The 114,019-nt window shown below is 72.3% G+C and carries 102 protein-coding genes, 4 tRNA genes and 1 riboswitch (1 of these 107 cut by a window edge); of the genes, 42 read left to right on the top strand and 64 right to left on the bottom strand.

Annotated elements, in window-relative coordinates; all coding sequences use genetic code 11:
* The 5 genes from clpX to EMA17_RS42710 form a co-directional block, all read right to left on the bottom strand.
* Positions 1-794 carry the 5' portion of an ATP-dependent Clp protease ATP-binding subunit ClpX gene (clpX, locus tag EMA17_RS42730; protein ID WP_126642641.1) on the bottom strand. It extends 487 nt beyond the left edge of the window, so only the first 794 of its 1,281 coding nucleotides appear in the window; its start codon is at positions 792-794; its stop codon lies off the left edge, out of view.
* Between the two features lie 165 nt (positions 795-959).
* Complete coding sequence (locus EMA17_RS42725) at positions 960-1,622, bottom strand: ATP-dependent Clp protease proteolytic subunit (protein WP_078977234.1); 663 nt, start codon at positions 1,620-1,622, stop codon at positions 960-962.
* Positions 1,623-1,728: 106 nt separating this feature from the next.
* On the bottom strand, positions 1,729-2,370 hold the full coding sequence (locus tag EMA17_RS54820) for an ATP-dependent Clp protease proteolytic subunit (RefSeq protein WP_371863129.1): 642 nt from the start codon (positions 2,368-2,370) through the stop codon (positions 1,729-1,731).
* A gap of 361 nt (positions 2,371-2,731) precedes the next feature.
* Complete coding sequence (tig, locus tag EMA17_RS42715; protein ID WP_126642640.1) at positions 2,732-4,159, bottom strand: trigger factor; 1,428 nt, start codon at positions 4,157-4,159, stop codon at positions 2,732-2,734.
* Between the two features lie 116 nt (positions 4,160-4,275).
* Positions 4,276-4,351, bottom strand: a tRNA-Pro gene (locus EMA17_RS42710).
* Positions 4,352-4,447: 96 nt separating this feature from the next.
* On the opposite strand from EMA17_RS42710, the gene EMA17_RS42705 reads away from it, so the two are divergent.
* Positions 4,448-4,521 (top strand) — tRNA-Gly (locus EMA17_RS42705).
* A gap of 268 nt (positions 4,522-4,789) precedes the next feature.
* Here the strand turns inward: EMA17_RS42705 and EMA17_RS42700 are convergent.
* Positions 4,790-5,632, bottom strand: a complete 843-nt coding sequence (locus EMA17_RS42700; protein WP_126642639.1) for an EamA family transporter — start codon at positions 5,630-5,632, stop codon at positions 4,790-4,792.
* Positions 5,633-5,763: 131 nt separating this feature from the next.
* Here EMA17_RS42700 and EMA17_RS42695 point away from each other — a divergent pair, with 131 nt between their 5' ends.
* From EMA17_RS42695 to EMA17_RS52255, 3 genes are all read left to right on the top strand, one after another.
* Complete coding sequence (locus tag EMA17_RS42695; protein WP_126642638.1) at positions 5,764-6,657, top strand: ADP-ribosylglycohydrolase family protein; 894 nt, start codon at positions 5,764-5,766, stop codon at positions 6,655-6,657.
* A 284-nt stretch (positions 6,658-6,941) separates the two neighbouring features.
* Positions 6,942-7,736: a hypothetical protein gene (locus tag EMA17_RS42690; protein ID WP_126642637.1), complete on the top strand. Its 795-nt coding sequence runs from the start codon at positions 6,942-6,944 to the stop codon at positions 7,734-7,736.
* A gap of 336 nt (positions 7,737-8,072) precedes the next feature.
* The gene (locus EMA17_RS52255) at positions 8,073-8,936 is read left to right on the top strand and encodes a sensor domain-containing protein (RefSeq protein WP_160161768.1); all 864 of its coding nucleotides are present in this window, start codon (positions 8,073-8,075) and stop codon (positions 8,934-8,936) included.
* Positions 8,937-9,004: 68 nt separating this feature from the next.
* Here EMA17_RS52255 and EMA17_RS42675 read toward each other — a convergent pair whose 3' ends face one another.
* Both EMA17_RS42675 and EMA17_RS42670 read right to left on the bottom strand, forming a co-directional pair.
* Positions 9,005-10,003: a LacI family DNA-binding transcriptional regulator gene (locus EMA17_RS42675; protein ID WP_126642635.1), complete on the bottom strand. Its 999-nt coding sequence runs from the start codon at positions 10,001-10,003 to the stop codon at positions 9,005-9,007.
* Positions 10,004-10,164: 161 nt separating this feature from the next.
* Entirely contained in the window at positions 10,165-11,949 is a 1,785-nt protein-coding gene (locus EMA17_RS42670) for a bifunctional metallophosphatase/5'-nucleotidase (RefSeq protein ID WP_126642634.1), read from the bottom strand.
* Between the two features lie 242 nt (positions 11,950-12,191).
* Between EMA17_RS42670 and EMA17_RS42665 the strand changes: the two genes are divergently transcribed.
* Positions 12,192-13,004: a protein phosphatase 2C domain-containing protein gene (locus EMA17_RS42665; protein ID WP_126642633.1), complete on the top strand. Its 813-nt coding sequence runs from the start codon at positions 12,192-12,194 to the stop codon at positions 13,002-13,004.
* Between the two features lie 115 nt (positions 13,005-13,119).
* Here the strand turns inward: EMA17_RS42665 and EMA17_RS42660 are convergent, their stop codons facing one another.
* The 3 genes from EMA17_RS42660 to EMA17_RS42650 all read right to left on the bottom strand — a co-directional run bounded on the left by EMA17_RS42660 (position 13,120) and on the right by EMA17_RS42650 (position 15,281).
* Entirely contained in the window at positions 13,120-13,611 is a 492-nt protein-coding gene (locus tag EMA17_RS42660) for a glutathione peroxidase (RefSeq protein ID WP_126642632.1), read from the bottom strand.
* 95 nt (positions 13,612-13,706) lie between these two features.
* Positions 13,707-14,654 (bottom strand): NAD-dependent epimerase/dehydratase family protein, encoded by a 948-nt coding sequence (locus EMA17_RS42655; RefSeq protein WP_126642631.1) that lies wholly within the window; start codon positions 14,652-14,654, stop codon positions 13,707-13,709.
* 255 nt (positions 14,655-14,909) lie between these two features.
* On the bottom strand, positions 14,910-15,281 hold the full coding sequence (locus EMA17_RS42650; protein ID WP_126642630.1) for a roadblock/LC7 domain-containing protein: 372 nt from the start codon (positions 15,279-15,281) through the stop codon (positions 14,910-14,912).
* Between the two features lie 863 nt (positions 15,282-16,144).
* Between EMA17_RS42650 and EMA17_RS42645 the strand changes: the two genes are divergently transcribed.
* From EMA17_RS42645 to EMA17_RS42620, 6 genes are all read left to right on the top strand, one after another.
* Positions 16,145-17,002: a class II aldolase/adducin family protein gene (locus tag EMA17_RS42645; RefSeq protein WP_126642629.1), complete on the top strand. Its 858-nt coding sequence runs from the start codon at positions 16,145-16,147 to the stop codon at positions 17,000-17,002.
* A gap of 138 nt (positions 17,003-17,140) precedes the next feature.
* Positions 17,141-17,686, top strand: coding sequence for an RDD family protein (locus EMA17_RS42640; protein ID WP_126642628.1), 546 nt, complete (start codon positions 17,141-17,143; stop codon positions 17,684-17,686).
* Between the two features lie 180 nt (positions 17,687-17,866).
* A riboswitch (cobalamin riboswitch) is annotated at positions 17,867-18,075 on the top strand.
* Between the two features lie 28 nt (positions 18,076-18,103).
* A complete protein-coding gene (locus tag EMA17_RS42635; protein WP_126642627.1) occupies positions 18,104-18,817 on the top strand; it encodes an energy-coupling factor ABC transporter permease in 714 nt (237 codons plus the stop codon).
* Positions 18,814-19,194, top strand: a complete 381-nt coding sequence (locus EMA17_RS42630; RefSeq protein WP_126642626.1) for an energy-coupling factor ABC transporter substrate-binding protein — start codon at positions 18,814-18,816, stop codon at positions 19,192-19,194. The genes EMA17_RS42635 and EMA17_RS42630 overlap by 4 nt, the downstream gene beginning before the upstream one ends.
* Before the next feature lie 3 nt (positions 19,195-19,197).
* A complete protein-coding gene (gene cbiQ, locus EMA17_RS42625; RefSeq protein WP_126642625.1) occupies positions 19,198-19,941 on the top strand; it encodes a cobalt ECF transporter T component CbiQ in 744 nt (247 codons plus the stop codon).
* Positions 19,938-20,777, top strand: coding sequence for an energy-coupling factor ABC transporter ATP-binding protein (locus tag EMA17_RS42620; RefSeq protein ID WP_126642624.1), 840 nt, complete (start codon positions 19,938-19,940; stop codon positions 20,775-20,777). The genes cbiQ and EMA17_RS42620 overlap by 4 nt, the downstream gene beginning before the upstream one ends.
* Positions 20,778-20,789: 12 nt before the next feature.
* Here EMA17_RS42620 and EMA17_RS42615 read toward each other — a convergent pair whose 3' ends face one another.
* From EMA17_RS42615 to EMA17_RS42580, 8 genes are all read right to left on the bottom strand, one after another.
* A complete protein-coding gene (locus EMA17_RS42615; RefSeq protein ID WP_126642623.1) occupies positions 20,790-21,839 on the bottom strand; it encodes a PP2C family protein-serine/threonine phosphatase in 1,050 nt (349 codons plus the stop codon).
* Between the two features lie 115 nt (positions 21,840-21,954).
* Positions 21,955-22,782, bottom strand: a complete 828-nt coding sequence (locus EMA17_RS42610) for an Fpg/Nei family DNA glycosylase (RefSeq protein ID WP_126642622.1) — start codon at positions 22,780-22,782, stop codon at positions 21,955-21,957.
* 131 nt (positions 22,783-22,913) lie between these two features.
* Complete coding sequence (locus EMA17_RS42605) at positions 22,914-23,381, bottom strand: ribose-5-phosphate isomerase (RefSeq protein WP_126642621.1); 468 nt, start codon at positions 23,379-23,381, stop codon at positions 22,914-22,916.
* Between the two features lie 37 nt (positions 23,382-23,418).
* On the bottom strand, positions 23,419-24,183 hold the full coding sequence (locus tag EMA17_RS42600; protein WP_126642620.1) for a hypothetical protein: 765 nt from the start codon (positions 24,181-24,183) through the stop codon (positions 23,419-23,421).
* Between the two features lie 121 nt (positions 24,184-24,304).
* Complete coding sequence (locus tag EMA17_RS42595) at positions 24,305-24,901, bottom strand: biotin transporter BioY (protein WP_126642619.1); 597 nt, start codon at positions 24,899-24,901, stop codon at positions 24,305-24,307.
* Positions 24,902-25,070: 169 nt separating this feature from the next.
* Positions 25,071-26,468: an aldehyde dehydrogenase family protein gene (locus EMA17_RS42590; protein WP_126642618.1), complete on the bottom strand. Its 1,398-nt coding sequence runs from the start codon at positions 26,466-26,468 to the stop codon at positions 25,071-25,073.
* A gap of 130 nt (positions 26,469-26,598) precedes the next feature.
* On the bottom strand, positions 26,599-27,288 hold the full coding sequence (locus EMA17_RS42585; RefSeq protein ID WP_126642617.1) for a hypothetical protein: 690 nt from the start codon (positions 27,286-27,288) through the stop codon (positions 26,599-26,601).
* Between the two features lie 126 nt (positions 27,289-27,414).
* Positions 27,415-28,044, bottom strand: a complete 630-nt coding sequence (locus EMA17_RS42580) for a mycothiol-dependent nitroreductase Rv2466c family protein (RefSeq protein WP_174861521.1) — start codon at positions 28,042-28,044, stop codon at positions 27,415-27,417.
* Between the two features lie 239 nt (positions 28,045-28,283).
* On the opposite strand from EMA17_RS42580, the gene pepN (EMA17_RS42575) reads away from it, so the two are divergent.
* The 3 genes from pepN (EMA17_RS42575) (at position 28,284) to EMA17_RS42565 (ending at position 34,075) form a co-directional block, all read left to right on the top strand.
* Positions 28,284-30,827 (top strand): aminopeptidase N, encoded by a 2,544-nt coding sequence (gene pepN, locus EMA17_RS42575; RefSeq protein WP_126642616.1) that lies wholly within the window; start codon positions 28,284-28,286, stop codon positions 30,825-30,827.
* Between the two features lie 89 nt (positions 30,828-30,916).
* Positions 30,917-33,463 (top strand): aminopeptidase N, encoded by a 2,547-nt coding sequence (gene pepN, locus EMA17_RS42570; protein ID WP_126642615.1) that lies wholly within the window; start codon positions 30,917-30,919, stop codon positions 33,461-33,463.
* A 345-nt stretch (positions 33,464-33,808) separates the two neighbouring features.
* Positions 33,809-34,075: a hypothetical protein gene (locus tag EMA17_RS42565; protein ID WP_246127257.1), complete on the top strand. Its 267-nt coding sequence runs from the start codon at positions 33,809-33,811 to the stop codon at positions 34,073-34,075.
* A gap of 79 nt (positions 34,076-34,154) precedes the next feature.
* Here the strand turns inward: EMA17_RS42565 and malQ are convergent, their stop codons facing one another.
* Together malQ and EMA17_RS42555 are read right to left on the bottom strand one after the other, a co-directional pair.
* A complete protein-coding gene (gene malQ, locus EMA17_RS42560; protein WP_246127256.1) occupies positions 34,155-36,329 on the bottom strand; it encodes a 4-alpha-glucanotransferase in 2,175 nt (724 codons plus the stop codon).
* Positions 36,330-36,529: 200 nt separating this feature from the next.
* A complete protein-coding gene (locus EMA17_RS42555; protein WP_126642612.1) occupies positions 36,530-37,072 on the bottom strand; it encodes an HNH endonuclease in 543 nt (180 codons plus the stop codon).
* Between the two features lie 202 nt (positions 37,073-37,274).
* Here EMA17_RS42555 and EMA17_RS42550 point away from each other — a divergent pair, with 202 nt between their 5' ends.
* The 5 genes from EMA17_RS42550 to EMA17_RS42530 all read left to right on the top strand — a co-directional run bounded on the left by EMA17_RS42550 (position 37,275) and on the right by EMA17_RS42530 (position 44,410).
* Positions 37,275-39,476 (top strand): prolyl oligopeptidase family serine peptidase, encoded by a 2,202-nt coding sequence (locus EMA17_RS42550; protein ID WP_126642611.1) that lies wholly within the window; start codon positions 37,275-37,277, stop codon positions 39,474-39,476.
* Between the two features lie 135 nt (positions 39,477-39,611).
* Positions 39,612-40,640 carry a mechanosensitive ion channel family protein gene (locus EMA17_RS42545; RefSeq protein ID WP_126642610.1) on the top strand — a complete coding sequence of 343 codons (1,029 nt, stop codon included), beginning with the start codon at positions 39,612-39,614 and terminating at the stop codon, positions 40,638-40,640.
* A 127-nt stretch (positions 40,641-40,767) separates the two neighbouring features.
* A complete protein-coding gene (locus EMA17_RS42540; RefSeq protein WP_126642609.1) occupies positions 40,768-42,240 on the top strand; it encodes an SDR family oxidoreductase in 1,473 nt (490 codons plus the stop codon).
* Positions 42,241-42,312: 72 nt separating this feature from the next.
* Positions 42,313-42,699: a globin gene (locus EMA17_RS42535; protein WP_078979477.1), complete on the top strand. Its 387-nt coding sequence runs from the start codon at positions 42,313-42,315 to the stop codon at positions 42,697-42,699.
* 67 nt (positions 42,700-42,766) lie between these two features.
* The gene (locus tag EMA17_RS42530) at positions 42,767-44,410 is read left to right on the top strand and encodes a glycoside hydrolase family 13 protein (protein WP_126642608.1); all 1,644 of its coding nucleotides are present in this window, start codon (positions 42,767-42,769) and stop codon (positions 44,408-44,410) included.
* A 62-nt stretch (positions 44,411-44,472) separates the two neighbouring features.
* On the opposite strand, the gene EMA17_RS42525 is transcribed toward EMA17_RS42530, so the two are convergent.
* The 8 genes from EMA17_RS42525 to EMA17_RS42490 all read right to left on the bottom strand — a co-directional run bounded on the left by EMA17_RS42525 (position 44,473) and on the right by EMA17_RS42490 (position 55,511).
* Complete coding sequence (locus EMA17_RS42525) at positions 44,473-45,120, bottom strand: DUF8185 domain-containing protein (RefSeq protein WP_126642607.1); 648 nt, start codon at positions 45,118-45,120, stop codon at positions 44,473-44,475.
* Positions 45,117-45,557: an acyl-CoA thioesterase gene (locus EMA17_RS42520; RefSeq protein WP_126642606.1), complete on the bottom strand. Its 441-nt coding sequence runs from the start codon at positions 45,555-45,557 to the stop codon at positions 45,117-45,119. The genes EMA17_RS42525 and EMA17_RS42520 overlap by 4 nt, the downstream gene beginning before the upstream one ends.
* A 115-nt stretch (positions 45,558-45,672) precedes the next feature.
* Positions 45,673-47,337, bottom strand: coding sequence for an energy-dependent translational throttle protein EttA (ettA, locus tag EMA17_RS42515; protein ID WP_126642605.1), 1,665 nt, complete (start codon positions 47,335-47,337; stop codon positions 45,673-45,675).
* A 1,390-nt stretch (positions 47,338-48,727) separates the two neighbouring features.
* Positions 48,728-50,140: a Cys-Gln thioester bond-forming surface protein gene (locus tag EMA17_RS42510; RefSeq protein WP_160161767.1), complete on the bottom strand. Its 1,413-nt coding sequence runs from the start codon at positions 50,138-50,140 to the stop codon at positions 48,728-48,730.
* 545 nt (positions 50,141-50,685) lie between these two features.
* Positions 50,686-51,156 carry a single-stranded DNA-binding protein gene (locus EMA17_RS42505; RefSeq protein ID WP_126642603.1) on the bottom strand — a complete coding sequence of 157 codons (471 nt, stop codon included), beginning with the start codon at positions 51,154-51,156 and terminating at the stop codon, positions 50,686-50,688.
* 131 nt (positions 51,157-51,287) lie between these two features.
* Entirely contained in the window at positions 51,288-52,943 is a 1,656-nt protein-coding gene (locus tag EMA17_RS42500; protein WP_126642602.1) for a GTPase, read from the bottom strand.
* A 76-nt stretch (positions 52,944-53,019) separates the two neighbouring features.
* Positions 53,020-54,399 carry a GTPase domain-containing protein gene (locus tag EMA17_RS42495; protein WP_126642601.1) on the bottom strand — a complete coding sequence of 460 codons (1,380 nt, stop codon included), beginning with the start codon at positions 54,397-54,399 and terminating at the stop codon, positions 53,020-53,022.
* A gap of 56 nt (positions 54,400-54,455) precedes the next feature.
* Complete coding sequence (locus EMA17_RS42490; RefSeq protein ID WP_126642600.1) at positions 54,456-55,511, bottom strand: Gfo/Idh/MocA family oxidoreductase; 1,056 nt, start codon at positions 55,509-55,511, stop codon at positions 54,456-54,458.
* A 160-nt stretch (positions 55,512-55,671) separates the two neighbouring features.
* Here EMA17_RS42490 and EMA17_RS42485 point away from each other — a divergent pair.
* A tRNA-Arg gene (locus EMA17_RS42485) sits at positions 55,672-55,747 on the top strand.
* A gap of 589 nt (positions 55,748-56,336) precedes the next feature.
* On the opposite strand, the gene EMA17_RS42480 is transcribed toward EMA17_RS42485, so the two are convergent.
* Positions 56,337-56,726, bottom strand: a complete 390-nt coding sequence (locus EMA17_RS42480) for a hypothetical protein (RefSeq protein ID WP_126642599.1) — start codon at positions 56,724-56,726, stop codon at positions 56,337-56,339.
* 336 nt (positions 56,727-57,062) lie between these two features.
* On the opposite strand from EMA17_RS42480, the gene EMA17_RS42475 reads away from it, so the two are divergent.
* The gene (locus EMA17_RS42475) at positions 57,063-57,605 is read left to right on the top strand and encodes a GntR family transcriptional regulator (RefSeq protein ID WP_126642598.1); all 543 of its coding nucleotides are present in this window, start codon (positions 57,063-57,065) and stop codon (positions 57,603-57,605) included.
* Position 57,606: 1 nt separating this feature from the next.
* The gene (locus EMA17_RS42470; protein WP_126642597.1) at positions 57,607-58,374 is read left to right on the top strand and encodes a GntR family transcriptional regulator; all 768 of its coding nucleotides are present in this window, start codon (positions 57,607-57,609) and stop codon (positions 58,372-58,374) included.
* A 117-nt stretch (positions 58,375-58,491) separates the two neighbouring features.
* Here the strand turns inward: EMA17_RS42470 and EMA17_RS42465 are convergent, their stop codons facing one another.
* The 4 genes from EMA17_RS42465 to EMA17_RS42450 all read right to left on the bottom strand — a co-directional run bounded on the left by EMA17_RS42465 (position 58,492) and on the right by EMA17_RS42450 (position 60,617).
* Positions 58,492-58,746, bottom strand: coding sequence for a hypothetical protein (locus EMA17_RS42465; protein WP_126642596.1), 255 nt, complete (start codon positions 58,744-58,746; stop codon positions 58,492-58,494).
* Positions 58,743-59,036, bottom strand: a complete 294-nt coding sequence (locus tag EMA17_RS42460) for a hypothetical protein (RefSeq protein ID WP_246127254.1) — start codon at positions 59,034-59,036, stop codon at positions 58,743-58,745. Before EMA17_RS42460 ends, EMA17_RS42465 begins: the two co-directional genes overlap by 4 nt.
* Before the next feature lie 175 nt (positions 59,037-59,211).
* Positions 59,212-59,565: a hypothetical protein gene (locus tag EMA17_RS42455; protein ID WP_126642595.1), complete on the bottom strand. Its 354-nt coding sequence runs from the start codon at positions 59,563-59,565 to the stop codon at positions 59,212-59,214.
* A 248-nt stretch (positions 59,566-59,813) separates the two neighbouring features.
* Positions 59,814-60,617 (bottom strand): DeoR/GlpR family DNA-binding transcription regulator, encoded by an 804-nt coding sequence (locus EMA17_RS42450; protein WP_246127253.1) that lies wholly within the window; start codon positions 60,615-60,617, stop codon positions 59,814-59,816.
* Positions 60,618-60,753: 136 nt separating this feature from the next.
* Between EMA17_RS42450 and galT the strand changes: the two genes are divergently transcribed.
* The 3 genes from galT to galK are packed head-to-tail and all read left to right on the top strand — an operon-like array spanning position 60,754 to position 63,925.
* Entirely contained in the window at positions 60,754-61,848 is a 1,095-nt protein-coding gene (gene galT, locus EMA17_RS42445) for a galactose-1-phosphate uridylyltransferase (RefSeq protein WP_126642593.1), read from the top strand.
* Positions 61,849-61,853: 5 nt separating this feature from the next.
* A complete protein-coding gene (gene galE / locus EMA17_RS42440) occupies positions 61,854-62,819 on the top strand; it encodes a UDP-glucose 4-epimerase GalE (protein WP_126642663.1) in 966 nt (321 codons plus the stop codon).
* Positions 62,816-63,925: a galactokinase gene (gene galK, locus EMA17_RS42435; protein WP_126642592.1), complete on the top strand. Its 1,110-nt coding sequence runs from the start codon at positions 62,816-62,818 to the stop codon at positions 63,923-63,925. Before galE ends, galK begins: the two co-directional genes overlap by 4 nt.
* Here the strand turns inward: galK and EMA17_RS56205 are convergent.
* Complete coding sequence (locus tag EMA17_RS56205; RefSeq protein WP_371863128.1) at positions 63,867-64,568, bottom strand: LLM class flavin-dependent oxidoreductase; 702 nt, start codon at positions 64,566-64,568, stop codon at positions 63,867-63,869. The two genes, galK and EMA17_RS56205, sit on opposite strands and share 59 nt — an antisense overlap.
* Before the next feature lie 293 nt (positions 64,569-64,861).
* Here EMA17_RS56205 and EMA17_RS42425 point away from each other — a divergent pair, with 293 nt between their 5' ends.
* On the top strand, positions 64,862-65,827 hold the full coding sequence (locus tag EMA17_RS42425; RefSeq protein WP_126642590.1) for a pirin family protein: 966 nt from the start codon (positions 64,862-64,864) through the stop codon (positions 65,825-65,827).
* A gap of 122 nt (positions 65,828-65,949) precedes the next feature.
* Here the strand turns inward: EMA17_RS42425 and EMA17_RS42420 are convergent, their stop codons facing one another.
* Positions 65,950-66,687 (bottom strand): Mut7-C RNAse domain-containing protein, encoded by a 738-nt coding sequence (locus EMA17_RS42420; RefSeq protein WP_170222345.1) that lies wholly within the window; start codon positions 66,685-66,687, stop codon positions 65,950-65,952.
* Between the two features lie 303 nt (positions 66,688-66,990).
* On the opposite strand from EMA17_RS42420, the gene rpmG reads away from it, so the two are divergent.
* Entirely contained in the window at positions 66,991-67,155 is a 165-nt protein-coding gene (gene rpmG / locus EMA17_RS42415) for a 50S ribosomal protein L33 (RefSeq protein WP_078977190.1), read from the top strand.
* Between the two features lie 92 nt (positions 67,156-67,247).
* Here the strand turns inward: rpmG and EMA17_RS42410 are convergent, their stop codons facing one another.
* The 3 genes from EMA17_RS42410 to EMA17_RS52250 are packed head-to-tail and all read right to left on the bottom strand — an operon-like array spanning position 67,248 to position 70,523.
* Positions 67,248-68,270, bottom strand: coding sequence for a hypothetical protein (locus EMA17_RS42410; protein WP_126642589.1), 1,023 nt, complete (start codon positions 68,268-68,270; stop codon positions 67,248-67,250).
* Complete coding sequence (locus tag EMA17_RS42405) at positions 68,267-70,360, bottom strand: hypothetical protein (RefSeq protein ID WP_126642588.1); 2,094 nt, start codon at positions 70,358-70,360, stop codon at positions 68,267-68,269. Before EMA17_RS42405 ends, EMA17_RS42410 begins: the two co-directional genes overlap by 4 nt.
* Before the next feature lies 1 nt (position 70,361).
* Entirely contained in the window at positions 70,362-70,523 is a 162-nt protein-coding gene (locus tag EMA17_RS52250; protein ID WP_160161766.1) for a hypothetical protein, read from the bottom strand.
* Between the two features lie 244 nt (positions 70,524-70,767).
* Here EMA17_RS52250 and EMA17_RS42400 point away from each other — a divergent pair, with 244 nt between their 5' ends.
* Together EMA17_RS42400 and EMA17_RS42395 are read left to right on the top strand one after the other, a co-directional pair.
* Positions 70,768-71,190: a GntR family transcriptional regulator gene (locus tag EMA17_RS42400; RefSeq protein ID WP_126642587.1), complete on the top strand. Its 423-nt coding sequence runs from the start codon at positions 70,768-70,770 to the stop codon at positions 71,188-71,190.
* A gap of 80 nt (positions 71,191-71,270) precedes the next feature.
* Positions 71,271-72,428, top strand: coding sequence for a DUF5925 domain-containing protein (locus tag EMA17_RS42395; RefSeq protein ID WP_371863131.1), 1,158 nt, complete (start codon positions 71,271-71,273; stop codon positions 72,426-72,428).
* An 81-nt stretch (positions 72,429-72,509) separates the two neighbouring features.
* Here the strand turns inward: EMA17_RS42395 and EMA17_RS42390 are convergent, their stop codons facing one another.
* Entirely contained in the window at positions 72,510-73,301 is a 792-nt protein-coding gene (locus EMA17_RS42390; protein WP_126642586.1) for an exodeoxyribonuclease III, read from the bottom strand.
* A gap of 133 nt (positions 73,302-73,434) precedes the next feature.
* Between EMA17_RS42390 and EMA17_RS42385 the strand changes: the two genes are divergently transcribed.
* On the top strand, positions 73,435-73,785 hold the full coding sequence (locus EMA17_RS42385; protein ID WP_126642585.1) for a nucleotide pyrophosphohydrolase: 351 nt from the start codon (positions 73,435-73,437) through the stop codon (positions 73,783-73,785).
* Positions 73,786-74,008: 223 nt separating this feature from the next.
* On the opposite strand, the gene EMA17_RS52245 is transcribed toward EMA17_RS42385, so the two are convergent.
* A complete protein-coding gene (locus EMA17_RS52245) occupies positions 74,009-74,794 on the bottom strand; it encodes an ATP-binding cassette domain-containing protein (protein WP_160161765.1) in 786 nt (261 codons plus the stop codon).
* A 1,153-nt stretch (positions 74,795-75,947) separates the two neighbouring features.
* On the opposite strand from EMA17_RS52245, the gene EMA17_RS42375 reads away from it, so the two are divergent.
* Together EMA17_RS42375 and EMA17_RS42370 are read left to right on the top strand one after the other, a co-directional pair.
* Positions 75,948-76,550, top strand: coding sequence for a TetR/AcrR family transcriptional regulator (locus EMA17_RS42375; protein WP_126642583.1), 603 nt, complete (start codon positions 75,948-75,950; stop codon positions 76,548-76,550).
* 70 nt (positions 76,551-76,620) lie between these two features.
* A complete protein-coding gene (locus EMA17_RS42370; protein ID WP_126642582.1) occupies positions 76,621-77,757 on the top strand; it encodes a serine hydrolase domain-containing protein in 1,137 nt (378 codons plus the stop codon).
* A 4-nt stretch (positions 77,758-77,761) separates the two neighbouring features.
* On the opposite strand, the gene EMA17_RS42365 is transcribed toward EMA17_RS42370, so the two are convergent.
* The 3 genes from EMA17_RS42365 to EMA17_RS42355 form a co-directional block, all read right to left on the bottom strand.
* Positions 77,762-78,592 (bottom strand): hypothetical protein, encoded by an 831-nt coding sequence (locus tag EMA17_RS42365; RefSeq protein WP_126642581.1) that lies wholly within the window; start codon positions 78,590-78,592, stop codon positions 77,762-77,764.
* Positions 78,593-78,712: 120 nt separating this feature from the next.
* Positions 78,713-79,885: a type ISP restriction/modification enzyme gene (locus tag EMA17_RS42360; protein WP_246127251.1), complete on the bottom strand. Its 1,173-nt coding sequence runs from the start codon at positions 79,883-79,885 to the stop codon at positions 78,713-78,715.
* Positions 79,867-81,330, bottom strand: coding sequence for a carboxylesterase/lipase family protein (locus EMA17_RS42355; RefSeq protein WP_160161764.1), 1,464 nt, complete (start codon positions 81,328-81,330; stop codon positions 79,867-79,869). Before EMA17_RS42355 ends, EMA17_RS42360 begins: the two co-directional genes overlap by 19 nt.
* Positions 81,331-81,563: 233 nt before the next feature.
* Here EMA17_RS42355 and EMA17_RS42350 point away from each other — a divergent pair, with 233 nt between their 5' ends.
* Entirely contained in the window at positions 81,564-82,823 is a 1,260-nt protein-coding gene (locus tag EMA17_RS42350) for a metallophosphoesterase (protein WP_126642579.1), read from the top strand.
* A gap of 12 nt (positions 82,824-82,835) precedes the next feature.
* Here the strand turns inward: EMA17_RS42350 and EMA17_RS42345 are convergent, their stop codons facing one another.
* Together EMA17_RS42345 and EMA17_RS42340 are read right to left on the bottom strand one after the other, a co-directional pair.
* Entirely contained in the window at positions 82,836-83,408 is a 573-nt protein-coding gene (locus tag EMA17_RS42345; RefSeq protein WP_126642578.1) for a Uma2 family endonuclease, read from the bottom strand.
* Positions 83,409-83,539: 131 nt separating this feature from the next.
* The gene (locus EMA17_RS42340; protein ID WP_126642577.1) at positions 83,540-84,307 is read right to left on the bottom strand and encodes an SDR family NAD(P)-dependent oxidoreductase; all 768 of its coding nucleotides are present in this window, start codon (positions 84,305-84,307) and stop codon (positions 83,540-83,542) included.
* 96 nt (positions 84,308-84,403) lie between these two features.
* Between EMA17_RS42340 and EMA17_RS42335 the strand changes: the two genes are divergently transcribed.
* Positions 84,404-84,979, top strand: coding sequence for a 3'-5' exonuclease (locus EMA17_RS42335; RefSeq protein WP_126642576.1), 576 nt, complete (start codon positions 84,404-84,406; stop codon positions 84,977-84,979).
* Between the two features lie 64 nt (positions 84,980-85,043).
* On the opposite strand, the gene ppgK is transcribed toward EMA17_RS42335, so the two are convergent.
* From ppgK to EMA17_RS42275, 12 genes are all read right to left on the bottom strand, one after another.
* Positions 85,044-85,772, bottom strand: a complete 729-nt coding sequence (ppgK, locus tag EMA17_RS42330; RefSeq protein WP_218043244.1) for a polyphosphate--glucose phosphotransferase — start codon at positions 85,770-85,772, stop codon at positions 85,044-85,046.
* 121 nt (positions 85,773-85,893) lie between these two features.
* Positions 85,894-88,542 (bottom strand): right-handed parallel beta-helix repeat-containing protein, encoded by a 2,649-nt coding sequence (locus tag EMA17_RS42325; RefSeq protein WP_160161763.1) that lies wholly within the window; start codon positions 88,540-88,542, stop codon positions 85,894-85,896.
* A gap of 170 nt (positions 88,543-88,712) precedes the next feature.
* Positions 88,713-89,993: an LCP family protein gene (locus tag EMA17_RS42320; RefSeq protein WP_246127250.1), complete on the bottom strand. Its 1,281-nt coding sequence runs from the start codon at positions 89,991-89,993 to the stop codon at positions 88,713-88,715.
* A 192-nt stretch (positions 89,994-90,185) separates the two neighbouring features.
* A complete protein-coding gene (locus EMA17_RS42315) occupies positions 90,186-90,854 on the bottom strand; it encodes an ACT domain-containing protein (protein WP_126642573.1) in 669 nt (222 codons plus the stop codon).
* Between the two features lie 159 nt (positions 90,855-91,013).
* Positions 91,014-92,591 (bottom strand): tetratricopeptide repeat-containing protein, encoded by a 1,578-nt coding sequence (locus tag EMA17_RS42310; protein WP_126642572.1) that lies wholly within the window; start codon positions 92,589-92,591, stop codon positions 91,014-91,016.
* 145 nt (positions 92,592-92,736) lie between these two features.
* Positions 92,737-94,098 carry a YhgE/Pip domain-containing protein gene (locus EMA17_RS42305; protein ID WP_126642571.1) on the bottom strand — a complete coding sequence of 454 codons (1,362 nt, stop codon included), beginning with the start codon at positions 94,096-94,098 and terminating at the stop codon, positions 92,737-92,739.
* Positions 94,098-94,757 carry an ATP-binding cassette domain-containing protein gene (locus EMA17_RS42300; protein ID WP_126642570.1) on the bottom strand — a complete coding sequence of 220 codons (660 nt, stop codon included), beginning with the start codon at positions 94,755-94,757 and terminating at the stop codon, positions 94,098-94,100. Before EMA17_RS42300 ends, EMA17_RS42305 begins: the two co-directional genes overlap by 1 nt.
* A 117-nt stretch (positions 94,758-94,874) precedes the next feature.
* Positions 94,875-95,177: a DUF397 domain-containing protein gene (locus tag EMA17_RS42295; protein ID WP_126642569.1), complete on the bottom strand. Its 303-nt coding sequence runs from the start codon at positions 95,175-95,177 to the stop codon at positions 94,875-94,877.
* Between the two features lie 166 nt (positions 95,178-95,343).
* Positions 95,344-95,416, bottom strand: a tRNA-His gene (locus tag EMA17_RS42290).
* Positions 95,417-95,566: 150 nt separating this feature from the next.
* Positions 95,567-96,178, bottom strand: coding sequence for an oligoribonuclease (orn, locus tag EMA17_RS42285; protein WP_126642568.1), 612 nt, complete (start codon positions 96,176-96,178; stop codon positions 95,567-95,569).
* A gap of 4 nt (positions 96,179-96,182) precedes the next feature.
* Positions 96,183-97,496: a GlxA family transcriptional regulator gene (locus tag EMA17_RS42280; RefSeq protein WP_246127249.1), complete on the bottom strand. Its 1,314-nt coding sequence runs from the start codon at positions 97,494-97,496 to the stop codon at positions 96,183-96,185.
* Positions 97,497-97,733: 237 nt separating this feature from the next.
* Positions 97,734-98,660: a LysR substrate-binding domain-containing protein gene (locus EMA17_RS42275; RefSeq protein WP_126642567.1), complete on the bottom strand. Its 927-nt coding sequence runs from the start codon at positions 98,658-98,660 to the stop codon at positions 97,734-97,736.
* 11 nt (positions 98,661-98,671) lie between these two features.
* On the opposite strand from EMA17_RS42275, the gene EMA17_RS42270 reads away from it, so the two are divergent.
* From EMA17_RS42270 to EMA17_RS53165, 3 genes are all read left to right on the top strand, one after another.
* Positions 98,672-99,784, top strand: a complete 1,113-nt coding sequence (locus tag EMA17_RS42270) for a YeiH family protein (RefSeq protein WP_126642566.1) — start codon at positions 98,672-98,674, stop codon at positions 99,782-99,784.
* 593 nt (positions 99,785-100,377) lie between these two features.
* Positions 100,378-100,875 (top strand): universal stress protein, encoded by a 498-nt coding sequence (locus EMA17_RS42265; protein WP_126642565.1) that lies wholly within the window; start codon positions 100,378-100,380, stop codon positions 100,873-100,875.
* A 155-nt stretch (positions 100,876-101,030) separates the two neighbouring features.
* Positions 101,031-102,233, top strand: a complete 1,203-nt coding sequence (locus tag EMA17_RS53165; RefSeq protein WP_176605557.1) for a MerR family transcriptional regulator — start codon at positions 101,031-101,033, stop codon at positions 102,231-102,233.
* A gap of 20 nt (positions 102,234-102,253) precedes the next feature.
* On the opposite strand, the gene EMA17_RS42255 is transcribed toward EMA17_RS53165, so the two are convergent.
* The gene (locus EMA17_RS42255; RefSeq protein ID WP_126642564.1) at positions 102,254-102,913 is read right to left on the bottom strand and encodes a TetR/AcrR family transcriptional regulator; all 660 of its coding nucleotides are present in this window, start codon (positions 102,911-102,913) and stop codon (positions 102,254-102,256) included.
* A gap of 167 nt (positions 102,914-103,080) precedes the next feature.
* On the opposite strand from EMA17_RS42255, the gene EMA17_RS42250 reads away from it, so the two are divergent.
* The gene (locus EMA17_RS42250) at positions 103,081-105,537 is read left to right on the top strand and encodes a beta-glucosidase family protein (RefSeq protein ID WP_126642563.1); all 2,457 of its coding nucleotides are present in this window, start codon (positions 103,081-103,083) and stop codon (positions 105,535-105,537) included.
* An 83-nt stretch (positions 105,538-105,620) separates the two neighbouring features.
* Here the strand turns inward: EMA17_RS42250 and EMA17_RS42245 are convergent, their stop codons facing one another.
* Positions 105,621-105,824, bottom strand: a complete 204-nt coding sequence (locus EMA17_RS42245) for a hypothetical protein (RefSeq protein ID WP_126642562.1) — start codon at positions 105,822-105,824, stop codon at positions 105,621-105,623.
* Positions 105,825-106,025: 201 nt separating this feature from the next.
* Between EMA17_RS42245 and hemC the strand changes: the two genes are divergently transcribed.
* The gene (gene hemC, locus EMA17_RS42240; RefSeq protein ID WP_126642561.1) at positions 106,026-106,925 is read left to right on the top strand and encodes a hydroxymethylbilane synthase; all 900 of its coding nucleotides are present in this window, start codon (positions 106,026-106,028) and stop codon (positions 106,923-106,925) included.
* 54 nt (positions 106,926-106,979) lie between these two features.
* Here the strand turns inward: hemC and EMA17_RS42235 are convergent, their stop codons facing one another.
* Entirely contained in the window at positions 106,980-107,462 is a 483-nt protein-coding gene (locus EMA17_RS42235; protein WP_126642560.1) for a hypothetical protein, read from the bottom strand.
* Between the two features lie 283 nt (positions 107,463-107,745).
* On the opposite strand from EMA17_RS42235, the gene EMA17_RS42230 reads away from it, so the two are divergent.
* Complete coding sequence (locus tag EMA17_RS42230; protein ID WP_126642559.1) at positions 107,746-108,294, top strand: hypothetical protein; 549 nt, start codon at positions 107,746-107,748, stop codon at positions 108,292-108,294.
* Positions 108,295-108,438: 144 nt separating this feature from the next.
* On the opposite strand, the gene EMA17_RS42225 is transcribed toward EMA17_RS42230, so the two are convergent.
* Entirely contained in the window at positions 108,439-108,663 is a 225-nt protein-coding gene (locus tag EMA17_RS42225; RefSeq protein ID WP_126642558.1) for a hypothetical protein, read from the bottom strand.
* A gap of 132 nt (positions 108,664-108,795) precedes the next feature.
* Here EMA17_RS42225 and EMA17_RS42220 point away from each other — a divergent pair, with 132 nt between their 5' ends.
* Complete coding sequence (locus tag EMA17_RS42220; RefSeq protein ID WP_126642557.1) at positions 108,796-109,002, top strand: hypothetical protein; 207 nt, start codon at positions 108,796-108,798, stop codon at positions 109,000-109,002.
* Here EMA17_RS42220 and EMA17_RS42215 read toward each other — a convergent pair.
* Positions 108,993-110,153, bottom strand: coding sequence for a nucleoside 2-deoxyribosyltransferase domain-containing protein (locus EMA17_RS42215; protein WP_160161762.1), 1,161 nt, complete (start codon positions 110,151-110,153; stop codon positions 108,993-108,995). The genes EMA17_RS42220 and EMA17_RS42215 overlap by 10 nt on opposite strands.
* Positions 110,154-110,342: 189 nt before the next feature.
* Between EMA17_RS42215 and EMA17_RS42210 the strand changes: the two genes are divergently transcribed.
* Positions 110,343-112,049, top strand: a complete 1,707-nt coding sequence (locus EMA17_RS42210) for a serine/threonine-protein kinase (RefSeq protein WP_160161761.1) — start codon at positions 110,343-110,345, stop codon at positions 112,047-112,049.
* 99 nt (positions 112,050-112,148) lie between these two features.
* Here the strand turns inward: EMA17_RS42210 and EMA17_RS42205 are convergent, their stop codons facing one another.
* Positions 112,149-113,864, bottom strand: a complete 1,716-nt coding sequence (locus EMA17_RS42205; protein WP_126642554.1) for a class I adenylate-forming enzyme family protein — start codon at positions 113,862-113,864, stop codon at positions 112,149-112,151.
* Between the last annotated feature and the right edge of the window lie 155 nt (positions 113,865-114,019).

The raw sequence follows: 114,019 nt of genomic DNA, 5'->3' as shown, positions 1-114,019 counted from the left end.
CCGACCCGGCCCTCGATGATCTTCTCCAGGCCGGCGAACGCGCCGCCCACGATGAACAGCACGTTCGTCGTGTCGATCTGGATGAATTCCTGGTGCGGGTGCTTGCGCCCGCCCTGCGGCGGCACACTCGCGGTGGTGCCCTCGATGATCTTCAGCAGCGCCTGCTGGACACCCTCGCCGGACACGTCGCGGGTGATCGAGGGGTTCTCGCTCTTGCGAGCGATCTTGTCCACCTCGTCGATGTAGATGATCCCGGTCTCGGCCTTCTTGACGTCGTAGTCGGCCGCCTGGATCAGCTTGAGGAGGATGTTCTCCACGTCCTCGCCGACGTAGCCCGCCTCGGTGAGCGCGGTCGCGTCGGCGATGGCGAACGGCACGTTGAGCATCCGGGCCAGGGTCTGGGCCAGGAGCGTCTTGCCACAGCCGGTCGGCCCGAGCAGCAGGATGTTCGACTTGGCCAGTTCCACGCCGTCGTCGCGCGAGGCCTTGCCCGACTCGCCGGCCTGGACCCGCTTGTAGTGGTTGTACACCGCCACCGAGAGCGCCTTCTTGGCGACTTCCTGCCCGACCACGTAGCCGTCGAGGAACTCGTAGATCTCCCGCGGCTTGGGAAGCTCCTCGAACTTCAACTCGGAGGACTCGGAGAGCTCCTCCTCGATGATCTCGTTGCACAGGTCGATGCACTCGTCGCAGATGTAGACACCCGGACCGGCAATGAGCTTCTTCACCTGCTTCTGGCTCTTTCCACAGAACGAGCACTTGAGCAGGTCGCCACCGTCACCGATGCGTGCCACGAGGTGCATCTCCTTCGCCTGGGCCCCGGATGTGTACCGGACCTGGTGCCTGGTCTTTCGACGGTACCCCGCCGGAATCTCCGCTCCCCCGGTTTCCCCCGGTTTTGACCATCAACCGGTCACCGTTGTCCGGTCGGCGGCAAGCCGCCGACCGGGCGGGGACAACTAGCCGACGACCTTCCGAGGCGCCGTGATCTCGTCGATGAGGCCGTACGCGAGCGCCTCTTCGGCCGTCAGAATCTTGTCGCGCTCGATGTCGTCGCGAATCTGCTCGATCGGCTTTGTCGTGTGCTTGGCGAGCATCGTCTCCAGCATGGTGCGCATGCGCTGGATCTCACGAGCCTGGATCTCCAGGTCGCTGACTTGCGCGCGCCCGGTTTCACTGTACGGCTGGTGGATGAGGATGCGGGAGTTCGGCAGCGCCATTCGCTTGCCCGGAGTTCCCGCGGCGAGCAGGACGGCCGCGGCGGAGGCCGCCTGGCCCATGCACACCGTCTGGATGTCGGGGCGCACGAACTGCATGGTGTCGTAGATCGCGGTGAGCGCCGTGAAGGACCCGCCGGGCGAGTTGATGTACATCGAGATGTCCCGATCGGGGTCCATCGACTCGAGCGTCAGCAGCTGCGCCATCACGTCGTTGGCCGACGCGTCGTCGACCTGGACGCCGAGGAAGATGATCCGCTCTTCGAACAGCTTGGTGTACGGGTCCTGCTCGCGGTAGCCCTGCGACGTGCGCTCGATGAAGCGCGGCAGGACGTAGCGGCTCTCGGCGCTGCGCGAGGCCAGGGGTGCCAGGCCCTCGGGCCGGTGGAACAGATTGTCGTTCATGAAATCTCAGCCCTCCGGGACTGCGGACTCGACTCGGTTGCCGGGCGACCGGTGACCCACCTTCAGCACGTCTCGGCTGTGCGGTCGGTCGGTACGGACGCCGGGATCAGCTGGTGCTGCCGGTGTTGGGAACCTCGGCCGCACTGCGAACCACGTGGTCCACCAGGCCGTATTCCTTGGCCTCTTCGGCGGAGAACCAACGGTCGCGGTCCGAGTCGTGCTCGATCTTCTCGGGGGTCTGCCCGGAATGGTGTGCGATCAGGCGAGTCATCTTGCGCTTGGTGCGCAGCAGCTGCTCGGCCTGGATCTTGATGTCGGACGCCGAGCCGCCGAGGCCGGCGGACGGCTGGTGCATCAGGATCTCGGAGTTGGCCAGCGCGATGCGCTTGCCGGGGGCCCCTGCGGTCAACAGGAACTGGCCCATGGAGGCGGCCAGGCCCATCGCGACGGTCGCGACATCGTTGCTGATCCACTGCATCGTGTCGTAGATCGCCATACCGGCGGTGATGGAGCCACCGGGCGAGTTGACGTAGAGCCAGATGTCCTTCTCCGGGTCCTCCGCGTTCAGCAGCAGCAGCTGGGCGGAGATCGCGTTGGCGATCTGGTCCTCGACGACCGAGCCGAGGAAGATGATCCGCTCGCGCAGCAACCGGTTGTAGACCTGGTCGTCGAGCCCCATCCCACCCGGCTGAGATGCACGCGAAGTGGGCACCGCGAGCCCCGGAGTCACGATCTGCGGATTCGTCACGTATCCACCTGCTCGTTTCCGACGGCAATCCCGAGCCGTCACGAAGTCGACCTTGGGAGGCACCTGCTTTTGTGGCGGGTGACCCCCTTCGTACAGCGACCCTAACGCGCGGATCGTCGCAGGCCATCCCAGACTCAGGACTGTTCGCCCAGAGCGCAGCAAGGCGATATCCGGCCGGTGACGGGGTAGTCGCGCGCGGATCGGGCCCGGATCGACCACCGGGCCCCGGATGCCGCCACGGAGGCGTGTGCGCCCCTCTCCGGGCCTTCGGAGCATGCCGACGGGCCCGGCCCCCGCCGAAGCGGGGACCGGGCCCGGGTGTCGCGTGCCGCGCCGGTCGTGGCCGGTGCGGGAGGGTGGATCAGGCCTCGGTCTTGTCCGCCGCGGCCTCGTCCGTGCCGGCCTCGTCCGTCGCCGCGGCCTCTTCGGTCTCGGCGTGGTCGTGGCCCTCGTGGTCGTCCGCGTGCAGGTCGACGCCGAGGCCGACCTCGTTGCCCGAGGCGTCCTTGGCCTTGGCACCCTTGGCGATGACCTCCAGGGCCTTGCCGCGGGCGACCTCGCCGACCAGGACCGGCACGTAGCCGGACTGCATGACCTGCTGGGCGAACTGGTCGGGGCTCATGCCGGACTGCTGCGCCCGCTGGATGAGGTGCTGGGTCAGCTCTTCCTGGTTGACGGAGAGCTGCTCCTTCTTCACCACCTCGTCGAGCACGAACTGGGCGCGCATGCCCTTGCGCACGCTGTCCTGGAGCTCTTCCTCGTACTCCTCGGCGGTCTGGCCCTGGATCTCCAGCCACTTGGCCAGGTCCATGCCCATCATGCCGAGCTGCTGCTCCAGCTGACCGCGGCGCTGCTCGATCTCCTCGGTGACGATGCTCTCCGGCAGCGGCACCTCGATCTGCTCCAGCAGGGCTTCGAGGACCTTGTCCCGGCCCTCGTTCTGCTGGTCGTGCAGCTTCTGGTGGTCCAGCTTCTCGCGCAGGTCCGCCTTCAGCTCGTCCAGCGTGTCGAACTCGCTGGCCAGCTGCGCGAAGTCGTCGTCGAGCTCGGGGAGCTCCTTGGCCTTGACGGTGGTCACCACGACCGAGACCTCGGCCGTCTGCCCGGCGGCGCTGCCGCCCTGGAGCTCGGTCTCGAAGGTCTTGGTCTCGCCGGCCGACGCGCCGATGACGGCGGCGTCGAGGCCGTCCAGCATCGTGTCGCCGCCGATCTGGTACGACATCGCCTTCGCGACGCCGTCCTCCAGGACCTCGCCGTCGACCTTGGCCTCGATGTCGATGACGACGGTGTCGCCCTCGGCCGCGGCCCGCTCGACGGTGTTCAGCGCACCGAAGCGGTCGCGCAGCTCCTCGATCTTCTCGGCGACATCCTCGTCGGTGACGGTGATGTCATCGACCTCGACCTCGATGCCGGAGTAGTCCGGCAGCTCGATCTCGGGACGGGTGTCGACCTCTGCGGTGAACTTCAGATCGGCGCCGCCGGCCAGCTCGGTCACGTCGGTGACCTCGGTGACCTCGGGCTGGCCCAGCACGCGCAGCTCGTTCTCCTCGACGGCCTTGCCGTACGACGAGGACAGGATGTCGTCGAACGCCTCGACGAAGACGGCCTCGCGACCGAAGCGCTGGTCGATGATGCGCGCCGGGATCTTGCCCTTGCGGAAGCCCGGGACCGTCACCTGCTTGCCGATCTTCTTGTACGCCGCGTCGAGGCTGGGCTTCAGCTCCTCGGAGGGAACCTCGACGGTGAGCCGAACCCGGGTCGGGTTCAACGTCTCGACGGCGCTCTTCACGGTAAGGGTCTCCTTGCTGCGGGCTGTTCTTCCGGGCCTGTGCATCTTGCCTGACGGCACACTGAAGGTTCAGAACCGGTGGTACCGATCCATCCTGCAGCGAATTCTCGATGTGGTGGTCGGGGCGGGGAGACTCGAACTCCCGATCTCCTGCTCCCAAAGCAGGCGCGCTAGCCACTACGCTACGCCCCGTGGCGCCCGATGAAGTCTAGAGGACGACACGCTAGAGTCTGCACTGGCCGCGCACCAATCCGCTAACCTAGGCGCCACGTGCACGCCACACCAGCTGCGGGTGTAGCTCAATGGTAGAGCCCTAGCCTTCCAAGCTAGTGGTGCGAGTTCGATCCTCGTCACCCGCTCCAGAGGTAAAGGCCCAGGTCGGAGGTTGTTTCTCCGGACTGGGCCTTTGTCGTGCCCGGACGCGGTGCGCGGATTCGGGGCGGATTCGGTCGGAGGGTCGGGGGCCTCGGTCCCGGCCCGGTGGACCTTGGTCCCGACTTTTTCGGACGGCCGCCGGGTTCCTCGGAGTGGATTCTCGGTTCCGTCGTGGGGGTCGGCCGGCCGGTGGGGCCGATGAGAAAAGTCGGCAATCTCACTTTTTGTCCCGGTCGGCGGGGTCGCTCCGACGGGCTACGCGATGTTGATCGCGGTGATGCCGAGCAGGACCAGGATCGTGGCGACGAGGCGGTGGCGGCCGTAGGTCTCGTGGAAGACGACCGTGCCGATCACGGCGCCGATCACCACCGAGGTTTCCCGCAGGGCGGCGATCGTGGCCAGGGTGCCTCGGGTCTGGGCCCAGATGACCAGGGTGTACGCGGCGATCGACATGGCGCCGCCGAGCAGGCCCCAGGCGCGTTGCGGGTTGCGCTCGCGGGTGGGGTCGCGGCGTGTGCGCAGGTGCAGGACCACGATGGTCGGGGCCGATTCGAGGACGAAGAGCCAGGCCGCGTACGACATCGCCGAGCCGGAGGAACGGGCGCCGACGCCGTCCAGGACGGTGTACAGCGCGATCGCGCAGCCGGTGGCGAAGGCGGCCGCGACCGCGGCGGCCTCGGCCCGGCGCGGTATCCCGCCGGCCAGGGCGAGCACGAGCATCCCGGCCGAGATCACCACCACGCCGACGGTCTGCGTCACGCTGAGGTATTCGTGCAGCAGGGTCACCCCGATCAGTGCGGTGACCCACGGGGAGGTGCCCCGGGCGATCGGGTACACCTGACCGAAGTCGCCCAGCCGATAGGTCTCGAGCAGCAGCAGGTGGTACACCACGTGCAGGGCGGCCGAGCCGAGCAGCCAGGGCCGGGCGCCGGACTCGGGTATGCCGACGAAGGGCAGGCAGACCAGCCCGATGCCCAGGCTCGCCATCTGGATCATGACCATGGTCCCGAGCCGGTCCTTGAGGCCGTGCGCGAGCGCGTTCCAGGCGGCGTGCAGCCCGGCCGAGCCGAGTACGGCGGCGGTGACCGTCGGGGTCACGCGCGAACCGCGAGGTGGTGGTCGCCCCCGGATATACCGCCGGGGAGGGGGAACTCGCAGCCGGACGCGGGTGGCTGATGGCACGTCATTCGGATCATCCAAGCACGGTGGACGCGATAATGGCCGTCCATATGACCCATGACTCCTCCGCCCTCGCCTCCCTGCGCGGTCTCGCGCTCGGCGACGCCCTGGGCGCCCAGTTCTTCGTCCCCGACAACCTCCCCCACCTGGCCGACCGTCGCCTTCCGGACGGCGAGTGGCCGTGGACCGACGACACCGAGATGGCCTGCGTCCTGCACGCCGAGCTGAGCCTGCGCGGGCGCGTCGATCAGGACGCGCTGGCCCGGGAGTTCGCGGTGCGGCACGACTTCGATCGGGGCTACGGGCCCTCGACGAACCGGATGTTGCGCCTGGTGCGTCAGGGCGGCGACTGGCGGACGTTGGCCGCCGAACCGTTCGACGGGCAGGGCTCGTGGGGCAACGGGGCCGCGATGCGGGTGGCGCCGCTGGGCGCGTGGTTCGCGGCCGACCTCGACGCGGTCGTGGAGCAGGCGGCACGCTCGGCCGAGGTGACGCACACCCACCCCGAGGGCGTCGCGGGCGCGGTGGCGGTGGCCGTGGCGGCGGCGGGCGCGGCCATCCTGGAGCAGCCGGAGCCGGCCGACCTCATCGCCTTCGCACGGGACCGCACACCCGCCGGGCTGGTCCGCCAACGCCTGGGCGCCGCACTGGAGTTGGCGGATCGCACGGACTCCCGCGCGGTGGCTCGCACGCTCGGCAACGGCCGTCTGGTGAGCGCCCCCGACACCGTCCCGTTCGCGATCTGGTCGGCGGCCCGGCACCTCGACGACTACGCGGCGGCGTTCTGGTCGACCGCCAGCGCGGGCGGCGACGTGGACACGACGTGCGCGATCGTCGGGGGAATCGTCGGCGTTCGCGCCGAGCCGCCGGCCGGGTGGATCCGGCGGGTGGAGGCGCTGCCGACGTGGTGGCGCGAGGTGATCGAGGCCGCTCGGCTTAAATAGTTGGCAAAGGCGAGGGCGCTGCATCATGATGAGCGCGCTCTCGTCATCCGCTCCCGAACTCCCCTGCCTTGCCGGGTGGTTCGCGCCGCGTCGCACGGGAGCCCTCGGCCCGTTCGCCGTCGGACGCACGTCTCGTGGGGGGACGTCGATCGGCGCACAGTCGCTGCCACCGCTTTCCTGACGACCGATCACGTCCCGTCGATCCGTACCGCCTCGTCCGCTCCCTCGTGACGACGCGGTGCGGTCCTGGACACGGCCGAGATTCCCCGGAGGATTCCGTCTTCATGCGCAAGTCCCTGTTTCGGTCGAGCTCGCTGGTGGTCATCGGTTCGGTGGTGTTCGCGGCGACCGCGTGCGGCTCCGACGACGACAAGAAGACCGAGGGGAAGCCCGCCGCGAGCAGCACGACCACCACGACCCCGGTCACCGCGCCCTCGCCGGCCGCAGGGGCACCGGGCGCGGGGGCGCCGAGCGCGCCGGTCGCCTCGGGTGCCCCGGTCGGAACCCCGCTGACCGCCGCACAGTTGGAGAAGGCGGTCCTCACGGCGGCGGAGCTGCCGCAGGGCACCTACCTCACCCGGGAACCGAAGGCGGCCGGCGAGCGGGTGACGGCGGCGGTGCCCGACTGCCAACCGGTCACCGATCTGCTGCTGCCGCGACAGGGCGCCGTCAAGCCGGTCGCCGCGGCCCAGGCCGCGGTGACGATCGGCGGCGCCCCGACGCCGTCGACGGTGATCACGACCGAGTTGTTCTCGTTCGCGGGCACCGACGCGGAAACGATCGTGGGCAAGGCGCGTACCGCGCTCGCGAAGTGCGGTTCGCTCACCACCAAGGACTCCGAGGGCGAGACGTCGACGGTCGGCCACGCCGAGGCCGCCCACCCCAAACTCGGCGACGAGACGCTGGCGATCCACAGCACTCCGGAGGACGGCGGCAGCGGCGGGCAGGTCGTGGTCCGCGTCGGCGGCACGTTGGTCGTGGTCAGGATCGTCGAGTTCACCGGCACCACTCCCAAGCTGCCGGACACCGCGACGGTGACCAGGCAGGTCGAGAAGGTCGTGGCGGCGGCCAAGGGCTGATCCGTGCCGGTGGGTCGGTCTCGGATCGGCCCACCGTCCCCCGCTTTCGTCCCGGAGCGAATTCGATGAGTATGCGGGCTTTTTGACGGTCGGTCAGGCACCGATGCGGGTGGCGCCGGACGGTTGGCAAAGGCGAGGGGCGTCGGCCATGATGAGGCCCCTCGCGTCGCCCGATCGACGACGTGCCGGTTCGCGTCGGGGTGGGGCACGCCGGGCCGCCTCGTGGCACGCGGTCGGCGATGGCGGTTCGGGTTCCGCCCGTTCGTGTGATCCCGGGCGTCCGGGTCGTCCCGACCCCGTGGTGGGTCGGGCCCGTTGCTTCGGAGGAAGGCGCGTATGCGCAGGATCGTGATCCGGGTGGGCGCGGCGGCGGTCGCCGGGGCCCTGCTCCTGACCGCCACCGCGTGTGGTCGGGACGAGGAGGCGCTGGCGCGCGAGTACGAGGCCGGTCGGGCGTCCGCGCCCGCCGCGGGCAAGGCCGCCGCACCGTCGACGCCGGCCGCCACGACACCGGCCGCCAAGGCCGCGCCGAGCCTGGCCCCGCCGGCCGCGACCACCGCGCCGGAGGAGCCGCCGCCGGCGCTGCCGCCCATCGAGGAGTCGTCCGGGCCGACCGGGGCGGGGAACGGATCCGATCCGGCCGCGCAATCCCGGCTCGACGCCGCGCTGTTGACCGCCGCCGAGATGCCCGCGGGCGCCTACGACGGCTCGCGCGGCGACCCCGAGAGCCGGGAGCGGGCCCAGCAGCCCTCCTGCCAGGCCGTGATCGACCTGCTGCGCCCCGGGCAGGCGGCGACCGCCCCGATCGCGTCCGCCCAGGCGTCGGTGACCAGGGGCGATCCGAACCCGACCGGGTTCACCGTCGTCGAATTGTTCGCCTTCACCGACGCCGGTGCCCGGGACCTGTTCGCGCAGGGCCGCCGGGCGCTGCGCGGTTGCCCGTCGATCACCTCGATCGACGCCGACGGCGCGACCGAGACCGACACGTACGCCGAGATCCCGCACGCCGCGCTCGGCGACGAGTCGCTCGCGGTCGGGATGAGCCCCGGTGCGGGCGGCGCGCTCGGCATGATCGTGGTGCGCGTCGGCCCGACGATCGTCGTGGTGAGCAACGCCGACTTGGCCGCGGCCACACCCGGCCTACCGGCCGACGACCTGGTGGCCCGCCAGATCGCCAAGCTGAGGACCGCCGGCGGCTGACGGGCCGTCGGCCGCCCGTCGCGACCTCTCGGCGCACACGCGGCGAACGGCCCCGACGGGCGGCCGGTTCAGCTCGATTCCCGGACCCGCATCGCCATCCGCCACAACGTCAACTCGCCCGCCACCGCGCCCTCGCCCGCCGCGACGATGGCCGCCGCCACCGCGCGCATCGGGATGACCTCCTCGAAGGCGACCGAGGTCAGCCGCGGCCGGACCATCTCGCACAGCGCCAGATCGTCGGTGCCGACCACCGCGAGCCGCCCCGGCACGTCGAGGCCGGCGTCGGCCAGCGCGCCCAGGAGCAGCGCCGCGTACTCGTCGTTGTAGCCGTACACCCCGTCGGGGCGGTCTCCGGCGCGCCACTCCCCCACGATCCGCGTCGCCTCGGCCGCGTTCTCCGCCATCTCCACCACGCGGACCGTCCCGCCGGCCGCCTCGGCGAAGGCCCGAAAGCCCGCCAGCCGTTCCCGGCCGATCTCGATCAGTCCCGGCTCGCGCGGCACCACCACGGCGAAGTCGCGTCGCCCGCCCGCGATCAGGTGTTCCGCGGCGCACGCGCCGGCCGCCGCGTGATCGATCCTCAGGCTGAGCGCGACCGGCACCGCGCTGTGCCCCAGGGCCACCACCGCGGTTCCGCGCGCGGTGAGGTACTCCACCCCTTCGGCGGACATGCGCTCGGGCAGCACCAGGACCACGGTCGGGTTCAGCGCGCCCCACGCCTTGGCCGCCTCGATCCCGTGCGCGGCGGGGTTGCCGTGGATCACCAGGGTGTGGCCGAGCCCGTGCAACTCGCGGGCCAGGCCGTCGAGGAACCGCTGGATGAGTTGGCCGAACGGCACCACGTAGGTGGGCACGATCACCAGGTCGGTGCGCCCGCGCCGGAGCGAACGCGCGTCCGAACGCGGCTCGTAGCCCAGGTCGGCGGCCACCTCGCGTACCCGCCGTCGGGTCTCCTCGGGGATGCGCGCGTCCTGCACGTCGTTCATCGCGTACGACACGGTGGCGCGCGAAACGCCTGCGGCACGGGCCACATCGGCCCCGGTCGGGGGGCGTCTCGGTGTGCTCATGGGGCGATTGTGGCCCAGTCGCGGGGTGAACCCGGCACTCGGCCGCCCGATCGCCCCCGTGTCGGCACGCCCGCCGGGGGCCGGCCGCACCGGCGCGCCGATACGTCGGAAAGGCCCGGCCCCCACCCGGGACCGGGCCTTTCCGGGCGATCGGCCGAGGGTCACCCGATGAAGGTGATCCGGTCCGCCGCCGGCGGCGCGAGCGGCGCGCTCGCCGACGAGTGGGCGGCGAAGTAGGCCAGCAGCGCGTCCAGGTCGGAAACACCGACCAGCTTGTTCGTACCGGTCTTGAAGGCGGCGAAGCCGTCGCCGCCACCGGCCAGGAACTCGTTCGCGCTGACCTTGTAGGTCGCGGCCGGGTCGATCGGCACGCCGTTCAGCTTGACGCTGCCCGGCACGATCTTCTCGGCGCCCGTCCTGGACCGATCGGTCGTGTAGGTCAGGCCCTTCGAGATCTGCAACACCTTCGGGTTGGCCGCGTTGGCGCCGGAGTACTGCTGGGCCAGCACGTCGAGTACGGCCTGACCCTTGAGGTCGAGGGTCTGCATCATGTTGGTGAACGGCTGCACCGTGAACGCCTCGGCGTAGGTGACCACACCGTTGCCCTCGGCCCCGGCGGCCGCGTATTGCAGGTCGGATCGAATGCCGCCCGGGTTCATGAAGGCGATCTGCGCGCCGCCCTTGTCGGCCGGTGCGGTCGCCTCCAGTTGCGCGTCGGCGATCACGTCGCCCAGCGGGGATTCGGGCGTGGTGGCGCCGCGGCCGCGGATGTCGCCGGCGATGTAGCCGATCGAGCGGTTCGCCACCGGGGCGGCGAGCTTTTGCCAGTCGGCGAGCAGTTGCGTCAGGTCCGGGGCCTTCGGGGTGTCCCGGCGTACGACCGTGTTCTGTGCCTTGACCGAGGTGCGCACGATGTCGCGGGTGCGCTTGTCGTAGGTCAGGTCGATCCTGGTGTACATCTTCCCGTAGGACGACGCGCTGGTGACCAGGCGCGGCTTGCCCGCCGGGTCCGGGATGTCGCACGCATACGCCTGGTGGGTGTGGCCGGTGACGACGAGGTCGATCGCCGGGTCCAGGTTCTTGGCGATGTCCACGATCGGGCCGGACAGGCCCAGGTTGCCACCCGCGTTGCAGTCGTAGTTGTACGCGTTGCTCGTCGGCAGGCCGCCCTCGTGCAGCAACACCACGATCGACTCGACGCCGAACAGCCGCAGCCACGGCACCACGGCGTTGGCGGTCTTGACCTCGTCCTTGAAGGTCAGGCCCTTGACACCCTCGGCGGTGACGATGTCCGGCGTGCCCTCCAGGGTCATGCCGATGAAGCCGACGCGCGCGCCGCCCACGTTCTTGATGCTCACCGGCGCCAGGATCGGCAGCCCGGTGCGCTCGTCGAGCACGTTCGCGGCCAGGTACTGGAAGTCGGCGCCCTCGAAGGTGCGGCCCGGCGTGTAGCAGCCGTCCTTGGGGTGGCAGCCGCCGTACTGCATGCGCTGCAGTTCCTTCTTGCCCTCGTCGAACTCGTGGTTGCCCACGGAGGTGACGTCGAGGCCGACCTTGTTCAGCGCCTCGATCGTCGGCTCGTCGTGGAACAGCCCGGAGAGCAGCGGGCTCGCGCCGATCATGTCGCCGGCCGCGATGGTCAGCGAGTTGGGGTTCTTCGCCCGCTCCGCGCGCAGTTGGGTGGCCAGGTGCTCGATGCCGCCGGCCGGGATCGAGACGGGCTTGCCGTCGGGACCGATCTCGGTGACGTTTCCGGCGGAACCCTGCGGTTCCTCCAGGTTGCCGTGCAGGTCGTTGAGCGCCAGGAATTCGAGGTCCGTCGTGCCGGAGGGGCGGCCGCGGTCGGCGCCCGGGCCGGCCGTCGCGGTGCCGCCCATGGTGAGCAGGCTCGCGGCGACCAGGCCGGTGAGGGCGAGGCGACCGCGGCGTCGTCCAATCCCGAACATGGGATCCCTTCGGAGGGCGCGCCGGTTGGTGACGCGCGTAGAAGTGGGGCCTGAAGGTGTCTCGAAGCCAGAGAGTAGGGGCAGTTCCCCGGCCCACACGAGACCTCACGCGAAACCGTTTCGTGAAACCGCTGTGAACTTTCCGAGCGTCCCAGGCAGGGGGGCATGATCAACGGCCGTTTCCCGGCCTCGGGCGCGGGGCAGCCGTACGGCGTGGCACCTAAAAGGGAGGGATGTCCGCGATGCGCGTGGAATTCGCGACCGAACCGGGTCATCCGGGCGGGCCGAACGAGGATTTCGTCGTCGCGGGACCGACGACGCTGGTGCTGCTCGACGGTGTGACGTCGAGTTCGGACAACGGCTGCAAACACGGCGTGCCCTGGTTCGTCGAGCGGTTGGGCACCGCGTTGTTCACCCACAGCGGCGGGCGGCCGGACCGCTCCCTCGCCGAGTGCCTGCACGACGCGATCGAGGACACCTCGGCGCTGCACGTGGACGGGTGCGACCTGGCCCGGCCCGACGCGCCGGCCGCGACCGCCGTGGTGGTGCGGGTGGTCGGGGACCGGCTGGAATACCTGGTGCTGTCCGATTCGACGCTGCTGATCGAGCGGGACGACGACCTCACCGTGGTCACCGACGATCGACTGGGCGTGGTCGGCGCGGCGGCGCGACGCCGGCGCAACGCCCATCCGGCGGGCAGCTCCGGCTACCTGACGGCACATCAGGAGTACGCCGATACGGTCCGGGCGACGCGCAACGTGCCCGGCGGCCACTGGGTCGCGGCGGCCGATCCGGCGGCCGCCGGCGAGGCGCTGACGGGCGGTCTGGCACTCGGCGAGGTGCGCGCGTTCGCCGCGCTCACCGACGGGGCCAGTCGACTGGTGGACCGGTTCGGGATCGGCGACTGGGACCGGCTGATGACCACGCTGCGCCACTTCGGACCGGCGGAACTGCTGGCGCGGGTACGGGCGGCGGAGGCCTCCGACGCGGACGGCGCGCGCTGGCCGCGCGGGAAGGTCTGCGACGACGCGACCGCGGTCTGGGCGCTGGTCTGACCCGGCCGATCCGGGCCCGTGCCGCCGAGCGCGTCGTACCGCACCCGTGTCCCGCCTCGTCCGCGAACCCCGGTCGGCGTCGACCCGGGGTTCGCGAACGAGGCGGACGTGCGGGCTATTTGGGTAGGACGCTCTCGATCGCGGCGATCAGGTTCGGGTCGTGCGGGTCGGTCTTGGGACGGAACCGACCGACGATGGCGCCGTCGGCGGAGAGCAGGAACTTCTCGAAGTTCCACTGCACGTCGCCCGCGCCGCCCTCGGCGTCGGAGGCCGCGGTGAGCACGTCGTAGAGCGGGTGCCGGTCGGCGCCGTTGACGTCGACCTTCTCGGTGAGCGGGAAGGTCACCCCATAGGTGGTCGAGCAGAACTCCCGGATCTCCTCCGCGCTGCCCGGCTCCTGGCCCATGAACTGGTTGCACGGCACGCCGACCACGGTGAAGCCGCGCGAGCCGAGTTCCTTCTGCAACTCCTCCAGGCCCGTGTACTGCGGGGTCAGGCCGCACTTGGACGCGACATTGACGACGAGTGCCACCTTCCCCCCGGTCACCTCGCCCAGGGTCGTGCTCTCCCCCGCCAGCGTGGCGATGGGGGTATCGAGGATGCCCATGATCGTTGTCCCTCCTGCGTGGTGCCGCCGCAGCCACCCGATCCGAGGACGTGGAGCGCTCCGCGACGGCGCGAGTAAGACGTGACGACTCGACGCTATCGAGCGCGGCCGGAAGCCGCCCGACCCGGTCGGGCCGAATCCTCGCGCCGGGAGGCGTATACCCGGGCCAGTCCCGCGCGCCAGTCGACCGCGCACGGCCCGGTGATCGCCGCCCGCTTCGTGGTGTCCTGGATCTGCCCACGCAGCGTGCCGGGCTGCTCGCGCACCACCACCTCGGCGGGCAGGCCGCTCAGCTCGGCCGTGTACGCCGCCCACTCCTGCACGCTCACCGGCTCGTCGCCGCCCCAGTTGACCACCGTCGCGGGGGTGGACGCCGCGTCCAGGAGCGCCGCCGTCTGGCTGTTGATGTCGTCCTGATGGATCGGGCTGTACATGCACGGGTCCCAGCGGGTCGTGATCGGCCGGCCGGCGAGCACCGCGTCCATGTGCATGGTCGGCAGCCCGCCGCCGGGGCCGTACGAGGCGTTCATCCGGGCGATCACCACGGGCAGGTCGAAGGCGCGGGCGCAGTAGCGGGCGACCGCCTCCTCGGCGGTCTTGGACACCGAGTAGGTCGGCGCGTGCGTGACGTTGGCGTCGCCGAGCGGGTCGCTCTCGTGGAAGACGTGCATCGGGTCCGGGTGCGGCTTGAGTACCGACGCGGTGGACATCACCAGCGCGGCCTTGGCCCGACGACAGTGCCGGAGCAGCAGGCCCGTGCCCTCCGCGTTGACCCGCAGCGCCTCGTCGTAGTCGAGTCCGGGGCCCTGGAAGGTGGCCAGGTGCAGGACGTACGTGAAGTCCTCGGGCAGCTCGTCGAACGCCCCCGAGCCCAGGTCGACGGCGCGCGTGGTCACCCCGAGGGCGTCCACCCGCGCCCGGTCCTCGGCGTTCGAGAAGCGGGCGATGCCCCACACCTCGTTGTCCCGGGCCAGGTATTCGGTCAGCGGATAGGCGATCTGGCCCGCGGGACCGGTGATCAGGATCTTCTCGCCCGACAACATGCGGCTCCTCGGAGGACTCGGGGGACACGATCCGCGCACGATCGGGTGGGTGATCGCCCGCGCGAGGTACGTCGAGGCTCGACGGTACATCTGACGTACCGTCATATCCGAGACGGAGCGGGGAGACCAGGGCCGCCGCACGTGTCCCCGGACACCCCACCGGCGCCCGCCGCACGGGGGGCGGGGGCGCCGAGAGGTGTCGAGGATGGGTCTGCGGGTGCGCCGACGGGCCTCGGCTCGCGGGCGCGCCCGGGTTCAGACCTCGATCTCCTCCTCGACACGCTTGAGGCTGTGTCGGGCCAGCGCGAGGTTGGCGCGGTCCTTCATCAGCACCAGGTAGAGGAACAGCCCCTTCCCGGCCCGACCGGACAGCGGGCGGATCAGGTGGTACTGCTTGCCGAGCGTGATCAGGATGTCCTCGATCTGGTCGCCGAGGTGCAACATCTCCATCGTGCGCATCTTCGCGCGCATCACGTCGGTATTCCCGGCGGCGGCCACGTTGAGATCGAGTTCCTTGCTGCCGCCGAGAATTCCGAGCGCCATTCCGCTGGTGTAGTCGACCAGGGCCACCCCCACGGCGCCCTCGATCGTCATTGCTTCCTTGAGGGCCGTTTCCATATTGGCCATGATTGCCTCCGGGGCGATCGGCGGTGCGGCTTTCCGGTGGACTCCGACGGGCTCGTCGCCGGACCCGGCCGGTTCCGGGTCCGGATCGCTCGGGAGCGGCCCGCCGACCGCGGTCGCCTCGATCGGTGCGATCGGTGCGATCGGTTCGACCTCGGCCGGCGCGGGGGGATCGACCTCGACTGCTTCGATGACATCCACCTCGATCGATGGGGCCCGCCCGGGATCGGATCCGGTCGGCGGGTCGGCTGATCTGCGCCGGGACGGTCTGGATCGGCGTGGGGGTGGTGCCATCTCCGCCCAACTCCTCGCGATCGGGCTCCTGGACGCGGGCGCTCGCGCGGGCGTGCCCCGGCGGCCCGCCTCGGTCCTGGCCCGCGACCCCACCCCGTCGCCCCGGCCGGGCCCGGGCGCCCCCGAGGGCGCCCGTACGCCGATATTCGCGACCTCCGTGGAATGCGCTCCTCCGCCGCTCACCTCACGCACCCCTTCCCCCCGCATACGTCCGCGTGTACTTTTCCCGTCGCCTTCGAGCGGGTCCGGGAATTCGAGTTCGACTGCTTCGGACTCGACCTCCCGGACTCGCTGAACGGCAGCGTAGGAGCGGCCCGAAGGCGGTCGTGGGCAATATTCGATTAATTGCCGGAAACCCGATCCGCCCGACGTTCGGACGCTAGAATCCCGGGCCGCTCGCCCCCCCGGGCCCACCCGCACCGCCTCGGCCCACCCGCACCGCCTCGGCCGGCACCTACCGGCTCTCGGCCCCGACTCCGCGCGATCCGGCGCCCGCGCGAGGCTGTCCTCGGATGTGACTCGCGAGTAGCGTCGGCGGCACCCGTGCGCGCCCCGAGCCCGAGGAGATGGACATGTCCGCCACCGATGCGCCCCGCCCCCAGGACGGCCCGCCGAGCGCCGAGCGGTCGGCGCCGCGACCGGTCTCGCCCACCGACCTGAGCTTCGCGCTGCCGCCCACGTTCGAGACCGTCGAACGGGAGCGCCGGCACCGCAAGGAACGACTGACGGCGGCGCTGCGACTGTTCGGCCGGTTCGGCTTCGAGGAGGGGGTGGCCGGGCACATCACCGCGCGCGACCCCGAGTTCGTCGACCACTTCTGGGTGAACCCGTTCGGGATGTCGTTCAAGCACATCACCGTGGACGACCTGATCCTGGTCAACCACGAGGGACAGGTCGTCGAGGGTCGCTTCCACGTCAACCAGGCCGCGTTCGCGATCCACTCGCAGATCCACGCGGCCCGTCCGGACGTGGTCGCCGCGGCGCACAGCCACTCCACGCACGGACGCGCGTTGTCCGCGCTCGGGATCCGGCTCGAGCCGATCACCCAGGACGTGTGTCCGTTCTACGAGGACCACGAACTCTTCGACGACTACGCGGGCGTGGTGCTCGACGCCGAGGAGGGACGGCGGATCGCCAAGACGCTGGGCTCGCACAAGGCGCTGATCCTGCGCAACCACGGTCTGCTCACCGTCGGACGGTCCGTGGACGCGGCGGCCTGGTGGTTCATCACCATGGAGCGCTCGTGCCAGGTGCAACTGTTGGCCCAGGCGGCCGGAGAACTGCGGCCGATCTCGCCGGAGAACGCGCGGCTGACCCGGGACCAGCTCGGCAACGACACGGTGGCGTGGATCAACTACAAGCCGTTGTACGACGTGATCAGCCGCTCCGAGCCGGACCTGTTCGGGGTCGACGGCCCGATGACGATCTGATCGATTTCGGTCGATCCCGCCGATCGATGATCATTTCGCCGCCGTCCGGTCGGGCCCGTTGTCCGCCGACCGGGCGCAATCTCCGCGAGATCCGCCGTGCCGGGAGTCAACCCGCCCGGTTGCGGAAAGTACAAGAACATGTACGAACGGAGCCTTCCGCAGCGGTTCGCGCGCTCGGTCCATCCCGTCGGGCCGCGCGCCCGGGTGTGGCTGCCGGCGGTCGAACATCGGGTCGGCCCGTCGGTGCTCTACCGACGGATCGGTCAGTTCGTGGTGGACGTGATCGCCTCCGCGCTGCTGCCCGGCGCGGCGATGTTCCTGTTCGTGCTGCTGCCCACACACCCCGACGGTTCGATCCGCAGCGGCCCGCTCACCGCGACGATCACCGTCGGTGTGCTCGTGGTCGCGGTGGCGATCCTGTTCTGGTACTGGGTGCTGCGTCCCGCCGAGCACGACGGACGCACGTGGGGCATGCAGTTGTTCGGGATCCGCGTGGTCGACGTGTCCGGCGGTCGGGCCGGGCGGCGCCAACTCGCGATCCGTTGGGTGCTGTTGTGCGTCGACGCGTTCGCGTTCGGCGCGATCGGATTGGTCGCGGTGCTCACCAGCGAGCGGGGCCGACGGATCGGCGACCGGGTCGCGGGCACCCTGGTGATCCGAGGGCGCGGCCCCGGACTGCGCTGAGGCCCGGGCCGCTCCCCCGGACCGGGGCGGGGGCGCCCGACCCCACGACCGCGAGCGTGCCCCGCGCCGACGGCCGTCGCGCACCGCCCCGGAATGCGGCTATTGCTCCGCCGTACCGCCCGCCTTGTGGTCTTGCGCACGGTTTGCAGATGCCACCTTGTCGCCATGTCCACTCGACCACTAGTGTCGGCTCGCCGTGGTGCTCGGGAAGCCGGTTCGATGCCGGCGCGGCCCTCGCCACTGTGATCGGGAAGTTCTCCTCCACCCCCGCGGAAACGTTGATTCGTCGCCTCGGGAAGCCACTGGGACCGCTGTCGCGGACCCGGGAAGGCGGAGACGTGAACGCACGACCCGTCAGCCAGGAGACCGGCCACGGCGATCGTCCGTCCACGAGGTGTTGGAGAGGGACCCTTCCTCATGCATATCGCCGAGGGCTATCTGCCCTGGGAACACGCCGCCGCCTGGGGCGTCGCGTCGGCCCCGTTCGTCGTCCACGGCGCCCGCGCGCTCACCCGCGAGGTGCGCGACCGGCCCGAGAACACCCTGCTGCTCGGCGCGTCCGGCGCCTTCTCGTTCGTGTTGTCCGCGCTGAAGATCCCATCCGTCACCGGCAGTTGCTCGCATCCCACCGGCACCGGCCTGGGCGCCGTCCTGTTCCGGCCGCCGATCATGGCGGTGCTCGGCACGATCACCCTGCTCTTCCAGGCGCTGTTGCTCGCCCACGGCGGGTTGACCACGCTCGGCGCGAACGTGTTCTCGATGGCGATCGTCGGCCCCTGGGCCGGCTACGGCGCGTATCGGCTCACCCGCTCGCTCCTGGACCGGCGCGGCGGCACCATGCCGCTGGACGTCGCGGTGTTCGCCGGCGCGTTCGTCGCGGACCTGAGCACCTACTGCGTCACCAGCGTGCAACTCGCCCTCGCCTTCCCCGACCCGGACAGCGGATTCCCGGGCGCGCTGGCCAAGTTCGGCGGCATCTTCTCGCTCACCCAGATCCCGCTGGCGATCAGCGAGGGCCTGCTGACCGTCCTGGTGGTGCGCCTGCTGCGCCAGTCCAGTCGCGGTGACCTGATCCGCCTCGGCGTGCTGACCGACGCGCGGCCCGTGCGCGAGGAGGAGAAGAGCAAGTGAAGCGCTCGACGAAGATCAACCTGCTGATCGTGCTGGCCGTGGTGCTGCTGGCGGCGCTGCCCGTGGTGTTCGGCATGGGCGACGACAAGGACGAGCCGTTCGCGGGCGCCGACACCCAGGCGGAGACCGCGATCACCGAGAACGACCCGGACTACAAGCCGTGGTTCAGCCCGCTGTACGAGCCGCCGTCCGGCGAGATCGAGTCCGGCCTGTTCGCGCTCCAGGCCGCGCTCGGCGCGGGTGTGGTCGGGTACATGTTCGGGGTCAAGCGCACCCGCCGAAAGCTCGCGCCCGAGGCGAGCGACACCCCCGACGAATCGGGCCCGGGCCCCGATCCGGCGACCGCGGAGGACCCGGTATCGGCGCCGGGTCGCTGACCCGTGTTGCCGATCGACGCGGCGGCGCACGCCAGTGCCTGGCGCCGCCGCCATCCGGCCGACAAGGCCGTGCTCTCCTTCGGGCTGCTCGGGTGCGCGGTGGCGCTGCCACCCTGGCCCGGCGCGGTGCTGGTCGCGGTCACCGTGCTGACCATCGCGCTCGGCTTCGCCGAGGTGCCCGCCCGACGGCTGTGGCGGGCGGCCCGCGCGCCGCTGGGATTCGCGGTGACCGGCGCGCTGACGCTGCTCGTGTCGATCCGCGCGGACGGCGTCGGCTGGGCGCCGGACGGACCGCGCCACGCGGGCGAGTTGGTGGCCCGCTCCGGTGCGGCCGGGTTGGCGATGTTGTTGTTCGCGTTCACCACGCCGCTGTCGGACGTCCTGCCCCGGCTGACCCGGGTGGGCGTGCCGGCGGCCGTGGTGGACGTGGCGGCGGTGATGTATCGGATGTTGTTCCTGCTGTACGACACCACCGCCCGGATCAACCAGGCCCAGGCCGGGCGGCTCGGGCATCGCACCCGGCGCGCCCGGTGGCGCTCGGTGGCCGGGCTCGGGTCGGCGGTGTTCGTGCACGCCTTCGCGCGGGCCCGGCGACTGGAGGAGGGGCTGGCCGGGCGCGGTTACGACGGGCGGTTGCGGGTGCTCGTGGACGAGGTGCCCGTCTCGCGCGGCTTCGTCGCCCGGTCCGTGTTCCTCGTGGCGGCGGTCGTCGTCGCCACCCTTCTCCTGGAATCGGTGATGCCGTGATTCCGCTGCGGGTACGAGAGGTCGGCTACGCCTACGAGGACGGGCCGCCGGTGCTGAGCGGATTGTCCCTGGCCGTCCCGGCGGGCCGGGCGCTGGCCCTGCTCGGGCCGAACGGCAGCGGCAAGACCACGCTGCTGCGGCTGTTGACCGGCGGCCTGGTGCCGGGTTCGGGTCGGGTGGAGCTGCACGGCACGCCGATTCGGCACGACCGCAAGGGACTCGCCGAACTGCGCCGGGTGGTGCAGTTGGTCGTGCAGGATCCCGACGACCAGCTGTTCTCCGCGTCGGTGGCCCAGGACGTCTCCTTCGGGCCGCTCAACCTCGGGCTCGGGCCGGACGAGGTGCGCTCGCGGGTGGCCGAGGCGTTGGCCGCGCTGGGCATCGCCGACCTGGCCGAGCGTCCGGTGCACCTGCTGTCCTTCGGGCAGCGCAAGCGGGTGGCGATCGCCGGCGCGATCGCCATGCGGCCGGAGGTGCTGGTCCTGGACGAGCCGACGGCGGGCCTGGATCCGGCCGGCCAGGAGGCGCTGCTCGACACGCTCGCCGAATTGCGCGCGGCCGGGACCACGGTGGTGATGGCCACCCACGACGTGGACCTGGCGCTGCGCTGGGCCGACGACGCGGCCGTGCTCGCCGACGGGCGGCTGCACACCGGGCCGGCCGAGGAACTGCTCGCGGACACCGCACTGCTCGCCGCCGCGAGCCTGCGGCCGACCTGGGCGCACGCGGTGGCCGCGGTACTGATCGCCCACGGGGTGGCCCCGCCCGGCACGCTGCCCCGAACCCCGGCCGAACTGACCGCCCTGGCACCGCCCGCGCGACCGCGTACGCACTGACCTCGGCCGGGCTCAGCGTCGGCGCAGCAGCACCACCGCACGGTCGTCGCCCACGTTGCGCCCGGCCGCCGCCACGATCCGCCGCGCCGCGTCGTGGAAGTCGTCCCGGACCAGCCGCTCCGCCTCGCCCAGGAACCGGTCGATGCCGGTGGCGATGTCCTCGCCGGGCAGTTCCACCATGCCGTCGGTGAACAACAGCAGCGCGTCGCCGTGGTCCAGTCGGCCGCGCACCCCCTCGAACGTGGCGTCGTCGAGCACGCCCAGGAGCGGGCCGACCGCCTCGACCACCCGCCAGAGGCCGGTCTCGGCGATCCAGTGCACACCCGGCGGGTGGCCCGCCGACAACAACTCGTACTCGCCCGACTCCAGGTCGAGCACCACGTGCACCGCCGTCGCGAAGCCCTCGGCCCACTCCTGGCGGAGCAGGTAGTCGTTGGCGGCCGGCAGGAATCCGTGCGGCGGCAGCGACCCGAGCAGCCCGCCGAACGCGCCGGAGAGCATCAGCGCCCGCGTCCCCGCGGCCAACCCCTTGCCGGAGACGTCGACCAGCACCACTTCGAGCACCCGCCCACCGGTCGAACTCCGGGCGGCGACCAGGAAGTCGCCGGAAAACGACTGCCCGCCGGCCGGTCGCAGCACCACCTCGGTGTGCCACTGCGACGGCAACACCGGCATCTCGCCCTGTGCCCGCAACCGGTCGCGCAGGTCGAACAACATCGACTCGCCGCGCGTCCACTGCACGCCCAGCCGGGTCCGCATCCGGGCCATCAGCAACACGATGCCGGCGACCGCCGCGACCACCAGGACGGTGCCGGCGGTGACCTCGTCGGGGTCGTGCACCCGGTCCTGCGCGACCAGCACCCCGGCGGTCGCCGCGTAGAGCAGCAGCAGGCTGGGCATGCGCAGCACCAGGCCGCCGACCAGGATCGGCAGCACCGGCGCGGTCGCCGGGAACCAGTCGGCGTTCAGGTCGGAGAGCAGCCCGCACGCGGTGACCGCGACCAGCAGAACGGCCAGCGCGAAGCGGTCGGAGGGGAACACCCGATGCCGCAACCAGGCCACGATCCGCCGGCCCCGGCGAGCCGGGGCCGCCCACCTCCCCGTCCGGCTTGCCCGGTTCACCCTGCTCGTCGGCGCGGCCACTCCGCGACACTACCGAACGGGAACCAACCGGAGGTTACGCCGACGGCTGGCAGGTGGGACACCAGAACAGATTCCGCCCGACCAACTCGGCGGTCCGCACCGGGGTTTCACAGATCAGGCAGGGCGCGTCGGTGCGCCGGTAGACGTACACCTCGCCACCGTGGTCGTCCTTGCGCGGCTCGCGACCCATCGCCTCGGGGGTGTGCTCGGGCCGCACCGTGTCGATCCGCCCCAGCCGCACGCCCTCGTGCATCAGCAGCACCAGGTCGGCCCACATCGCGTCCCAGGTGGCCCGCGCCAGCCGTTTGCCCGGCAGCTTGGGGTCCACCCCGAAGCGGAACAGCACCTCGGCGCGATAGACGTTGCCGACACCCGCGAGCACGTCCTGCTCCATCAGCAGCGCGCCGATCGGCTTCGCGCTGCGCTCGATCCGCCGCCAGGCCGCGGCCGGGTCGGCGTCGTCGCGCAGCGGATCGGGGCCGAGCCGGGCGTGCACCGCGTCCTTCTCGGCCCGCTCCAGGAGCCGGCACGCGGTCGGTCCGCGCAGATCGGCCCAGCTCGCCCCGCCGGGGACCTTCGCGGCCATCCGCAGCCGCACCTGGCCGACCGGCTCCGGCAACTTCTCGCCCTCGCCGAAGGAGAACTGTCCGTAGAGACCCAGGTGCACATGCACGAAACGCTCGCCGGCGAACTCCAGGAACAGGTGCTTCCCGTGCGCGTCGGTGTCCACCAGGCGCTCGCCGTCGAGCAGCGCGGCGCTCTCCGCGAAGCGCCCCTGGGGACTGCTCAGTCGCAGCGGCACGTCGGCGAAGCGCTCCCGGTGCTCGGCGGCGAGACGGTGAATGGTGTGGCCCTCGGGCACGCGGCCTCCAGCGCTGCGACGGATGGGGACATGGGGGGTGTGTCGCCCTCCACGCTACCGACCCGCACCGACACACGACCGCCCCCGACCGGACGGACCGATCGGGGGCGGTGAGAGGTGCGGGTCGCGGGCTACGGCAGGGCCGGCAGCTCGCCGGTGTTCTCGTACTTGGTCAGCATGGAGATCCGGCGGGTGTGCCGCTCGGCCTCGCTGTACGGCGTGTTCACGAAGACCTCGAGGAACTTGGTCGCGTCGTCGAGGGTGTGCATGCGCGCGCCCATCGAGATCACGTTCGCGTTGTTGTGCTCACGGGCCAGCGACGCGGTCTCCTCGCTCCACACCAGGGCGCAGCGCACCCCCTTGACCTTGTTCGCCGCGATCGCCTCGCCGTTGCCGGAGCCGCCGAGGACCACGCCCAGGCTGCCGGGGTCGGCCGCGACGCGCTCGCCGGCGCGCAGACAGTACACGGGGTAGTCGTAGGAGTCGGCCTGGACGGCCGGGCCGCAGTCGACGGCCTCGTGGCCGTTGGCGTCGAGCCACGCGATGAGGTGCTGCTTGAGGTCGTAGCCGGCATGGTCGGAGCCGAGGTAAACGCGCATGGGGCGCAGTCTCTCAGGCCCGGTCCCGAACGTCCCGTCAGGGCCGGTATCCACCGGGTGGCGTGTCCGGCGCACCGGTCGGCCGCGGCGGCGCGGTGGGCGGCGGCCCGGCCGGTCGGATGGTGGTCGGCGCGTCGTAGGGGGACTGGGCGCCGTAGCCGGACTGCGCGCCGTAGCCGGGGTTGGCGGAGGCGGACGGCGGGCCGTAGTCGAAGGGCGGGCCGTATCCGCCCGGCGACAGGGGCGAGGCGGGCGGCCCGTGGGTCGCCGCCGACCGGTAGGCGGCCACCGCCGCCAGGCCGACCAGCCAGCCGACGAGGACGCCGAAGTAGGCCCCGGACTGCGCGTGCGCCATGGCCCGGTCGAACCCGGGTCCCCCACGGATGGTCGGCTCGTCGTCGTAGGCGATGGCGAACACGGTCAGCCCGTACACCGCGCCGCCGATCACCAGCGAGAACCAGCCGACCACGAACGCGGTGAACCCGCCGGACCGTTCGCCCAGACCGCGCGCACCGAGCGCGAGCAGCGCGGCGACCATCAGGAGCAACAGCGCGAAGCCGACGAATCCGGCGGTGACGTAGCGGGTGGTGAAGGTGTAGCGGAACTCGTCACCCAGGTCGTCCCGGTCCACGATCCACAACGGAAAGCCGATGATGCGCAGCAGCGTCACATACCACTTGTCGTGATCACGACTGGCCTTCCACGCCTCCTTGAAGACCCACTGGTTGCCCAGGCCGGCCACGAGGAGGAAGGCCACGACGGTCCCGCCGATGGTGATGCGTTTGGTAGCCCCGGGTCTCATGACACGAGGTTAGGCGCCTTCGCACGCCCTTCGCCGCAAAAATCCGTACCCCGCCTCCCCACGAACGGGGGGACGGGGTACGGGTGATCGGGATTGCGCATCCCGTGGAGCCGGCGAGGCGTCAGCCGCGCCGGCCGACCAGCTTCCAGGCGCTGGGCAGCAGCGCCATCGCCAGCACGATCTTGACCGCGTCGCCGAAGAGGTAGTTGCGCATGCCGATCTCGTACGCCTGCGACATCGAGATGCCCAGGTCGTGCGCGAGGTAGGTGAGACCCGCCGCGTAGATCACCGCGTTGCCGAGGAGCATCGTGCCCGCGGTGCGCAGCGGGCTGCGGTCGGTCCCGCGCCGGGCCAGGAAGCCGGCCGCGGTCGCCGCGAGCACCATGCCGAACACGTAGCCCAGGGTCGGGAATCCGGTCCCGGAGGTGCCCTCCGCGAACCAGGGCATCCCGGCCGCGCCCAGGCCCAGGTAGAGCACCATCGCGGCGAGGCCGCGCCAGGCGCCGAGCGCGCTGCCGGCGAGCAGGACGGCGAAGGTCTGGCCGGTCACCGGCACCGGCGAGCCGGGCACCGGGACGGAGATCTGGGCGGCGAGGCCGACGAACGCGGACGCGCCGACGATCAGCGCGGCATCACGGACGGCCGCGCCGCGAAAGACGCGGGCCGGGACGAGGTCGGCCAGAACGGGGCGGCGCGCATCGAGAAGGGCAGTGCTCACAGCGGACTCCACACTCTTGTGTTGCGGGACCCTGTGAACTTAACCAATCGGACATCGAGCGGTCACAGTGGTGCCCGACAACGTACGGATCCGCACTTTGTCGAACACCACCGAACAACCCACCGCTACCGCAACGCCTCGGAACCACGGCGTCTCGGACGGCAGCGCCTCAGAACTGCAGCGCCTTGACCTCCAGGTACTCCTCCAGGCCGTGGCGCCCGAGTTCGCGCCCGTTGCCCGACTGCTTGTACCCGCCGAACGGCGCGATCGGGTTGAACGCGCCGCCGTTGATCTCGACCTGCCCGGTCCGCAGCCGGCGCGCGAACGCCACCGCCGCCTCCCGGGTCGGCGCCCACACCGCGCCGGACAGGCCGTACGGGGTGTCGTTGGCGATCCGCTCGGCCTCCTCCTCGGTGTCGTAGGCCATGATCGACAACACCGGCCCGAAGATCTCCTCGCGTGCGATGGTCATCTCGGGGGTCACGTCGGTGAACACGGTGGGCCGCACGTGGTAGCCGGCCTCGACCCCCTCGGGCAGTTCCGCACCGCCCGTGGCCAGCGTCGCCCCCTCCGCCAGCCCCTGGGCGATGTAGCCGCGCACCCGCTCGAACTGGGTCGCGTTGACCAGCGGGCCGAGCCGCGCCGCCGACGCCTCGGCGGCGGCGGTGGCCACCTCGACCGCGCGCGGCAGGTCGTCGCGGTGCACCAGCATCCGGGTCAGCGCGCTGCACGTCTGACCGCTGTTGCGGTACGCGCCGTCGACGCCCGCCCGGACCGCCTTGTCCAGGTCGGCGCCCGGCAGGATCACGTTGGCGGACTTGCCGCCGAGTTCGAGCGCGACCCGCTTGACCGTCGCCGACGCCAGCTCCGACACCCGGGTGCCGGCCCGGGTCGAGCCGGTGAACGAGACCATGTCCACGTCCGGGTGCGCCGCGATCGCCTCGCCCACCACCGGACCCGTGCCGGAGACCAGGTTCACCACACCCGGCGGGAAACCCGCGTCGTGCAGGATCTCGAAGAACAGGTGCGCGGCCTGCGGCGCCACCTCGCTGGCCTTGACCACCACGGTGCAGCCCGCGATCAGCGCCGGGGCGAGCTTGTTGGTGATCTGGTGCAGCGGATAGTTCCACGGCGTGATCGCGCCGACCACGCCGACCGGTTCGCGCACCACCAGCGAGGTCCCGGCCTGCTCCTCCCACGGGAACTCCTCGGCGAGCGCGATATAGCTCGCGAGCACCGTCAGCGGCAGGCCGACCTGCACCCGCGAGGCCAGCCACGCCGGCGCGCCCATGTCCGCCGTGATCACCTCGGCCATCGCGTCCGTGCGCTCCGCGAGCAGGTCCCGGGCCTTGGTCAGCAGCGCGGCCCGCTCGGCCGGGGCGGTGGCGGCCCAGCCGGGGAAGGCCCGCCGGGCCGCGGCCACGGCCAGGTCCACGTCGGCGGGTGTGCACTGCGGCACCGTCGCCACGACCCGTTCGGTGTTGGGGTCGACGACGTCGATGGTCTCGGTGGACGAGGGCGCCGTCCACACGCCGTCGATGTAGATGGTGTCGTAAGCCTTGCTCATGCCGCCGGACTCCTCGCCGTTCGCCGCTGGTGACCTCCCCCGAGCGTACGGCGACACGGATACGATCCCCAGCGTCGACCCGAGCGGCGCGCGACCGGCCCGCCCGGGCCCGCGCCGCCGACCGCGCCGGTCAGCCCGTCGGACCGTTCGAGGTCCACACCAGTTCGCCGCTGTGTCCGGTGACCGGGAACTCCCGGGCCAGGCCCACCTCGTGCAGGTGGGCGAGCGGGGTGAACGACATCCCGTACTCGTCCTTGTCCTTGTCGAAACCCCAGTCCTTGTACACCTCGACCCGGTACACCAGCCGCACGTCGGGCAACACCGGCGAGCCGGGGAGCGCGGTGGTCGTCCCGGGCAATACCTCGATCCGGCCGGTGATCCGGTACTGCAGACCGCGCATCGCCAGCCACCAGTCGGTGTCGTCCACGCGGCGGATGAGCACCCCGTGCCAGTGCGTGGTCGTCTCGAAGACGCTCTCCGCGCCCTCGCTGTCGTGCCACCGGATCGCCGCGAGCGCCCACCACTCCTCGAAGTGGGTGAGCGCCGCGCGGCGAAACGGCTTGGCCCGCAACGGTTGGGCCGGGTCGATCACGAACGGCGCGCCGCGGCCGACCAGGTAGTGCCGCAGCGAGGCGGCGCCGGTCCGCAGCCCCACCAACCGCCACAGCGGGACCATCGCGCGCAGCCCCAGGGCCAGCGCACGGTCGCGCCAACGGGGCATGCGCGACGCGTAGGGGGCGTTGCCGTTGGGCGTGCGGGGATCCGGCCGCCCGGTACGGGAGGTGTGGATCACGCTGCTCTGGCGTTCCGGAGCCGTCATTTATCCAGATTAATTAGCTTTGTCTTACTTTGTAGCCGTTTCCGGGCCGGAATCGACAGGTTTCATCCGGTCAGTCGAAACCGCCGACGGCCGGTGCGAGCCGCCGATCCCGGCCCGGCGGGATCGTCAGTCGAAGATCGGTCCCTGGTCCCGGGTGCGCTTGATCTCGAAGAAGCCGGGAGTGCCCGCGACCAGCACCACACCGTCCCACAGCCGGCCCGCGTCCTCGCCCTTGGGCGCCGGGGTCACCACCGGGCCGAAGAAGGACACGCCGTTGACGCTGATCACCGGGGTGCCGACGTCCATGCCCACCCGGTCCATGCCGTCGTGGTGCGACTTGATCAGCGCCTCGTCGTACTCGGTCGAGTCGGCCGCGTCGGCGAGATCGGTGGGCAGCCCGGCCTCGGTCAGCGCCGCCTCGATCATCTCGCGCGAGAACTCCTCGCCGCCCGGGTGCCGGCGGGTGCCGAGCGCCGTGTACAGCGGCAGCAGTACCTCGTTGCCGAACCGCTGCTCGGCGGCGATGCACACCCGCACCGGGCCCCAGCCGCGCTCCAGCATCTCCTTGTACGCCTCGGGTATGTCGTCCCGACCGCTGTTGAGCACCGACAGGCTCATCACGTGCCACTGCACGTCCACGGGGCGGATCCGCTCCACCTCGAGCATCCAGCGCGAGGTCATCCACGCCCACGGACACAGCGGGTCGAACCAGAAGTGCGCGACATCGCGGGCGGAGCCGTTGTCCTTGGTGGTCACTGCGGGGTTCCTCTCGGTCCTGTGTATCGGGTCGTGCGAGTCGCGTCCGATGCCGCCTGGTCCACGATGCGGTACGCCCGGCCGGCGACGAGCGCGGGTCGGACATACCGACGCCCGCACGGCCGGCGTCGACTGTGCAACGGGCGACCGCGGCCCGCCATTCCCGAACAACCGGGCCGACAGGCGCACCCGCGCCGTGAAAGGATCGCCGGGACCGCAGCCAACCAGGGAGTGATCCAGTGCCCGGCAGGAACCTGACCCGCGAGGAGGCCCGCGAGCGGGCCCGGATCCTGAGCGTCGAGGACTACGACGTCAGGCTCGACGTCAGCACCGACAGCACGGAGACGTTCCACTCCGAGACGGTGCTCCGTTTCGGATGCCGAGAGGCGGGTGCGGCCACGTTCGTGGACCTGCTCGCCCCGGAAGTGCACGAGGTCGTGCTCAACGGCCGGGTACTCGATCCCGCCGAGGTCTTCGACGGCACCCGCGTGCTGCTGACCGACCTCGTCGAGGGCGCCAACGAACTGCGCGTACTCGCCTCGTGCGCCTACAGCCGCACCGGCGAGGGTCTGCACCGCTTCGTCGACCCCGTCGACGATCGGATCTACCTCTACACCCAGTACGAACCGGCCGACTCGCGCCGGGTGTTCGCCAACTTCGAGCAGCCCGACCTCAAGGCCTCGTTCCGGTTCTCGATCACCGCGCCGGCCGACTGGCGGGTGGTGTCCAACTCGACCACCCCGACCCCGGAGCCGGTCCGCGAGGGGGTGGCCCGCTGGGACTTCGCCCCCACGCCGCGGATCTCCACCTACCTGACCGCGATAATCGCCGGTCCGTACCACGCGGTCTTCGACAGCTACACCGGCGACGCCGGTCTGGTGGTCCCGCTCGGCGGCTTCTGCCGCGCGTCGCTGGCCGAGTCGTTCGACCACGAGGAGATCTTCGCGGTCACCAAGCAGGGCCTGGACCTGTTCCACGACCGGTTCGACTTCCCCTACCCGTTCGGGAAGTACGACCAGCTCTTCGTACCCGAGTACAACCTCGGCGCGATGGAGAACCCGGGCGCGGTCACCTTCACCGAGGAATACGTCTTCCGCTCCAAGGTCACCGACTCCGCGTACGAGGGCCGTGCCAACGTGCTCCTGCACGAGATGGCGCACATGTGGTTCGGCGACCTGGTCACCCCGCGCTGGTGGGACGACCTGTGGCTGAAGGAGTCCTTCGCGGACTTCATGGGCGCCTACTCGCAGGGCGCGGCCACCCGCTGGACCGACGCCTGGACCAGCTTCGCCGCCCGCCGCAAGGACTGGGCGTATCGCCAGGACCAGTTGCCCACCACCCACCCCATCGTGGCGGTGATCAACGACCTGGAGGACGCCAAGCTCAACTTCGACGGGATCACCTACGCCAAGGGCGCCTCGGTGCTCAAGCAGCTGGTCGCCTACGTCGGCGAGGACGAGTTCTTCGCGGGCGCCCGGTCCTACTTCCGCACGCACGCCTGGGGCAACACCACCCTCGCCGACTTCCTCACCGCCCTGGAGGAGACCTCCGGCCGGGACCTGAAGTCCTGGTCGACGGACTGGCTGGAGACCTCCGGCGTCAATACGCTGCGGCCGGCGATCGAGACCGACGCCGCCGGGGTGATCACCTCCTTCGCCGTGCTCCAGGAGGCCTCACCGGGCTTCCCGACGCTGCGCCCGCACCGGATCGCGATCGGCCTGTACGACGGCGCCGAGCGTGTCGCCCGGGTCGAGGTGGACGTGGTCGGCACGCGCACCGAGGTACCGGCGCTGGTCGGCCGCGTCCGCACCCCGCTGATCCTGCTCAACGACGACGACCTCACCTACGCGAAGGTGCGCTTCGACCCCGAGTCGTGGCGGACCCTGCTCGACTCGCTCGGCACGATCGACTCCTCGCTGGCCCGCGCCCTGTGCTGGGGCGCGGCGTGGGACATGACCCGCGACGGCGAGCTGTCCGCCCGCGACTACCTGGACCTGGTGCTGCGGCACGCGGGTCGGGAGAGCGACGTGGGCGTGGTGCAGAAGCTGCACACCCAGGTCAAGACCGGCCTGGACCACTACACCGACCCGGCGTTCCGGGCCGAGGCGCTGCACCGGCTCGCGACCGGTGCCGCCGACCGGCTGCGGGCCGCGCCGGCCGGCGGCGACCACCAGCTGGCCTGGGCCCGCTGCCTGGCCTCGGCCTCCGGGACACCCGACGAACTCGCCTTCCTGCGCGAGCTGTTGGCCGGTGGGCAGGAGATCCCCGGACTGGCCATGGACACCGAGCTGCGCTGGGCGATGTTGCGCGCGCTGTGCGCGGGCGGCGCCGCCGACGAGCCCGAGATCGCCGCCGAACTCGAGCGCGACGGTACCGCCGCGGGCCGGCGGCACGCGATCGAATGCCGCGCCGCACGGCCCACCGCCGAGGCCAAGGCCGAGGCGTGGCACCTGGCGGTGGAGACCGACGAACTGCCCAACGCCACGCTCGGCGCGGTGATCGCCGGCTTCGCCGCCGCCGGCCAGGAGGAGCTGACCGACCCGTACGTCGACCGCTACTTCGCCGCCCTCACCCCGGTCTGGCGGGACCGCTCGATCGAGATCGCGCGGCGCATCGTGGTCGGTCTGTACCCGTCGGGCCGGATCGACCCCGACACGTTGCGCCGCACCGACGACTGGCTGGCCGCCGCCGAACCGGTGCCGGCCCTGCGCCGCCTGGTCCTGGAATGCCGCGACGACGTGGCCCGCGCCCTCCGAGCGCGCGGGCGCGACCGGCGCAACTGAAGTCCCTCCCGGACCCCGCCGCCGACCGCGGCGGGGCCCGGTCCGTCGGCCGCCCATCCCGGCGGCGCCCATCCCACAAGGAGCGCAGCGTGCCCGGTACCAACCTGACGCGTGACGAGGCCCGCGAGCGGGCCCGGATCCTCACCGTCGACTCGTACGACATCACCCTCGACCTGACCGGCACCGGGGCGACGTTCCCGTCCACGACCGTGGTGCGGTTCGGGTGTACCGAGCCAGGCGCGGCGACCTTCGTCGATCTGATCGCCCCCGAGGTGCACGAGATCACCCTCAACGGCACCGCGCTCGACGTCGACGCGGTGTTCACGGACGGTCGGATCGCGCTCGCCGACCTGGCCGAGAGCAACGAGCTGCGCGTGGTGGCGTCCTGCGCCTACATGAACACCGGCGAGGGCCTGCACCGCTTCCTCGACCCGGTCGACGGCAAGACCTACCTCTACACCCAGTTCGAGGTGGCCGACGCCCGCCGGGTGTTCGCCAACTTCGAACAGCCCGACCTCAAGGCCACGTTCGCGTTCACCATCACCGCGCCGAGCGACTGGCGGGTGGTCTCCTGCTCGCCCACCCCCGAGCCGACGGCGGGCACCGACGGCGCCTCGGTGTGGGCGTTCGAGCCGACCCCCCGGATCTCCACCTACATCACCGCGCTGGTCGCGGGCCACTATCACGCGGTCCACGACGCCTACACCGCCGCCGACGGCACCGTGGTGCCGCTCGGCGTGTACTGCCGCTCCTCGCTCGCGCCGCACCTGGACGCCGACGCCATCTTCGACGTCACCAAGCAGGGCTTCGACTACTTCCTGGGGCAGTTCGACTTCCCGTACCCGTTCGGGAAGTACGACCAGCTCTTCGTACCGGAGTACAACGCGGGCGCGATGGAGAACGCGGGCTGCGTGACGATCCTGGAGGACTACGTCTTCCGCTCCAAGGTCACCGACGCGTCCTACGAGACGCGGGCCGAGACCATCCTGCACGAGCTGGCGCACATGTGGTTCGGCGACCTGGTCACCATGCAGTGGTGGGACGACCTGTGGCTGAACGAGTCGTTCGCCACCTACGCGTCGGTACGCTGCCAGGCCGAGGTGACCCGCTGGTCGCACGCGTGGGCCACGTTCGGCAACAAGATGAAGACGTGGGCCTACCGGCAGGACCAACTGCCGTCCACCCACCCGATCTTCGCCGACATCCGGGACCTGGAGGACGTCGAGGTCAACTTCGACGGCATCACCTACGCCAAGGGCGCCTCGGTGCTCAAGCAGCTGGTCGCCTACGTCGGCAGCGAGAACTTCTTCGCCGGAGTGCGGGCCTACTTCAAGAAGCACGCGTGGGGCAACAGCCGGCTGGCCGACCTGCTCGGCGCGCTGGAGGAAACCTCCGGCCGGGACCTGAAGGCGTGGTCGCGCGAGTGGCTGGAGACCGCGGGCGTGAACACGCTGCGGCCCGAGATCTCACTCGGCCCGGACGGCGTGATCACCTCCTTCGCGGTGCTCCAAGAGGCCCCGGAGGCGTGGCCGACGCTGCGCTCGCACCGCATCGCGATCGGCTTCTACGACCGCACCGACGCGGGCCTGGTGCGCACCCACCGGCTGGAGCTGGACATCGCCGGCGCGCGCACCGAGGTCGCGGAACTGGTCGGGCGCGCCCGGCCGGACGTGGTGCTGCTCAACGACGACGACCTGACCTACACCAAGATCCGGCTCGACGAGCAGTCACTGGCCTGCGTCACCGAGGCGATCGGCGAGTTCGTCGAGCCGCTGCCGCGCGCGTTGTGCTGGGCCGCTGCGTGGGACATGACGCGCGACGCGGAGATGGCGGCGAGCGACTACCTCAAGCTGGTCCTGGCCGGCGCGGGCGGCGAGCGGGACATCAACATCGTCCAGTCGCTCCAGCGCCAGGTCACCAGCGCGTTGGAGCTGTACGTCGACCCGGCGCACCGCGAGCGCTCGCTGGCCGAACTCGCGGTCGTGGCCGAGCGGTTCCTGCGGGCGGCCGAGCCCGGCAGCGACCACCAGCTGGCCTGGACCCGCTGCCTGTCGACGGTGGCCGCGCGACCGGACCACCTGGCGATCCTGCGCGGCCTGCTCGACGGCACCGAGACGGTCGAGGGCCTGGCGATCGACGCGGACCTGCGCTGGACGCTGCTGCTGCGGCTGTCCGCGACCGGCGGGGCGAGCGAGGCCGACGTACTGGCCGAACTGGAGCGCGACTCCACCGCGGCCGGCCAACGCTACGCGGAGGCGGCCCGCGCGGCCCGCCCGACCGCCGAGGCCAAGGACGCGGCGTGGGCGGCGGTGGTCGAATCCGACGCCCTCCCGAACGCCACCCAGGCAGCGGTGATCGGCGGCTTCGTCCAGCCCGCCCAACGAGCCCTGCTCGCCACGTACACGGAGCGCTACTTCGACGCGATCGCCGACGTGTGGGCCACCCGCACCAACGAGATCGCTCAACAAATCGTCGTCGGCCTCTACCCGACCCTCCAGGTCACGGAGGACACCCTCAACCGCACAGACGCCTGGCTGGCCTCCGCAACCCACCCGGCCGGCCTCCGCCGCCTGGTCCTGGAAAGCCGCGACGGCGTAGCCCGAAGCCTCCGAGCCCAATCCCGAGACACCCACTGACCCACCACCCTCGAACCCCGGCCGGGCTGAAAACCCTCAACCACCAAACAGCCCGGCCGGCGAAGGAGACCACACACCCCGTCCGTCCCATAAGGCCAAACAGCCCGGCCGGCACTTGAGGCCAAGCAGCCCGTCCGTCCCATAAGGCCAAACACCCCGGCCGGCGCTTGAGGCCAAGCAGCCCGGCCGGCACATAAGGCCAGACAGCCCGGCCGGCGCCTGAGGCCAAACAGCCCGGCCGGCGTTTGAGGCCAAGCAGCCCGGCCGGCGCTTGAGGCCAAACAGCCCGGCCGGCGTTTGAGGCCACCGGACCGGAGGTCGGCCCACCCCGAAAGGGTCAACCCGGTGCGCACCCCACCGCACCGGCCCGGTAGCGTAACCCCCGTGGTGAACAGGAATGCACTTCGCGCCGGGGCCGTGTCGGCCGTTGTCACGCTCATGTCGCTGATCTCGGCGCCCGCCTTCGCGAACATCCGCGACGACGGCGACGAGCCGGGCGCAAGCATGGGCCTCGGCACGACGCTGGCCGTCTTCGTCGGCATCCCGATCCTGGCGTTCGTGGTCATCGCGGGCCTCGTGATGCTTCCGGACATCATCAAGAAGAAGCGCTGATCCTCCGCCGAAGCCGCCGACCGGGCCCACGCCCACTCGGCGGCTTCCGCACGTACGCGGCCCATCCCACGCCCGCGCCCTAGCGACCCCGCAGCGCCCGCGCCAGCGACACCGCGCGCGGATCCACCGGCAGGTCCTCCAGGCAGACCCGCCGCCCCTCGCCGTCGGCGACCGGCAGCAGCCAGTTCGGATACTCGTTCGTGGTGCCCGGCAGGTTCTGCGGCCGCCGATCGCCCACCCCGTCCGGCAGCCACACCCCCAGCAACCGGCACGGCGTCGCGGCGAGCAGCCGATGCAGCGCCTCGACCGTCTCCCGTTCACCCGCGCCCGGCCGCAGATACCCGCGCCGGCGCAACAGTTCGAGCCACTGCTCGCGGTCGGCCACGTCCTCGGCCCGCTCCACCTCCACGTCCCGCACCAGCAGGTGCAGCCGCTCCCACAGGTCGATGTGCTCCCCGGCGAGCCGGGCCGCGGTGGGCGGCAGATCGTGCGTGGTCACCGTCGCCAGCGAACTCGCCCGCCACTGCTCGGGCGGCAGCGGCCGGCCCTTGTCGTCGCGCTCGAACCACAACACCGACGTCCCCAGGATCCCGCGCTCGGCGAGGTACGTGCGCACCCACGGCTCCACCGTGCCCAGGTCCTCGCCGATCACCACCGCGCCCGCCCGATGCGCCTCCAGGGCCAGGATGCCGACCATCGCCTCGTGGTCGTAGCGCACATAGGCGCCCTCGGCCGGGCTGTTGCCCTTCGGTACCCACCAGAACCGGAACAGCCCGAGCACGTGGTCCACCCGCACCGCGCCCGCGTGCCGAAAGACCGCGCGCAGCAGTTCCCGGTACGGCGCGTAGCCCGCCTCGGCCAACCGCTGCGGATGCCACGGGGGCTGGTTCCAGTCCTGCCCGATCTGGTTCATCGCGTCCGGCGGCGCCCCACCCGTCGCCCCGAGCGCCAGCACCCCACCGCCGCGGGCCGAGCCGAGCACCCACGCGTCCGCCCCGTCGGGGTGCACGCCGACCGCGAGGTCGTGCACCACGCCCACCGGCATGCCCGCACGCGTCGCGGCCTCCTGCGCCGCGCGCAGCTGATCGGCCAGCACCCACTGGGTCCAGCGGTGGAAGTCGACCGTCCCGGCCAGCCGTTCGCGCACCGCGGCGACCTCGGGCGAGTCCGGGTCGTGCAGTTCCTCGGGCCAGTCGCGCCAGGTCGGGCCGTACTCCTCGACCAGCGCACACCAGGTGGCGAAGTCGGTCAGCCACTGGCCCTCGCGCGCGATGAACGCCCGGTAGTCGGCGTCGCGCCCCAGACTCCGCGGCACCTTGTGGACCAGCGCGAGGGCGGCCCGCTTGGCCGTGCGGACCGCGTCCCGATCCAGTCGATCCGCGCCGTCCGACCCGTCGCCCGCCGAGGCCCGCAACTCCTCGGCGACCGCCCGCTCGACCGGGCTCAGATACGCGAACTCGGGCACGGCCTCGACCCGCACGTACATCGGATCCGGAAAGCGACGGCTCACCGGCAGATACGGCGAGGGCTCCACCGGCGGCACCGGCGAGGCCGCGTGCAGGGGGTTTACCAGTACGAACCCGGCGCCCTGCGCCCGCGCCGACCACGTGGCCAGGTCGGCCAGGTCGGCCAGGTCGCCGATCCCCCACGAGCGGCGCGAGGGCAGCGAGTAGAGCTGGACCATGTAGCCCCACGCCCGCTCCGCCGGCACCGGCAGCACGGTCGGGGTGATCGCGATCGCGCACGACGCGGACACACCCTCGCCATTCGCGCTCGGCACGCCGCCGGAGCCCAGCGACTCCTCCGGCTCGGGCGAGCAGCGCGCGTGCAGGGTGTGCCAGCCCAGCGGCAGGTCGGCGGGGATGCGGTGGGCCCCGATCGGGTCACCCAGCGGACCGGGCCCGGGGCCGGGACCGACGTCGCGCCGGACCCCGCCGTCCTCCAGTTCGATCCACAACTCGACCCGGTGCCCCACCGGCACGTTGACCGTGAAGCCGGCCGCGCGGCCCGCGCGCAGCACCAGCACCGGAGGCAGCAGCCGGGTCCGGCGCGCCTCGTCCCGCGCCGCCAGCGCGGCCCGGGCCGCCTCGGGTGTCGACGCGTCCACCCCGAGTGCGCCGAGCACCGCTATCACCGTCGCGGGAGCGGCGTGCACGGCCTCGCCGCGCCACCCCTCGTACTCCGTGGCCACCCCGAACGCGGAGGCGAGCCGGACCAATTCGGGAGACAACTGCGATACGCGTGGTTCCTCCATGCCCGCGAGCATCGCACCCGAACGCCCCGCCTGTCGGCGTGTTCGCCGCGGACGCGAGCGGGTGTGTCGGGACCCGACCGCGGCGCGGGGACACGTCGAAACGCGCCGGGGAACCCGTCGAAGCACGGCACCCCACCGAAACGCGGCGCCGCACCGAAACAAGAACGGCGACGGGCTCCCCTGAGGAAATCCGCCGCCGTCTAGGCGCTCGCGACCTGGTCGAAATGGTCGAAGCCCGCTTCCTGCGCACCATACGGCGCCAGGTAGGGCTCCCAGCGTGGATCGCGGAACCCGGTACCGAGGATCCGCCACGCCAGGCCGGTGGGTTGGGATGGTGGGCGCGGCATTCGCCAGCCCAGTTCGGCGATGTAGCGGTCGCTCTTGACGTGATTGCAGCGACGACACGCCGAGACCACGTTGTCCCACGTGTGCTGACCACCGCGGCTGCGGGGGACGACGTGGTCGACGCTGGTGGCGGCGCTTCCGCAATAGACACAACGCCCTCCGTCGCGGGCGAACAGCGCGCGGCGGGTGAGCGGTACCTGGCCCCGAAAGGGGATTCGGACGAAACGGGTCAGTCTGATGACACTGGGTACGGGAATCTCGGTGGTGGCGCTGTGCAGGATGGTGCCTGTCTCTTCCAGGCACATTGCCTTGTCGTTCAGCACGAGAATCAGTGCGCGGCGAACGGGCACCACGCACAGGGGCTCGTACGACGCGTTGAGGACCAGCGAATGCGGCACGTATGCCTCCCTGTGACGCCGACAGCGCGTGGCTCGCGCCGGGGACGATCGGCCTCCAGTGTCCATGGCGGGATACCCCACGCGCTACCAGGAATCGACAAGGTCACATAGCGTTCACCTGCACGAGTGGCCGCGCGTGGTGGTTCGGTGACCGTCCGCATCGTCCGAACGCGCGATGGGTGCGGGCGTCTAGGGTGCGCCCATGACGCGCTCTGTGCAGCCCGCGGAACACGCCCCCCACGAGACCCCCCGCGCCCCCGACGCCGCCCGCGGCGACACGGTCGACGTGTTGTTCGGTCGCCCGGTGCCGGATCCCTATCGAGCCCTGGAGGACCCGGACGCGCCGGCCACCCGCGCCTGGTCCGCCGCACAGGACGAGTGGTTCCACGCGCATGTGGACCATCTGGCCGGACGCGACCGGCTGCGGGCGCGCCTGGACGAACTGCTCGCCACCGGGTCGACGGGGCTGCCCTGTTGGCGCGGCGGGCGGCACTTCCTGCTCCGCCGCGACCCGGGGCGCGAGCACGGCGTGTTGTTCGTGGTCGAGCCGGACGGGAGCGAGCGGGAGCTGGTGGATCCGATCGCGATCGACCCGGGCGGCACCACCACCCTCGACCAGTGGGTGCCCTCCGACGAGGGCGACCGGCTGGCGTACCTGCTCTCCACCGGCGGGGACGAGGAGTCGCGCCTGTACGTGCTCGACGTCGCCGACGGCACCCGGATCGAAGGCCCGATCGACCGGATGCGGGACGCCTCGATCGCCTGGCTCCCCGGCGGCGAGGCGTGTTATCTGGTGCGCCGACTGCCGCCGGAGGCGGTGCCCGAGGGTGAGGAGCAGCACCACCGCCGGGTGTACCTGCACCGGATCGGCACGGATCCGGCCGACGACGTGGAGGTGTTCGGCGCGGGCGCCGATCCGGCCACCTACTTCGGCGTCGGGGTCAGTCGGGACGGCCGCTGGCTGAGCGTGTCCTCCTTCTCGGGCACCGCGCCGCGCAACGACCTGTGGCTGGCCGATCTGCACGCGGGACCGCCGGAGCGGCCGCTGCTGCGACCGGTGACCGTGGGTCTGGACGCGCTCACCGGGGTGCGGGTGGGCCGCGACGGGCGGCTGTACGTGTTCACCGACCTGGACGCGCCGCGCGGCCGGTTGTGCGTGGCCGATCCGGCGATGCCCGGGCCCGAGGGCTGGCGCGATCTGGTCGCCGAGGAGCCGGACGCGGTGCTGACCGGCTTCGCGATCCTGGACGGACCGCAGGCGCCCCGACCGACCCTGCTGGTCGGGCGGACCCGGCACGCGGTGGGTGAACTGACCGCGTACGACCTGGCCGACGGGCGATTGTCGGGCCGCCCGAGCCTGCCCTGCGACTCGCCCGGATCCATCGGCGGCCTCGCCGAACACCCCGAGGGCGGACACGAGGCATGGTTCGGTTGGTCGGACTACACCGCCCCGTCGGCGGTGTTGCGCTACGACGCGCGGACCGGGGCGATCGACACCTGGGCCACCGCCCCCGGCACCGCGAACCTGCCCGACGTGCACGTGCGCCAGGAGACGTACCGCTCGGCCGACGGCACCACCGTGCGCATGTTCGTGATCGCGCCGACCGCCGAGCCGGACCGCCCCCGACCGGCCGTGCTCTACGGATACGGCGGCTTCGGCATCTCGCTCGGCCCCGCCTACTCGGCGGGCGTGCTCGCCTGGGTGGAGGCCGGCGGGGTGTACGCGATCGCCAACCTGCGCGGCGGCGGCGAGGAGGGCGAGCGGTGGCATCGAGCGGGGATGCGGGGGCACAAGCAACACGTGTTCGACGACTTCCACGCCGCCGCGGAGCACCTGGTCGCCCGCGGATGGACCACGCCCGACCGGCTCGCCGCGTCCGGCGGCTCCAACGGCGGACTGCTCGTCGGCGCCGCGCTGACCCAGCGGCCCGAGTCGTACGCGGCCGTGGTCTGCTCGATGCCGCTGCTCGACATGGTCCGCTACGAGCGCTTCGGTCTGGGGCGGTTGTGGTCCGACGAGTACGGCACCGCCGAGGTGGCGGAGGAACTGGACTGGCTGCTCGGCTACTCGCCCTACCACCACGTCCGCCCGGGTGTGGCGTATCCGGCGGTGCTGTTCACCGTGTTCGACGGGGACAGCCGGGTGGATCCGCTGCACGCGCGCAAGATGTGCGCGGCCCTGCAACACGCGACCACGAGCGGGCGCCCGGTGCTGCTGCGGGCCGAGGCGGAGGTGGGTCACGCGGCCCGCTCGGTCACCCGCACGGTCGAACTGACCGTGGACACACTCTCCTTCCTGGCCGCGCACACCGGCCTCGACCCGGATGGGCCCGAATCCGCGTCGGCCGGGCCCGGACCCGGGCACGACCTCGGGTACACGATCGACGAAGGCGGGGATCGGTGACATAGCGGTGATCAACGACGAAAGGTGTGAAGGAGAGGTATCGCACGAGTGCCCTCGGCCTCGTGACTACTGTGGGACGAGGGTCCCCGGTCGCGGGGAGATCGTCCCCCGCTCGTCGTCCGAAAGGTCTCGTACGTGTCCGCGCTCGTCCCCGGAGTCCAGTTGTCCCTCGACGCCGCCGCAGGCAACGGCAAGGTGTCGTCGTGGTTCGATCGGCACGGCGAGTCCCTGGTGGTGACGCCGATCCGGATCCTCGTGATCATCCTGGTCGCGCTGATCCTGCGGGCGGTGACCCGAAAGCTGATCACCCAGCTGGTCGGCCGGATGGCCAACAGCGGCACGGACAGCAGCGGGCGGCCGGTCACCGGCTTCCTGCTCAACGCCGAGCGTCGCCGCCAGCGCGCCGAGACGGTGGGCTCGGTGCTGCGCAGCACCGCGTCGTTCGTGATCCTGGGCATCGCCGGGCTGATGGTGCTCGGCGAGTTCAAGGTCAACCTCGCGCCGCTCCTCGCCAGCGCGGGCATCGCCGGCATCGCGCTCGGCTTCGGCGCGCGCAACCTGGTGACCGACTTCCTGTCCGGGATGTTCATGATCCTGGAGGACCAGTACGGCGTGGGCGACCTGGTCGACGCCGGCCCGGCCACCGGCACCGTGGTCGAGGTGGGCCTGCGGATCACCAAGCTGCGCGACGTGGACGGCACCGTCTGGTACATCCGCAACGGCGAGATCAAGCGGATCGGCAACAAGAGCCAGGGCTGGGGCACCGCCAAGGTGGACGTGCAGGTCGGCTACCACGAGGACGTGGACAAGGTCCGCGCGGTGATCGCCTCCACCGCCGAGGCGCTGGCCGAGGTGGAGCCGTGGAACGAGCGGGTCTGGGGCTCGGCGACGGTGGTCGGGATGGAGGCGGTGACGGCCGACGCGGTGGTGCTCCAGGTGCAGATCAAGACCATGCCGGGCCAGGAACTGCCGGTCGCGCGCGAGTTGCGGGGTCGGGTCAAGCGCGCGTTCGACGACGCGGGCATCCGCATCAGCGAACCGATCGCGAGCGCCACGCCCCCCACCGAGGACCCGGGCGCCCCCGCGCCGCAGGCCGAACCCGCCCCGGTCCCGGTGAACCCGCCGCCGGCGCCGCCGACCCCGCAGGCCCCCGGCGCGCCCTGAACCCGGCGCCGTCCGGTCCGGCCCTTCCGGGGCGGGACGGGCGACCGCCCCTGCGGGCGGGACCAATCGGGCTACCGTGTGGCGCGTCCCCGGCCGCCGGGGTCGCGCGTCGCGGAGACTGGGTCGGGTGAACGCTCCCCTGTGCCTGGTCACCGGATCCACCGGCTACCTGGGCGGCCGACTGGTGACCGAACTGCTCGCCGCCGGCCATCGGGTGCGCTGCATGGCCCGGACCCCGGCCAAGCTGCGCGACCATCCCTGGGCGGACCGGGTGGAGATCGTGCGCGCCGACGCGCTCGACCCGGCCGCGGTGCGCCGCGCCCTCGACGGCGTGGACGTGGCCTACTACCTGATCCACGCGCTGGGCAGCGGACCGCGCTTCGCCGACACCGACCGCGAGAGCGCGCGCGTGTTCGTCGCCGCGGCCGAGGACGCGGGCGTGGGCCGGCTCGTCTACCTCGGCGGCCTGGGCCCGGCCGCCGGCTCCTCGGCCCGCGACTCCTCCCCGCACCTGCGTTCGCGCGCCGAGGTGGGCGAGATCCTGCTCGCCGGCGCGGTGCCCACCGCCGTGCTGCGCGCGGCGGTGATCATCGGCTCCGGGTCGGCGTCCTTCGAGATGCTGCGTTATCTGACCGAACGGCTGCCGGTGATGGTCACCCCGCGCTGGGTCACCTCGCGGATCCAGCCGATCGCCGTTCGCGACGTACTGCGCTACCTGGTCGGCTGCGCCACGCTGCCCCCGGACGTGAACCGCGCCTTCGACATCGGCGGCCCGGACGTGCTCACCTACGAGCGCATGATGCAGCGCTACGCGGCCGTGGCCGGCCTGCGGCGCCGCCGGGTGTTGCCGGTGCCGATGCTCTCGCCCTGGTTGTCCAGCCACTGGGTGGGCCTGATCACCCCCGTCCCCGGCGCCCTGGCCCGGCCATTGGTGGAGTCGCTGCGCAGCGAGGTGGTCTGCCACGAGCACGACATCGCCCGCCACATCCCCGACCCGCCGGAGGGCCTGATCGGCTTCGACCGGGCCCTCGAACTGGCCCTGACCCGGATCCGCGACGCCGACGTGGCCACCCGCTGGTCCTCGGCGGCCACCGCCGGCGCGCCCAGCGATCCGCTGCCCACCGACCCCGACTGGTCGGGCGGCACGCTGTACGAGGACGTCCGCGAGGCGGAGCCGGCCGCGTCCCCGGCGGCGGTGTGGCGGGTGATCGAGGGCATCGGCGGCACCAACGGCTGGTACTCGTGGCCGCTCGCCTGGTCGGTGCGCGGCGCCCTGGACCGGATCGTGGGCGGGGTCGGACTGCGCCGGGGACGCCGCGATCCGCACCGGCTCCGGGTCGGCGACTCGCTCGACTTCTGGCGGGTGGAGGAGGTGGTGCCCGGCCGCCTGCTCCGCCTGCGCGCCGAGATGCGCCTGCCGGGCCTGGCCTGGCTGGAGTTCACCGTCGCGGACCACGACGGCACCACGCACTACCGCCAGCGTGCCCTGTTCCATCCCCGGGGACTGTTCGGGCACGCGTACTGGTGGGCCGTGTTCCCCTTCCACGGCCTCGTCTTCGGCGGCATGCGTCGCGGCATCGCCCGCGCCGCGGAACGCTGAGACAGGCCCCGGGGCCGGTACCGGGGGTCTCCGGCGCGCGGGCCCGTCTGAGAGGATGGAGCGGTGACCCAGATGCCGGCGCCGGAACCGAGTCTCTACGAAGCCGTGGGCGGCGAGGAGACGTTCGCCAAGCTCGTGCACCGCTTCTATCAGGGTGTGCGCGAGGATCCCCTGCTGCGTCCGATGTATCCCGAGGAGGACCTGGACGGGGCCGAGGACCGGCTGCGCATGTTCCTCGTCCAATACTGGGGCGGCCCGCGCACCTACAGCGAGCAACGCGGTCACCCGCGGCTGCGGATGCGGCACGCGCCGTTCGCCGTGACCGAGGAGGCGCGCGACGCGTGGTTGCGGCACATGCGCGCGGCGGTCGACGAGATCGCGCTGCCGGCCGAGCAGGAGAACACCCTCTGGGAATACCTGGTCTACGCGGCGCAGTCGATGGTGAACCGGCTCGACTGACGCGGCGACCGACGGCGGGCGAGACGGGGCGACAGCCACACCGGGAGCGATCCGACGGAGGCGGCCGATGGTACGCGGGTGGTGGCACGACGCGGTCTTCTACCAGGTCTATCCGCGCAGTTTCGCGGACGGCGACGGGGACGGGGTCGGCGATCTGCCCGGGCTCCTCACCCGCCTGCCGCACCTCCGCGACCTGGGTGTCGACGCGATCTGGCTGAGCCCCTTCTATCGGTCGCCGATGGTCGACGCCGGCTACGACGTCGCCGATCCGCGTGACGTGGACCCCCTGTTCGGCACCCTCGCCGACGCGGATCGGGTGTTCGCGCGGGCACACGAACTCGGCCTCGCGGTCCTGGTGGACGTGGTCCCGAACCACACCTCGCGGGACAGCGCGTGGTTCACCGCCGCGCTCGCCACACCCCCGGGCTCGGTCGAGCGCTCCCGCTACCTCTTCCGCGACGGCCGCGGCGCGGGCGGGGAGGAGCCGCCGAACAACTGGCGCTCCCAGTTCGGCGGCCCCGCGTGGACCCGGATCACCGAGGCCGACGGCTGTCCGGGCCAGTGGTACCTGCACCTGTACTCACCGGCGCAGCCCGACCTGAACTGGCGCAACCTCGAAGTGCGCTGCGAGTATCTGTCGATCCTGCGCTTCTGGTTGGACCGCGGCGTGGACGGCTTCCGGATCGACGTCGCGCACGGTCTGGTCAAGGCACTCGGCCTGCCGGACGTGCCGCCGGGCGTGCCGCAGGGGTGGGAGGGTCGGCTGCGGCACCGGCTGCCGTACTGGGACCAGCCCGAGGTGCACGACGTCTACCGCACCTGGCGCCGGCTGCTCGACTCCTACGCGGGCGTGGACACCGGCAGCGGGCGGCACGGGCGGATCGCGGTGGCCGAGGCGTGGCTGCCTCGGGCCGAGCGCTCGTCCGCCTACCTGCGACCCGGCGAGTTGCACCAGGCGTTCGACTTCCCCTTCCTGCTCGCCGGTTGGGACCCGGTCCGGCTGCGCGCGGCGATCGACGACGCCCTCGCCGCCACCGCCGCGGTGGGCGCGGCGCCGACATGGGTGCTGGCCAACCACGACGTGGTGCGGCCGGTGTCCCGGTTCGGCGGCGGCACCCTCGGCCTCGCCCGGGCCCGGGCGGCGCTGCTGCTCGAACTCGCCCTGCCCGGCGCGGCCTACCTGTACCAGGGCGACGAGTTGGGCCTGCCCGAGGTCGAGGACCTGCCCGACGAACTGCGTCGGGACCCGGTGTTCCTGCGCTCGGACGGTCGGGTGCGGGGCCGGGACGGGTGCCGGGTGCCGCTCCCGTGGGCGGGCGAGGCGGCGCCGTTCGACTTCACCTCGGGGGAAGCCGCCTGGTTGCCCCAGCCCGCCTCCTGGGCGGCGCTGACCGTCGCGGCCCAGCGGCACGACCCGGACTCCACCCTCGCGCTGTGCCGCACCGCGCTGCGCATCCGCCGAACCCACCCGGCCCTCGGCGCCGCCGCGGCCGGCCGCGGCCTGACCTGGGCCGAGGACGAACTCGCGCCGAACGTACTGGCCTTCACCCGCGCTCCGGGCTTCGGCTGCGCGGTGAACATGGGCAAGGCCCCGACCCGGGTCCCCCTGACCGGCCCGCTGCTGCTGGCCTCGGGTCCGGTGGAGCACTTTGGGACCGGCCACCTGGACCTCCCGCCGAACACCGCGGCGTGGTGGTCGACCGCCCCCTGACCGCGACCTCACCTCCGACGAGTCGACATCGACGGCTCGACGTGGACGGCGGTCGGGGTCGGTCAGCGGGTGAACAGCAGGCCCGGGGCATCCTCGCGCCGGACCGACACCGAGCCGTAGCGGGCCTCCAGGCGCAGCCAGGCGCCGGTGCGCAGGACCTCGGCGCGTGCCTCGGCGTCCGGCGGGCCGAGGAAGCCGAACGATTGCGCGGCGTGCGCGGCCCGCAGCGGCAGTCGACCGGCCATCGGTCGGGTCCAGATCCCGGCCGCGACCCGCTCGAACTCGGCACGCGGCATGCCCGGCTCGGTCCTGGCCCGAAACTCGGCCACACCGGCGGCCACTTCGCGGACCAGGTCGGGCACCCCGAGGTCGGCGACGTGTTCCCACCCGGTGCGCGGCGGCAGCAGGCCGGCCCACCCCGGACCGGTCACCGACGGCGGGAGCGGCACACTCGCGTCGTCGGCGATCGCGTCGAGGAGTTGGCCGGCGGACACGGTCGCGTCCACCGTCGCCGGTTCGGCCAACTCGCTCGCCCGCAGCGTGAGCACGCCCGAGGCGGCGGCACCGAACGGCGGATGCCCGAACGTGCCGAGCACCACGCCCTCGGCCCGTATCCGCACCACCGCACCGCGGTCGTAGCGCAGCAGTCGGCTCAGGTAGCCGCCCAGGTCCGCGGCGGCGGCCGGGTCGGCGAGTCGCAGCACGGTCATCCGCGGTCCGACCGCCCCGCCGACTCGTCCCGCGGTTCGAGGAAGCGGTCCAGGTAGGCCCGCTCGTCCTCGGTCAGCCGCCGGGGACGCTGCTCGACCAGCGAATAGGGCACGAGCACGGACAGCGCCGTGGCGTACACCTGCTCGTCGTCCCTGATCTCGTAGCCCAGGGTGAACCGGGCGGCCCCGATCCGGGTCACCCAGGTCTCCACCCGCACCGGTTCGGCGCGCCACACCAGCGGGCGTTTGTAGTCGATCTCGTGGCGGGCGATCACCACGCCCTCGGAGAGCGTCTTGGCCCCCTCGCGCTGCCCGAGGGTGAACATCATGTCCACGCGCGCCTCCTCCAGATAGCGGAGGTATTGCACATTGTTGACGTGCCGGTAGGCGTCCATGTCGGACCACCGAACCGCCGCGTGATAGATGTGCCTGGCCACGTGCCCAGCCTCTTCTCTGTGATTGCCGACCGACCGGACCGACCCGGTGTCGCCGACGGCCTGCCGCATGGGGGCATGCGACAGGCCGTCGGCCGCGCCGAACCGATCGGGTGGATCAGTTGCGCTTGAGCTTCTTGTAGGTCGCGCGATGCGGCCGGGCCGCGTCGGCGCCCAGGCGCTCGACCTTGTTCTTCTCGTACGACTCGAAGTTGCCCTCGAACCAGAACCACTTCGAGTCACCCTCGTAGGCGAGGATGTGCGTGGCGACCCGGTCCAGGAACCAGCGGTCGTGCGAGACGACCACGGCGCAGCCCGGGAACTCCAGGAGCGCGTTCTCCAGGCTGGACAGCGTCTCGACGTCGAGGTCGTTGGTCGGTTCGTCGAGCAGCAGGAGGTTGCCGCCCTGCTTGAGCGTCAGCGCCAGGTTGAGCCGGTTGCGCTCACCGCCGGAGAGCACCCCGGTGGGCTTCTGCTGGTCCGGGCCCTTGAAGCCGAAGGCGCTGACGTAGGCCCGGGACGGGACCTCGACGTTGCCGACCTTGATGTAGTCCAGGCCGTCGGAGACGACCTCCCACAGGTTCTTCTTCGGGTCCAGGCCGCCGCGCGACTGGTCGACGTAGGAGACCTTGACGGTCTCGCCGACCTTGATGTTGCCGGTGTCGGGCGTCTCGGCGTCGATCAGCATCTTGAACAGCGTGGTCTTGCCCGCGCCGTTCGGACCGATGATGCCGACGATGCCGTTGCGCGGCAGCGTGAAGGACAGGTCGTCCATCAGCAGCTTGTCGTCGAACGCCTTGCTCAGGTGCTCCACTTCGATGACGACGCTGCCCAGGCGCGGACCCGGCGGGATCTGGATCTCCTCGAAGTCCAGCTTCCGCATCTTGTCCGCCTCGGCGGCCATCTCCTCGTAGCGAGCGAGTCGCGCCTTGCTCTTGGCCTGCCGGCCCTTCGCGTTGGAGCGGACCCACTCGAGCTCGTCCTTGAGCCGCTTCTGCCGCTTGGCGTCCTTCTGCCCTTCGACCTTCAGGCGGGTGGCCTTGGTGTCCAGGTAGGTGGAGTAGTTGCCCTCGTAGGGGTGGAGGCGACCTCGGTCGACCTCGCAGATCCACTGGGCGACGTTGTTCAGGAAGTACCGGTCGTGGGTGACCGCGACGACGGTGCCCGCGTACTTCTCCAGGTGCTGTTCCAGCCACTGGACGCTCTCCGCGTCGAGGTGGTTGGTCGGCTCGTCGAGGAGCAGCAGGTCGGGGGCTTCGAGGAGCAGCTTGCACAGCGCCACGCGGCGCTTCTCGCCACCGGAGAGGTTCACGATCGGCCAGTCGCCGGGCGGGCAGCCCAGCGCGTCCATGGCCTGTTCGAGCTGCGAGTCGAGTTCCCAGGCGTTCGCGTGGTCGAGCTGGTCCTGCAGCTCGCCCATCTCCGCCATCAGCTCGTCGGTGTAGTTCGTGGCCATCTCCTCGGCGATGGCGTTGAACCGGTCCAGCTTGCCCTTGATCTCCTTGACGCCGTCCTGGACGTTCTCCAGAACGGTCTTGGTCTCGTCGAGCGGAGGCTCTTGGAGCAGGATTCCGACGGTGTAGCCGGGGGACAGGAACGCGTCGCCGTTGGAGGGCTGTTCCAGCCCGGCCATGATCTTCAGAACGGTCGACTTACCCGCGCCGTTCGGGCCGACGACGCCGATCTTGGCTCCCGGCAGGAAGCTGAGCGTCACGTCGTCGAGGATCACCTTGTCGCCGTGCGCTTTACGCGCCTTGCGCATGGTGTAGATGTACTCAGCCATGCGTCCAAGCCTATGGTCTGGCGGACAGTGCCCGTGCATGGGTGCCCGGTGGGCGTGGGACGCGGACCACCCGGGCCGGGCGGCGCACACCCGTGCGGGGCGAGCGCCGGGATTGGGAGCCCACCCGAGCGGGGCATCCCGGCAGGCGCGGCGAGGATCGGCGACCTGCGACCGGGCCCGGTGGGCGCGGCATCGAGGCACTCCCGGGGCGGGCCTGCCCGCCGCACACGGCCTGGCGAGGGTCGGCCGGCCTGCGGCGTGGTCGTCCTCGAGCGCACGGATGACCGATGGGCGCCGGATCCGGGCCCATCCGGGCTGGGCACGTCGGGCAGGCTCGGGCCATCGATGGTCGGCGCACACGGCCCGGCGAGGGTCGGCCGGCCTGCGGCGTGGTCGTCCTCGAGCGCGCGGATGACCGATGGGCGCCGGATCCGGGCCCATCCGGGCTGGGCACGTCGGGCAGGCTCGGGCCATCGATGGTCGGCCGGCCTGCGGCCTGCTCGTCCTCAAGCGCCGGACGGGCTGGGATTGCTTGGTTCGGGTGCCGCATGTGGAGTGGAGCATCCGGGCTCGTCGTGGCTCGGGGCGGCGGTGCCTGGGGCGCTGTCGGCTTCGACTCGGCCGCGCGCATGGTTCAACCTCGCCGGGCGTCGGTTCAGGACTTGGCTCGGCGTCTGCCTTCGACGCGGCTCGGCGCGCCGCTTGGACCGATCCCGATGCCCGGTTCGGACTCGACTCCGACTCGCCCGACTCTCGACCGCGGCCGGCTCGACCCGACGCCGTGCCCACTCGGGCCGACCCGACACCCGGCCCGGCCCGGCCGGCGGCGATCGGCTCGGCGGTCGGGGCCGGCTCCGGACCGGGCTCTGCCGGCCCGATGCTCGGCTTCGGTTCGGCTTCGCCCGGCCGTGACCTGTTTTGGTGGGTGGCTTCGGCTCGACGTCGTGCTCGGACGGGCCGATGCTCGACTTCCATGTCGGTGGGCGCTCGACTTCGGCCTGATGCCGTGTCGGGCCACGGTCAGCCCGCACTTCGGCATCTACTTGGCGTCGGACCTGGTCACGGCCGCCGGGTGCTTGGCTTTCACTCGGGTCGGCCACCGGCCGCGGTCGCTCGGCGTTCGGCGACTCGGCTCCGGGCCCGATTCCGACCGGGCCGGCTCTCGGCCCCGCCCGGCCGCGATCGGCTCGGCGGTCGGCTTCGGTCCGCAACCCGGTGGCGGGCCCCGCCCGGCCTTGGCCGCTTGGGCTTGGCGTGCGTGTGTGCGGGCCGGCGGGCGGGTTGGGGCTTCTTTGGGGTGGGTTGCGGCAAGGGGGCGGGCCCCGGCGCGGTTGGGTGCGGCGGGGCCCGGTCCTTGGAGTCGGTCGGTGCTTTGTGTGGCGGTTGTACGTCAGGCGGTGGCGCCGGTCGAGCCCTTGCGGCGACGCATGAAGAAGACGAGGCCGCCACCCGCGAGGACGAGCGCACCGGCGCCGCCCAGGATCGCGGGGGTGTTGCTGCCGTCGCTACCGGTCTCGGCGAGGTCCGGGCCCTTCGGGTTCACCGGGGCCGGGGTTCCGCCGGTGGTGCCACCGGTGGTGGTGCCGCCGCCCGTGGTGCCTGCGGTCTGGCAGTCGAGGGTGCCGGTGAACTCCTTGGCGGTCTTGCCGTCGGGGCCCACGATCGTGATCTTGTACGCCTGGTCCTCCTGGACCTTCACGACCTGGTCGTACGACTTGCCCGCCTCGACGGTGGTTTCCTTGCCGTCGAGCTTGAACTTGTACGACTCGTCACCGTTGTTCTTCACGGTGACCTTCACGCCGCCGGCCACGCAGTCCTTGGTGGCGTTGATCTCGGGGAGCGGACCCTTGCCGGGCTTGCCCCACTTCGCGGTCGCCTTGTCCGAGACCGGGACCTTGAGCTTGTCCGCGACGATCAGCAGCTGGCTGGTCGACCCGTCCTTGTTGACGCCCTGGAAGACCCGACCGGCCTGCACGGTGGCTTCGCCGGAGACCTCGAAGGACTGGCTGCCTTCCTTGGTCGCGCCGGCGGGGTTCACGTAGAGCTTGTCGCCGTTGCCGACCTTGGAGACCGGCTTGCCGTCGGCGTCCACCAGCGCGGGCTTGCCGTCGGCGTCGCCCGCGAGCAGCTTGGCGTTGATCGACTTGCCCTCGGCGTTCGTCTTGACCTCGAACGGGCCGACGCCGGGCTTGTCGTTGATCTTGCCGGTCTTCTCCTCCGGGCTGACCGAGAGCGAGACGGACGGCTCGGTGACGTCACCCTTGTTGGCGTCGCCGATCAGGTACTTGTACAGCTTGACGATGTCGGCGTCGTTCTTCTTGTTGCCGTCGTCAAGGTTCTGGCCGTCGGTGAAGTGCCAGATGGCGGCCTGGGTGGCGGCCGCGGCCTCGCCCTCGGTGAGCTCCGGGGCCTTGACCGTCGTGCGAACGGTGGCCAGGTCGACGGTCGGGAAGGAGTTGAGCAGGACCCACTTGACCTTGGCCTTGTCGGCCTTCGTGCCGAAGGAGGTCTCCTTCCAGTTCGCCTCGTCGTACTTGGCCTCGTTGTGCACGATGGTGTGGAAGTCGATGCAGTACGTGCGGAGGACCTTCCCGTCCACCAAGAGCTTCAGGATCGACGCACGCTGCGAGCCGTCCTTGCCCTTCAGGAAAATGTCCGCACCGACATCGCCACCCTGATAGACGCCCTTGGCGCCCTCCGCGTTGGCCGCACCCGCGAAACCGATCACGCCGGCCGCCGCCAGGCCCGTCGCCACGACCATGGCCGACAGGCGGGTGGCCGTCCGTCCCGGTGTACGGAACATGTGGTGGTCCCCTCGAAAAATGTATGCCGAATCTCGCGCGGCGCATCGTTCCCCCGAGCACGGCGCGAGTAAAGAACCGTTGAATGGTATGAGCCGGTGGGCCACCCCCCGCGACCCGGGGTAGCAATTTGTTTCACGTTCTTTACCTCGGGAGAAGATCCGACTCGAGGAAGGTAATTCGAATATCGCCGAGTCGACAAGTCCTCGACGGGAATAGCGGCTCATTGCGGTCGGCAAGCCGCATAGTCGCTGATCAGGGCGATCTGGCTCACTATTGATTTTTCAAGGTGCACAACCGTGCGAAACGGTCTTTTGGTGATCAATACCTTGCCTCGGGCGTATTCACCCCCACGATCCGACGCTTTCCGACCTCGCCGCCGTGCCGGTTGCACCCCTTGCGGCGATTGGCCCGTTTCGATACGCATCGTACCCGTGGCGCTGTCGTCACAATTCTGTTTCAGATTCGTCCCGAAAACCGACCGGAATTCTCTCGGCTATCGCCAATGAATGGCTTTCCCGAACATGCGGCCATGCCGTGCATCAATTCATGCCGCCTCCTCTTCGCGTTCGGGACTGCTCCCCGTCCCGATCGCGAGGACGCCCTGGTCGACCGTCGCTCCGGCGGCGACGTCGGCCGCCACGAGCGCCAGTCGGGCCGGTCGGGCCACCCGTCGGAACTCCGCGACCCCTCGGGCGAGGTCGTGTCCCACCGAGGAGGCGTCGATCTCGGTGACCGTCAACCACCGTCCCTCCCGCTCCCACTCGCGCACCCGCAGCCGTCCGGTGACCACGAGCGGGTCGCCCTTGTCGATCGAACTCGTCACGTTCTCGGCCAGCCCGCGAAAGCACACGATCGTGTAGAAGGACGCGTCCCCCGACACCCACTGGCCGCTGTCCCGGTCGAAGCGCCGCGGCGACACCGCCATCCGAAACCGCGCGAGCGGCACACCGGCCTGGGTCATCTGCACCCGGACCTCGCTCGCGGCATTGCCGACCACCGTCACATACGTGTCCACGCTTGCCTCCCTGTGTCACCGGCGTGCACCGCGACATCGCCGTCCGCACTCGACGATGCGGCACGCGGTCGTGGGGAGTCCGGGGACCGGGACGGGGTGTGGACAACTCGGCGCCTGTGGACAACGACGCGTCACTCACGTGGGTGACAACCCGCCCGCCCATCCCCCTCTCGCGCCGCCCCGAACTCCGCGCACGCCTGCCGATACCGCGCCACCTCCGCCTCCCCCGGCCCCACCACCACCCGATCCGCCACATCCGCCATCCGTGCCCGCAGCGCGACCTCCACCGCCACCACCCGCCGCTCCGCCGCGCCCACCGCCGCCCGCCACCCACACCACGCCCCCGAGGCCCCCACCACCAGCCCCGCGAACGCCACCCACGCCGCCACCGGCAACCCGAACCACCGCGCCACCGGCACCCCCGTCGCGGCCAACCCGACCCCGAGCAGCCCGGCGATCACCGCCACCGCCCCGATCCACCGCGCCCCCGCCGCCACCCGCGCCCCCCGCGTCGGCGGCGGCGCCTGCGGCACGGCCCCGACCAGCGCCGCGTCCACCTCGTCCGGCAACACCCGCAACCCCTCGGCCAACGCCCGATGCACCCCGCCCACCCACACCGCCGGCATCCCCCGGCTCAGCGTCGCCCCGGCCCGCCGGATCGCCTGCTCGGCCCGATGTACCTGCACCGGCTCGACCCGCACCACCGGCCGCCGGGCCCGACGCCACGACGACGCCCGCGCCGTCCGTACCCGCTCCCCCTCGGCCGCCGCCACCACACCCACCCCGGCCGCGTCGCACAACCCGCCCACCAGCGCGTCCCGATCCGCCGCGGCGAACACCTCCACGCCCGGCACCACGCCGGCGAAGTACGGCTCCAGCCGCTCGACCAACGCGTCCAGATCCGCGCCCAGCCGGGCCACCGACGCCTCGCCGCTCCCGGACACACCGGCCACCACCCGGCGCAGCTCGGCGATCCCGAGGCCGGTCTCCGGCGAGGTCGCCAACACCCGCACCTCGGCGAGCCCATCGGCCACGAGCAACGCCCGTACATCGGTCAGACACGCCGCCAGGTCCCCGACGGGCAGCCGGTCCGCGTGGTTGAGCACGACCGTCATGCCGCGCGCGTGGTGCCGAAACACCCGGAGATAGCGGTCGTGCAGGAGCGCGTCGGCGTACTTCTGCGGATCGAGCACCCACACGATGTAATCCGCGACCGCCACCAGCGCGTCCACCTCCGCCCGGTGCGCGAGGTCGATCGAGTCGTGATCGGGCAGGTCCAGCAGAATCAACCCGGCGGGCATCCCGCCGCCGCGCCGAGCCCCGGGCCCTCCGTGCCGAACGTCCGCGCCGCCGGCGTGCACCGCGTCCAACACCCCGTGCCGTGCCACCCGGCACCTCGGCTCGATCCCGAGCAGATCGAGCAACGGCGCCGCCCCGTCGGGATCCCACGCGCACGCGAGCGTGGTCCGGGTCGTCGGCCGGCGCACCCCGGTGTCCGCCAGGCGCAACCCCGTCAGCACATTGAACAGCGACGACTTCCCCCCACCGGTAGCCCCCGCGAGCGCCACCACGGTGTGCCGGCCGGCCGTGGCAAGCCGCGTCTCGACGTGCCCGAGCAGGTCCTCGGCGGCGGCCGACTCGGCCCCCGGCAGTCGATCCCGGGCCAGCCGCACCGCCCGGTCCAACGCGGCCGACCGCGCCGTCAGCCGCGCCGATTCCTCCGTCTCGCTCACCTGCCGGGCCCGGCGCACGGCGAACCGATCGAGGTACTCCCCACCCGCCGTCATCGGCCCCGCCGAACCACGCCGGCGGCTCGCCCGCCCCGACGCCCACCCGCCCCGATCACCGGCCCGACGCCGCCGCTCACGCGCTCCTCCGGACCAGGTCCAGCGCCTCGATCAACCCGACGTCGGCCCGCCCCGGCACCACCGCCACCGCCGCCACCCGCCGGCCCCGCTCCGCGTCGAGCGCCGCCGCGAACTCGGCGCGCAGGCCCCGACGGACGTCCAGGATCAACCGCGCCGCCGACCCGACGCCGATCCGGGTCCCGAGCAGCCCCGCCGCCTCGCGCCCGATGCCCGGCTCCATCCCGGGACCGCCCACCGCCGCGATCAGCGCGAGCCCTTCGCCCGCACCGGGCCAGACCACGGGGCCGGGCCGAAGCCGAGGCGCCCCGTCGTACGGCACGCACCCCGACGAACGCTCTGCCCCCCGCGCGAACGCGTCCGCCAACAGCGCGTCCAGGCCCTCCCGAACCCCCCGCGCCGCCCCGTCCGCGTCCCCCTCGTGCCACCGACCACCCGCCGCGCCGCGCAACAACGAGCCGTCGTCCAGCGCCCGCAGCGCCCACCGCGCCGTCGCCGCATAGGCCCGATCCACGCAGTCGCGCGTACGTCCCGCCGCCTCGTACTGCCGCTCCACCGCCTGTGCCAACGGCGGCACCCGCCGGTCCAGACTGTGCAGCAACCCGCCGAGCGTGCGCCGCACCACCGCCGCCCGCGCGTCCGGATCGGCACCGCGCTCGGCGAGCCAGGTACGAATCGGCACCACATTGCGCTCGGGCAGCCCGGCCCCCGGCTCGACCTCGACGATCGGGTACAGCGGTACGTCGCCGAGCCCGGCCTGCCGCAACAACCGCACGAAGTCGGCCCGGACCAGGTCGGCCGGCTCCGCCGGCACCCGGTTCAGCACGATCGCGAGCCGCGTGTTCCGATCCCGCGCGAGCCGGAGCAGATGCCACGGCGCGGCGTCCGCGTACCGCGCCGCGGACGTGACGAACACCCACAGATCGGCGGCGCCGAGCAGACGCACCGCGACCCGGCGATTGTCGGCGGATACCGAGTCGATGTCGGGCACGTCGAGCAGCGCCAGCCCGGGCGGCACCCGCTCGTCCAGGCGCAGTTCGATGGCGGTGTCCGCGGCGAACCAGTGCCGGTCCCCGGATCGGCAGACCAGGACCGGCACGCGCGTGGTCGGCCGTACCGAACCGACCGCCGAGAGCGCCCGCCCGACCAGCGCGTTCACCAGGGTGGACCGGCCCGCCCCGGTGGAGCCGCCGACCACCGCCAGCAGCGGCGCGCGCGGCACCGCGAGGCGCGGCAGCACGTAGTCGTCGAGTTGTTCGATCAACTCGCGGCGGGCCAGCCGCGCGTGCACGGCACCGGGCAGGTCGAGTGGGAAGCACGTCGCCACGACCCGGTCGCGCAGGTCGGCGAGGGCTGCGGACAGGGTGTCGCTTCCCATGATCACCACGGGCGACCCATGCCCGAATTGTCCGAATCAGCAACGTGTCATCGGCGCTACATCACCACGGTCACCCCGTCGGCGGAGGACCGCCGCGCCGCCTCGATCACCTCCAGGACGGCCAACGCCTCCGCCGCCGGCACCGGCGGCCCACCCTCGCCGCGCACCGCCCGTACGACCGCGGCGTAGTAGTCCTGATAGGCACCCGGCGCGGTCTCCACCGCCACGGTCTCGCCGGGCGTACCGAGCCGGCCCCACGCCGCCGGGGGCTCCGTCCCCCACCCGGGCGCGCCGACCTCCCCCGACCCCGCGCGCAACAACGCCTCCTGCGGATCCATCCCGAACTTCACGTACGACGCCTTCGACCCGAGCACCCGAAACCGCGGCCCGAGGTCGGCCGCCGCCGCACTCATCCACAGGTGCGAGCGCACCCCGCCCTCGTGGGTGAGCGCCACGAAGGTGTCGTCGTCCACCAACGCCTCGTCCCGGCGCGTGTCCACCTCGGCGTACACGTGCGTGGGCCGCCCGAACAACGACACCGCCTGGTCGATCAGGTGGGCGCCGAGGTCGTACAGGATCCCGCCGAGCGCCGCCGGGTCGGCCTGCTCCTTCCACCCCTCGGTACGCACCTGCGGCCGCCACCGCTCGAACCGCGACTCGAACCGGTACACGTCCCCGAGCAGGTCGTCCTCGAGGAGGCCCCGCACGGTCAGGAAGTCACCGTCGAAGCGTCGGTTCTGGTACACCCCGAGCACCCGCCGGTGGCGCTCGGCCGTGTCGACCAACGCCCGCCCCTCGGCCGGCGTACCCGCGAAGGGCTTGTCCACCACCACGTGCAGCCCGGCCTCCAGCGCCCGACCGGCGAGCGGCACGTGGAACCGGTTCGGCACGGTGATCACCACGAGGTCGAAGTCACCCGCGCGAGCGAACATCTCGTCGGTCGTCCCGATCACCTCGGCCCGCGGATACCGCGCCCGCACCTCGTCCCGCCGAGCCGGATTCCCGGTCACCACGGCGGCGAGTTCCAGCCCCTCGACGGCCGCCAGGACCGGCGCGTGGAAGGCCGAACCCCCCACGCCGTATCCGACAAGTACAGTCCTGATGGGACCCACTGCGCCTCCCGCTGTCCGTTTCGGCCCTTCCCTGATCACATTCTGGCCGCCAACTGCGTCTGATCAGGTAACGGTGACCGCCGGAACGCCGGTGAGGCATGCACACGGCCCTATTCTGTTGTGCCGCGACCGGATCCGGTGCAAGATCCTGATTCGCCCAGCCCTCGTAGCTCAGTGGACAGAGCAGGTGCCTTCTAAGCACTTGGTCGCAGGTTCGAGTCCTGCCGGGGGCACCACCACGCCGCCACCCGCCGCCCGCACCCCCGGGCGGCGAACGCGCAGGTCACCGCACTGCGCGCACCACCACACGGCAGTTCCCGCGCGCCCTCCGGCCACCCGCCGACGCCCGACGGTCACCGGTCGTTCACGCACGGCGGCCACCGCATGGACGACAGTGTTTCCCGGGGCGCTTGAGGACCCGCTTCGCATCCCCGGAACACACCTCGGGTGGCCGAAACAATCCGTACCGAGCCATGCCGGAATCGAACGGCCGATGCCGATAGCCGACGGTATTCACAGCCTTACACAGGTGCTTCCGCACCGTGGGCCCCGAGCAGGCGGCGCACGCTGCGCGTCGACACGCCGAGCAGGTGGGCGAGTTCAACGTCGGTGGCACCGGCTTCCCATGCCGCGTGGAAGGCGTGGGATACGCGGGCGTCGGCTTCCTCGTATATCTCCCGAGCGAGGACGTGTGCGTCGGTACGGGGTTCGAGACGGTTCTGAACACGGCGATGGGCGGCGCGGACGCGGAGCGCCCAGGTCAAGCACTCACGAGCCTCGCCCGGATCGGCCCCGGCGGCCGCGCTCCCGCCCGGTTCGGTGCCGTCACCCATGCGATCGGCCGGTCGTGACGGCGGAGACGCGTCGGCGGACGAGGCGGTCCGCGAAGGCGGCGCGGATCCCCTCGCTGTCGAGCCATCGGCCGATGCGTTCGTGCAGTTGGGCGGCCTGGTCCAGGCTGAGCCCGATATCCGGGACGGGATCGAGGCACAGCCGTGGCTCGGGCGGTGTCGTGGTCGGGATCAGATCGGGTCGCCTTCGGCCGATGTCGTCCAGCAGTCCGGCACGGTGATGCTCCTGAACATGCGCGACCAGCCCGGCCTCGTCCCGGGCCGGCGCGACCAGCAACCGCAACAACAACCCGAACCCGTCCCGCACCAGCCGGGCCCGCCCCCGAGCCGGCTCCTCCGCGTGCGGTGGCCGCAACAGAGTCACGGCAAGAGCGGACACGTCGGCATCGGCGAGGTGACGGACAGCCCGGTCGGGCCGCCCGTCGAGAGCATGGTTCCCGGCGGAAAACACATCGAGCCGCCAGGGCCCGGACCCACCGACCGGCTCAAGGGTGACGGACCAGGCGGAAAGAGTAACGACCGCGGCGGCCGACTCGGCTTCGGACACAAGACACTCCGTAAGTGGGCGAAGTGGCGCTTTGAGCCTCTGACTCCACACACCATATCGCCTTTCGCGAAAAGCAGCAAGATTTACATTGCGGCCAAGCTGCTTACTGTGTAAGCCGGTAAGGTTCGCAGCCCACACAGGCAGGGAGGTCCGGTGGACGGCAACGAGTGGGTCCATGTGTCCACGCCGTACCTGAAGCCGCGCGGCAGGGGCCAACAGGACGCCTGGAGCGAGGAGACCGCTGCTCAAGGGCGCAAGGGCAGTCAGCGCATCGTCCACGCCCGCGACGTGGACGCGCCCGACGAAGTCGCCGCGCTGCTCGACCTCCCCGAAGGCGCCGCGGTAGTCGAGCGACGCAGGATCATCTACCTCGATGGTGAGGCAACCGAGCTGACCAACACCTACTATCCGGCAGGCATCGCCCGTGGCACGCGCCTCGCCGAGACGGCCAAGATCACCGGTGGCGCGGTAACCCTGCTGGCGAACCTCGGATACGTCGGTCACCGCGTGCGGGAGGAAGTCGGCGCCCGTCTGCCGGATGCCGTCGAACGCGAAGTCCTCGCCCTGGGCGCACTCGATCCGGTTCTGCGGCTGGTTCGGGTCACGTCGAGTATCACCGACCAGCCGTTCCAGGTGGACGTGTCGGTTTTCCCCGCGGCCACCCAGCGACTCCGTTACGAGATGAGGATCGGCTGACATGCCCAAGGCGGACGAAGACGCCTTCGATCGGCGCCCACTTCACGCGCGCATCGCTGCGGATCTGCGTGACGAGATCATGTCCGGCGACCTCGAACCGGGCAGCAATCTCCCGTCGACGCAACGATTGAAGGAACGCTTCGACGCGTCGAACGCAACCGTTCAAAAGGCCCTCCAAGTACTGAAGGACGAACGCCTGGTCATCGGGCGAGCGGGCGCTGCGGTAACGGTTCGCGAGCATCGCCAAGAGACGATTCGTCCCGCGAGTCTGGGACGACCCGTCGAATCGGGGAAGCCGTACCGATGGCTCACCGAGGCCGGCAAGCAGGGCAGGAACGGCAGCATCCAGCTCATGGACGTCGCCGAAGTGCGCCCACCCTGCGACGTGGCCGCCTGCCTGGAACTGGGCGAGACCGGCACGGCGGTCATGCGGCGCCAACTCCTCATGCACGACGGCGATCCGGTCGAACTGGTCACATGCTTCTACCCGCTCGAACTCGCCCGAGGAACCGCGCTGTCCGAGCCTCGCAAAATCCGGGGCGGCACACCCACCCTTCTCGCGGAGATGGGCTATCCACCCCGCCTCACCGTGGATCGGGTATCCGCACGAGTCCCCACGCAACAGCAGTACGAGGCTCTGCAACTGCCCGGTGACCTCCCGATCCTGCGCACGCTCCGTGTCGTCTACAGCGACCACGACCGGCCGATCGAGGCCACGGTCATGGCGAAAGCGGGTCATCTGCACGAACTTCAGTACGAGTTCGTGTAGGTGCCGACGCCCGGTTCCGAGTCCGTGATCGGACCCGATGCAACGCACCCGTTTCGTGGATGAGCGGTTGGGGTGCTCGGCTTCGATGCGCGGCGGGGTTCGGGGTCCGGGTGATGTTCAACCGAAAGGTGCGCTTACCCGAACGACCGAGACGACGACCACGGCGGGGCTTACGTCGTAGGACAAGATGGCGTTCACGAGGGTGATTTCTCGGCGGTCCCGGTCGCCGCGTACCGCTGCGGAGCCGCCGCCGTACGGATCGGACCCGAGGGCCGACTTCGCCGCGCTTTTGATCTCTTGCTTGCGGCCCTCGGCGAGACCCCGCATCCCGCCCTCGGCGTAATCGGTGAACTGTACGAAGAACTTGCTCATGTGATGGGCCTCCCCGGTTCTCCGTCGGCGCCGCGCACACCGCCCAGATCGCCTTGGCGTACGCGTTCCAGCGCCGCCTCTGCCGCGTCCCGGTCCTCCTGGGGAGTGGCCCAGCCCATGATCGCCCGCGCGACGAGGTTCTCCAGGGGCGTGTTGTACATCTCCCGGTCGAATTCCTCGCGTTGCTCTTCGGGGAGTGCCGCACGGATCTCGGCGAGGGTGCCCGGCAATGCGACGACCTTCCCGTCGACTACGTGGGACATGTAGGGGCGCGCGGGTTCGTGCGGCATGGGACGTCGGGCTCCTGTTCGGCTTGCGTACCGGAGAGAACCGTTCCAGGTTCGCACCGCAGTACCGGCCACCGGTAGGCGGCGCGCGGTGACAGGACGTGCGCCGACAGGTGCGCCCGGTGCGCGGTATGGGAGGCACGCCCCGCCGAGGGTGGGCCGGGTCGGTGGGAGGTCGTCAGGCGGCCGGGCCGTTTTGGCAGAGGAGGAGGCCGCCGGTCTGGAGGGTGATGGCCAGCAGGGCCACCGGGATTCCCACCGCGTAGCGGCGGCGGGGGTGGGGTGGGAGGACCAGGGCGAGGAAGGCGACGATGAAGGACAGTACGAACATGCCGAAGACCCAGGGCAGCCTGGTGTCGTACCAGTCGCGGCAGGCCTGATCGGCGCAGGATTCGGTGCCGCCGCCCAGTCCGAGCAGCACGAACAGGTCGGTCATCGCGACCACGACGAACGCGAACAGGCCGCCGACGAACGTCATCGCGCGAGCGAATCCGTGCTCGCCACCGTCGGGGGTGGGAGGCGTGTAGGTCATGCGGCTCACGCTAGGTAGGCGGGGGCGGGCCGAACATCCGTACAAGTACTCACTTCGGCGAGGGCCGCACGGACGACACATCGGCCGCGCGGACGAGGGCCGAGCCCGCACGCCGACGGGCCCGGCGGCGTGCGGGCGGCGACCGGGCGTGCCGCTCGCGGACCGGCCGCCGTGTGGGCGAGGGCCGGGCGTGAAGTCGGTGGCGGCCTCGAGGAGTTGCCCCGGCGACGGCGGCCCCGCCGCCGCCCCTACTCCGCCGGCAGGATCTCCAGCCCCGCGTCCCGCAGCGCGTCGAGCGCGTCCGGATCCGCCGGCCCGCTCGTGATCAGCAGGTCGATGTCCGCCAACGGGCACACCTCCGCGAGTTCGATCCGGCCCAGCTTCGAGCCGTCGGCGACCACGACCCGGCGCCCGGCGGCCCGCAACATCGCACGCTTCGCCTCGGCCTCGGGCAGGTTCACGTTGGTGATGCCGCCCGTCGGGTGCACGCCGTTGCAGCCGAGGAAGACCGTGTCGGCGTGGATCCGCTCCAGGATGTGGTCGCCGAGCGGATTGATCAGCGAGTGCTGGAGCGGTCGCAGCGTGCCGCCGGTGACCACGACGGAGAACCTCGGGATCGCCCGCTCCAACTCCAGCGCGATGGTCAGCCCGTTGGTGAAGACCACCAGGTCGCGCAGGTCCTCGCGGTCCACCAGGGCGCGTGCCACGAAGGTGGTGGTGGTGCCGACGTCCAGGACCACGCTCTCCGACGGCGACACCAGCGCCGCCGCGGCCCGTCCGATCAGCGTCTTCGCGGGCGAGGCCGAGGTCAGCGCCTCCTCGAAGGAGGGCTCGACGCGCGGATCGCGACCGGTGAACATCGCCCCGCCGCGGACCCGGCGCACCCGACCCTGCCGCTCCAGTACCTCCAGATCGGCCCGGACCGTGACGCGCGAGATGCCGAACGCCTCGGCCAGGTCGGTGACCTTGGCGAAGCCGCGATCCGCGATCGTGGCGGCCATCCGGGCGCGGCGGCCTTCGGCGGGCAGACCGTCGGTGTCGTCGTCAGGCATGGGCAGCATCTTGCGGACACCTTCCGAAACTTGTCAAACCGCAGGTGAGGGCGGGTCCGACCGCCGATCGGCAAGTATCGAGCCTACCAAAGCTTTCTAATTGACAAGATTTGGAAAGCTTCGCAAAATGAAAGACATGAAGAAGACGCAGGCCGTCCTGGCCGACGGTCGCGAGATCGTCTACTACGACACGCGGGACGAGGGAGTGCGCACCGCCGTCGACACACGCGACCTCGCCCCCGTGGTCAGCGGCTCCGAGATGCGCTACGACCGACTCCTCGACGAGTGGGTCGTGGTCGCCTCGCACCGCCAGACCCGGACCCACCTGCCCGCCGCCGACGCGTGTCCGCTGTGTCCGTCCACGCCCGAGCGGGCCACCGAGGTGCCCGAGGCCGACTACGAGGTCGTGGTCTTCGAGAACCGTTTCCCGTCGATGTCCGGCGGCGGCGCCGAGCGGGAAGCGCTCGCGCCGGGGTGGGCCGACGACCCGTTCCCGCGCCGGCCGTCGGGCGGGCGCTGCGAGGTGATGTGCTTCACCCCCGAGCACGACGCCTCGTTCAAGGACCTCACCCCCGAGCGGGCCCGCCTGGTGCTCGACGCGTGGACCGACCGCACCGCCGAGTTGTCCGCGCTGCCCGGCGTGGAGCAGGTGTACTGCTTCGAGAACCGGGGCCGGGAGATCGGCGTCACGCTGCCGCACTCGCACGGGCAGATCTACGCCTACCCGTTCGTCACCCCGCGTACGGCCGCCATGATCGCCTCCACCGCCGCGCACCGGCACCGCACCGGCCGCAACCTGTTCGAGGACGTGGTCGCCGCCGAGCGCGCCGACGGGGCCCGGATCGTCGCGGAGAACGCGCACTGGACGGCGTTCGTCCCGGCCGCCGCGCGCTGGCCGTACGAGGTGCACCTGTACCCGAACCGGCGGGTGCCCGACCTGCTCGCGCTGGACGAGGACGCGCGCGCCGCGTTCGGCGGGACGTACCTGGACCTGCTGCGCCGCTTCGACCGCCTGTTCGACGGCGAGCCCGCGCCGTACATCGCCGCGTGGCAGCAGGCGCCGGTGCGCTCCGGGCGGGTCGACTTCGCGCTGCACCTGGAGCTTTTCTCGATCCGCCGGGCGCCGGGCAAGCTGAAGTACCTTGCCGGAAGCGAATCGGGGATGGGCGTGTTCATCAGCGACGTACCGCCGGAGACGGCGGCGGCACGACTGCGGGAGGTCGGCGAATGAGGCTCATGGTCACCGGCGGCGCGGGCTACGTGGGCAGCGTGGTCGCCGCCCACCTGGTCGAGGCCGGGCACGACGTGGTGGTGCTGGACGACCTGTCCACCGGGCATCGCGACGCGGTGCCGGAGAAGGCGGAGTTCGTCCGGGGCCGGGTGCAGGACGCCGCCGGGCACCTCGACGCCTCCTTCGACGCGGTGCTGCACTTCGCCGCCTCGTCCCTGGTCGGCGAGTCGGTCACGCACCCGGGCAAGTACTGGCACAACAACGTCGGCGGCTCGCTCGCGCTGCTCGACGCGCTGCGCACGCACGGGATCGACCGCTTCGTTTTCTCCTCCACCGCGGCGGTCTACGGCGCCCCGGAGGTGTCGCCGATCACCGAGGACGCGCCGAGTGCGCCGACGAACCCCTACGGCGCCTCGAAGGCGGCGGTGGATCAGCTGATCGCGTCGTATTGCGCCGCCTACGGTCTGCGGGCGGTGAGCCTGCGCTACTTCAACGTGGCGGGCGCGTACGGGCGTTACGGAGAGCGGCACACGACCGAGACCCACCTGATCCCGCTGGCGCTCCAGGTACCGCACGGCACGCGCGGTACGGTCGCGCTGTACGGCACCGACTACCCGACGCCCGACGGCACTTGCGTGCGCGACTACATCCACGTCGCCGACCTGGCCGACGCGCACCTGCTCGCGCTGGACGCCACCGCCGAGGGCGGCGCGGCGACCGGACACCTGGTGTGCAACCTCGGGAACGGGACCGGCTTCTCGGTCCGCGACGTGGTGGACGCGGTGCGGGTGGTCACCGGCTGCGCGGTGCCCACGCACGAGGCGCCGCGCCGGGCGGGCGATCCGCCGGTACTGGTCGCCTCCGCCGATCGGGCCCGCGAACTGCTCGGCTGGCGGCCCTCGCGCACCTCCCTGGAGGGCATCGTGGCGGACGCGTGGTCCTTCCTGCGCGAGGGTGAGGCCGGTCGGTGAGCCGGTTCGTCGTCGAGGGGGTCTGGGCGGCCCCGGGCCGGGTCAATGTGATCGGCGAACACACCGACTACAACAACGGGTTCGTCCTGCCGATCGCGATCCCGCACACCGCGCGCGCGTTCGTCGGCCGGCGTACCGACGGTCGGCTGCGGCTCGCGTCCAGTCACGCCGGGAGCGAATCGGTCGACCTCGCGGTCGCCGACCTGACGCCCGGCGCGCTGTCCGGGTGGACGGCGTATCCGGCGGGCGTGGTGTGGGCGATGCGGGCGGCCGGGTACGAGATCGGCGGCGCGGACATCCGGATCGACAGCGACGTGCCGGTGGGCGCGGGCCTGTCCTCGTCGGCGGCGCTGTCCTGCGCGGTCGCGCTCGCCTTCGACGATCTGTACGAACTGGGCCTGGACCGGATCGAGTTGGCCCGGATCGCGCAGCGCGTGGAGACCGACTTCGTCGGCGTACCGGTCGGCATGCTGGACCAGATGGCCTCGCTCGGCTGCGTCGAGGGCCACGCGTACTTCCTGGACTGCCGCGACCTGACGGGCACTCACGTCCCGTTCGACTGCGCGGGCGCGGCCCTGCGCCTGCTCGTCGTCGACACCCGGGCCCGGCACGCGCTGGTGGACGGCGGGTACGCGGAGCGCCGCGCCTCGTGCGAGGAGGCGGCGGCGCTGCTCGGCGTGCCGTCGCTGCGGGAGGTGGCCGACCCGGACGCGGCCCTGGCGGCGCTGCCCGACGGCCCGCTGCGCCGCCGGGTGCGCCACGTACTCACCGAGAACGAGCGCGTGCTGCGCGTGGTCGAGGCCCTGCGAAACGGCGATGTCCGGTCGATCGGACCGGAGTTGACCGCGTCGCACGCGTCGATGCGCGACGACTACACGATCTCCTGCCCCGAGTTGGACACGGCGGTCGACTCCGCGCTCGCCGAAGGCGCCCTCGGCGCCAGGCTGGTCGGCGGCGGCTTCGGCGGTTCGGCGATCGCTCTGGTCGACGAGGCCCGCTGCGAGGCGGTGACTGCCGCCGTCGAGAAGGCCTTCGCGGCCCGCTCCTTCACGCCGCCACGCTTCTTCCAGGCGGTCCCCTCGGCGGGGGCTCGCCGAGAGGGCTGAGCGACGGGCGCACCGGCACCAGGGCCTTCGGAGGGAGGCGGGCCGGTCGGGTATGGCACCGGAGGTCCGTGGCATGGGGGTGGGCCGGGTCGGCGTGGGGGTTCGGGCCACGGTGCGCGGGGTACCCGTGTACATGTTGCCGATTGCCAGGTGGTCGGCCGGCGTGAAATCGGCGGGAAGCGGCCCGAGGCGCGCGCCCGGGCGAGCCGGGGGCCAGGTGTTCGGCGAGGGTGTCGGGGCGCCCGGGTGGATCGGGCCGGGACAGGGCGGGCCCGGTGGTGTGTGGCGGGCCGGGTGTGCCGCCGCCTCCCGGGCCCCCGGGCCCGGGGCCGGCCGGGTCCGGCGGCGCGTCGGTCCGACGACACGCCCGGGCCGCGTTCCGTCGCCCACGCAACCCCGCCGGAGCCGAGTCGGCGTCACTCGACGTCGCCCGCGCCGACCCGCTGCCGCCCCGCAGGACGAGCAGGCTGTCCGCATGCTCGCGGAAGCGCACCATGCGGGACTCGCGCGGCACCCCGAAGGCGTCGAGCGTGGTCGAATCCGCACCCGCGCCGAGGCCGAGTTCGAGCCGGCCGCCGCCGAGGGCGTCCCGGACGGCGGCGTCCTCGGCGAGCCGGAGCGGGTGCTCCATGGTGGCAACCACGACATGGTGGCCACCACGACCGCCGTGCCGAGGGATCCGGGTGGTGCCGCGCGCCCCGGAACGGGTCGTAGCCGAACTCCTCGGCCGTCAGCACCTGTTCGGCGGTCTTCCGCCGGACGGTCCGGGCGTCGCCGAAGCCGGCCACAGAGGTGATGAGACCGAGTCGCACGCACGTCGCTCCCTCCGGCCGCGAGAGTCCGCGAAGGCCGCGGGATCATCCGTTTCCCGCCGGCCCCGGACCGGACGGTTGCCCACGCGCGCCGCTGCCTGCCTCCGCCGCGTACCGTGACGGCATGAGCAACCTCGATACCCGACCGACCCTGACCACGTGCGGTGGCCGGGCCGACGTGTCGGGCGAACCCGTGCGCGAGCTGCTGAAGTCGCGCGATGTACTGCTGGGCGAGAGCCACATGGTCCGTCGCCTGCTGCCGAGCCTGGGTCGGCGAATGATCGGCGCCTGGTGCTTCGTGGACCACTACGGGCCGGACGACATCGCCGACCAGCCCGGCATGCAGGTCCCGCCGCACCCGCACCTGGGCCTGCAGACGGTGAGCTGGCTGCGCGAGGGCACCGTGCTGCACCGGGACAGCCTGGGCAGTCTGGCCACCGTACGGCCGGGCGAGTTGGGATTGATGACGTCCGGGCGGGCCATCTCGCACTCCGAGGAGTCGCCGAAGGAGCACGCCCGACTGCTGCACGGGGCCCAGCTGTGGGTCGCGCTGCCCGACGCGCACCGGCACGTCGACCCGAGCTTCGAACACCACACCGAACTCCCGCAGGCCACCGGTGGCGGCCTGACCGCCACGGTGATCATGGGCACGCTGGACGGCGCGACCTCGCCGGGCACCGCGTACACCCCGCTGGTCGGGGCGGATCTGACGCTGGCGCCGGGCACGGACGTACGGCCGCCGCTGGAGCCGGACTTCGAGTACGCGGTGATGTCGATGTCGGGCGAGGCCGAGGTGGACGGCGTACCGCTGACGCCCGGCGGGCTGCTGTACCTCGGCTGCGGGCGCACCTCGCTGGCCGTCCGCTCCGCGAACGGCGCGGACCTGATGCTGCTCGGCGGCGAGCCGTTCGCCGAGGAGATCGTGATGTGGTGGAACTTCGTGGCGCGCACCGGCGAGGAGATCGCGACGGCGCGCACCGCCTGGGAGAACGGCTCGGACTTCGGCACGGTCACCGGCTACGCGGCGCCCCGGATGCACGCTCCGGAGCTGCCGTCCGTACCGCTGCGGGCCCGGGGACGCGTGCGCTGACCCCGTGACCGGCGGGGTTCGCGGTTCACCACACCGCCCCCGCCCCCACGCCGACCGGGCCGGCTTCCCGGCCCGGTCGGTACCGGCGCCACAGCCCACGGCCACGGGCCACAACGCAGGACTCAGCGAATACCCGCCGCCGTCCGCCGCGCCGCCTCCACGATCTCGTCCAGGTGGCCACCGTGCGCCCCGTGCCAGTACACCCGGTCGCAGGCCCGGCACCGGGCGAACGCGTCCACCTTGTCCAGCGTGCCCGCCTCGACCTCGGACTCGACCTCCTCGCGCGTGGCCGCACGCAGCTCGCCGTTGCACGCCGTACAGCGCGTCCAGGGCGCGAGCGGCAGCGCGAACCGGCGGAGCAGGTCGTCGAGTTGGGCGTCGGCGCGGATCCCGTACACGTACGCCCCGAACCACAGGTTCTTGCGCCGGAGCAGCCCACGGTCCTGGGTGAGCAGCACCCGGCGTTCGGCGTTGGCCTGGATCACCAGGGTCGGGTCGTCGCAGTCGTTGTGATACGCGGTGTCGATCCCGACCAGCCGCATCCGGCGGGCCAGCGCGCCCAGGTGCACGTCGAGCAGGAAGCGCGGCGCCTCGTCGGCGAACTCCGGAATGGCCTGCGGGCGCCGAATCGGCAGCACGTCGACCACCTCGCCGCCCACCGGTCGATATCCCGATGCCACCTCGCGGCCGTCCACGAGCAGTCCGCCCACCTCGGGCAGCGGCGGGCCGACCGATTCGACCAGGTGTCCGAGCGTCGAATCCCCGTCGGCGGGGGCGGTCACCGGCAGCCCGCGCAGGCGCGGCGGCAGGAACTGTTGCAACTCGGCGGGGATCTGAAGCAGCACGTCCGATCGGTTCACCGGGCCAGCATGGCACCGGGGACACCCGCCGCGCCCGTGGTTTCCGAGCACCCCCGCGACGCCCACCCACGCGCGGCTCGATCGGCTCGCACGCGCGCACGCCCGAGGTGTCCGGGTTCCCCGCGAAGAATCGGGCGGGCTTCGGCCGCGGGTTCGGCACGGATGTCCCTTCGGTACCGGCGACCGGGGAATACCGAGGCCACCCGCATTGGGCCGACCGGGCATCGGGTCGTGGAATAACCGGGTGCCCGTCCGCCTTGAAGCACCCGTCGGGACAGACTTCGAAAACTCCGGGAGGCGTCCATGGCTCGCAGTGAGCTTCGTCCGATCGTGAAACTTCGGTCCACCGCCGGGACCGGATTCACCTACGTGACCCGAAAGAACCGGCGCAACGATCCGGACCGGATGACGCTGCGCAAGTACGACCCGGCCGCCGGAAAGCACGTGCTGTTCCGCGAAGAGCGATAAGCACCCGGAAGCAGCCGGAAACACTCGAATTCCGCGCCGAAATCGAAAGGGCCACCCGCTCGTATCGAGCGGGTGGCCCTTCGGCCGTCCCCCTACGCCGGCGACTCGCCCTCGTCGTCCGCCCACGCGTCGTCGCCCACCAGGTCGTGCCACCAGCCGAGTTCGCGCAACACCGCCATCCCGCGCGGCCCGGACGCGGCGAGGCCGGAGACGAGCGCCTTGCGCAGCTGATTCCGCTCGAAATCGTCGGCGTCCCCGAGCAGCGCGAGCAGTTCGCCGGCCGGCGTACCGGGCGCGGCCGACACGGCGGGCGCACCGGATGTATCGGACGCACCCGATGTATCGCACGCACCGGGAGCACGAGGCGCACCATCGACGCCCCGCGCCATCCCCCGATCGTCCAGGTGGTCCATCACGGCCTCGATCCGATCGGGAAATCGGGTCAACCAGTAGGCGATCAACGCCTCCGGCCCCTCCCGAATCAGCCCCCGGTGAAACTCCATCCGCATCAGAGTCAGCCGCTGCCGCTCCTTTTCCAGCGGAATCGCCGCCCGGGCCCGATCCAACTCCGCGCGCACATCGGCCGATATCGACTCCGCCCGCAGGAACGCCCCCACCGGGCGATAGCCGAGCCCGTATTCCGCGAGCACGATCGTGTCCGACAACGCGGCATCGAGCGCACCCTGCAACCGCCCCTCATCCACATCGGCCGCACCATCCGCGCCATCCACATCGGCCGCGCCGTCCGCACCCGCCAGCGCCCCGCGAATCCGGTTCCCCACATCGCGATACACGAAGGCACGGGCGTCCACCGCCCGATGCCGGGCGACCGCCCTCGGATCGTGCACCCACCAGCGCAGCTGTACCTCGACCCGGCCGGACCGTTCCCCCGCCGCGCCGACCCGCACCTCGAACGTACGCACCTCGGCGAACTCGCGGATGGTGACCCACCACACCTCGGCCGCCCGGCGGATCTCCGCGAAGGTCGGCGCCGGACCCACGCTCGACGGCACCGCGAGCACCCGCCGCGCACGCCGGCCCAGGCGGTGGCGCAGGTAGGCGGCCAGGCGCGATCCGCCGACGGGGTGGACCAGGGACAGGGGTTCGTCGATCATGCGCGGGTGCCCCCGTTCGGCCCGAGGATCGGCTCCTCGAACGCCCGGATCGCCGGTTCGAGCACCCCGATGTCGATCACCTCGCCGTTCGGCAACCCCTCGTAGGCGAGCCGCGTCAGGTCGAAGGCGAGTCGTTCCAGCCCGTGGTCGCGCCCCGGACCGAACAGCCGCGTCAGGCCCTCCCGCAGCGCCGAGGCACGGGTCGGATCACCCGCGCCGGCCCCGAGCAGTCGGGTGAACAACCGGGCCACGACGGCATATCCGTCCCGATCCGTGACCGCGTTCCGGACCACCGCCAGGAACCGGTCGTCGGCCGGCGACCCGCCGGCCCCCTCGTCGAGCACGAGGTGCGCGGCCAACTCGGCCGCGGCGGCGGCCTCCTCCCAGTCCTCCACCCGCTCCAGGACCGATTCGGCGCGGATCCCCTCCCGACACAGCGCCGCGATGCCGTCCCGGGCCGCCTCGGCCACCGCACGATCCCCGGTTCGGGCCAGGCGGAGCAGACCGGTCAGGGTCGGGCCGGGATAGACGGAGGCGAGGCCGGGATAGGCGCGGGCGGCCATCAGGCGCAGCCCCGGGTGGGCGCCGTCCCGGCTCCACGCCTCCACCAGATGCCGTACCTGGGTGGCCACCACCGCGTCCTGGGCCGCCGCCTTCAGGGCCGACACCGCCATCGTGCGCCGGGCGCCGGTTCGGGCCCAGCGGTGGATCGGGGCCAGCGGCCGATGCCCCCGACCCCCGGCCATGAACGCGCCCGCGGCCCGGGCCGCGACCCGGTGCACGTCGGCCGGTTGCCGGGGGGTCGCGGCCAACCACTCGACCAGCGGGTCGCGCAGGTCGGGGTAGACGTCCCAGACGTGTTCGCGGACCGACGCCGCCCAGCGCGGCCGGTTGAAGCGGACCACGTCCAGCCGGTAGCGGGCCCCGTCCCGGGTGGCGTCGGCGGCGATCGCGGTCGCGTCGATCAGGTCCAGGCGCGCGGACCTGGCCTGCGGCGGCCACCCGTCGGCCGATGCGGCGGCCGAGGTCGGCAGGTGCTCGGCCAGCATCGCGCGCAGCGCCGCGGCCCGCTCGGCGACGATGCCGTAGTCGTGCCCCTCGAACACCGCGGCGGCGATCATCAACGCCCAGTCGGCACAGGCGGGATGGGCCCGCAACCAGCCGGCCACCGCCACGTGCTCACGATCGCGCAGCGCGTTCAGCACCTGGGTCCTGGTGAACCCGCCGGCGGCGAGGCCGGCCAGTTCGGCGGCGATCCTCGCGGCCCGTTCGGGCCGGCCGCCGTCGGCGCGCACCAGTTCGGCGATGTCCTCGTCCACCAGGTCCAGATGCCGGCGCTCCCAGCCCGGACCCATGCGGTCGGTGAGGTGGCTGCGCAGCACCTGGAGCGGATCGGGTCGGGCGCACGGTACGTGCCAGGGCGCCCAGACGCCGAGCATCGACGCGCCGACGACCGCCGTGGCGACCAGGACGCTGCCGCGTTCGACCAGGCGGCGGCGCAGCAGTTCCAGGTCGTCGCGGGTGTAGCCGGCGAGCGTGTCGGCGCCGACGGAGTCGACCACGTAGCCCCGGCCGCGCTGGATCCGACGGGTGGTCAGGTCTTCCTCGGGATCGAGCGCGATCACGCTCTCCACGTGCTGATCCTGCATCAGGTGCAGGGCCAGCGTGCGTTTTCCGGACCGGGCCTCGCCGGTGAGCAGGATCAGTTGCCGGGACATCATGCCCTGGGCGCGCAGGTAGCCCTTGGGCGGCACGAACGTACGCCGGACCAGGTCGCTCTCCTCCGACCAGATCGGTCCCTCGCGGGCCTGGCGCGGCCGGTGCGGCGCGGCGGGGGGCGAACCCGCGCCGAAGTGGTGCCGGCCGGTCCCGTCGTGGGTGACGATCACCGTCGCGGCCGACTCGGCGGGCCCGAACTCCTCGTCGGGCCAAACCTCGTCGGACCACGTCCCGTCGGCCGGTCCGAGGTCGGTCGGCGACGCCGGCGGGCGGGCCCCGCCGCCGGGTTCGCTCGGTGCGTCGACGTCCTCGGGGGCGGACGGATCGAGCGAGTCGACCGGGTCGAGCGGTCGCTCCTCGGGGTGGGTCATCTCAGACGCCCCGGGCCGGGGCGGCGACGTGCGGATCGTCGTCCGGGTCGCGGTCGTCGCGGGCCGAGCGCGGGGCCTCGGCCGGCGCGGGCGGGCACCGGTGGTGGTCGAGCGGCTCGGCGTCCACGGCGGACGACGACCGGATCGGCGGCAGGTCGGACACGGATTCCCCCTTCGGTGAGCGTGTGACCACGCTGGGCTCGTCGGGTCCACCGTGCCGCAGCCGTGGCGTTCTCGCGGGCTCCGTTCGAATTCGGGACGACGGTTCGTGGCGTCGCGGCCGAGCAATTCGCCACCTTCACTGACGAATCGCCGCCGGCGAGGGAGCATCGCCGCTCACCGCCGGCCATCGCCCCACCGCACCCGGTTGCCCGGCGCGCCGGCCGGGCGGGTCTAGGCTCGTCCGTATGGTGATCACCATCGATCCGGCCTCGTCCGTCGCACCGTTCGAGCAGATTCGGGGGCAACTCGCCGATCAGGCCCGGGCGGGCACGCTGCCCGCCGGTACCAGACTGCCGACCGTACGCGGCTTGGCCGGCGAACTCGGCCTGGCGCCCAACACGGTCGCGCGCGCCTATCGCGAACTGGAGGCGGACGGCGTGATCGAGACCCGGGGCCGCTCGGGCAGCTTCGTCGCCGCGGTCGGGGACAGCGCGCACCGGGCGGCGAGCGAGGCCGCGCTCGGATACGCGCACCGCGCGCACCGACTCGGCCTGACCCGCGCCGAGGCGATCAGCGCCGCGCTGGGCGCGGTCGAGGCGGCCTATACGCGCCAGGGCGTGTCCGCGGGACCCCGGGGCGTGTCCGCAAGCCCCGGCAAAGCTCCCTGAGCCCTTGTCCGACCCGGAAACCGCTATGTGAAAACCCCTGTACGGACGGCCCGGGGCACCGGATCATCGAAATCATGTCGATGCCTCGCCAGACGCCCCGCCCATCGGATGGGGCGCCGAATTCAGCCGGTGACGACCCATCAACGCTGTTGCCCTTCGTGTTCGGACTCGACGACGCGGACACCCCGTACGACGCCGTGGACGGACTCGCCCTCGCCGCCTTCCTGACCGGCGCCCAGCCGTGGGCCAGGACCACCCGACTGGACCGGGTCAAGCCCGGCGCCCGACTCGTCCCGCGCGGCGCCAGAGTGGTCCGCGCCGTGGAGGAGGACGACCGTTCCTCCCAACTCGCCGTCGGTGACGGCTGGACCCTGCGCTCGGTGCGCTGGCGCAGCGGCGGCGGCGAGGTGACCGTGACCGCCGTCGACGAGAAGGTCGGCCGCGCGGTGTTGAAGAAGGCGGTCAAGGGCGCGGCGGCCGACCCGCCGCCCAAGGACGAGGCCGTGGCGATGGGCTTTTGGTACTTCTCCGCCCGGCGCGGCCCGTACCGCACCACCCGGGCGATCACCGCCGCGCCCTGGGAGGACATCCGCCGCAACTACACCGGGCCGACCGCCGGCGCGTTCGACCGGCTGATGAAGGTCACCTCCGACGACGTGTCGGGGCGGCTGATCCTGCTGCACGGGCCGCCCGGCACCGGCAAGACCACGGCGCTGCGCGCGCTGGCCCGCGCGTGGCAGGACTGGTGTCGGATGGACTGCGTCCTGGACCCCGAGGCGCTGTTCGGCGACACCGGCTACCTGATGGACGTCGCGATCGGGCGCGGCGACGAGGACGAGGAGTCGCACGACAAGTCGAAGAAGCAGAAGTGGCGGCTGCTGGTCCTGGAGGACTGCGACGAGTTGATTCGGGGCGAGGCCAAACGTTCGGCGGGTCAGGCGCTGTCCCGGCTGCTCAACCTCACCGACGGCCTGCTCGGCCAGGGGCGCAACGTGATGGTCGCGATCACCACCAACGAGAGCCTGGGCCGGCTGCACCCGGCGGTGGTGCGTCCGGGTCGTTGTCTGGCCCAGATCGATGTCGGCCCGCTGGAATTCGCCGAGGCGCGCGAGTGGCTGGGCACCGCCGACGGCATCGGTACACACGCGACGCTCGCCGAGTTGTACGCGCTGCGCAACGGGGCGGCGCCGGTGGAGATCGAACGGCCCCGGCACGGGGGCGAAGGGTTGTATCTGTAGCGCCGCACCCGGTCCCCGAGCCGATCGGTCGGCTCGGGGACCGGGCGAGAAGGGCCGACTCGGCCCGCGCGGGGCGACCGGCTACACGTCGAGGTCCACCACGACCGGTGCGTGGTCGCTGGTGCCCTTGCCCTTGCGGGCCTCGCGGTCGACGTAGGAGTCGGAGACCGCGGCGGCGAAGGGCGCGTTGCCGTAGACGAGGTCGATCCGCATGCCCTTGTTCTTCGGGAACCCCAGCTCGCGGTAGTCCCAGTAGGTGAACGGCACGTCGTACTTGAGCGCCCGGGGCATCACCTCGCGCAGCCCCACACCCTCCAGCGCGGTGACCGCGTCCCGCTCCGCCCGCGTCACGTGCGTCGAGTTCTCGCCGAACAGCGAGATGTCCCAGACGTCCTTGTCGGTGGGCGCGACGTTGAAGTCGCCGAGCACGGCGAACGGCAGCGGGCCGGCCGCGTCGGCGGCGACCGCGGCACGCAGCGCGCTCAGCCACTCCAGCTTGTAGGCGTAGTGCGGGTTGTCCACCTCACGGCCGTTGGGCACGTACACCGACCAGAGCCGCACGCCGCCGCACGTCGCGGAGATCGCCCGGGCCTCGTGCGGGCCGTCGGCCTCGGGGAAGCCCGGGCCCGGCGTCAGGCCGACGGTGACGTCGTCGAGGCCGACCTTCGACAGGATCGCGACGCCGTTCCAGCGCCCGCCCGCGTTGACGGCCGAGGTGTAGCCGGCCTCCTCCAACTCCTTCAGCGGATACGCCTCGGACGTGGACTTCAGCTCCTGCAGGCACACCGCGTCGGGCGCGGCCCGCTCCAGCCACTCGAGCAGCTTGGGCAGCCGGGCCCCGATCGAGTTGATGTTCCAGGTGGCGACCCTCATGTGAACCTTCCAGGGCGGACGACGGCGATCGGGGCCGCCCGGACGAGTCCGGGCGTGCCCTCGGCCATTCTCCCTCGCCGGGGTGACAGGGCCGGGCGGCTCGCGGCGCGGCGGGTGCGGTAGGCATGGGGCTATGGACACCACTCCCCCGGCCCGCTCCGAGATCGCCGAACTGACCGCCGCGATCGTCGCGTTCTCCGCCGAGCGGCACTGGCAGCCCTTCCACACCCCGAAGAACCTGGTGATGGCGCTCAGCGTGGAGGCCTCGGAACTGGTGGAGATCTTCCAGTGGCTGACTCCCGAACAGGCCGAGGACGTGATGTCGGATCCGGACCGGGGTGAACACGTCCGCGAGGAGATCGCCGACGTCCTGGCCTATCTGCTGAACCTGGCGAACCGGCTCGGCATCGACCCGGCCCAGGCCCTGCGCGACAAGATGGTGAAGAACGCGATCAAGTACCCGCCGGGCGCACCGGGCCTCTAGGGCGTTGTCCGGGAGGTCCCGTCCGGCGGGTCCGGGTGGATCGGGTCCCGGGCGACCGGCGCGCGCGAGGGTGAAGCCGCCGGCCCGGGGAGCGTTTCGGGCCGGCGGGGGATCGTGGTGGGCGGGTCGCCGGGGTCGCCGGACGGGCCGGTGACCCCGGGTCGGGCGCCCCCGAACGCGCCCGCCGACCCCGCCCCGGGACCGGGGCCGTCGACGCCGAGGCTCAGGCGTCGGATCCGGCCCCCGCCCCCAGGCAGGCGTCCATCGCGCGGCGATTGCGTCGGATCTCGGCCGGCGTGCCCTCCGCAACCACGCGGCCGGTGTCCAGGACGGTGACGCGATCGCACAGCGCCTCGATGAAGTCGATCCTTCGATCCACCACGATCAGGCCCACGCCGTCCGCCGCGACCCCCCGCAGCAGTACCAACAGCGCGTCCGTCTCGCGTGCGCTCAGCCCCGCGCTCGGCTCGTCCAGCATCAGCACCCGGGGTACCGCCGCGATGCCCCGGGCGATGTCGAGCAGCCGACGTTCCCCGTACGTCAGCACGTCCGCGCCCCGCCGCTGCCGTCCCCCCGGCCCGACCCGGTCCGTCCCGATGCCCCGTTCCAGGTCCACCCGCGCCAGCAGCGGGTGCAACAACCACGCGGCGAGCAGACCCCGGTGTCGGGTGTCGGAGCGGGCGAGCACGAAGTTGTCCGCGCCGGACAGCGCGCGAACCGGCTGCGGGGTCTGGAACATCCGGACCAGGCCGGCGCGGCGCGAGCGTTCGGGGCTGCCCAGCCGTACCGGCAGGCCGTCCACGAACAGCGCGCCGGTGGCCGGCACCACCCCGGTGAGCGCGTTCAGCAGCGTGGTCTTGCCGCTGCCGGCGGGGCCGACCACGCCGACCACCTCACCACGCTCGACCCACATGGACACCCCGTCCACGGCGGGCATCCCGGCGAACTCCACCCGCAGGTCCCGGGCCCGCAACACGGGTCGCCGGACCCGATCGACGCCGATCGCCAAAGTCGGTTCCGATCCCGAGACGAACAGCGGTACGGGATCCGGGATCTCGCCGTCGGCCGGCGAGCGCAGCGCCCGAATCCGCCCCCGGGCCGAGCGCGCCCGCCGAGCACATCCCGGGTCCGAGCCGAGGCGCGTCGGTCTACGCGCCTCGGCATCGGACCCTCGCCACGGGCGGCGCGCGGGATCGAACGCCATACCTGACACGGCGTCACCCCCCACCCGCGCGCCACCCGTATCGGGAGCCGCACCCGAGCTCGGGTCGACGGTCGAACAGGGCTCCCCCGCCCCGTCCGGCCCCGACCCGGGGACGCCCGGGACGACTCCCGCGCCCCGGCCGAGGGACGCCGACTCCCCTCCTGACCCGGCGTCACCTCCCGGCCACGACACGTATTCGGTACCGGTTTCATACCCACCGGCTCCGTACACCCCGCTCGAGCGCGGCCCGATCGCCGCCAGCCGCGTGGGGTACGGAAGTACGCCCACGTGCCTCGGTAACCGGTGCTCATCGAACGGGAGTTGACTCACCCACGCGGCGACGCGGCCGGGGGCCGCGCCTCCGGGGTCGCCGAACTCGCCCACGGACACGGCCGTTCGGCCGGACTCGCCGGCGCGGGACGGCGCGACTGAGGTGCCCATGGTCAGGACGCACCCGTGCGGGGTGCGCGGACGGGACGGGAGTCGCCGATCCAACCGGCCCACCCGGTGGCCACCAGCTCGGTGTGCGCGGGTGCGCCGCCGTCGGCCGGGGACGATCCCCCCGCCGGACGCGGACGTGGTGTCACCGCCGGCGTCGAGTCTCCGACGCGAGCCGGTGGTGCGACTCGGGTTGCGATCTGTGCTCTGTGCGGTGCCGTCGTACGAGCCATGGGAGCCAACGCCTCTCGCGTCGTCTCCCCGCCCGGCCATCCCCCACGGACTCCCGGATGCGGCACAAGCTAGACCGCAACCCCCGCGCCCCGCAAGGCCCTTGACAGGGAATCGGGATCTGGCGTAGAAGGTTCAGCACAATCTAACAAATGTTAGATAGGTAGTTCGGATCTCCCTGAAGGCATCCCCCACAGAATCAACGGCAACCGCTCCACCTGCGGTTAGGCTGCACGGCACCTGGCAGTACGCGGCAGCAGTCAACCCGCCGGACCGAGAACGGGCGCTCATGGCACGCAGGAAGACGGAACCCGAAGCACTTCCGCGCCGGGAGGTGATCCTGTCCGAGGCCGCCGCACTGTTCGCCCGCAAGGGCGTCGTCGCGTCAACGGTTCGTGAGATAGCCGACGCGTCGGGCATTCTCGCGGGCAGCATCTACCACTGGTTCGGTTCGAAAGAGGACTTGATCGACGAGATCCTCACCGCCGCGATGCGCGACCTCGCGACGTGGTACGACGAGGCGTTCGCCGACGCGCGCACCTCGTCCGACCGGCTGCGCGGACTCGTGCACGCCGCGTTCCGCACCATCGAGCACCACCCGAACGCGGCCGTGATGTACGTCCGCGACTATGCCTACCTGGCCACGCTGCCGCGCTTCGCGCATCTGGCGGCGGACGGCATGCGGGTCCGCGACCTGTGGCTGAACACCCTTCAGGAAGGCATCGATTCCGGGGAGTTCCGCGCGGACCTGGACCCGGAGCTGGCCTACCGCTACCTCGCCTACCCGCTGTGGCTCACGGCCGGGTGGAAGTCGACGATCGACCGGACCCTGTCCGAACTGGAAACCCAATTCACGGCGCTGGTACTCGAAGGCGTCACCCCGAGGAACTGACGAAGCGTCCCGGTCACCGACCGCGCCGGCGCCGGTGAGGTGTCCCGAGCGTTCGCGAAAGGACCACACCATGCACGTCGACGGTTTCATCGCGCCCGGATTCGCGCCCGTACAGGCCGCGTTCGAGGAGAACTTCGCGATTCACGGCGAGGTCGGCGCGGCACTCGCGGTACGACTGCGCGGCGCGCCCGTGGTGGACCTGTGGGGCGGACTGGCCGAACCGATCTCGGGCCGAAGCTGGGAGCACGACACCGTCCAGGTGGTCTGGTCGGTCACCAAGGGCCTGGTCGCGACCTGTCTGGCGATCCTGATCGACCGGGGCCGGCTCGACCCCGCGCTGCCGGTGTGTCGCTACTGGCCCGAGTTCGCGGCGGCCGGCAAGCAGACCGTGACGGTGGCCCAACTGCTCTCCCATCAGGCCGGGTTGCCCTTCCTCGACGAGCCGATCACGCTCGACCAGGTGGCCATGCCCGACGCGCTGGCCGACGCGCTGGCCGCACAGCGCCCCGTCTGGGAGCCGGGTACGGCGCACGGCTACCACGCGGTGACCTGGGGCTTCTACGCGAGCGAGCTGATCCGGCGGGTGGACGGGCGCACGGTCGGCGTGTTCCTGGCCGAGGAGGTGGCCGGACCGCTGGACCTGGACGCGCATATCGGGCTGCCCGCCGCGGAGTTGCCCCGGCTCGCGCATCTGACCACGATCGCCCCGAGCGATCCCGCCCTGCTCGACCTCGGCTCCGAGTTGGGCCGGACGATGCTGGCGCTGCCCGAACTGGCCGCGCCCGGCGCGGATCACGACCCGAGCGTGCTCACCTGGGAGGTGCCCTCGGGTCTGGGCGTCACCAACGCCCGTGCGCTGGCCCGGGTGTACGCGATGCTCGGCGCGGGCGGCACGCTCGACGGGGTACGTCTGCTCTCCGCCGAAACGGTCGCCGACGTGACCTCGACGGTGGTCGCGGGACCGGATCGCATCCTCGGCGACCACACCGCGTTCAGCCTCGGCTTCATGAAGCCGGAGACCACGTTCTTCGCGGTCTCCCCCGACCCCGCCGCCTTCGGCCACCCGGGCAGCGGCGGCCCCCTGGCCTTCGCCGACCCGGCCACGGGCCTCGCCTTCGCCTATGTCACGAACGGCCAGTCCCCACTGAACACGGACGTCCGGGCCGTCGGCCTGATCGAGGCGGTCCGGGAGTGCCTGGGGCGGTAGGGCGTCAGCCGGTGGGGCGGCGGGCCCCGGTCGGGCGGGGCGGAGGGGGCGGGCGCTTGCCTCGGCGGCGGGCGCCGGCGACCAGACCGCCACCGACCAGGAGCAGTGCGCCGGCGGCCAGGCCCAGCGGGAGCACCGCCCCGGATCCGGTGCCCGCCATCTGGTCGGTGATGGCCCGGCGGGCCAGCACGGCCGGGCCGTCGTGCACGGCCCGCTTGGCGGCGTCGCCGCGATCCTTGTCGTCGCCGTCCCGCGCGCCCGGGGGCTTGGCCCGACGCGGGGGCGCGACCTGCGGCGCGGCGCCCCGACGCGACGCCGGGCGCCCGGGCGGGAGGCCGCCGATCGGGTCGGCCTCGGGTCCCGCCGAAACCGGGGCGGGGGCCGACGTGGCCGCGGCCGATCCGGTGCGCGCGCCGGGGGCGGGCTCGGACCGCCGTCCCGGACCGAGGAGCCCCCGGCAGTCGAAGCGGGCCGGGTCGACGCCGGGCGGACGGGCCCGGAGGCGGTCCCGGCAGCAGGCCGCGGCGTCCCGCGGCGGATCCGTGGCGCCGACCGCTCGCCGCGTCCGGTCCGGACACGGATCCACGGCGGGCGCCCCGGCGTCCGGGGGGCGCACGCCGGGGCGCGGGGCGCCGGGCGGGCTCGGCAGCGGCGGAAGCGGGTGGCGCACGGCGGCGAGCGGCAGGTGTACGGCCCCGGCCGAAGCGCCGGCGGGCCCGGATCCCGGCCCGACCTGCGGCGTCGCGGCGACGACCGGAACAGCGACCGAGGCAAGCACGAGCGCACCGACGACGACCGCCGCCCGCCTCACCCGACCGTTTCCGCCTCCGTGCACCAGACCACGCTAAGTCACCGAGCGGTTACTCCGACGCCACCGCGCATACCATTCGCTCGTTCGGCCCCACATCACCGTCGGACCGATCCGCCGCGATCGGGCTCCCTCCTCCCGGTCCGCTCAGAGCAGGACGGCCTGGCCGCCCGGGCCCTCCTCGGTGATGTCGAGAACCGTCGGCGGGCGGCGGCTGGACGGGGGCGGGGGCAGGACCGGCGTCGGGTCGAGCGCGGGGGCCTCGGCGGTGCGCGCGTGCAGCTCGGCGCGGGGTCGGGCCAGATCGGCGAGCAGGCCCAGGACATGGAGCAGGTCGATCAGTTCGCTGGTCAGGTCGGTGGACCAGGTGCGTTCGCGGATACCGTCCAGGCCCTCGCCGGGGGGTTCGGTGCGGGCCGCGATCCACGGTTCGAGGACGCCCGACTCCCACGCCTCGCGCGCCACCGGGCCGATCCGGCCGGAACCGAGCAGGAGCGATCGGGACTCGTCGTCGTGGTGCGCGCCCGCCGGCCGCGCCGGCACCGGCTCGCGGACGAACGGACGGCGTCCGCCCGGCAGTCGGGGCTTGCCGTCGCCGGGACGGCCGAACCGCGCGCCGAACGTGTGCAGCCCGACCAGTCGGCGGCCGAGGTCGACGCCCGTCGCCCAGACGTCCGGGTCGGCGGTGAGCGGCACCCGTTCCGGGTCCACCGTCACCGCGACGATCCAGGCGAACAGGTCCTCCGCGTCGACCGGGACGCCGAGCCGGTCCGCGAGCAGGTCGACCAGGCCGGGCGCCAGGTTCGGCTCCAGGCCCGCCGGATCCCGGTACAGCGGCGCGACCCGCCCGCCGCGCCCACCGTGGTGCGTCCCGTCCGGGACCAGCGCGCTGCACAACAGCGGCCAGGGATCCCCCGCCCGACGGATCGACAGGTATACCTGCCGATCCCCGCGCACCCGCCACAACTCGGGCCGGGCGGCGTCCAGCACCCGGTGGTCCGCGACCAACCACTGCCGATCGAACGGGTGCCGTGCGATCCGCACCAGCCGGGGCGTCGGCCCCACCTCCCGCGCCAGCGGACCGGACGGGGCGTCACATCCGGGCAGCGGCGCGGGAAACGACATCGCCGTCCGGGAACGGGTGGGCCGCAGCAGGGTGTCGCGATCCTCCGCCGCGGCCAGCCGGGCCCAGCGCCGACGCAGCGTCTCCCGCTCGGGTGCGTACACCCAACTGCGCCCGGTGGCGATCCCGGCCGTGCCCCACGGCATCAGGTCGGCCAGCGCGACCGGCCCGCCCCGGCTCACATCGCGTGGTCCCACACCCGGCGCTCCTCCCGGTCCGGGTCGCCGACCACCGTCGCCGGCACGTCGAGCAGCATCGTGCGCCGCTCGGTCGGGTCGTACAGGGGCCAGTCGGGCAGCCCGTCGGCGACCGGCGGCCCGCCCGCGACGAACGCCGCCCACGCCTGCCGGATCCGGCCGGACAACGCCCGCGCCTCGGCCGGCACGCCACCGGTCAGCCAGCGGCCGAGCGGGGTGTCCAGGGTGCCGAACACGAACGGGATGTCGATCGCGTGCGGCGAACCCAGGCGCTGCGGATGCGCCTTGGGCGCCCAGCGGAAGCGGTACATGTACGCCTGCCCGCCGGCCGCGTGCTGCGCCTCGGCCAGCCGCACCGTCGGTATCCCGTACGACTCGGCGGTGAGCAGTCGGATCCGCCGCGAGCGTCCGTTCAGTTCGGGGTACAGCTCCGCGTATCCGCGCACCAGCTCGGCCAGTCGGTCCGGGCGGCGCAGGTTGGCCAGGTCGGCGGGCCCGGGTTCGTGCCCGCCCGACCGCTCGGTCACGACGAACATCTCCTCCTCGTCCTGATTCGACCCGAGCAGGAGCGGTACGTCGCCCCGAATCGTGTGCAGCGGCACCGCCGGCAGCGGCCCGTCGGGATCGACCACCGGCCGGAACACGAACCTCGCGGTACCGCGCCCGATCGCCTCGGCCTGGGCGGCGAGCAGGTCGGACACCGGCACGTCGGCCAGTTCCGCGGCCCGGTCCGGTCCCAGACCGAGCGCGGCCAGCACGTGGCCGGTCGCCTCCTCGGCCTCGGGCACGGTGCGGACGGTCTGCGCCCCGCCGCTCTGCACGATCGCGCGGTGGAACAGACTGCGGGCGGCGGGCAGCGCGAGCAGGTTCGCGGTGACCTTGCCGCCCGCCGAGACCCCGCCGAGGGTGACCCGGCCCGGGTCGCCGTCGAACGCGGCGATGTGCTCGCGCACCCAGCGCAGCGCCCGCACCACGTCCAGGAGGGAGTTGGCCGAGGAGTCGGCGTAGGAGTCGCCGAGCAGGTGCCGCAGGTGCAGCAGCCCGAGGACGCCGAGCCGGTAGGCGACGGTGACCACGACCACGCCGTGCCGGGCCAACGCGGAGCCGTCGTAGACCGCCTCGAACGACGCCCCGCTCGTGTAACCGCCGCCGTGCACCCAGACCAGCACCGGGTGCGGGCCGGGCTCGGCGGGGGCGAAGACGTTCAGGTACAGGCAGTCCTCGTCGATCTCCACCGGAGCGGCGCCGTACTGCCCGATCGGCTGCGGCGCGGCCCGGGCGAACTCGCGGGCGTCGCGCGCTCCGTGCCAGGCGGGCGCGGGGCGGGCCGGGCGAAACCGCGCGGGGCCCACCGGGGGCGCGGCGAAGGGTACGCCTCGGAAGACCCGCACCCCGTCCGACTCCGCGCCGATCAGCTCACCCAGCGACGTCCGTACACGCACCATGGCATCGAGCATATGGGGCCGGCCGGCGGCCCGGTCGGCGCATCGTCCCGGTGGGAGGTGGCGCACAGGGCCCGGCAGCGGCGTCGTCGCGGTGGGTACTGCCGGGGGATACGCGGAGGGGCGGCCGGTATCGCCCCCGGGAGCAGGCTCGGATACTCCGCGAGCCGGATGCCGGGGTCGAGGCGGGCGTGACACGCTTCCCGTGAAACATTCCTCCGTCCGGGAGCCCCGCCTTGACCGTTGTCCTGGTGATCGTCGCGGCCGTCGCCGTGCTCGCGCTGCTGGTCGGCGTGCATCTTTACGTGTGGCGGCGGCTGGTGCGCGACACCACGCGGCCGGGGGTGGTGCGGCGGGTCGGCGCGGGGGTGGTGGTCGCGCTCGGGGTGTCGATGGTGGGCGCGCTGGTGCTGCCGAAGGTGTTCGGCCCGCGCGGCACGGAGTGGATCGCGTGGCCGGGCTTCGTGTGGATGGCCCTGCTGCTGTATGTGGTGCTCGCGCTCGGGCTGTTGGAGCTGCCGCGCCTGTTCGCGTTGCGGGCGCTGCGCCGGCGCGGGGGCGAGGTGTCGCGGGCGGTCGCGCCGGTGCCGGTGCCCGTGGGGGCAGCCGAGGCGACGGAGCCCGATCCGGAGCCGGCGGCCGGCTCCGCCGGTACGCCGCTCGGCCCGGATCGACGGCTCGTGCTGACCCGCTCGGTCGCACTCCTCGCGGCCGGCACCTCGCTGGGCACCGTCGGCTACGGGATGACCCAGGCCCTGGGCGCGCCGCGCACGGTGCGGGTGCGGATACCGGTGGCCCGGCTCGACCCGCGCCTGGCGGGCTTTCGGATCGCGGTGGTGGGCGACATCCACCTCGGCCCGCTGCTCGGCCACGCGCACACCACGCGGGTCGTGGAGACGATCAATCGCACCAACCCGGACCTGGTCGCCATCGTCGGCGACCTCGCCGACGGCACGGCGGCCCAACTCGGCGGCGACGCGGCCCCGTTGCGCCGGTTGTCCGCCCGCCACGGCGCGTTCTTCGTCACCGGCAACCACGACTACATGTCCGGCGCGACCGACTGGATCGCCGAGTTGGCCGAGCTCGGCGTCCGCACCCTGGCCAACGACCGTCTCGAAATCACCCGGGGCGGCGCCGCGTTCGACCTGGCCGGCGTCAACGACGTCACCGGCAAGTCCCACCACGACGGCCCCGACTTCGCCAAGACCCTGGGCGACCGCGACCCGTCCCGCCCGGTCGTCCTCCTGGCCCACCAACCGGTCCAGGTGAAGGACGCCTCCCGCTACGACGTGGACGTACAACTCTCCGGCCACACCCACGGCGGCCAGATGTTCCCGGTCCAACTCCTGGTCAAACTCGACCAGCCGGCGGTGGCCGGCCTCCACCGGGTCGACGACACCATGCTCTACGTCACCAGAGGCGCCGGCTTCTGGGGCCCACCGGTCCGAGTAGGCGCACCCCCGGAGGTGACTGTCGTCGAACTGCACCCGAAGTAACGCCTCACCCCGTCACCGCATCCGCAGTAGCGCACCGGGCTCGAGGGTGATCGGAGTCAACGCGGGCAACGTGGCGACGGCACCCGGCGCGGCGGACCCGGAGGCCACATACGCGTCGCCGTCGAGGGTGTAGGTCTCGATGGTGAGGGTCTTCGGGTCGACGATCCAGTAGGACGCGATCTTCCACTCGGCGTAGCGGGCGGGTTTGTCGATACGGTCGGCGCCCTCGTGGCCGGGTGACAGGATCTCCGCAGCCAGGAGCACATCTTCGGGGGCGAAGGCAACGGCGTCCGATTCCAGTGCGCTGATCGCCGCCGTCCAGGTGACCACCGCGACGTCCGGGCGCAGGACGTCCCGGTGTCCACGACGCACGTTCACGCTCTTGAACGTCATGGCGCCGACGCCGGAGTCGTCCACCGCCCGGCGCAGGATGTCGGCCAACACGCCGGACACGTGTTGGTGGCGCAAAGTCGGCAGCGGTGACATCAGCGGGATGCCGTCCAGGAGTTCGACGCTGAACAGCGAGGTCTCCTGGGCGGCGAACACATCGCCGGCGGTCCATTCGCGATCGAAGCCGGCCTGCATGCGGGTGCTCCAAGGATGTCGACCACGTCCGGACTTGCCGTGATTGTGCCGGCACTGCGGGCGTCACCGCAGGCGTTGTGCGGTTGCGGGCCGGCTCCGAGTCGGGCCGGGCCGCAACCGCTCGGGGTGGATCAGACCGTCTCCGTCATGCCGCCGTCCACCATCAAGTGTGTGCCCGTGACGAAGGAGGCGTCGTCACTGAGGAGGAAGCGGACCGCTCCGGCGATTTCCTCCGGGCGGCCCAATCGGCGCAGCGGGGAGCTGTTCTCCATGCGCTCCCGGGTGCCCGGGCGGGCGAAGGAGGCGGCCAGCATCGGGGTTTCGATGTAGCCGGGGCAGACCACGTTGCTGCGGATGCCGTGTTCGGCGAGCTTGGCGGCGATCGAGCGGTTCAGGCCGAGCATGCCCGACTTCGACGCGCAGTAGGACGGGTTGAGCGCGTTGCCGACGATCGCGTTGAGCGAGGCGATGCCCACGATGGCGGAGCCGGCGTGTTCGCGCAGCTGCGGGGTCAGTGCCTGGACCAGGAGCGCGAACGAGCGCAGATTGACGTCCAGGACCCGGTCCCAGTTCTCCGCCGTGACCTCGGTGATCGGGGTCGAGTCGACCACGCCCGCCGCGTGCACGAAGCCGCCGATCGTGCCCAGCGCCTCGATCGAGGCGTGGATCGTGTCCGGATAGGCCCCGGTGTCGGTCACGTCCAGGGCCAGCCCGAGCGCCGGCACCCCGTGCTCGGCCGCGATCTCCTTCGCCGCCTCCTCCACCGGGCCCGCCGCGATGTCCCACAGCGCGACCGGCCGACCCGTCGCGGCCAGCGCCCGCGCGGTGGCCCGACCGATCCCGGAGGCGCCGCCGGTGATCACGACGCCGGTGCCGGGTGATGTCTTGTGCGTACCCATTTCGTACTCCTCCGTGGACGGGTGGGCCAAACATCTGACGTACCGTCAGAACAAAACCAGTGGTAGCACGCCGGCCGCGGTGGTCTACTCACCAGCATGGCGAAACGGCTCCTGGACCTGCTCCTGGTCATCGACGTCGAGGCCACCTGTTGGAACGGTCCGATCCCCGACGGCCAACGCTCGGAGATCATCGAGATCGGCATCGCCACGCTCGACGTCGCCACCGGCGAGCGGATCGACCGACACGGCCTCCTGGTCCGCCCCACCCACTCCACGGTGAGCGCGTTCTGTACCGAACTGACCACCCTCACCCAGGCCGACGTCGACACCGGCCACACCTTCGCCGACGCCTGCGCGCTGCTGCGCACCGAGTTCGGGGCGCACCAGCGGGTGTGGGCGAGCTGGGGCGAATACGACCGGCAGGCGTTCGAGCGGCAGTGCGCGGCCGAGGGTGTGCCCTACCCGTTCGGCACCCGCCACCTCAACGCCAAGACGCTGTACTCGCTCGCGCGCGGCCTGGACCGCGAACTCGGCATGGCCGGCGCCCTGACCCACGCCGGCCTCCCCCTCGACGGCACCCACCACCGGGGCGTCGACGACGCGTGGAACATCGCCGCCCTCCTCGGCGGCGTCCTGCGCGCGTCGCGTCGAAACGGCCCGAGCCGGCCGTAGCCCCCGCGCGCCGCCGACGCCCCACCCGCCCGAGCGCGCCGAGCGCCCGAGCGCCGCGGACCCCTCAGTCGCCCGTCACCAGCATCGCCGCGCCCACGATCCCCGCGTCGTTGTGCAGCTTCGCCGGCACCAGATCGGCCCGGATCTTGATGAACGGCAGGAACTTCTCCGGCTTCTTGCTGATCCCGCCCCCGATGACGATCAGCGACGGCGAGAACAACATCTCCACGTACCGCAGGTAGTCCTGCACCCGCGCGGCCCACTTCTCCCAGGACAGATCGTGCGTCTCGCGCGCCACCGCCGAGGCCCGCCGCTCGGCCTCGTGCCCGTCCAGCTCCAGGTGGCCCAGCTCGGTGTTCGGCACCAGCCGGCCGTCCACGAACAGCGCGCTGCCGATGCCCGTACCGAAGGTCAACATCAGCACCGTGCCGCGCTGCCCGGCGCCCGCGCCGAAGCGCATCTCGGCCACGCCCGCCGCGTCCGCGTCGTTGACCATCGTGACCGGCCGGCCGAGCGTCGCGGAGAACAGCGCGTCGGCGTCCAGGTCGATCCACGACTTGTCCACGTTCGCGGCGGTGCGCACGATGCCGTCGCGGACCACGCCGGGGAAGGTGATCCCCACCGGCCCCTCGGTGTCCGCGAACTCCGCGAGCACGTCGCGGACCACGCCGATCACCGCCTGCGGTTCGGACGGTTCGGGAGTGAGCAGTCGGACCCGCTCCCGGGTCAGCCGCCCGGCGTCGGTGTCCACCGGCGCGCCCTTGATCCCGGTCCCGCCGATGTCGATGCCCATGACCGGCACGTGCGGCTCCTTAGCCCTCGAATTCGCCCTCGAACCCACCGGCGCGCCACCCGGCCGGCACCCGGCGAGCGGCCCGCGTCCCCCGGCCGTTACCCCGCCGGCGCGGACCGATTCACCGCAGGTCGGGCAGATCCTCCGGATGCAGCGTCCGCAACTCCTCCATGCCCGCCCCCGGCAGTTGGGCCAACCGGGTCGCGTGCCGCTCGATCATCGCCTCGAAGGTGCGCCGCGCCTCGCGCGCGTTGCCGAACGCGGCACCGCGCGGCAGTCGGCGGAAGTAGCCGAGCAGCGCCTCGCACGCCTCGTCGGTGAGCACGTACTCGTGTTCGCGCACCTGCATGAGGGTGATCTCGACCAGGTCGTCGGCCGAGTAGTCCTGGAAGGTGATGGTGCGGGAGAACCGGGACCCGAAGCCGGGGTTCGCGCCGAGGAACCGCTCCATCTCGTCGGTGTAGCCGGCCACGATCACCACCACGTCGTCGCGGTGGTCCTCCATCATCTTCACCAGCGTGTCGATCGCCTCGCGGCCGAAGTCGCGCGAGGGGTCCGGCGGGGCCAGGCTGTACGCCTCGTCGATGAACAACACGCCGCCGCGGGCCCGGTCGAAGACCTCCTTGGTGCGCGGCGCGGTGGAGCCGATGTGCTCGCCGACCAGGTCGACCCGGGAGACCTCCACCAGGTGCCCCATCCGCAACACGCCGAGCGCCTGGGCGATCTCCCCGTACAGCCGGGCCACGGTGGTCTTGCCGGTGCCCGGGGAGCCGGTGAAGACCAGGTGTCGGCGCAGCGTGGGCGCCTTGAGCCCGGCCTCCTCGCGCCGTCGGCCCACCGAGATCAGGTCGATCAGGTTGCGCACCTCGGCCTTGACCCCGGCGAGGCCGACCAGACCGTCCAACTCGGCCAGCAGTTCGTCCACTCCGCGCCCCGAGCCGGCCACCGCCTCGTCGACGGCCGCGCCGTCGCGCGCGCCGGGGATGGGCAGCGTGGCGGTCAGCCGGGCCACCCCCTGTGGCTGTGCGCCGGCCGCCGCGACCGGACTGGGCGTACCCAGGATCCCGCCCACCGTGGGCTCCGTACCGCTCGTCCCGTCGCCCTGCGAGGTGCACTCGACCGCCACCGGCCCCGGACCGGCGAACTCGAAGCCGCCCTTGGCGTTGTCGCGCGTGGTGCAGCGGGTGAACACCGGATGGCAGCCCTCGCGCACGTGCACCCCGTAACCGCGCCCGCCGAGCACCTCGCAGTCCTCGAAGTCGCCGCGCCCGCCCCCGGCGATCCGGATGCCCTCGCCGGTGGCCCGGTCCACCCGGACCCGGCGCACCGTGGGCCCGGCCGCGCCGGTGACCGAGACGCCGTCGGTGGTGTCCTCGATCGTGCAGTCGGCGATGATGCCGCCGCAGTCCGACTCCATGAACCACACGCCGGTGGTGGCCTTGCGCACCTTGCAGGACTTGACCGAGACCACGGCGCCCGCGCCGACGCCGATGCCGGTCTCGTCCACGTCGTGGATCTCGCAGTCGTGCATCGACAGGCCGGTGCCGGAGCCGGCCACCTTGACCCCGTCGAGCACGTCGTGGATGCGGCACTCGCCGAGCGCGGCGTCCGCGCCGTCGGCCACCCACACGGCCGGCTTGCCGCCGGTGGAGTCGTGGAACTCGCAGTCGATCGCGGACGCCCTGGCCCCGTGGTCGGCCAGCGCGAGCCCGTTGCGGCCGAAGCTGCGGATCGTGCACCCGCTGAGGGTGACCTCGGAGTGACCGTGCACGTCGACGCCGTTGCGGCCCATGTCGCGCAGTCGGCAGCCGACCAGGGTCAGGTTGGCGCCCCGGTCGACCGAGACGCCGTTGCCCTCGGCGTCGCGGATCGTGCAGTCGTCGAGCGAGAACGTGGCCAGGTCGTCGGCCTGGACGCCGGTGCCCTTGACCGCGGTGATCTCGGTCCGCGACAACGACCCGGCGCTGCCCTGACCGCCGACCGAGATGCCCGCCCAGCCGACCCGCTCGATCCGCGAGTCGGCGATGACCGGCGCGGCGCCGCCGGCGACACAGATCCCGCCGCCGCCCACGTCGTGGATGTGCAGGCCGGTCAGGTGCGGCGAGGCCTGGTCGCCGACGAACACCGCGGGTTCCGCGTCCGAGCCGTCCTGGATCTCGCACTCCTGGACACTGCCGGTGGTGCCGGGCCCGGTGAAGCGCAGTCCGTGCCCGGAGGCGTCCCGCACCCGGCCCCGGCGCAGGATCGGCGCGCTGCCCTCGCGCACGTCGAAGCCCTCGCGCCCGGTGTCGCCGATCTCGCAGTCCTCGAACGTGCCGCGCGAGCGTCCGGTCACCCCGATGCCCACGCCCTTCGGGTTGCCCACCCGGCAGCGGCGCACCATCGGGTCGGCGCCCGCGCGCAGTTCGACCGCGACCACCGAGGCGGCCCGGACCACACACTCCTCCAGTATCGGTGCGCAGCCCTCGATCACGATGGCCGGCGACAACACGCCCGCGCCGCCGTCGACGACCAGGCCGTGTATCGCCGCGTCGGCGGTGATGGTGAGCGCGACCCCGTCGGCCGCGCTCAGGGTCACCGTCCCCGGCCCGTCCGCACCGACCACCGTCACCGGCACGGAGATCGCCACGTCCTCGCGGTACGTCCCCGCCGCGACCAGGATCGAGTCGCCCGCCGCCGCCGCGCCCACCGCGGCCCCGATCGAGGAGTATTCGCCCGCGCGGCGTCGCCAACGAGTGCCCTGCACCACCTGAAGAACCCGACCCGTCATGGCGCCCCTGCCACCAGCCCCTCGGTCCGCACCCAGCACCCTCGCGAGTCCACCGTAAAGCGTCGCGGGCGGCCCCATGACCGGGTCTGCCCCGGGGGCCGATCGGCGGCGGCGTCGGCGAACCCCTGCACCGTACAGTTCAACGACCAGGGGGCACGGACCGACGACGGTTAACGTCCCGCAGTGCCCTGATTCGTTCCCGCGCCCGCACCGCCGGACGATCCGCTTCGGCCGGATCCGGTCGAACCCGCACCGGGGCGAGCGGTTCCGGTCGACCCCGTGCCGCTCGTCCCGGATCCCGTGCCGTTGCCGCCGAAGGCGTCGGCACCCCCCGTGCCGTCGGTCGGACGCGCCGTCCCGGTCGGCGTGGGCGCCTGCGCCCCGTCGCGCAGCGCGGTGAACAGGTGCGCCGCGTCGGGCTGTTTGAGCGCCACCCGGTTCGGGTCGGGGGCGTAGTCGGTCAGCGGCGTGGTGACGAAGTCGATCTTCTCCAGCGGGATCCCGCGCAGGCCGTTCGCGAAGTCGTACAGGCTGACCAGGGTGTTGATCCCGGAGTCGGTGGTGATCGCCTTGGTCGCGGCGTCCATCACGTTGTACGCCTTCGCCGGGTTGGTCAGCAGGTTCTCCCCCTGCACCTTCTTGATCAGCGCCTTGAGGAATTCCTGCTGCCGTTCGATCCGTTGGATGTCGCTGCCGTCGCCCAGGCTCTTGCGCACCCGGACGAAGCCGAGCGCCTGCTCGCCGTCCAGCGTGACGTCGCCGGCGGGCAGTTGCAGGTGCGCGGCCTTGTCGTCGATCGGCCGGGCGATGTGCATCGGCACGCCGCCGAGCGCGTCCACGACCTTCTTGAAGCCGATGAAGTCGATGGTGATCTGGTGGTCGATCCGGGCACCGGTCAGCCGCTCCACGGTGGCCGCCACACACGGCACGCCGCCGACCTCCATCGCGCTGTTGAACTGGCCGAAGTAGGCGCGCTGGGTGCCGCCGGAGGTGGTCCGACACGACGGCACGTCGACCATCAGATCGCGCGGGAAGCTGACCGCGGTCGCGCTCTTTCGGCCCTGCGGCACGTGCAGCAGGATCGTGGTGTCCGAGCGCTGACTGCCGCCGTCGTCGCGGCCGTACTCGGAGTTGTCGCCGGCCCGCGAGTCGGACCCCACCAACAGCACGTTCAGCGCGCCCGTGGGCGGCGGGCGATCGGTCAACTGGTCGGCGAAGTCCTGGGTGCGGATGTTGCCGTTCAGGCGCTCGTACAGCCACCAGCCGAAGCCGCCCGCGGCGATCAGGACGGCGACGAGACCGCCGCCGATCCACGTGAGGACGCGCCGTCGGCGGCGCCGGCGGTCGTGGGCGCGCCGTTCTATGCGGCTGGGGCTCTCCGGCCCCGGCTCCTCGGCCGACGCCCCCGGAACGGCCGCAGCCCCCGGGGACGTCTCATCCCTGTCCTGCACGTCGTCGTCGCCTTCGTCGGGCCCCCGCGCTCGATGTGCGCTCGGCTCATGGCCCGAAGTGCGCGCACAATTACGCAATCATACGTTGTTCCGATCGTTACACGCCGAATAGCGGTAAATGGTTCCCGTCTCGGTCGAAACCGAATCGCGGACCGGGCGAATCGGTACATCCGGCCGGTGCCGACGCCCCGATCAGGCCGGCCCCGGGCGCACACCGGCGCCCGTCGCCTTGGCCGCGCCGCGCTCGCCCAGGACGCCGAGCGCCACGTCGACGATGCGGCCCAGCCGGTCCAATTCGGTGCGATGGAAGGCGGGCCCCTCGTGCCGGACCACGTACATCGTCAGCCAGGACGCCCCGATCGGCGCCGCCGCGCCGTGGCCGGTGGCATCACCCTCGTAGGCGAAGCCCAGCGGCCGCATCGGGGTGAGCGCGGGCAACACCGGCGTCCGCGGCGCGCGCCAGCTCGCGTACACCCGCTGTCGACCGCGTCCGCCGCGCGTGGCCACCGCCCAGTCGGCGTGGAAGAGCGTCGGCGCCGCGTCGACCAGCGTGGCCACCGCCCGGCCGGGGTCGCGCGCCACCTGGCCCAGCACGTCCAACTCGGGCGCGGAACCGGGCACCTCACCGGCCGCCCAGCAACCCTCGACCCGGACACCGGCCGACCGCTCCAGGATGGGGACCAGGCCGGCGACGTCCCGCTCGCCCGCCCAGGAGACGGTGAACTCGTCCACGGCCCGGCCGCCGAGCTGTTCGAGCACGGTCATCTGCATCACATCGGCCCCCGCCGCGCCGAGCAGCTGCGTGACCCGCGCGAGCGACCCCGGTCGATCGGGCAGCGACACCCTCAGTCGGTACAACACGCGACACCTCCTCCATCGACCTGTCTTGAATCCTGAACCTTTCCCGTTTCGAGCATGTTGCGTACATATGACGACACCACGTGATCAGGCGTCGCCCGGCCACCGAACACACGAGCGGGGCGTCGTCGGATGCCCGACGACGCCCCGCTCGTGGTGTGCCTACTTCTTCGTGTCGGACGTATCGGAGGGATCCGGCGCGTCGGCGACATCAACCGCGTCGGTGTCGTCGGCCGGCTCGCCGGCCTTCGGCGCGCCCTTCGCCGGCGGTACGGCCGGACGCGGCGGCACGCTCACGTGGGTCGGCTCGTCGTCGGGCGCCACGCTCGTCACCCGGGTCGCCACGTCCTCCGGCGCCTCGTCCCGGTCGGGTACGGCGGCCTCGGTCTCGGCCTCGGGCTCGGCCGCCGGCTCCGGCTCCCGGTCCGGGCCGACCCGCGCCGCCGGCCCGGCGGACACCGCCGCGTTCCGCTCGGTGTCGGGGGTGAGCCCGGCGATCGGGGCGAACTCGGTGACCTCCTCGTCCGGCCCGGCCGGCCGCGACACCGGGTCCGAAGCGCCGACCGACACCACCTCGGTGGGCGCCGCCGAAGCAACCGCCGCAGCGGCGGGCGCGGCACCCGCCGAAGCAGTCGGCGCGGCGCCCGCCGCGGCAACCGCCGCCTCGGCCGCGACCACCGACGCCGCCTCGCCCTCCGCCGGCCGGGCCGCCGCCTTCCGCGACTCCCGGGTCGGCTTCGGCGGCTTCGGCTGCTTCACCCGCGCGGGTTTGGCCGGCTTCGGCTCCTTCGCCGGCTTCCCCGCCTCGACCGAGCTGTTCCCCACCGGGGTGGCGAACACCGGCGCCGGGCCGGTGGCCTTGGGTCCGTACGTCCACCACATCAGCCCGCGGCGGGCGTTCTCGCTGTCCGCGTGCTGCTCGCCGAGCACGCGCGAGCAGTCCGAGACCAACTGGGTGAGCAGCGTGCGCGCACCCAGCGGATCACCCGACTCGCCGGTCCAGTGCGCGTGGTTGTGCCGGATCACCAGCGTGTCGTGGTGGTCCGGGCCGAGCACGCGCGTGGCGTCCTCCACCAGCCGCATCATCGCGTCCCGGGCCACCGAGACGTCGCCCGCCTCGCCCGCCCACATCGCGCGGTCGTGCCGGGCGGTCAGCGCCGCCGGGTCGTCCGGCTCGTGCACCTCGCCGCGCTCGTCCGCGATGGCCGCCATCAACCGGGCCGCCTGGATCGTCTCGCCCGACCGGCCCACCCAGTGCGCGTGCTGGTGTCGGATGGTCAGCGTGTCGGGGTGCACGGGTCCCAGCGCGTCGGTCGCCTCCTCGACGATCGGTCGCAACATCCGGGCCGCGCCCGCGGCGTCACCCGCCTCGCCGATCCAACGAGCCCACCCGGCACGCACGTTCAACGTCTCGGGGTCGTCCTGGCCGAGCACCAGGACACAGTCGGCGGCGACGTCGCGCGCCAGCGACTCGGCGGTGACCGCGTTGCCGGACAGACCCAGGCAGTAGGCGTGGTTGTGCCGGGCCAGGAGCGTGTCGGGATGTTGCGCGCCGAGCACGCGCGCGTAGTCGCCCGCCAGCTCCCCGAACATCCGGGCGGCCTCCGCGGGCCGGCCCTCGTCGCCGACGACCCGGGCCCACGCGGCGCGCGCGTCGAGCGAACCGGGGTGATCGGGCCCGAGTTCCCGCATCCGGGTCTCGGCCTCGGCCCTCAGTTTCTGTATCTCCTGCTCGTTCATCGCCGCTGATTCTCCCTCCTCCACCACAGGTGGCAAACCCGCGGTACCCCCTGATTGTGGGCGACGTGTCCGGAGCGGGCGTGGTTGCGCTCCCCCGAGTACAACCGTACGGGGGAGCGGGTCGTCCCCACCGAAGTCCCGGTGATCACAACTCCACGGACGGTTTCAGCCCGGCCATGGTCCACATCCGCTTGTGCCGGACCACGAAAACGGTCGCGATCAGCGCCACCACGAGGTACGCGCCGAGCACCGCGAAGGCGACCCCCAAACGCTCGCCCTGACCACCCGTGAGGGTGATGCGCAACCCGTTCACCAGGTAGGTCATCGGCAACACCGGATGCAGCGCCTGGAACGGCTCGGGGGTGGTGGTGACCGGATACAGTCCGCCGCACGAGGTGAGCTGGAGCATCAACAGGACCAGGATCAGCACGTCGCCCACCGCGCCGAGCGCGGCCCGCAGGAACTGCGCGATGGCCACGAAGGTCACCGCCGCCAGCGCGATCAGCAGCAGACTCAGGCCCGGATCGTCGGCGTCCAGGCTCAGGCCCAGCTGGACCACCGCGTACAGGACGAACGCGCCGAGCACGCCGAGCGCGGCGGCCGGCAGCCACCCGGCGATCGCCACCTTGACCGCGCCGGCCCGCCCGGCGAGCGCGCGCGGGTTGTACGGCCGCAGCAGCAGATAGCCGACCAGGCCGAACACCCACAGCGCGATCCCGAAGAAGAACGGCGCGAGCCCTCGCCCGTACAGCACCGCCGGATGCAGGTTGCGCACCTCGATCACCACCGGCGCACCGAGCACCCGCGCGTCCGCCCCCGCGGACTGCGCCGGCGGCGGCGCCGGTACCGCCGCGTCCAGTCGCGCCAGCCCGTCGGCCAGTTGCGCGGCACCCTGTCGGGTCTGCTCCGGGGGCACACTGCCCGCGTTCGCCGCGAGTTGCCGCGCGCCGTCGGCCGACCCGGCCAATTGCGCCTTGAGCGTGCCGGTCTCCCCGTACAACTGCTGCACCAGCGTGCTCTGCGTGGTCGCCGAGATCTGCTGCTGGAGTTGCGTCTTGGCGACCTCGGCCATCTTGCCGATGATGAAGCCGTTGGCGTCGTCGAGCGTCATCAGCAGCTTGGCCTGACGCGGCTCGGCGGACGCGGTGGTGGCCAGCGTGGCGCTGAAGTCGGGGGGCACGGTGACCACGAAGTGATAGTCGCCGTCGTCCAGACCCTCCCGGGCGGCCTCGGCGTCGGTGACCTTCCACTTGAAGTTCTGGTCGTGGCGGATCACCTCGGTCAGCCGACCACCCGCGTCGATGTGCTGCCCGCGCGCGTCGACCGGCCGGTCCTCGTTCACGAACGCGACCGGCACCTGGTGCAGTCGGCCGTACGGATCCCAGTTGGACCACAGGTACAGGGCCCCGTACAGGGTCGGCACCAGCATCAGCATGACCGGGACCAGCCGGGGCAACGGGCCCCGGAAGCGCCGCAGTTCGAACCAGGCCAGGCGCAGCACACCCATCAGGCGATACCGCCTCTCGGGTACAGGTGGTGTCCGGGCAGATCGACCACCACGTCGGCGCCGCGCGGTGCCGCGGTCGCGGTGGCCACCACGGTGGTGCCGGTGTCGGCGAGATCGCGCAACGCCCGCCAGGCGCGGGAGAGGTCGGCGCCCGCGATGCCGCTGTCCACGTCGTCGACCAGGACCGCGCCGGGTCGGTCGGCGGCGGCCAGCGCGACCGAGAAGAGCAGCTGTTCGACCGCGGACAGGTGCTCGACCAGGACGTGGCCCGGCGGGTCGATCCGCAACAGGTCGTACATCCGCGCGAGCGCGGTCCCGCTGGGCCGGCCGCCGTCGACGGCCTGTCGTTCGGCGACCGCCTCGGCGACGAACAGGTGCGGTTCCAGGTCCAGGCCCGGGCGGGCCCGGGCCAGCGCGGTGTGCGCGCGGGCGTCGGCGGCGCGGTGGCCGCCGGCCACGGTCAGGGTGCCGGCGACGGTCCGGAATCGGCCGCCGAGCGCGAGGAGCAACGAGGTCCGGCCGGCGCCGCCGGGTCCGGCGAGCACGGTCAGGCCGGCCGCGGGCGCGGTCACGCGCACGTCGCGAAAGATGACGCCGTCCGGGCCCTCCGCCGCCAGGCCGACCGCACTGATCTCCACCCCGGAGGTGGCTGTGGACACGGATTTCCCTCCGTCGGTGGCACGTCCACCGAGGAGTAACCGGTACACGATTCGCCAAACGGGCGAAACGGATGATTGACCCGTCGCGTCGAGCCGGCCGGTCCATCCGACGCGGTGTCAGCCGTGCTGCTCCGGCAGCGGCTCGGCCAGCCGGTCCAGGTCGAACTCCCCGTCGCGCACGCCGAGTACGAACGCGGTCCACTCGCCCTCGGTGAACCGCAGGATCGGCCCCTCCGGGTGGATCGAGTTGCGCATCGCCATGCCCCCGCCGGGCAGTTCGGCGGTCTCCACGATCCCCTCGCCGGTGGTGTCCTCGCCGTAGCCGATCCACGTGACACCACTGATGTCCATGGCGTACAGCGCGGCCTTCTCGTCGTCGAGCTGTTGCCGCGAAGGCTGCCCCGACTCGCCGATGCTCATGATCGAAACCCTCCCGATGACACGTACGTAACCCTCAGGTGACGGCACGCTACGCCGCGCGCGCCGCCACACACAACGCGAACGCCGACATCGGGCGCGATCCGGCGACAAGCCCCCGAAAACGCACGAGGCCCCGAGACACTCACGTGTCTCGGGGCCTTCTCGGGGTGAGTGACGGGACTTGAACCCGCGACTTCCTGGACCACAACCAGGTGCTCTACCAGCTGAGCTACACCCACCATCGCCGTGGCGTTTCCGTCCCGGCGAGGAAAAGTGTACAGGCTCGCGGAGGCTGCTCGCCGCAGGGTTTCGGCGCGGTGGTCTCCGGGGGCGCGCGAGCCCGACGCGAAGCACGCGCGAGCCGGATTCGAGCGGGCTCGAGCCCGGCCTCAGGCGTGTTCGGCCGGCTTGTGGCCGTACCGGGCGGCGATCGCCTTGGCGGTGTCGCTGTCCGGTCCCGGCTCCGGGACGAAGATCGCCTCGCGGTAGTAGCGCAGTTCCTCGATGCTCTCGTGGATGTCGGCCAGCGCGCGGTGGTTGCCGGCCTTCGGGGGGCTCTGGAAGTAGACCCTCGGATACCAGCGGCGGGCCAACTCCTTGATCGAGGAGACGTCGATCACCCGGTAGTGCAGATAGGCGTCGAGGTCGAGCATGTCCCGAGCCAGGAAGCCCCGGTCGGTGCCGATCGAGTTCCCGCACAGCGGCGCCTTGCGGCCGTCGGGCACGTGCGCCTTGATGTAGCGCAGCACCTCGGCCTCGGCCTCGGCCAGGCTCACGCCCGCCTCCAGCTCGTCCAGCAGACCTGAAGCGGTGTGCATCTTGCGCACCACATCGGGCATGCCGGCCAACGCCTCGGCGGGCGGGCGGATCACGACATCGACCCCGTCGCCCAGAATGTTGAGCTCGGAGTCGGTGACGAGAGCCGCCACCTCCACCAACGCGTCCCGGGACAGGTCGAGTCCGGTCATCTCACAGTCGATCCAGACCAAGCGGTCGTTCATGGGGTCACCCTACGGCCCGCGCACACACCTCCTCGTCCCCGGTCTCCTCCGGGCCGCGGGTGCGGAACGTCTCGCGGTACGAGGCCGGCGGCACGCCCAGTTGTTTGCGGAAGTGCCCGCGCAGCGCCACCGGCGAGCGGAATCCGCAGCGCCGGGCGATCTCCTCGACCTGGAGATCGGTGGTCTCCAGGAGCCGTTGCGCCTGGAGCACCCGCTGGGTCAGCAGCCACTGCAGCGGGGCGCTGCCGGTGAGCGTGCGAAAACGCCGGTCGAAGGTGCGCCGACTCATGTACGCGCGGGTCGCCAACTGCTCGATGTCGAAGCGTTCGGCGAGGTTCTCCAGCGCCCACGAGATCACCGTGGCCAGCGGGTCGCCGCTGATCTCCTCGGGCAGGGTCAGGTCCATGTACTGGGCCTGGCCGCCGATCCGATGCGCGGGTACGACCAGGCGCCGGGCGAGCGCGTTGGCCGCGTCCGGACCGTGGTCGAGCCGGACCAGGTGCAGACACAGGTCGATCCCGGCCGCGGTGCCGGCGCTGGTGAGGATGTCGCCGTCGTCCACGTACAACTCGCGCGGGTCCACCCGGACCTTCGGGTAGCGCTTGGCCAGCGCGGGCGCGTACATCCAGTGCGTGGTCGCCGGACGGTCGTCGAGCAGACCGGCCGCGGCCAGCACGAAGGCACCGCCGCACAGGCCGACGATCCGGGCTCCCTCGCGGTGCGCCCGACGCAGCGCCTCCAGGACGGGCGGCGGCGGCATCCGCGACGGCGAGTGCCACGCGGGCACGATCACGGTGCCGGCCCGAGCCAGCGCGTCGAGGCCGTACGGCGCTATCAGCTCGACGCCGCCGGTGGTGCGGAGCGGTCCGGGTTCGGCCGCACATACCAGTAATCGGTAGTTCGGCACGCCGGCGTCGCGTCGATCGACCCCGAACACCGATATCGGGATCGAACTCTCCAGGATCGGCGAGTTGGCGAACAACAACACCGCGATGGTGTCCGGCCGCCGCCGGCCGAGCAGCGGGCGTTCCCGCCCCGGGGCCAGGGCACCCTCGCCGTCGGGGTCGTACTCGCCGTCGAGGTCGATGTCGTCGGCGTACTCGCCGTCGTCGTCGACCGAGTCGTGTTCGGGCGGGGCCTCGGAGAGCACGGTGGACGCGGCGACGATCACCGCCGCGTCCTCGTCGCCGCCCGGATCGACGTCGATCGCGCCCGTCGCGTCCGTCGCGTCGATCGCGCCGGACTCGGCCGGGTGATCGGCATCGACCACGCGTGCTCGGCCCCGTCGCCGGTCCTTGCGGCTGTCGATCCTGCTCATGGCCCCGATCGCCCCCTTCACCCCTCTGTGACCTGCACGGCCCCGGTCGTGCCGGCGGTCCGGATCGCGCAGGCTGTCCCGCCCCAGTAGTTCACAGGCGTCACTCGCGTAACCCAAGATCGGAACTTACTCTCTCTTACCTTGTCTATGCATGGTGTTCTCTACGTGACGTTATGTAGATATGCGTGTTTGTGACGGTGGTCACATCGCGGAACTTATCGACAATTGCGCGGGCTGTCAGGCCCCGGGGCGTCGCCGGGCGGCGTGCAGCAGGTGCAGGGCGCCCTCCGGCAGTTCCCGGCCGCGCGGCCACACCGCGCGCAGGACACGATCCAGGGCGGGCAGATCGGCCACCGGAACGGCCACCAGGCGCCCCTCGGCCAAGTCCTCGCGCACCGCCAGATCGGACAACACGGCGGGCGCGGAACCGGCGATCGCGGCCGAGCGCAGCGGCGCCGTCGCCCCCAACTCCAGGGCGGGCACGGCCACTCCGTCGTAGGCCGCCAGCGCCCGCTCCAGCGTCTCCCGGGTGCCCGAGCCCGCCTCGCGCAGCAGCAGCGGCGTGTTCGCCAACTCGGCCGCCGCGATCGGGCGCCGCCGCCGGGCCCACGGGTGGGTCGGCGCGACCACCACCACGAGCCGGTCCCGGCCCACCGCCGCCGACTGCAGGTCGCGCGGGATCCACGGCCCCTCGACGAAGCCGATGTCGGCCTCGCCCGCCCGCAGCGCCTCGATCACGTGCAGGCTGTTGGTCACCTGGAGGCCGACGTGCAGCCCGGGCACCGCCTCGCGCAGCGCGGTCAGCCAGCCGGGCACCAGGTGCTCGGCCACGGTCAGGCTCGCCGCCACCCGGAGCCGGTCCTCCTGCCGGGCCTTGAGCGCGGCGGCGCCCTCCACCAGCGCGTGCGCCTGGTCGAGCACCCCGCGCGCCCAGTCGGTGATCACCAGGCCCGCCGCGGTGGGCACCGAACCGGTGGTGCTGCGCTCCAGGAGCCGTACGCCGAGCCGCCGCTCCAGGGTGCGCATCCGGGCGCTGGCCGAGGGCTGACTGATCCCGAATCGGCGGGCCGCGGCACCCAGGCTGCCGTTCTCGGTCACCGCCACGAGCAGTTCCAGCGTGTACAGATCCGGCAACCGGTCCGCCGGGCGCGCGTTCGAGGTCATAGCCAAACCCTATGACCTACCAGGCAATCGACCGCTACCCCCGCGGGGACGGCGGGCCGAGGGTGGTGATCATGACCCTGACGACCGCGCAGCGCGCCCGCCCCGAGCAGTCCACGGCTCCCGCCGGGACGGCGAGGGCCCGACTGTGGCCGGGGCTGCTGGCGGCGACGCTCGCGGTGGCCGCGAGTTGGGGCGCGCACCGGATCTGGCCGCACGTACCGATGCTCACGGTCGCGGTGGCGCTGGGTGTGCTCGCCGCCAACGTGCGGGTGCTGCCCGCCGCCACCGCGCCGGGGCTCGGCTTCGCGGGGCGGCGGCTGATGCGCGCCGGCGTGGTGCTGCTCGGGCTCAAGCTCGCCCTCGGCGACATCGTCGGACTCGGGCCGCCGACCGTGGCGATGGTGATCGTGGTGGTGCTGGTCACCTTCTTCGCCACGCAGTGGCTCGGCCGGCGCATGGGACTGCCCGGCGACCAGCCGCTGCTGATCGCGACCGGCTTCTCCATCTGCGGCGCCTCGGCCGTCGCCGCGATGAACGGGGTCAGCGACAGCGACGAGGAGGACGTGGTCACCTCGGTCGCGCTGGTGACCCTGTGCGGGAGCCTGGCGATCGGCGTGCTGCCGCTGCTGCGGGCGCCGCTCGGCCTGGACCCGACCCACTACGGCGGCTGGGTCGGCGCGAGCGTGCACGACGTCGGCCAGGTGGTCGCGGCGGGCGGGGTGGCCGGGCCGGTCGCGCTGCACACCGCGGTCGTGGTCAAGCTGATGCGGGTGCTGCTGCTCGCGCCGATCGTGGCGGGCACCGCGTACGCGCTGCGCCGTCGGGCCGCGCGGGCCGGCGACACCGGGCGGGCCGGATCCCGGCGGCCGCCGCTGATCCCGCTGTTCGTGCTCGGCTTCCTGGCCATGGTCGCCGTCCGCAGCACCGGCCTGGTGTCCGCCGGCGTGCTGGAGGCGGCCGGCACGGTACAGGATCTGCTGCTCGCCGCCGCGCTGTTCGGCCTGGGCGGCATGGTCCGGCTCGGTCGGCTGATCCGCACGGGGTGGCGCGCGCTGCTGCTCGGCTTCGCCTCCTGGGTGCTGATCGCCGGCGCGGCCTACGGCGGAGTGCTGCTCACGATGTGAGCCCCGCGCGGGAGCGACGCCGGCCGGGTGTGCGAACAAGCGTCGAACCCGCCGACGGCCCGGCGCGTGTCGGGCCGTCGGACAGGTGCGACGTCGGCGCCGCGGCACGGGTGGGCGTGCGGGTGGGTCGGCGTCCGACCAGCGGATCGCCGCCCGTGACGACGCGGTCGCCCGGACGCACGGTGTCGCCCTGACCAACGCTCGGGCGGGGTCCGGGGTAACGCCCGTTCCCCCTGCGGCGTCGGTCCGCACCCCCGAACGGTCCCCCGGGGCCGGCTCGAACCGGCCCGTCCGGCGCCCTTCCGAGCGGGCCCGAGACGGCCGCGTTCGGAACGCAATCACCCACACGGCCGCCCGGGTCTCCCCATTCACGGCCTTGTCCGGCTAATGTGCGTGTCTCGCCGAGGCTTTGCCCGGGGGATCCATCCCCGCGCGTGGTCCGGCGGACCGCACCATGCCCAGACCGGCACACGGCCCAGTGTCTTTTTTGTCCGGGAGAACCCCGGCCGACACTGTCGAATGTGCGGGTCGGCGCAGTAATCTGGTACAGAAAGCCCCGAGGCGCCCCTCCACAGCAAAGACGCCCGATTCCCATGGCTGCTTTCGAGTTCAGTGACTTCCCGGACGGCACTCCGTTGCTCCGTCCCGATTCCCCCCATCAGCGCGATCCCGCGTTCCAGCATCCCGTCGTGGTCGGTTTCGACGGGTCCGAGTCCAGCGAGCGTGCCCTCGCGTACGCGTCCGGCATGGCGCGCAGACTCGGCGGCGGGCTGGTGATCGTGCATGTGGCCAACCGGATTCCGGCCACCGTGTGGGCCGGCTGCGAGCCGCCGGTCTTCATCGACGTGCCGGACAGTCGTTCCGAGGCCCTGGGCCTGGAGCTGGCCTGCGCGGACCACCTCAGCGACGTGCCGTGGATCCTGGTCGAGCGCGGGGGTGACATCTGCCACGAGATCGAGGACGTCGCGCGCGAATTCACCGCCGACGCGATCGTGGTCGGCGGATCCACCGGGCTGGCCAGTCGGATCTTCGGGTCGGTCGCGTGCCGTCTGGTCAAACACGCCAAACGCCCGGTCGTGGTCATTCCCTGAGCTCCGCGCCCGCGCTTCTCCCTTCCCCGGGAGCCGCCGGGCCCGTGCTCCGGGACCTTTCCGACGCCCATTGCGATCACCGCGTGATCGAACCTCGAACGCATCTGCATTACGTTGGCCGCGGACACGGGGCACGAGGATCGCGAGGCACGAGGTTGGCGGATTATCGGATCGAAGACCTCGCCCGCGAGGGGGGCACCACCGTACGCAACGTACGGGCATACCAGGATCGCGGACTGTTGCCGCGGCCGAGGCGCCAGGGGCGGGTGTCGCTGTACGAGGACGCCCACCTGGGTCGGCTGCGTCTGATCGGCCAACTCCTGGAGCGCGGCTACAGCCTGGTCAGCATCAAGGAGCTGCTCGACGCCTGGGACGGCGGACGCAGCCTCGGCGGCGTGCTCGGCCTGGTCGCCGAGGCGAGCGGTCCGTGGAGCGAGGAGACCCCGGAGCGGATGACCCGCGCCGAGTTGATCGCGATGTTCGGCGGGCTGTCCGATCCGGTCGCGCTCGCGGGGGCGGTGCGCCTGGGCCTGCTCGAACCCGAGGACGACTCGCTGACCGTGTTCCGGGTGCCCAGCCCGCGCGAGCTGGCGGTCGGCGCCGAGCTGCACGCGGCCGGCGTCCCGGTGGGCGCGGTCACCGAGCAGCTGCGGATGTTGCGCGCGGCGATGGAGCACGTGGCCGAGGGCTTCGGGCGGTTGATGGAGACGCACCTGCTCCCCGCCGACGGCGACGCGGACGAGACGGCGGAGATGATCCGTCGGATGCGTCCGCTGGCGCTGCGCGCGGTGGAGGCCGAACTGGCCCGGGCGATGCGCCGTACGGCCGCCCGTCGGCTCGGCGAGGAACTGGGGAAGGTGCTGCGCGAGGAGCCCGAGCGCACCCGGACCGAGCCGGCGCAGGCCGACGCCGCGGAGCCGGCGCTGGATCGACACGCGTTCATGTCCGACGCGTGGATCGCGGCGGTGTCCCGGCTGAGCCGGCTGATCACCCCGGATCCGGAGAAGCGCACGCCGCATCCGGCGATCGTGGACATCGTGGTCAGCGACGTCCCGGGCCGCGAGGACCCGGCCGAACTGCATCTGGACGTCTTCCAGGGCCGCGTCCTGGTCCGCCCGGGCCTGCTGCCGGGGCCGGACCTGATCGTGCACATGGACTACGACACCGCCCGCCGGGTGATCCTGCTCAACGACCGGCACGCACCGCGCGAGGCGCTGGCCGCGGGCCGGATGACCGCCCGGGGCGACCTGTTCGGGCTCACCGTCTTCCGTGAGGCGCTGGCGGGCCTGTCCAACTGGGACCTGGGCGCGGTGCTGCGCGAGCTGACCGCGGGCGAGGACGCGCCGGACCGGGCATAGGGCGTGGAACCGGTCCGGGGTCAGGCCCGGATGCGGCGCAGCAGGTGCTCCACGTAGTCGCCGAACAGCGCCGCCATGTCCACGTGTTCGGGGTCGAGCAGCCATTGCAGCTGGAGCCCGTCCATCATCGCGAAGACCTGCGCGGCCACCGCGGTCGGGTCCACGTCCGCGCGCAGTTCGCCCGACGCCACACCGGCCTCCAGGGACGCGGCGACGCTCGCCCGCAGGAGCGCGTAGCGGTCCCGGGCCCACCCGTGCGCGGGGTGGTCGGTGGTGACCGCCTCGCCGGTGAGCACGGTGAAGAGCTGGACCAGGCCGGGGATGGCCTGGTTGTGCCCGGCGAGTTCGGTGAACTTGGCCAGGACCGCCGCGCCGCCGAGCGGGAGTTCGGCCAGGTCCAGGTGTGCCATGTCCATGCGGTCGCGCAGGTCGAGCACCGCGACGAGCAGTTCCTGCTTGCTGCGGAAGTGGTGCAGCAGCCCGGCCTGGGTGAGTTCGGCGCGCTCGGCGATGCGTGCGAGCGAGGTGCCCCGGTAGCCGTTCTCGGCGAACTCCTGAAGCGCGATGTTGAGGATGCGCGTACGCCGCGCGTCCCCCGACGCGTACCCCCGCCCACGCGGTCTGGCCCGCCCGGCCCGGGTCGGCGGAGCGTCGGAGAGATCGTCGGGTCGTACGTCCATGACCCCATCCTGCCGTGTCCCGACGGAGGTCCGTCGAAGTGCAGATCACGCTGAGGTAACAAAACTACCGACCGCAAAGTTTTCCGATTACGGTACGAGGAGATCCCCCACCGACGCGTCCGGCGGAATCCGGACCGATCGGGAACGCGAGCGGAAGGCAGACGACGATGTCCGACCCCACCCCCACCGAAGCCACGGACGACGAGCTGCGCGAGCTGGTGACCCGCCTCACCCTCGAGGAGAAGGCGTCCCTGATCGTCGGCGAGGACTTCTGGTCCCTGCCCGAGATCCCGCGCATCGGCCTGCGCAAGCTGCGCGTCTCCGACGGCCCGGTCGGCGTCCGCGGCGTCACCTGGGACGAGCGGGACACCTCACTGCTGTTCCCAAGCCCCAGCGCGCTCGCCGCCGCGTGGGACCCGGAGGTCACCCGCCGGGCGGGTTTCGTGATGGGCGCGCAGAGCCGCGACAAGGACATCCACGTCCTGCTCGCGCCGACCGTGAACCTGCACCGCAGCCCGCTCGGCGGTCGGCACTTCGAGTGCTACTCCGAGGACCCGCTGCTCACCGCGCGGATCGCGACCGCCTTCATCGAGGGTGTGCAGTCCGCCGGGGTCGGTGCCACGATCAAGCACTTCGTCGGCAACGAGACCGAGGACGACCGCATGTCCTACGACTCGCGGATCGACGAGCGCTCGCTGCGCGAGGTCTACCTGCTGCCGTTCGAGGAGGCCGTGCGCACCGGTCGGGTGTGGCTGGTGATGAGCGCGTACAACCGGGTCAACGGCGAGACGATGACCGAGAACTCGCGCCTGGTGAACGACGTCCTCAAGGACGAGTGGGGCTTCGACGGCGTGGTGATCTCGGACTGGATGGCGGTTCGCTCCACCGAGGCCGCGGCCGAGGGCGGCACCGACGTCGCGATGCCCGGCCCGTCCGAGGTGTGGGGCGAACCGCTGCTTGCCGCCGTGCGCGAGGGCCGGGTCGCCGAGTCGCTGATCGACGAGCGGGTGGTCCGGGTCCTGCGCCTGGCCGCCCGCGTCGGTGTCCTCGGCGACCGCACCCCGGCCACGACCACCACCCCCGACGACGCGATCGCCACCCTGCGCGAGATCGCCGCCCGGGCCATGGTGCTGCTCGCCAACGACGGCACCCTCCCGCTCGACCCGACCGCGCTCTCGCGCGTCGCGCTGATCGGCCCGAACGCCCCGCGCCTGTCCGCCCAGGGCGGCGGCAGCGCGCACGTGAACCCCGCGCACGTGGTCTCGATCCCCGAGGGCCTGCGCGCCGCGCTCGGCGACGACGTCGAACTGACGCTCACCGAAGGCGCGTTCACCCACCGCGCGCTGGCCGACCTGTCCCTGGACACGGCCGTCGACCCGGAGAGCGGCGAGCCGGGCCTGCGGGCGGAGTTCCTGGACGCCGACGGCAACCTGCTCTCCTCCGAACACCGCCTGGGCTCGAGCCTGATGTTCTGGCCGGACAACATCCCGGCCGGAGCGACCCTGATCCGACTGCGAACGAACGTCACCCCGACCGTGTCCGGCACGAACATCCTGGACGTCCGCGGCGCGGGCCGGTTCGAGGTGGACATCGACGGCACGACCCGGACGATCGACATGACCGCCCCCGAGGGCACCGACGTGATCGAGACGATCATGCGCCCGGAGGCCACCCGCATCGAGATCGAGGCGACGGCCGGCACCGAGGTGGCGATCCGGGTCGACTTCGGCCGGGGCGAGCGGTTCTTCATGGCCGCGCTCGGCCTGGGCTGGGCGAATCCGCGCCGCTCCGAGGAGGACGAGCTGACCGCCGCGGTCGAGGCCGCCCGGGCGGCGGACGTGGCCGTGGTCGTGGTCGGCACCACCGACGACATCGAGTCGGAGGGCTTCGACCGGGCGAACCTGGCCCTCCCCGGACGCTCCGACGAACTGGTGCGCCGGGTCGCCGCGGCCAACCCGAGGACCGTCGTGGTGGTCAACGCGGGCTCCCCGGTGCTGATGCCCTGGCGCGACGAGGTCGCCGCCGTGGTGTGGGCCTGGCTGCCCGGCCAGGAGGGCGGCGCGGCGCTCGGCGACGTGCTGACCGGCGCGGCCGAACCGGGCGGTCGGCTGCCCACGACCCACCCGGCCGCCGACACCGACGTCCCGGTGTACTCCACCGCCCGGATCGACGGCGAGCACCACTACGCGGAGCGGTCCAGCAACATCGGCTACCGCGCCTGGGCCCTGGGCGACGCCGCCCCCGCCTACCCGTTCGGCCACGGCCTGGGCTACACGAGCTGGGCCTACGAAGGGGTCGCGGCCAAGGGCGACGCGTCCGGCGTGACCGTCGAGGTCACCGTCGCCAACACCGGCGACCGCCCCGGCCGCGAGGTGGTGCAGGTGTACCTGGAGACCGTCGACGGCACGCTGTGGGGCCGCCCGGAGCCGATCCGCCTGGTCGGCTTCGCCGCCCTCGACGTCGAGCCCGGCGCGCGGACGACCACCACGATCGACATCGACGCCCGCACCCTGGCCCGCTGGAACGAGCGGGAGGCGACCTGGGCCACCGCCCCCGGCACCTACACCCTGCGCGTCGGCCGCTCCCTCGGCGACCTGCGCCTGAGCACCGACATCGGCCTCTGAGCCGGGGCACGGCGGTGTCCCGATCCGACCGTCGGATCGGATCGGGACACCGCCGGCGCCGTGCGGGCGGGGCCGGCCCCGCCTCAGCAGCGCTGGCCGAAGACCGGGTTGATGAACGCGAGCGCACCGGCCTCGTTGCCGCAGACCCCGCTCACCGTGTCGATCGTGTCGGCCCGAACCGTGTGCGTCTCGGTACCGGCCGGGACGGCCACCGCCACGGTCGCGCCGACGACGGGGGCCGCGATGACGGCCGTGCTGACCAGAAGGCCGCGAACGATGCGCTGCATGGGGCGGTTTCCTTGTCTCCAGGTCCGGTGTCCGTCGAACGCCGACGAGCCGTGCCTGCCCAACGCCGCGGCCCGCCCGAAGGACACGGCGACTGGGCCGAACGGCTGGCCGCTCGCCCCGCAATCCCACATCCCCCCTGTGAGGTACCGGACTTCGCCGAAATTCGGCCCCGCGGCCGCGACGGCCCTAGCGTGTCGCGTATGCAGCTCCGCATCGGAACCCGGTCCTCCCCCATGGCCCTCGCGCAGGCTCGGCTCGTCGCCGCCCTGCTGTCCGGACAACCGCGCGAACCCACGATCGTCCCGCTGTCCACGAGCGGCGACCGCTGGGGCGGCAGCCTGGCCCGACTCGGCGGCAAGGGCGCGTTCGTCAAGGAACTCGACCGCGCCCAGCTCGACGGGGAGGTGGACCTGGTCGTGCACTGCCTCAAGGACATCCCGGGCGACGTGCCGCTGCCCGACGGGCTCACCATCGCCGCCTACCTGCCCCGCGACGACGTACACGACTGCGTGGTCGGCGCCCGCCTGACCGACCTGCCGTCCGGCGCCCGGGTGGGCACCAGTTCGGTGCGCCGCGCGGCGCAACTGCGGCGCCTGCACCCGCGGCTGACCCCGGTGCCCATCCGCGGCTCGGCCAACGGTCGGCTGGCCAAGCTGGACGCGGGCGAGTTCGACGCGTTGATCCTGGCCGTCGCGGGCCTGGAGCGGATCGGCGAACAGCGGCGCGTGGCCCAGATCCTGACCACCACTCAGATGTTGCCGGCGATCGGCGCGGGGGTGCTGGCGCTGCAGTGCCGGGTGGACGACGCGGCGACCCTGGCCGCCGCGCGGGACCTGGACGACGCGTCCACCCGGGCCTGCGTCACCGCCGAGCGGGCCCTGCTGCGCGAGTTGCGCGGCCACTGCCACAGCCCGATCGCGGCCCACTGCACCGACTCCGACACCGGCCTGACCCTGCACGCCGCGGTGTACTCCACCGACGGCGCGGACCTCCTGGAGGCCGGCGACCGCGGCTCGGAGCCGGACAAGCTCGGCGTCGCGGTCGCCGGCGAACTGCTCGCCGGGGGCGCCCGCACGCTCATCGACGAGATCCCGCACTGACGAGACCGCCACCGCCGCCCACCGGGGCGGCGGTGGCGGGCCGGGCCGGGCTCGTCACCCGGTGTTCAGGCACTTCTGCACGGTGCTCTGCAACTCGTCGGGCAGCTTGTTGGTGCGCGCGTACTCCTGGTCGAACGCGCTCATCTGCGCCTGGCTGTACTTGCCCCGCAACTCGGTCAGCGTGCACTGGCAGTAGCGGGTGTTGTTGTTCGAGGTGCTGAGGCAACCGTTGAGGAAGCTCGTCGAATACGACGACGACCAGTCACCGCCGCCCCCCGCGGAGGCGCCGCTCGAAGTCGGGGTGCCCGGCGCGCTGGTGCGCGGACGCGTCGTGGTGGGTCGGCCGGCGGTGGGCGTCGGCGAGGTGTCGTCCGTGGCGCGCGCGGTGGGGCTCTCCTCCCCCGACGGTCCCGGGCCGCCCGCGCTCTGCGTCTTCTTCACCCCCAGACCCCCGAACCCGTCGTCCCCGCTGCTCCCGCAGGCGCCGACGGCGCACGTCAGCACTACCGCGAGCAACCCGACTTTCACAGTGCGCATGCATACCCCCCTGGAACGGTGTGATCGTGACTCTCCTCCCCTCGCTCGGCGGCCAACAAGGGGATCTTTCCGGCCATCGCACAACGATTTCGTCTCCGAGTCGCCACACCGCACGCCGTCGTCGGCCGGGTTTACCGCTCGACAAACTCCGACAAACCGGTCATCAACGTGCCGATCGTCACATTCCATGGCGTTTATCGGTCGCGTCTGTCCACTATGGACGGGTTGCCTCCCATCGAACGGAGTTGCCTCCCAGTCGGACGGCAGAAAGGAACGGCCCACCATGAGCCTGACGCCCGAGCACGTGGCCGCACTGCGCGGCCTCGCCGCCGATGTCTCGGCCCTCGGCGCCGAGGGTGCCCAGCGGCACCCCGCGTTCGCCGGTTCCGCCGGTTCGATCGCCGACCGCGCGGACGCGCTGTCCACGCAGGCACCGCCGTTCCACAAGGTGGCGCTGCGCCGCATCGGCGACGCGCTCCGGGCCTGCGCCGAGTCCCGCGAGGCGGGCGATCCGGAGCGGGTCGCCACCACCCAGCGCACCGCCGCGCACCTGGCCGACCGACTCGTCATCGCCCTGGACCGCTACGCCGCGGCCTCGCCGACCGCGACGCCGGCCACCTGCACCCGCTGCAACGAGCCGTACATCGCCCAGCTGATCCCCACCCAGCGGCGCTACCTGTCCCGGATCGACGCCCCCGTGTCGGGGCAGGTGTTCAACGCGTCGGGCACCACCTACATCGTCGAGCGCCACGTGTTGTGCGCGTTCGGAGGCGCGACCGACCCGGCCGATCTGCCCGGATTCGAGAACCCGGCCGATCTCGACAACGCCTGATCGCACGGCACGCCCGACACCACCGCACACCGAAGAGGCCGGTTCCCCGTCCGGGGCCCCGGCCTCACTCGTCTTCGCGGTTCTCGCGGACCTCGGTCGTCGTCGCGGTCCTCGCTCGTCGTCGGTTCCCGGTCGTGGTCGGTCCTAGCGGTTCTTCTTCAACCGCCGCAGGTATTCACGTGTCCAGCCGGTGACCTTGACCACCTCGGACTGCTTGACCCCCGCGCCTATCGCCCGGATCGCCGCCCGCTTGAGTTCTTGACGCGCCTCTTCGTGCGCCTTCTCGGTCCTTCGGTAGGCCTTCGCGGCCCTGACCAGGCCTTCTTCGGCGGCTTCGGGGTCCGCGCGGTCGACATCCTTGTGATCCACACCGTCAGGATGCCATATGTGCGGCCACCTCCGTAGGCCAACACAGTTGACATTTATGGATCCAAGAAGGAAACTGGAGGCCGAACCAAAGGTGAACGGAAGGTTAACGTCACCAGTCACGGAGGAAGCACCATGCTGAAGACCCTCACCGCCCCCGCCATGTGCACCCGTTGTGGCGAGCCGTATGTCGCGGCGCTCAGCCCGCGCTCGCTCGTCACCCTGCAGACTCCGGTGTTCCGCACCCCGGAGATCGTCGGCGGCCGGTTGATGACGATCGACGACACCGTCTGCCTCGTCGAGCGGCACGCCCCCTGCACGGGTCTCGGCAACTACCGCTGATCCTCACCGACGGCCAGCACGGCCGCCAGCATTCCCAGCGTCGACCAGTCGACGCGCCCGTCACGCAGCAGTTCGCCGTACGTCGTGATCTCGACCTCGGTGCGCTCCCCGTCCCCGGCCACACCATGTGGACCGGGGACGTCGCGTAGCCGGGCCAGTTCGGCCTCGGTCAGTTCGGCCGACCACACGTGCGCGTGATGCGCGGCCAGCGTCGCGGCGAGTTGCCGCGAGCCGTGCGGGCGCAGCCGTTCGGGCACGAGCACCAGACCGGTTTCCTGGCCGACCTCGGCACAGCCGTCCTCGGCCGTGTACCCGCCGCCACCGGGCACCTCGCGGACGAAGCCGTCCTCGGTGCGCGCCGCCGAACGGAACTCGCGGACCAGCACCACGGTGCTCGCCGCGACCGGCTCGGCCCGCCGGTACAGCACCACGGCCGCCACGTCCGGGCGACCGAGCACGACCTCGTTGTCCTTGACCCGGCCGGCCTCGGCGGCGATCGCGATCCGGACGTGCGCCGCCCACAACCACGTCTGTGCGCCGTGCCGCCACACCCACACGATCCGGCCGCCCAGGAGCGTGTTGCCGGCCGCCCGCTGGGCCGCGTACCAGTCGGCGAAGGCCCGGGTCCGCCACACGTTCAACGGGATGTCCAGTTCGCCGTCCGCCCGCGCCGCACCGGTGCCGAGCGCGTCGAGGACGGTGTCGATCGTCGCGGCCAGGGTGTCCCGTACCGGCACGTCGTGGCCGAGCGCGTAGGCCCGCTGATAGCGCACCTGCGGCGCGTCGGGCGGGGTGCCCAGGACCGCGCGGCCCGAGTCCTTGAGCCAGCCCCACTCGTCGTTGGTGGTCAGCCCCGGCAGGTCGCGCGGATCGCGCGGGATCCAGAACAGGACCCGGTCGCTGCGGTCGAGGTTGCGCAACTCCCAGTCCCGCTGCACCCGGTGCGCGGGCCACGAGCGCCCGTCCGCGGGCTCGGGCACGAACACCACCAGCCGGCCCGGCCCGCGCCATCGCTCGCGGATCAGCTTCAACGCGGCCGGGCGCCACGAGGCGACGTGCGCGGCGCGCGGCGTGGGTCCGGCCAGGAAGACGCTCGCGTCCCACTCCCGCGGCGCCTCGTCGGGCGAGTTCACGACGACGATCTCGGTCATGCCGCCGACGGTAATGGGCCCCGACGGTCGAAGACAGGCCCGCACGCGCCGCGACGGACCCGGCGACGACCACGCGAGACCCGGCGGGACCCGGGCCCCGTCCCCGAGGCGATGTCGCATACGGTTCCCCACACGGACGCTGCTACGAAAGAATCACATCCACAGGGCGCGTACGGGGAGGCGTTTGCGGTGGCTCGGTTGTGGCTCGGCAGCCGGTATCGGCTGGACGAAAAGCTCGGCTCGGGCGGCAACGCAACCGTATGGCGGGCCTGGGATCGAAAAATGCAGCGCTTCGTCGCGGTCAAGGTGCTCAAGGAGTCCTTCGGCGGATCCAACAGCATGGACCGCTTCGGCCAGGAGGCGCTGATCCTCGGCCGGCTCTCCTCGCCCAACATCATCGTGGTGCACGACCGCGGCCTCAAGCAGGTGATCCGGCACCCCGGCGAACCGAACCGCACCCACCCGAGGAAGTCGCCCTCCACCGGCCCGGAGAGCTCCGCGCCGACGATCGCGCAGCGGCCGGGCGACGTCGCGACGCGGGTGTTCGACCACGACGCCGAGACACTGCACGACGCGCAGGTCACCTCCGCGCTCGGCGCCGGACCCGCCGACATGCGGGAGACCGACGGCAAGGTCATGTACCTGGCGATGGAGCTGATCACCGGCCGGACGCTGGCCCAACTCGTCGCGGACGGCGCGTGGTTGCCGATCGGCCACGTGATCGGCTGGGCGATCCAACTGTGCGACGCGCTCGACGTCGCGCACTCGGGCGACGTACTGCACCGCGACATCAAACCCGCGAACGTCATGGTCACCTCGCGCGGCGTGGTCAAGGTGCTCGACTTCGGCATAGCGCGCTACATGCAGAAGGAGTCCTCGCGCGCGGGCATCACGCTGCCCGGCAGCATGATCGGCACCCCGGCGTACATGGCGCCCGAGCAGATCCGCAGCGAGACGGTCGACGGCCGCACCGACCTGTACGGGGTGGGCTGTGTGCTGCACGAAATGCTCACCGGCGCGCCGCCCTTCGGCCTGGACCACCCGCACTCGATGATGCACGCCCACCTGCAGAAGCCGCCCGAGTCGGTGCGCAACTCCCGGCTGGAGGTGCCCGAGGACCTGGCCGCCCTGGTCCTGGCGCTGCTCAGCAAGCGGCCGGAGAATCGGCCGGCGAACGCGGCCGAGGTCCGGGACCGACTGGACGACCTGTCCGTCAAACCGCCGCGCAACCTCGCGCCGCAGCCGTGGGGGGTGCCGGCGCCGGATTCGGTCGTGACGATCGACCCGCAGCCGACCGTGGACCAGCCGGTGCGCCTGGTGCCGCCGCCGACCGGGCCGCGGCCGGTGCGGGCGAACGACTCGATCCAGGCGCTGCGGGACGAGATCGGGCGGCAGGTCCGGGCGTTCGGCCACGACCACCCGGACACCCTGCGGATGCGCGAGCAGTTGGCGGACCGGCTCGGCCGGGACGGCGATCCGACCGCGGCGATGCGGCTGCTGCGCGAGGTGATCTCGGACAGCGGCCCGCTGCGCGGCGCGCTCGACCCGCGCACGCTGCGGGCGCGGCGGCGGCGGGCGCACTGGACCGCGGCGGCGGGCCGGCCGGAGGAGGCGGCCAAGCTGCTGCGGAACCTGCTGCCGGACCAGGTCCGGGTGATGGGCACCGACCACGTCGAGACCCTGCAGATCCGGCACGAGCGGGCCCGCCGGGAGGGCGAGGCGGGCAACTTCATGACCGCGGTGCACCAATTGCGCACGCTGATCCCCGACGTGATCCGGGTGCTCGGCGCCGAGCACCGACTGGTGATCGAACTGTGGGACGAACTCACCTTCTGGGAGCACCGGCTGGACGGCCACGACGACCAGGGCGCGGCACTGGCCCACGACGGATCCTGACCGGACGACGGAGGCCGGGGCGGACCACCACGGGGGCGGGGCCGTCCCCCGCCCCCGGTCACCCGTCGTGGACCCCCGGTCGCCCGTCGCCGTCGTCCGTCACAGCGCCAGCATGTCCCGCAGTTCGCGCTTCAGCACCTTCCCGACCGCGTTGCGCGGCAGCGCCCGTTCGGTGAAGCGGACCAGCGTGGGCACCTTGAACGCGGCGAGCCGGCGCGCCACGTGCCCGCGCAGTTCGGCCGCGCTCGCCGCACCGGGCGCGTGCAGCCGGACCACCGCCGCGACCTCCTCGCCCAGGTCGTGGTGCGGCACCCCGACCACGGCCACCTCGGAGATCGCCGGGTGCTCGAACAGGATCGCCTCGACCTCGGCCGAGTAGACGTTCTCGCCGCCTCGGATGATCACGTCCTTGAGCCGGTCGACCACGTACAGCCGCCCGTCGGCGTCGACGTAGCCGAGGTCGCCGGTACGGAACCACCCGTCGGGAAACGCCTCCTCGCTCTCCCGGGGCCGATTCCAATAGCCCCGGACCACGTGCGGGCCGCGCACCCGGATCTCGCCCGTGCGTCCGGTCGGCAGTTCCTCCCCGGTCAGCGGGTCGGCCACCCGCAGATCCGCGACCGGCACCGGATGCCCGACGCTGTCCGGGTGTTCGTAGTAGTCGTCGCCCGAGTTGACCACCACCACGCAGGTCGTCTCGGTCATCCCGTAGGCGTTCAGCGGCACGATCGTATTGCCGGACATGCCGCCCACCAGGGCGACCAGGTCCGGCGGCACCGGCGAACCGCCCATGCCCAGGCTGGTCAGGCTGGACAGGTCGCGCCCGGCGCGCAGCGGCGACTCGACCAGCCGGCGCAGCAGCGTGGGCACCATGTTGGCGGCGGACAGCCGCTCGGTCTCGATCAGTTCGAGCGCGGTGGCGGTGTCCCAGTGGTGCATCAGGCACAACTTGGCGCCCTGGGCGGCGCCGATGTACAGACCGGACAGGCCGGCGACGTGGAAGAACGGGTAGACCTGCAGGCTGCCCGGCGCGGGCGGGCCGGTCGGGGACCCGTCGGGCGCGGCCGGGCCCTTGGCCAGCTCGGCCGTGGGCAGGCCGGCGCGGGCCAGCGCGACGGCCCGGGTCAGCTCCATCGTGTGCAGGTTGGTGGTGTGGTTGTGGTGGGTGGCGACCGCGCCCTTGGGGCGTCCGGTGGTGCCGGAGGTGTAGATGACGGTCGCGTCGTCGAACGGCTCCGGGCCGCCGTCCGGCAGCGCGCACTCGCCGATGAACCCGCGCAGCAGCGCCGTCAGGTCCGCCTCGCCGGCCGCCGGCGGCCCGTCGAGGCCCGCCACCAGGGTGGGCATCGCGCCGTCGGTCCGTGCCCGGATCAGGTCGGCCCGCTCGTCGTCGCAGATCAGCACCGTGGTACCGGAGTCCGCCAGGGCGTAGCGGAGTTCGTCGACGGTCCACCACGCGTTCAGCGGTACCGCGATCGCGCCGAGCACCTGGATCGCCCAGAACGCGAGCGGCCATTCGATCCGGTTGCGCATCGCGACGGCCACCCGGTCGCCGCGCCGCACGCCGTACTCGTCGGCCAGATGTCGGGCCAGGTGGGCGACGAGGCGGTGTTGTTCGGCGTAGGAGATCCGCTCGCCCTGGTAGACCAGCGCGTCCCGACCGCCGTAGCCGATCAGGCCCTCGAAGACCGCGCGCAACGTCGGCGGGGCCTTGCTCAGCACCCGCCAGGGAATGCCGTCGTGGACGACCTCCTCGATCGCGTAGGCCGATTCGGGTCCGGTCAGTTCGGCCAGGGCCTGTGTCCGATCCAGCATCCGGTGGGTCCACCTCCTGCACGCTGCGAGCGACTGGTACCGGGGGTTGGGAGCGCATCAACGCTAATGCGGGGATGGCATCGCGGGAACCCTGGCGATCGACATGATCACCTTTGTCGGGCGCTTCGCGCGGGCTCGGGGGGGGTGGCGGCGGG

This window comes from Embleya hyalina (assembly GCF_003967355.1).
Lineage (GTDB): Bacteria > Actinomycetota > Actinomycetes > Streptomycetales > Streptomycetaceae > Embleya > Embleya hyalina.
This window is presented reverse-complemented; position numbering and strand designations above follow the sequence as displayed.

What these genes read in the sequence shown, in the direction of transcription:
- EMA17_RS42280 (WP_246127249.1), bottom strand. Translation starts at nt 97,496, where the DNA reads ATGAGCAGGATCGACAGCCGCAAGGACCGGCGACGGGGCCGAGCACGC.
- EMA17_RS42450 (WP_246127253.1), bottom strand. Translation starts at nt 60,617, where the DNA reads ATGCCTGACGACGACACCGACGGTCTGCCCGCCGAAGGCCGCCGCGCC.
- EMA17_RS42275 (WP_126642567.1), bottom strand. Translation starts at nt 98,660, where the DNA reads ATGACCTCGAACGCGCGCCCGGCGGACCGGTTGCCGGATCTGTACACG.
- EMA17_RS42725 (WP_078977234.1), bottom strand. Translation starts at nt 1,622, where the DNA reads ATGAACGACAATCTGTTCCACCGGCCCGAGGGCCTGGCACCCCTGGCC.
- ppgK (WP_218043244.1), bottom strand. Translation starts at nt 85,772, where the DNA reads ATGGGCATCGACATCGGCGGGACCGGGATCAAGGGCGCGCCGGTGGAC.
- EMA17_RS42215 (WP_160161762.1), bottom strand. Translation starts at nt 110,153, where the DNA reads ATGACCGAGATCGTCGTCGTGAACTCGCCCGACGAGGCGCCGCGGGAG.
- orn (WP_126642568.1), bottom strand. Translation starts at nt 96,178, where the DNA reads ATGAACGACCGCTTGGTCTGGATCGACTGTGAGATGACCGGACTCGAC.
- EMA17_RS42265 (WP_126642565.1), top strand. Translation starts at nt 100,378, where the DNA reads ATGGCTGCTTTCGAGTTCAGTGACTTCCCGGACGGCACTCCGTTGCTC.
- EMA17_RS42270 (WP_126642566.1), top strand. Translation starts at nt 98,672, where the DNA reads ATGACCTACCAGGCAATCGACCGCTACCCCCGCGGGGACGGCGGGCCG.
- EMA17_RS42660 (WP_126642632.1), bottom strand. Translation starts at nt 13,611, where the DNA reads ATGGGCATCCTCGATACCCCCATCGCCACGCTGGCGGGGGAGAGCACG.
- malQ (WP_246127256.1), bottom strand. Translation starts at nt 36,329, where the DNA reads ATGGAGGAACCACGCGTATCGCAGTTGTCTCCCGAATTGGTCCGGCTC.
- EMA17_RS42245 (WP_126642562.1), bottom strand. Translation starts at nt 105,824, where the DNA reads ATGCAGCGCATCGTTCGCGGCCTTCTGGTCAGCACGGCCGTCATCGCG.
- EMA17_RS42605 (WP_126642621.1), bottom strand. Translation starts at nt 23,381, where the DNA reads ATGCGCGTTTACCTCGGCTCCGACCATGCCGGCTACGACCTCAAGCAG.
- EMA17_RS42645 (WP_126642629.1), top strand. Translation starts at nt 16,145, where the DNA reads ATGTCCGCCACCGATGCGCCCCGCCCCCAGGACGGCCCGCCGAGCGCC.
- EMA17_RS42375 (WP_126642583.1), top strand. Translation starts at nt 75,948, where the DNA reads ATGGCACGCAGGAAGACGGAACCCGAAGCACTTCCGCGCCGGGAGGTG.
- EMA17_RS42635 (WP_126642627.1), top strand. Translation starts at nt 18,104, where the DNA reads ATGCATATCGCCGAGGGCTATCTGCCCTGGGAACACGCCGCCGCCTGG.
- EMA17_RS42470 (WP_126642597.1), top strand. Translation starts at nt 57,607, where the DNA reads ATGCCCAAGGCGGACGAAGACGCCTTCGATCGGCGCCCACTTCACGCG.
- EMA17_RS42325 (WP_160161763.1), bottom strand. Translation starts at nt 88,542, where the DNA reads ATGACGGGTCGGGTTCTTCAGGTGGTGCAGGGCACTCGTTGGCGACGC.
- EMA17_RS42355 (WP_160161764.1), bottom strand. Translation starts at nt 81,330, where the DNA reads ATGGTGCGTGTACGGACGTCGCTGGGTGAGCTGATCGGCGCGGAGTCG.
- EMA17_RS42220 (WP_126642557.1), top strand. Translation starts at nt 108,796, where the DNA reads ATGCTGAAGACCCTCACCGCCCCCGCCATGTGCACCCGTTGTGGCGAG.
- EMA17_RS42410 (WP_126642589.1), bottom strand. Translation starts at nt 68,270, where the DNA reads ATGATCGACGAACCCCTGTCCCTGGTCCACCCCGTCGGCGGATCGCGC.
- EMA17_RS42340 (WP_126642577.1), bottom strand. Translation starts at nt 84,307, where the DNA reads ATGGGTACGCACAAGACATCACCCGGCACCGGCGTCGTGATCACCGGC.
- EMA17_RS42530 (WP_126642608.1), top strand. Translation starts at nt 42,767, where the DNA reads ATGGTACGCGGGTGGTGGCACGACGCGGTCTTCTACCAGGTCTATCCG.
- rpmG (WP_078977190.1), top strand. Translation starts at nt 66,991, where the DNA reads ATGGCTCGCAGTGAGCTTCGTCCGATCGTGAAACTTCGGTCCACCGCC.
- EMA17_RS42335 (WP_126642576.1), top strand. Translation starts at nt 84,404, where the DNA reads ATGGCGAAACGGCTCCTGGACCTGCTCCTGGTCATCGACGTCGAGGCC.
- ettA (WP_126642605.1), bottom strand. Translation starts at nt 47,337, where the DNA reads ATGGCTGAGTACATCTACACCATGCGCAAGGCGCGTAAAGCGCACGGC.
- EMA17_RS42405 (WP_126642588.1), bottom strand. Translation starts at nt 70,360, where the DNA reads ATGACCCACCCCGAGGAGCGACCGCTCGACCCGGTCGACTCGCTCGAT.
- EMA17_RS52255 (WP_160161768.1), top strand. Translation starts at nt 8,073, where the DNA reads ATGCGCAGGATCGTGATCCGGGTGGGCGCGGCGGCGGTCGCCGGGGCC.
- EMA17_RS42345 (WP_126642578.1), bottom strand. Translation starts at nt 83,408, where the DNA reads ATGCAGGCCGGCTTCGATCGCGAATGGACCGCCGGCGATGTGTTCGCC.
- EMA17_RS42205 (WP_126642554.1), bottom strand. Translation starts at nt 113,864, where the DNA reads ATGCTGGATCGGACACAGGCCCTGGCCGAACTGACCGGACCCGAATCG.
- EMA17_RS42600 (WP_126642620.1), bottom strand. Translation starts at nt 24,183, where the DNA reads ATGAGACCCGGGGCTACCAAACGCATCACCATCGGCGGGACCGTCGTG.
- galE (WP_126642663.1), top strand. Translation starts at nt 61,854, where the DNA reads ATGGTCACCGGCGGCGCGGGCTACGTGGGCAGCGTGGTCGCCGCCCAC.
- EMA17_RS42590 (WP_126642618.1), bottom strand. Translation starts at nt 26,468, where the DNA reads ATGAGCAAGGCTTACGACACCATCTACATCGACGGCGTGTGGACGGCG.
- EMA17_RS42510 (WP_160161767.1), bottom strand. Translation starts at nt 50,140, where the DNA reads ATGTTCCGTACACCGGGACGGACGGCCACCCGCCTGTCGGCCATGGTC.
- EMA17_RS42650 (WP_126642630.1), bottom strand. Translation starts at nt 15,281, where the DNA reads ATGGCCAATATGGAAACGGCCCTCAAGGAAGCAATGACGATCGAGGGC.
- EMA17_RS42550 (WP_126642611.1), top strand. Translation starts at nt 37,275, where the DNA reads ATGACGCGCTCTGTGCAGCCCGCGGAACACGCCCCCCACGAGACCCCC.
- EMA17_RS42235 (WP_126642560.1), bottom strand. Translation starts at nt 107,462, where the DNA reads ATGCGCACTGTGAAAGTCGGGTTGCTCGCGGTAGTGCTGACGTGCGCC.
- EMA17_RS42655 (WP_126642631.1), bottom strand. Translation starts at nt 14,654, where the DNA reads ATGTTGTCGGGCGAGAAGATCCTGATCACCGGTCCCGCGGGCCAGATC.
- EMA17_RS42230 (WP_126642559.1), top strand. Translation starts at nt 107,746, where the DNA reads ATGAGCCTGACGCCCGAGCACGTGGCCGCACTGCGCGGCCTCGCCGCC.
- EMA17_RS42695 (WP_126642638.1), top strand. Translation starts at nt 5,764, where the DNA reads ATGACCCATGACTCCTCCGCCCTCGCCTCCCTGCGCGGTCTCGCGCTC.
- EMA17_RS42305 (WP_126642571.1), bottom strand. Translation starts at nt 94,098, where the DNA reads ATGGGTGTGCTGCGCCTGGCCTGGTTCGAACTGCGGCGCTTCCGGGGC.
- EMA17_RS42670 (WP_126642634.1), bottom strand. Translation starts at nt 11,949, where the DNA reads ATGTTCGGGATTGGACGACGCCGCGGTCGCCTCGCCCTCACCGGCCTG.
- EMA17_RS42500 (WP_126642602.1), bottom strand. Translation starts at nt 52,943, where the DNA reads ATGACGGCGGGTGGGGAGTACCTCGATCGGTTCGCCGTGCGCCGGGCC.
- EMA17_RS42495 (WP_126642601.1), bottom strand. Translation starts at nt 54,399, where the DNA reads ATGGGAAGCGACACCCTGTCCGCAGCCCTCGCCGACCTGCGCGACCGG.
- EMA17_RS42675 (WP_126642635.1), bottom strand. Translation starts at nt 10,003, where the DNA reads ATGAGCACACCGAGACGCCCCCCGACCGGGGCCGATGTGGCCCGTGCC.
- hemC (WP_126642561.1), top strand. Translation starts at nt 106,026, where the DNA reads ATGCAGCTCCGCATCGGAACCCGGTCCTCCCCCATGGCCCTCGCGCAG.
- EMA17_RS42250 (WP_126642563.1), top strand. Translation starts at nt 103,081, where the DNA reads ATGTCCGACCCCACCCCCACCGAAGCCACGGACGACGAGCTGCGCGAG.
- EMA17_RS42585 (WP_126642617.1), bottom strand. Translation starts at nt 27,288, where the DNA reads ATGACGGCTCCGGAACGCCAGAGCAGCGTGATCCACACCTCCCGTACC.
- EMA17_RS42295 (WP_126642569.1), bottom strand. Translation starts at nt 95,177, where the DNA reads ATGAGCATCGGCGAGTCGGGGCAGCCTTCGCGGCAACAGCTCGACGAC.
- galT (WP_126642593.1), top strand. Translation starts at nt 60,754, where the DNA reads ATGAAGAAGACGCAGGCCGTCCTGGCCGACGGTCGCGAGATCGTCTAC.
- EMA17_RS42665 (WP_126642633.1), top strand. Translation starts at nt 12,192, where the DNA reads ATGCGCGTGGAATTCGCGACCGAACCGGGTCATCCGGGCGGGCCGAAC.
- EMA17_RS42640 (WP_126642628.1), top strand. Translation starts at nt 17,141, where the DNA reads ATGTACGAACGGAGCCTTCCGCAGCGGTTCGCGCGCTCGGTCCATCCC.
- EMA17_RS42425 (WP_126642590.1), top strand. Translation starts at nt 64,862, where the DNA reads ATGAGCAACCTCGATACCCGACCGACCCTGACCACGTGCGGTGGCCGG.
- EMA17_RS42310 (WP_126642572.1), bottom strand. Translation starts at nt 92,591, where the DNA reads ATGAACGAGCAGGAGATACAGAAACTGAGGGCCGAGGCCGAGACCCGG.
- EMA17_RS42385 (WP_126642585.1), top strand. Translation starts at nt 73,435, where the DNA reads ATGGACACCACTCCCCCGGCCCGCTCCGAGATCGCCGAACTGACCGCC.
- EMA17_RS42370 (WP_126642582.1), top strand. Translation starts at nt 76,621, where the DNA reads ATGCACGTCGACGGTTTCATCGCGCCCGGATTCGCGCCCGTACAGGCC.
- EMA17_RS42460 (WP_246127254.1), bottom strand. Translation starts at nt 59,036, where the DNA reads ATGCCGCACGAACCCGCGCGCCCCTACATGTCCCACGTAGTCGACGGG.
- EMA17_RS42535 (WP_078979477.1), top strand. Translation starts at nt 42,313, where the DNA reads ATGCCGGCGCCGGAACCGAGTCTCTACGAAGCCGTGGGCGGCGAGGAG.
- EMA17_RS42390 (WP_126642586.1), bottom strand. Translation starts at nt 73,301, where the DNA reads ATGAGGGTCGCCACCTGGAACATCAACTCGATCGGGGCCCGGCTGCCC.
- EMA17_RS42455 (WP_126642595.1), bottom strand. Translation starts at nt 59,565, where the DNA reads ATGACCTACACGCCTCCCACCCCCGACGGTGGCGAGCACGGATTCGCT.
- EMA17_RS42525 (WP_126642607.1), bottom strand. Translation starts at nt 45,120, where the DNA reads ATGACCGTGCTGCGACTCGCCGACCCGGCCGCCGCCGCGGACCTGGGC.
- EMA17_RS42690 (WP_126642637.1), top strand. Translation starts at nt 6,942, where the DNA reads ATGCGCAAGTCCCTGTTTCGGTCGAGCTCGCTGGTGGTCATCGGTTCG.
- EMA17_RS42395 (WP_371863131.1), top strand. Translation starts at nt 71,271, where the DNA reads ATGCCTCGCCAGACGCCCCGCCCATCGGATGGGGCGCCGAATTCAGCC.
- EMA17_RS42465 (WP_126642596.1), bottom strand. Translation starts at nt 58,746, where the DNA reads ATGAGCAAGTTCTTCGTACAGTTCACCGATTACGCCGAGGGCGGGATG.
- EMA17_RS42255 (WP_126642564.1), bottom strand. Translation starts at nt 102,913, where the DNA reads ATGGACGTACGACCCGACGATCTCTCCGACGCTCCGCCGACCCGGGCC.
- EMA17_RS42400 (WP_126642587.1), top strand. Translation starts at nt 70,768, where the DNA reads ATGGTGATCACCATCGATCCGGCCTCGTCCGTCGCACCGTTCGAGCAG.